General features: G+C 65.0%; 99 protein-coding genes and 2 pseudogenes (2 of these 101 cut by a window edge). 39 read left to right on the top strand and 62 right to left on the bottom strand.

Features of this window, described 5'->3' with window-relative positions:
- From E3T43_RS17025 to E3T43_RS17055, 6 genes are all read right to left on the bottom strand, one after another.
- Positions 1–3,500, bottom strand: partial view of a DEAD/DEAH box helicase gene (locus E3T43_RS17025; protein WP_166791365.1) — the 5' portion only. It extends 1,543 nt beyond the left edge of the window; 3,500 of the gene's 5,043 nt are visible here — the first part of the coding sequence; its start codon is at positions 3,498–3,500; its stop codon lies off the left edge, out of view.
- Positions 3,487–6,861, bottom strand: a complete 3,375-nt coding sequence (locus tag E3T43_RS17030) for a hypothetical protein (RefSeq protein ID WP_134473277.1) — start codon at positions 6,859–6,861, stop codon at positions 3,487–3,489. The genes E3T43_RS17025 and E3T43_RS17030 overlap by 14 nt, the downstream gene beginning before the upstream one ends.
- A gap of 154 nt (positions 6,862–7,015) precedes the next feature.
- On the bottom strand, positions 7,016–7,486 hold the full coding sequence (locus tag E3T43_RS17035) for a hypothetical protein (protein WP_134473278.1): 471 nt from the start codon (positions 7,484–7,486) through the stop codon (positions 7,016–7,018).
- 374 nt (positions 7,487–7,860) lie between these two features.
- Entirely contained in the window at positions 7,861–8,835 is a 975-nt protein-coding gene (locus E3T43_RS19070) for a hypothetical protein (protein WP_198414391.1), read from the bottom strand.
- Positions 8,836–8,861: 26 nt separating this feature from the next.
- Positions 8,862–9,641 carry a hypothetical protein gene (locus E3T43_RS17050; protein ID WP_134473279.1) on the bottom strand — a complete coding sequence of 260 codons (780 nt, stop codon included), beginning with the start codon at positions 9,639–9,641 and terminating at the stop codon, positions 8,862–8,864.
- Positions 9,638–11,077, bottom strand: a complete 1,440-nt coding sequence (locus tag E3T43_RS17055) for an ADP-ribosylglycohydrolase family protein (protein WP_134473280.1) — start codon at positions 11,075–11,077, stop codon at positions 9,638–9,640. The genes E3T43_RS17050 and E3T43_RS17055 overlap by 4 nt, the downstream gene beginning before the upstream one ends.
- Before the next feature lie 90 nt (positions 11,078–11,167).
- Between E3T43_RS17055 and E3T43_RS17060 the strand changes: the two genes are divergently transcribed.
- From E3T43_RS17060 to E3T43_RS17075, 4 genes are all read left to right on the top strand, one after another.
- A complete protein-coding gene (locus E3T43_RS17060; protein WP_241979062.1) occupies positions 11,168–11,782 on the top strand; it encodes an NUDIX hydrolase in 615 nt (204 codons plus the stop codon).
- A gap of 909 nt (positions 11,783–12,691) precedes the next feature.
- On the top strand, positions 12,692–13,726 hold the full coding sequence (locus tag E3T43_RS17065) for a sigma factor-like helix-turn-helix DNA-binding protein (protein ID WP_134473281.1): 1,035 nt from the start codon (positions 12,692–12,694) through the stop codon (positions 13,724–13,726).
- A gap of 341 nt (positions 13,727–14,067) precedes the next feature.
- Entirely contained in the window at positions 14,068–14,586 is a 519-nt protein-coding gene (locus E3T43_RS17070) for a hypothetical protein (protein ID WP_134473282.1), read from the top strand.
- Between the two features lie 144 nt (positions 14,587–14,730).
- On the top strand, positions 14,731–21,138 hold the full coding sequence (locus E3T43_RS17075) for a DUF3320 domain-containing protein (protein ID WP_134473283.1): 6,408 nt from the start codon (positions 14,731–14,733) through the stop codon (positions 21,136–21,138).
- Between the two features lie 33 nt (positions 21,139–21,171).
- Here E3T43_RS17075 and E3T43_RS17080 read toward each other — a convergent pair whose 3' ends face one another.
- The 5 genes from E3T43_RS17080 to E3T43_RS17095 all read right to left on the bottom strand — a co-directional run bounded on the left by E3T43_RS17080 (position 21,172) and on the right by E3T43_RS17095 (position 24,105).
- A complete protein-coding gene (locus E3T43_RS17080; protein ID WP_134473284.1) occupies positions 21,172–21,567 on the bottom strand; it encodes a PIN domain-containing protein in 396 nt (131 codons plus the stop codon).
- Complete coding sequence (locus E3T43_RS18875) at positions 21,564–21,716, bottom strand: hypothetical protein (RefSeq protein WP_166791366.1); 153 nt, start codon at positions 21,714–21,716, stop codon at positions 21,564–21,566. Before E3T43_RS18875 ends, E3T43_RS17080 begins: the two co-directional genes overlap by 4 nt.
- 69 nt (positions 21,717–21,785) lie before the next feature.
- Positions 21,786–23,075: a type II toxin-antitoxin system HipA family toxin gene (locus tag E3T43_RS17085; protein WP_166791367.1), complete on the bottom strand. Its 1,290-nt coding sequence runs from the start codon at positions 23,073–23,075 to the stop codon at positions 21,786–21,788.
- A complete protein-coding gene (locus E3T43_RS17090; RefSeq protein WP_092448833.1) occupies positions 23,065–23,298 on the bottom strand; it encodes a helix-turn-helix transcriptional regulator in 234 nt (77 codons plus the stop codon). Before E3T43_RS17090 ends, E3T43_RS17085 begins: the two co-directional genes overlap by 11 nt.
- A gap of 519 nt (positions 23,299–23,817) precedes the next feature.
- A complete protein-coding gene (locus tag E3T43_RS17095; RefSeq protein ID WP_134473286.1) occupies positions 23,818–24,105 on the bottom strand; it encodes a hypothetical protein in 288 nt (95 codons plus the stop codon).
- On the opposite strand from E3T43_RS17095, the gene E3T43_RS17100 reads away from it, so the two are divergent.
- Together E3T43_RS17100 and E3T43_RS17105 are read left to right on the top strand one after the other, a co-directional pair.
- Positions 24,105–24,908 (top strand): hypothetical protein, encoded by an 804-nt coding sequence (locus E3T43_RS17100; protein WP_134473287.1) that lies wholly within the window; start codon positions 24,105–24,107, stop codon positions 24,906–24,908. The two genes, E3T43_RS17095 and E3T43_RS17100, sit on opposite strands and share 1 nt — an antisense overlap.
- 87 nt (positions 24,909–24,995) lie before the next feature.
- Positions 24,996–25,619, top strand: coding sequence for a LysE family translocator (locus E3T43_RS17105; RefSeq protein WP_134473288.1), 624 nt, complete (start codon positions 24,996–24,998; stop codon positions 25,617–25,619).
- 6 nt (positions 25,620–25,625) lie between these two features.
- Here the strand turns inward: E3T43_RS17105 and E3T43_RS17110 are convergent, their stop codons facing one another.
- Both E3T43_RS17110 and E3T43_RS17115 read right to left on the bottom strand, forming a co-directional pair.
- The gene (locus tag E3T43_RS17110) at positions 25,626–26,039 is read right to left on the bottom strand and encodes a type II toxin-antitoxin system VapC family toxin (RefSeq protein WP_134473289.1); all 414 of its coding nucleotides are present in this window, start codon (positions 26,037–26,039) and stop codon (positions 25,626–25,628) included.
- Positions 26,032–26,274 carry an AbrB/MazE/SpoVT family DNA-binding domain-containing protein gene (locus E3T43_RS17115; RefSeq protein ID WP_134473290.1) on the bottom strand — a complete coding sequence of 81 codons (243 nt, stop codon included), beginning with the start codon at positions 26,272–26,274 and terminating at the stop codon, positions 26,032–26,034. Before E3T43_RS17115 ends, E3T43_RS17110 begins: the two co-directional genes overlap by 8 nt.
- A 168-nt stretch (positions 26,275–26,442) precedes the next feature.
- Between E3T43_RS17115 and E3T43_RS17120 the strand changes: the two genes are divergently transcribed.
- A complete protein-coding gene (locus tag E3T43_RS17120; protein WP_134473291.1) occupies positions 26,443–26,934 on the top strand; it encodes a DNA alkylation repair protein in 492 nt (163 codons plus the stop codon).
- Positions 26,935–27,140: 206 nt separating this feature from the next.
- Here E3T43_RS17120 and E3T43_RS17125 read toward each other — a convergent pair whose 3' ends face one another.
- The 3 genes from E3T43_RS17125 to E3T43_RS17135 all read right to left on the bottom strand — a co-directional run bounded on the left by E3T43_RS17125 (position 27,141) and on the right by E3T43_RS17135 (position 29,065).
- On the bottom strand, positions 27,141–27,893 hold the full coding sequence (locus E3T43_RS17125) for an SDR family NAD(P)-dependent oxidoreductase (protein ID WP_134473292.1): 753 nt from the start codon (positions 27,891–27,893) through the stop codon (positions 27,141–27,143).
- A 196-nt stretch (positions 27,894–28,089) separates the two neighbouring features.
- Complete coding sequence (locus E3T43_RS17130) at positions 28,090–28,614, bottom strand: PIN domain-containing protein (RefSeq protein WP_134473293.1); 525 nt, start codon at positions 28,612–28,614, stop codon at positions 28,090–28,092.
- A gap of 1 nt (position 28,615) precedes the next feature.
- Positions 28,616–29,065 (bottom strand): helix-turn-helix domain-containing protein, encoded by a 450-nt coding sequence (locus E3T43_RS17135; protein ID WP_241979063.1) that lies wholly within the window; start codon positions 29,063–29,065, stop codon positions 28,616–28,618.
- Positions 29,066–29,298: 233 nt separating this feature from the next.
- Here E3T43_RS17135 and E3T43_RS17145 point away from each other — a divergent pair, with 233 nt between their 5' ends.
- The gene (locus E3T43_RS17145) at positions 29,299–29,811 is read left to right on the top strand and encodes a hypothetical protein (RefSeq protein ID WP_134473294.1); all 513 of its coding nucleotides are present in this window, start codon (positions 29,299–29,301) and stop codon (positions 29,809–29,811) included.
- 12 nt (positions 29,812–29,823) lie between these two features.
- On the opposite strand, the gene E3T43_RS17150 is transcribed toward E3T43_RS17145, so the two are convergent.
- Positions 29,824–30,123 (bottom strand): hypothetical protein, encoded by a 300-nt coding sequence (locus E3T43_RS17150; RefSeq protein WP_166791368.1) that lies wholly within the window; start codon positions 30,121–30,123, stop codon positions 29,824–29,826.
- A 71-nt stretch (positions 30,124–30,194) separates the two neighbouring features.
- Between E3T43_RS17150 and E3T43_RS17155 the strand changes: the two genes are divergently transcribed.
- On the top strand, positions 30,195–31,172 hold the full coding sequence (locus E3T43_RS17155; RefSeq protein ID WP_134473296.1) for an NAD(P)H-quinone oxidoreductase: 978 nt from the start codon (positions 30,195–30,197) through the stop codon (positions 31,170–31,172).
- Positions 31,173–31,285: 113 nt separating this feature from the next.
- Here E3T43_RS17155 and E3T43_RS17160 read toward each other — a convergent pair.
- Positions 31,286–32,049 (bottom strand): annotated as a pseudogene (locus E3T43_RS17160) (NAD(P)/FAD-dependent oxidoreductase); the annotation flags it as partial.
- On the opposite strand from E3T43_RS17160, the gene E3T43_RS17165 reads away from it, so the two are divergent.
- Positions 31,967–33,325 carry a transcriptional regulator gene (locus E3T43_RS17165; RefSeq protein ID WP_241979064.1) on the top strand — a complete coding sequence of 453 codons (1,359 nt, stop codon included), beginning with the start codon at positions 31,967–31,969 and terminating at the stop codon, positions 33,323–33,325. The pseudogene E3T43_RS17160 and the gene E3T43_RS17165 sit on opposite strands and share 83 nt — an antisense overlap.
- Before the next feature lie 67 nt (positions 33,326–33,392).
- Here E3T43_RS17165 and E3T43_RS17170 read toward each other — a convergent pair whose 3' ends face one another.
- Positions 33,393–34,154 carry an IclR family transcriptional regulator gene (locus E3T43_RS17170; protein ID WP_134473298.1) on the bottom strand — a complete coding sequence of 254 codons (762 nt, stop codon included), beginning with the start codon at positions 34,152–34,154 and terminating at the stop codon, positions 33,393–33,395.
- Between the two features lie 196 nt (positions 34,155–34,350).
- Here E3T43_RS17170 and E3T43_RS17175 point away from each other — a divergent pair, with 196 nt between their 5' ends.
- The 4 genes and pseudogenes from E3T43_RS17175 to E3T43_RS17190 all read left to right on the top strand — a co-directional run bounded on the left by E3T43_RS17175 (position 34,351) and on the right by E3T43_RS17190 (position 40,830).
- Positions 34,351–35,139 (top strand): hydroxypyruvate isomerase family protein, encoded by a 789-nt coding sequence (locus tag E3T43_RS17175; protein ID WP_134473299.1) that lies wholly within the window; start codon positions 34,351–34,353, stop codon positions 35,137–35,139.
- Between the two features lie 44 nt (positions 35,140–35,183).
- Entirely contained in the window at positions 35,184–36,068 is an 885-nt protein-coding gene (locus E3T43_RS17180; protein WP_134443548.1) for a 2-hydroxy-3-oxopropionate reductase, read from the top strand.
- A gap of 31 nt (positions 36,069–36,099) precedes the next feature.
- Positions 36,100–37,890: a glyoxylate carboligase gene (gene gcl / locus E3T43_RS17185; protein WP_134473300.1), complete on the top strand. Its 1,791-nt coding sequence runs from the start codon at positions 36,100–36,102 to the stop codon at positions 37,888–37,890.
- A 77-nt stretch (positions 37,891–37,967) separates the two neighbouring features.
- Positions 37,968–40,830: pseudogene (locus E3T43_RS17190) on the top strand (FAD-binding and (Fe-S)-binding domain-containing protein).
- A gap of 162 nt (positions 40,831–40,992) precedes the next feature.
- Here E3T43_RS17190 and E3T43_RS17195 read toward each other — a convergent pair.
- Positions 40,993–42,783: an L-lactate permease gene (locus E3T43_RS17195; protein WP_134443546.1), complete on the bottom strand. Its 1,791-nt coding sequence runs from the start codon at positions 42,781–42,783 to the stop codon at positions 40,993–40,995.
- Positions 42,784–43,518: 735 nt separating this feature from the next.
- On the opposite strand from E3T43_RS17195, the gene E3T43_RS17200 reads away from it, so the two are divergent.
- Positions 43,519–44,172: a hypothetical protein gene (locus tag E3T43_RS17200; protein WP_134473301.1), complete on the top strand. Its 654-nt coding sequence runs from the start codon at positions 43,519–43,521 to the stop codon at positions 44,170–44,172.
- A 13-nt stretch (positions 44,173–44,185) separates the two neighbouring features.
- Here E3T43_RS17200 and E3T43_RS17205 read toward each other — a convergent pair whose 3' ends face one another.
- Entirely contained in the window at positions 44,186–45,850 is a 1,665-nt protein-coding gene (locus E3T43_RS17205) for an alkaline phosphatase D family protein (protein WP_134473302.1), read from the bottom strand.
- 248 nt (positions 45,851–46,098) lie between these two features.
- On the opposite strand from E3T43_RS17205, the gene E3T43_RS17210 reads away from it, so the two are divergent.
- Positions 46,099–46,578: a 2'-5' RNA ligase family protein gene (locus E3T43_RS17210; RefSeq protein ID WP_134473303.1), complete on the top strand. Its 480-nt coding sequence runs from the start codon at positions 46,099–46,101 to the stop codon at positions 46,576–46,578.
- A gap of 48 nt (positions 46,579–46,626) precedes the next feature.
- Complete coding sequence (locus E3T43_RS17215) at positions 46,627–47,289, top strand: hypothetical protein (protein WP_134473304.1); 663 nt, start codon at positions 46,627–46,629, stop codon at positions 47,287–47,289.
- 273 nt (positions 47,290–47,562) lie between these two features.
- Here the strand turns inward: E3T43_RS17215 and E3T43_RS17220 are convergent, their stop codons facing one another.
- A complete protein-coding gene (locus tag E3T43_RS17220; protein ID WP_134473305.1) occupies positions 47,563–48,468 on the bottom strand; it encodes a nuclease-related domain-containing protein in 906 nt (301 codons plus the stop codon).
- Between the two features lie 257 nt (positions 48,469–48,725).
- On the opposite strand from E3T43_RS17220, the gene E3T43_RS17225 reads away from it, so the two are divergent.
- Positions 48,726–48,935, top strand: coding sequence for a hypothetical protein (locus tag E3T43_RS17225; protein ID WP_104133285.1), 210 nt, complete (start codon positions 48,726–48,728; stop codon positions 48,933–48,935).
- Here the strand turns inward: E3T43_RS17225 and E3T43_RS17230 are convergent.
- Positions 48,932–49,636 carry a hypothetical protein gene (locus tag E3T43_RS17230; protein ID WP_134473306.1) on the bottom strand — a complete coding sequence of 235 codons (705 nt, stop codon included), beginning with the start codon at positions 49,634–49,636 and terminating at the stop codon, positions 48,932–48,934. The genes E3T43_RS17225 and E3T43_RS17230 overlap by 4 nt on opposite strands.
- A gap of 162 nt (positions 49,637–49,798) precedes the next feature.
- Between E3T43_RS17230 and E3T43_RS17235 the strand changes: the two genes are divergently transcribed.
- Positions 49,799–50,710 (top strand): DUF1524 domain-containing protein, encoded by a 912-nt coding sequence (locus E3T43_RS17235; protein ID WP_134473307.1) that lies wholly within the window; start codon positions 49,799–49,801, stop codon positions 50,708–50,710.
- 7 nt (positions 50,711–50,717) lie between these two features.
- Here the strand turns inward: E3T43_RS17235 and E3T43_RS17240 are convergent, their stop codons facing one another.
- Positions 50,718–52,145, bottom strand: coding sequence for a cell wall metabolism sensor histidine kinase WalK (locus E3T43_RS17240; RefSeq protein WP_134473308.1), 1,428 nt, complete (start codon positions 52,143–52,145; stop codon positions 50,718–50,720).
- A 77-nt stretch (positions 52,146–52,222) separates the two neighbouring features.
- Entirely contained in the window at positions 52,223–52,897 is a 675-nt protein-coding gene (locus E3T43_RS17245; protein WP_134473309.1) for a response regulator transcription factor, read from the bottom strand.
- A gap of 145 nt (positions 52,898–53,042) precedes the next feature.
- On the opposite strand from E3T43_RS17245, the gene E3T43_RS17250 reads away from it, so the two are divergent.
- Entirely contained in the window at positions 53,043–53,999 is a 957-nt protein-coding gene (locus tag E3T43_RS17250; protein WP_134473310.1) for a hypothetical protein, read from the top strand.
- Between the two features lie 240 nt (positions 54,000–54,239).
- Complete coding sequence (locus E3T43_RS17255) at positions 54,240–54,827, top strand: PepSY domain-containing protein (RefSeq protein WP_166789478.1); 588 nt, start codon at positions 54,240–54,242, stop codon at positions 54,825–54,827.
- 58 nt (positions 54,828–54,885) lie between these two features.
- Here E3T43_RS17255 and rraA read toward each other — a convergent pair whose 3' ends face one another.
- The 6 genes from rraA to E3T43_RS17285 form a co-directional block, all read right to left on the bottom strand.
- Positions 54,886–55,353, bottom strand: a complete 468-nt coding sequence (gene rraA / locus E3T43_RS17260) for a ribonuclease E activity regulator RraA (RefSeq protein WP_092448877.1) — start codon at positions 55,351–55,353, stop codon at positions 54,886–54,888.
- A 62-nt stretch (positions 55,354–55,415) separates the two neighbouring features.
- On the bottom strand, positions 55,416–56,222 hold the full coding sequence (locus E3T43_RS17265; protein WP_206750279.1) for an amino acid ABC transporter ATP-binding protein: 807 nt from the start codon (positions 56,220–56,222) through the stop codon (positions 55,416–55,418).
- On the bottom strand, positions 56,219–57,220 hold the full coding sequence (locus E3T43_RS17270; RefSeq protein WP_134473312.1) for an amino acid ABC transporter permease: 1,002 nt from the start codon (positions 57,218–57,220) through the stop codon (positions 56,219–56,221). Before E3T43_RS17270 ends, E3T43_RS17265 begins: the two co-directional genes overlap by 4 nt.
- A gap of 4 nt (positions 57,221–57,224) precedes the next feature.
- Positions 57,225–58,163: an ABC transporter substrate-binding protein gene (locus E3T43_RS17275; protein ID WP_134473313.1), complete on the bottom strand. Its 939-nt coding sequence runs from the start codon at positions 58,161–58,163 to the stop codon at positions 57,225–57,227.
- A 25-nt stretch (positions 58,164–58,188) separates the two neighbouring features.
- Positions 58,189–59,298, bottom strand: a complete 1,110-nt coding sequence (gene menC, locus E3T43_RS17280; protein ID WP_134473314.1) for an o-succinylbenzoate synthase — start codon at positions 59,296–59,298, stop codon at positions 58,189–58,191.
- Entirely contained in the window at positions 59,295–60,161 is an 867-nt protein-coding gene (locus tag E3T43_RS17285; RefSeq protein WP_134473315.1) for a chorismate synthase, read from the bottom strand. Before E3T43_RS17285 ends, menC begins: the two co-directional genes overlap by 4 nt.
- Positions 60,162–60,265: 104 nt before the next feature.
- Between E3T43_RS17285 and E3T43_RS17290 the strand changes: the two genes are divergently transcribed.
- From E3T43_RS17290 to E3T43_RS17300, 3 genes are all read left to right on the top strand, one after another.
- Positions 60,266–61,495, top strand: a complete 1,230-nt coding sequence (locus E3T43_RS17290; protein ID WP_134473316.1) for a CdaR family transcriptional regulator — start codon at positions 60,266–60,268, stop codon at positions 61,493–61,495.
- A gap of 22 nt (positions 61,496–61,517) precedes the next feature.
- Positions 61,518–61,787 carry an acylphosphatase gene (locus E3T43_RS17295; protein ID WP_134473317.1) on the top strand — a complete coding sequence of 90 codons (270 nt, stop codon included), beginning with the start codon at positions 61,518–61,520 and terminating at the stop codon, positions 61,785–61,787.
- Positions 61,788–61,859: 72 nt separating this feature from the next.
- Positions 61,860–62,519: a Pr6Pr family membrane protein gene (locus tag E3T43_RS17300; RefSeq protein ID WP_134473318.1), complete on the top strand. Its 660-nt coding sequence runs from the start codon at positions 61,860–61,862 to the stop codon at positions 62,517–62,519.
- 9 nt (positions 62,520–62,528) lie between these two features.
- Here E3T43_RS17300 and E3T43_RS17305 read toward each other — a convergent pair whose 3' ends face one another.
- The 7 genes from E3T43_RS17305 to E3T43_RS17335 all read right to left on the bottom strand — a co-directional run bounded on the left by E3T43_RS17305 (position 62,529) and on the right by E3T43_RS17335 (position 70,540).
- Positions 62,529–63,959, bottom strand: a complete 1,431-nt coding sequence (locus tag E3T43_RS17305; RefSeq protein WP_134473319.1) for a flavin monoamine oxidase family protein — start codon at positions 63,957–63,959, stop codon at positions 62,529–62,531.
- Between the two features lie 310 nt (positions 63,960–64,269).
- Positions 64,270–65,823, bottom strand: a complete 1,554-nt coding sequence (locus E3T43_RS17310) for a methyltransferase (RefSeq protein WP_134473320.1) — start codon at positions 65,821–65,823, stop codon at positions 64,270–64,272.
- A gap of 112 nt (positions 65,824–65,935) precedes the next feature.
- Positions 65,936–67,060, bottom strand: a complete 1,125-nt coding sequence (locus E3T43_RS17315; protein ID WP_134473321.1) for an NAD(P)/FAD-dependent oxidoreductase — start codon at positions 67,058–67,060, stop codon at positions 65,936–65,938.
- The gene (locus tag E3T43_RS17320) at positions 67,053–67,757 is read right to left on the bottom strand and encodes a class I SAM-dependent methyltransferase (protein WP_134473322.1); all 705 of its coding nucleotides are present in this window, start codon (positions 67,755–67,757) and stop codon (positions 67,053–67,055) included. Before E3T43_RS17320 ends, E3T43_RS17315 begins: the two co-directional genes overlap by 8 nt.
- The gene (locus tag E3T43_RS17325; RefSeq protein WP_134473323.1) at positions 67,758–68,972 is read right to left on the bottom strand and encodes a type III polyketide synthase; all 1,215 of its coding nucleotides are present in this window, start codon (positions 68,970–68,972) and stop codon (positions 67,758–67,760) included. It abuts the gene before it with no gap.
- 206 nt (positions 68,973–69,178) lie between these two features.
- A complete protein-coding gene (locus E3T43_RS17330; protein WP_166791369.1) occupies positions 69,179–70,084 on the bottom strand; it encodes a phosphatase PAP2 family protein in 906 nt (301 codons plus the stop codon).
- Positions 70,085–70,240: 156 nt separating this feature from the next.
- Positions 70,241–70,540, bottom strand: a complete 300-nt coding sequence (locus E3T43_RS17335; RefSeq protein WP_166791370.1) for a zinc-binding dehydrogenase — start codon at positions 70,538–70,540, stop codon at positions 70,241–70,243.
- Between the two features lie 262 nt (positions 70,541–70,802).
- Here E3T43_RS17335 and E3T43_RS17340 point away from each other — a divergent pair, with 262 nt between their 5' ends.
- On the top strand, positions 70,803–71,741 hold the full coding sequence (locus E3T43_RS17340; RefSeq protein WP_134473326.1) for a phosphodiesterase: 939 nt from the start codon (positions 70,803–70,805) through the stop codon (positions 71,739–71,741).
- Here the strand turns inward: E3T43_RS17340 and E3T43_RS17345 are convergent.
- From E3T43_RS17345 to E3T43_RS17365, 5 genes are all read right to left on the bottom strand, one after another.
- Complete coding sequence (locus E3T43_RS17345; RefSeq protein ID WP_134473327.1) at positions 71,671–73,479, bottom strand: stealth family protein; 1,809 nt, start codon at positions 73,477–73,479, stop codon at positions 71,671–71,673. The two genes, E3T43_RS17340 and E3T43_RS17345, sit on opposite strands and share 71 nt — an antisense overlap.
- A 284-nt stretch (positions 73,480–73,763) precedes the next feature.
- Positions 73,764–74,201 carry a DUF1761 domain-containing protein gene (locus E3T43_RS17350; RefSeq protein WP_134473328.1) on the bottom strand — a complete coding sequence of 146 codons (438 nt, stop codon included), beginning with the start codon at positions 74,199–74,201 and terminating at the stop codon, positions 73,764–73,766.
- A gap of 52 nt (positions 74,202–74,253) precedes the next feature.
- Positions 74,254–76,347: a thioredoxin domain-containing protein gene (locus E3T43_RS17355; protein ID WP_134473329.1), complete on the bottom strand. Its 2,094-nt coding sequence runs from the start codon at positions 76,345–76,347 to the stop codon at positions 74,254–74,256.
- 42 nt (positions 76,348–76,389) lie between these two features.
- The gene (gene pnuC, locus E3T43_RS17360; RefSeq protein ID WP_134473330.1) at positions 76,390–77,055 is read right to left on the bottom strand and encodes a nicotinamide riboside transporter PnuC; all 666 of its coding nucleotides are present in this window, start codon (positions 77,053–77,055) and stop codon (positions 76,390–76,392) included.
- 225 nt (positions 77,056–77,280) lie between these two features.
- Positions 77,281–78,114: an aldo/keto reductase gene (locus E3T43_RS17365; protein ID WP_104133302.1), complete on the bottom strand. Its 834-nt coding sequence runs from the start codon at positions 78,112–78,114 to the stop codon at positions 77,281–77,283.
- Positions 78,115–78,247: 133 nt separating this feature from the next.
- Between E3T43_RS17365 and hrpA the strand changes: the two genes are divergently transcribed.
- A complete protein-coding gene (gene hrpA / locus E3T43_RS19405; protein ID WP_241979065.1) occupies positions 78,248–82,321 on the top strand; it encodes an ATP-dependent RNA helicase HrpA in 4,074 nt (1,357 codons plus the stop codon).
- A 267-nt stretch (positions 82,322–82,588) separates the two neighbouring features.
- On the opposite strand, the gene E3T43_RS17380 is transcribed toward hrpA, so the two are convergent.
- Genes E3T43_RS17380 through E3T43_RS17390 form a run of 3 tightly spaced genes read right to left on the bottom strand, consistent with a single transcriptional unit; the run spans position 82,589 to position 85,309 of the window.
- Positions 82,589–83,341 carry an amino acid ABC transporter ATP-binding protein gene (locus E3T43_RS17380; protein WP_166787452.1) on the bottom strand — a complete coding sequence of 251 codons (753 nt, stop codon included), beginning with the start codon at positions 83,339–83,341 and terminating at the stop codon, positions 82,589–82,591.
- Positions 83,342–83,364: 23 nt separating this feature from the next.
- Positions 83,365–84,396: an amino acid ABC transporter permease gene (locus tag E3T43_RS17385; protein WP_134473331.1), complete on the bottom strand. Its 1,032-nt coding sequence runs from the start codon at positions 84,394–84,396 to the stop codon at positions 83,365–83,367.
- Between the two features lie 19 nt (positions 84,397–84,415).
- A complete protein-coding gene (locus E3T43_RS17390; protein WP_134473332.1) occupies positions 84,416–85,309 on the bottom strand; it encodes an ABC transporter substrate-binding protein in 894 nt (297 codons plus the stop codon).
- Between the two features lie 160 nt (positions 85,310–85,469).
- Between E3T43_RS17390 and E3T43_RS17395 the strand changes: the two genes are divergently transcribed.
- Positions 85,470–85,982 (top strand): GNAT family N-acetyltransferase, encoded by a 513-nt coding sequence (locus tag E3T43_RS17395; protein ID WP_241979066.1) that lies wholly within the window; start codon positions 85,470–85,472, stop codon positions 85,980–85,982.
- Between the two features lie 168 nt (positions 85,983–86,150).
- A complete protein-coding gene (locus E3T43_RS19805) occupies positions 86,151–86,534 on the top strand; it encodes a hypothetical protein (RefSeq protein WP_166791371.1) in 384 nt (127 codons plus the stop codon).
- On the opposite strand, the gene E3T43_RS17405 is transcribed toward E3T43_RS19805, so the two are convergent.
- Genes E3T43_RS17405 through E3T43_RS17425 form a run of 5 tightly spaced genes read right to left on the bottom strand, consistent with a single transcriptional unit; the run spans position 86,528 to position 91,600 of the window.
- Positions 86,528–87,568: an iron-siderophore ABC transporter substrate-binding protein gene (locus E3T43_RS17405; protein ID WP_134473333.1), complete on the bottom strand. Its 1,041-nt coding sequence runs from the start codon at positions 87,566–87,568 to the stop codon at positions 86,528–86,530. The two genes, E3T43_RS19805 and E3T43_RS17405, sit on opposite strands and share 7 nt — an antisense overlap.
- 36 nt (positions 87,569–87,604) lie before the next feature.
- Entirely contained in the window at positions 87,605–88,504 is a 900-nt protein-coding gene (locus tag E3T43_RS17410) for an ABC transporter ATP-binding protein (protein WP_134473334.1), read from the bottom strand.
- Positions 88,504–89,583, bottom strand: a complete 1,080-nt coding sequence (locus tag E3T43_RS17415; RefSeq protein ID WP_134473366.1) for an iron chelate uptake ABC transporter family permease subunit — start codon at positions 89,581–89,583, stop codon at positions 88,504–88,506. Before E3T43_RS17415 ends, E3T43_RS17410 begins: the two co-directional genes overlap by 1 nt.
- Positions 89,583–90,635, bottom strand: coding sequence for an iron ABC transporter permease (locus E3T43_RS17420; RefSeq protein WP_134473335.1), 1,053 nt, complete (start codon positions 90,633–90,635; stop codon positions 89,583–89,585). Before E3T43_RS17420 ends, E3T43_RS17415 begins: the two co-directional genes overlap by 1 nt.
- Positions 90,632–91,600, bottom strand: coding sequence for a siderophore-interacting protein (locus E3T43_RS17425; protein ID WP_134473336.1), 969 nt, complete (start codon positions 91,598–91,600; stop codon positions 90,632–90,634). Before E3T43_RS17425 ends, E3T43_RS17420 begins: the two co-directional genes overlap by 4 nt.
- Before the next feature lie 103 nt (positions 91,601–91,703).
- Here E3T43_RS17425 and E3T43_RS17430 point away from each other — a divergent pair, with 103 nt between their 5' ends.
- On the top strand, positions 91,704–92,912 hold the full coding sequence (locus E3T43_RS17430) for an MFS transporter (protein ID WP_104133311.1): 1,209 nt from the start codon (positions 91,704–91,706) through the stop codon (positions 92,910–92,912).
- A 9-nt stretch (positions 92,913–92,921) separates the two neighbouring features.
- The gene (locus E3T43_RS17435; RefSeq protein WP_134473337.1) at positions 92,922–93,737 is read left to right on the top strand and encodes an aldo/keto reductase; all 816 of its coding nucleotides are present in this window, start codon (positions 92,922–92,924) and stop codon (positions 93,735–93,737) included.
- Positions 93,738–93,760: 23 nt separating this feature from the next.
- On the opposite strand, the gene E3T43_RS17440 is transcribed toward E3T43_RS17435, so the two are convergent.
- From E3T43_RS17440 to E3T43_RS17485, 10 genes are all read right to left on the bottom strand, one after another.
- Complete coding sequence (locus tag E3T43_RS17440) at positions 93,761–94,747, bottom strand: aldo/keto reductase (protein WP_134473338.1); 987 nt, start codon at positions 94,745–94,747, stop codon at positions 93,761–93,763.
- A gap of 58 nt (positions 94,748–94,805) precedes the next feature.
- Positions 94,806–95,708, bottom strand: a complete 903-nt coding sequence (locus E3T43_RS17445; RefSeq protein WP_134473339.1) for a hypothetical protein — start codon at positions 95,706–95,708, stop codon at positions 94,806–94,808.
- Positions 95,709–96,138: 430 nt separating this feature from the next.
- Entirely contained in the window at positions 96,139–97,443 is a 1,305-nt protein-coding gene (locus E3T43_RS17450; RefSeq protein ID WP_134473340.1) for a thymidine phosphorylase, read from the bottom strand.
- A gap of 67 nt (positions 97,444–97,510) precedes the next feature.
- Positions 97,511–97,933 (bottom strand): cytidine deaminase, encoded by a 423-nt coding sequence (locus E3T43_RS17455; protein ID WP_134473341.1) that lies wholly within the window; start codon positions 97,931–97,933, stop codon positions 97,511–97,513.
- Positions 97,930–99,213 (bottom strand): ABC transporter permease, encoded by a 1,284-nt coding sequence (locus E3T43_RS17460; RefSeq protein ID WP_134473342.1) that lies wholly within the window; start codon positions 99,211–99,213, stop codon positions 97,930–97,932. Before E3T43_RS17460 ends, E3T43_RS17455 begins: the two co-directional genes overlap by 4 nt.
- A complete protein-coding gene (locus E3T43_RS17465) occupies positions 99,210–100,475 on the bottom strand; it encodes an ABC transporter permease (RefSeq protein ID WP_134473343.1) in 1,266 nt (421 codons plus the stop codon). The genes E3T43_RS17460 and E3T43_RS17465 overlap by 4 nt, the downstream gene beginning before the upstream one ends.
- Positions 100,472–101,971 (bottom strand): ABC transporter ATP-binding protein, encoded by a 1,500-nt coding sequence (locus tag E3T43_RS17470; RefSeq protein WP_134473344.1) that lies wholly within the window; start codon positions 101,969–101,971, stop codon positions 100,472–100,474. Before E3T43_RS17470 ends, E3T43_RS17465 begins: the two co-directional genes overlap by 4 nt.
- 115 nt (positions 101,972–102,086) lie before the next feature.
- Positions 102,087–103,160, bottom strand: coding sequence for a BMP family protein (locus E3T43_RS17475; protein ID WP_166791372.1), 1,074 nt, complete (start codon positions 103,158–103,160; stop codon positions 102,087–102,089).
- Positions 103,161–103,314: 154 nt separating this feature from the next.
- Positions 103,315–104,283 (bottom strand): nucleoside hydrolase, encoded by a 969-nt coding sequence (locus tag E3T43_RS17480; protein WP_134473346.1) that lies wholly within the window; start codon positions 104,281–104,283, stop codon positions 103,315–103,317.
- A gap of 39 nt (positions 104,284–104,322) precedes the next feature.
- Complete coding sequence (locus E3T43_RS17485) at positions 104,323–105,444, bottom strand: mannose-1-phosphate guanylyltransferase (protein ID WP_134473347.1); 1,122 nt, start codon at positions 105,442–105,444, stop codon at positions 104,323–104,325.
- 82 nt (positions 105,445–105,526) lie between these two features.
- On the opposite strand from E3T43_RS17485, the gene E3T43_RS17490 reads away from it, so the two are divergent.
- The 9 genes from E3T43_RS17490 to E3T43_RS17530 all read left to right on the top strand — a co-directional run bounded on the left by E3T43_RS17490 (position 105,527) and on the right by E3T43_RS17530 (position 114,085).
- The gene (locus E3T43_RS17490; RefSeq protein ID WP_134473348.1) at positions 105,527–106,699 is read left to right on the top strand and encodes a glycosyltransferase family 1 protein; all 1,173 of its coding nucleotides are present in this window, start codon (positions 105,527–105,529) and stop codon (positions 106,697–106,699) included.
- Between the two features lie 110 nt (positions 106,700–106,809).
- A complete protein-coding gene (sdhC, locus tag E3T43_RS17495; RefSeq protein ID WP_092448920.1) occupies positions 106,810–107,223 on the top strand; it encodes a succinate dehydrogenase, cytochrome b556 subunit in 414 nt (137 codons plus the stop codon).
- Positions 107,224–107,235: 12 nt separating this feature from the next.
- Entirely contained in the window at positions 107,236–107,688 is a 453-nt protein-coding gene (locus tag E3T43_RS17500) for a succinate dehydrogenase hydrophobic membrane anchor subunit (protein ID WP_134443498.1), read from the top strand.
- A gap of 17 nt (positions 107,689–107,705) precedes the next feature.
- Positions 107,706–109,526, top strand: a complete 1,821-nt coding sequence (sdhA, locus tag E3T43_RS17505) for a succinate dehydrogenase flavoprotein subunit (RefSeq protein WP_092448922.1) — start codon at positions 107,706–107,708, stop codon at positions 109,524–109,526.
- Entirely contained in the window at positions 109,526–110,287 is a 762-nt protein-coding gene (locus tag E3T43_RS17510; protein WP_134443497.1) for a succinate dehydrogenase iron-sulfur subunit, read from the top strand. Before sdhA ends, E3T43_RS17510 begins: the two co-directional genes overlap by 1 nt.
- 65 nt (positions 110,288–110,352) lie before the next feature.
- Positions 110,353–111,426 (top strand): YihY/virulence factor BrkB family protein, encoded by a 1,074-nt coding sequence (locus E3T43_RS17515; RefSeq protein WP_134473349.1) that lies wholly within the window; start codon positions 110,353–110,355, stop codon positions 111,424–111,426.
- A 9-nt stretch (positions 111,427–111,435) separates the two neighbouring features.
- Positions 111,436–112,293 carry an exodeoxyribonuclease III gene (locus E3T43_RS17520; RefSeq protein ID WP_134473350.1) on the top strand — a complete coding sequence of 286 codons (858 nt, stop codon included), beginning with the start codon at positions 111,436–111,438 and terminating at the stop codon, positions 112,291–112,293.
- Positions 112,290–113,294 (top strand): tryptophan--tRNA ligase, encoded by a 1,005-nt coding sequence (trpS, locus tag E3T43_RS17525; protein ID WP_134473351.1) that lies wholly within the window; start codon positions 112,290–112,292, stop codon positions 113,292–113,294. Before E3T43_RS17520 ends, trpS begins: the two co-directional genes overlap by 4 nt.
- 95 nt (positions 113,295–113,389) lie before the next feature.
- Positions 113,390–114,085 carry an HAD family hydrolase gene (locus E3T43_RS17530; protein ID WP_241979067.1) on the top strand — a complete coding sequence of 232 codons (696 nt, stop codon included), beginning with the start codon at positions 113,390–113,392 and terminating at the stop codon, positions 114,083–114,085.
- 68 nt (positions 114,086–114,153) lie between these two features.
- On the opposite strand, the gene glpK is transcribed toward E3T43_RS17530, so the two are convergent.
- Positions 114,154–115,343: the 3' portion of a glycerol kinase GlpK gene (gene glpK / locus E3T43_RS17535; protein WP_134473352.1), read on the bottom strand. It continues 325 nt past the right edge of the window; the window shows 1,190 of its 1,515 coding nt (coding positions 326–1,515); the start codon falls outside the window, past its right edge — the gene reads right to left on this strand; the stop codon is at positions 114,154–114,156.

Raw genomic sequence — 115,343 nt, forward strand, 5'->3', positions numbered from 1 at the left:
GCTTCAACTGTGTACATTTTCTGAGCGGTCTCGAGAAGATCGACAAGGTTCGCCATCCACGTTGTCCAGTAGTCATCCACAGATTCCCTGATACGCGGCGGCAAGAAGCGTTTTGCCTTGGCCACAACCGAAGGCGACATGTTTTGTACGAAGTGAATGGCTTTTGCACAGGCTGAACTCGCCTGTGGATTCTCGGCCGAAAAGAATTCATGGGCGTTCTTGAAATTCAACCCGGCGTCTTGGAATTGTTGAACGAAGAAATCAGACATGATCACCGAGTAGACATGACGTGCGGCGATTCGCTCATTGTCCAACGGGACAAAGGGCGGCCGAATGCGACCAGCGATCATCTCGTCCGGCTTCCCAAATTTCGCCAGGTCGTGAGAACGCTTTTGTGCGTAGGTGAGAATCAGGGCAGCGGAGTCGATACGTCGCCCCGCACGGCCCGCGCGCTGAACATAGTTAGCGTTCGAAGGTGGCACGTTTCTCAAGAAAACAGTCTGTAATTCTCCGACGTCGACGCCCAACTCGAAAGTTGTAGAACAGGAGAGTACGTTGACTCTGCCACCGACGAAATCCCTTTGCACTTCTGCGGCGCGCTCGGGGGTAAATTGCGCCGTGTGTTCACTTGCACTCAGGGGAATTGACGAAAGTGACCGATAGAGCACCCGGTAGTGGTTTTGGTCCTCCGAGATTTCCACAGGTTCCCACGCTTGCAAGCGGCCGTCGCACCGAAACCGAGGACATACATCGACCACATTGAAGGGTGTGTGTCGCCGGCAGGTTTGACAACGCCAGCTCTGGCCTCGAGATACCACGCGGGACACCCGAACTTCCGAATGGTTGAGCTGTTGGAGCAGTCCCATTCCCGCGATGGTGACTGAGCTGAACCACGACGAGAACTCACCCTGATTCAGGGCAGTCCAAACTTTCTCGGTGATCGCAGACGCCTCCGCAGCACTGCCCAATTTCGTGAGCACACGCTGTAGATAGTCCACACGCGAGTTACGCCCCGACATTGGATTCCAGCTGACAACTTTTCTTTTCGGGTCGGACCCGAAACCGCGAACAAAGACCGGGCCCTTGCGTGGCTCAAAAACCTCTGACGCGACGTCTACGTTCGGTGGTGCACTGAGAGCGCCGTTGAGACGAAGACCCCGACATAGCTCCTGCGCTAGATCGAGGGCCTGCCTTGGCGTAAGACCCAGCTCGCGAAGGGGAAGAAGAGATGGGGTATCAGCAGGCTCTCGCATGAACCAACGCACCAGACCGACACCCTCAAGCGACATAGAAGCATCTGTTCCGACTAGTTCAGTCTGAATCCAAGTATTCACGGTGGCCGAAAGTTCGAATCCATCGGTGTTTCGATCGAAGAACGACTGTTGCCGGGCAAGGATGATGGCGGCCTTTGACAGGCTCGACAGCGAGGATGATTCATCGTATTCAGACGCCATTTCAAGCGCACCACTGACGAGCGTTCGTTGCATGATGCGGCCATACGAACGGTCGAGATAGGGAGCAAAGAAGGCCGCCTGCTGACGACTGTCGCTGAACACGAGAAGCTTACGTCCGCCTCCAGGCAAATCTGCTTGTTCGGGAGAAGGGGCTGGCGGAAGCGATTGGTAAAGCGCCGTGGACAACACAGCTGCCGCTGCATCGCTTCCGCTCTCTAGAGCTCGGATTACTCGGCGGCCACCATGGGAACGAGCCCCACAGAAGACGCACTGGGAAACAGAACCCAAGCCTCCCACGACACGAAGAGCCAACACTGTCGATTCTCCTGAGCACTCTGAGTTTCCGCACAGCTTGGCCGCTGCGGGCGACAGCCATCCGCACTTCGGGCAAACCGTTGTGGGTGTCGCGTCGGCGCCTGGATCGGTTTCTTCAAGAACCATTTCGTCTTCATCAAAGTCGATGTGCACGGCAGACTGTGTACTTACGAGTCCCAGAAGTACTGATTTGTCTGAGTCTTGTTTGCGTGGCCGGAACATGAATGAACCGTTTTCACGCACTTCAGCCCCCACAAGGTAACTTGACCCACATCGGGTGCAGCCGGCGACCTCCGAGCTCGCCCAACGACAGGTAAGACACGTATCGTGGCGGGATAGAAACACATGAGGGCCCGATGGCGAAAGGCAGCTGAAAGCGCCCTCCGTCGCGCGAGCGAAGAGATGGTATCTCGCCGACAAGACAGGATCGCCGGTTGCGTCTCTAAGGCTCGTCGCAATCGCGACCAGGGTAGTGAGGTGACTGAGGGCCTCGCCGGTTTCGTCAAAGACCTGGTCTGCTGCTTTGCGTGCGGTTGCCGGCCAATTATCCAGCAGGTTCTTTAGAGCCACCAGCTCACGCAGTTCAACACAAGCTTCTGCCGACGAATCGAACTCCCTGCCACAGCGTCTTGCAGCCTCGAGAAGGATTCGGTCGGCATCCGCTGAACCAGCGGTTGACAGGCGCTCATATTCTTCTGGTAGCAATGGTCCCCAGGGATCGGCAACTTTGATCTTGACTCGTTCCGAAAAGACGAGGTCTTGTCGGCTTGTGTCCTCTTCCACAAACTCGAATTTGGTTCCGAAAAGATCACGAGCGAACTGCGCGATTGGCGCAGGGTCATGCCCTACCGTTGCTGTCGTTGCGACGCAACGAAGCTCAGAAGTTGCGGCGACTCGATCCTTGAGTCGGCGAAGCAGCATGGCGACTTCGGCCCCGGATGCACCGTTGTAGACGTGCGCTTCGTCGACGATTAGATGACTCCAATGACCTCCAAAAGCGCCCTCAAAAAGGTCCATGTCCGTCGGGCGGAGCAGCATGTACTCGAGCATGGCGTAGTTCGTGAGCAAGATGTGCGGAGGATTTGCGCGCATTTCCTCGCGGCTGAGCAGCTCATTAGGAAGGCGTTTCGCCCCGGGAAACTGCTCCTTGAAAGCATTATCTGCGTCTTTTTTCAACTCAGGTGTTTCGCCGGTATATCGCCCGAATGTGACTGTCGGAGTTGTCTCCAGCAGCTTCCGCATGCGCTTCAGCTGATCGTTGGCAAGCGCGTTCATCGGATACAGAACCAATGCCCGTACGCCGGGGCTGAGGATACCCTCCTCCAGCTCGCGGAATAGTGAATTCAGCACTGGAAGCGTGAAACTCTCTGTCTTGCCTGAACCGGTACCCGTTGCAACGACGAGATTACGGCCCAAGGCCGCCTTACGAATGGCTACCTCTTGATGCTTGTACAGGGAACGATCGATAGGCATCTCGGCGGGGTTGAGTGACTCAAAATGGGAGCTCAGTACCCCCTCTGCGATGAGATCTCGGATGGAACTTCCGCGAACGTAGGCCGGGGATATTTCCAAGTAAGGGCCTTTGACGAGAGCTGTGGACTCAAGTCCGTAGATGGCCTTCGACAGCGCTCGCGCGAGAACCGGATCGTTCGGCTGCAGGAGAGAAGCCAGGTACCGCTGATAGCTTCTGCTAATCGTAGAGCTGACTGCGATGGGATCAACTGCCGTCATGAGCGTGCTCTCGTCCTCGGAGGTAAAGCTCTGCCAGGACGAGGTCCTGCTGGATAAGGCCCGGCTCACACCGAGCAAATTTTGTGTATAACGCCCCATAGTGGCGCGAGATTAAACTGGCTTTGCCGTGACCCCGGGCTGAGAGCCGTGCGGCTAGTGCGAGGCCCATTGAAAGCGCAGACAACGCCTGCCATCCAAACTCTCCGGCGAAGCGACAGTCCATGACATCAACAGTCGAGGCGTCCCCCACCTGGGACAGCACTGAACCCAGCGCTGAATGTAGTTCTTGCGCGGCCACGCAGACTGTCCGAAGTTCACGATCTTCCCGGGCGAGGAATAAGTCCCAGCCGCGGGCTGCCCGTGAATCTTTGTCCAGATACAGGGCCGGTACAATTTTGGATTCCCGACGCATCTCTGACAAGCGTTGCAGGGGCAACATCGCGAGATAGGAGACGTTCTTCTCGAAGCCTCCAACGGCGCGCAGTGGATCCACCAACCCGTCCATCAGGATCAATGCTGAAGCACCAAAGTGCTCCACCGCGTGAGTGCGAAAGCCCAATTTCGCCTCAGTCTGATCACCAGGCGCGGTGAGTATTGCTGCCAGTGGGGATCTTTCCCAAACCGAAGCATCCTGTTGGGCCTGAGTTGTTTCCCAATACGAGGTGGACATTCCCGTTGCAATCAGCAGCGGCGTGATTTCCCGGTATGAGTACTCAGTTTTTCTGAGAAGGGTGGGGAACCAGTCTGAGGTCGAGCGCAGCTGTTCGGCCATGGACTCACGGATGGAATGGTGTCTGCGCACGACAGACAGGTTTTCAACCTCAATGAAGAGCATCGCTGCAACCAATGGGTCTATGACGGTATCCAGAGGCGTTTCCGTATTCGCCAGCCACAGCGCTAGTTCCCGATGGTCCAAGTCCGCATGCGGGACAAGAGGCTGAATGGAGACCTGGAGGGTATTCAAGTCGGAGTGATCTGGCAGGTACGGCCACGCTTCTGTGAGCCCACCAGTATCTGCGCGAAGCATGACTTTGTACGCAGCCAAACCCTGTAGCCGGGGCGGCAGATGGATAACACCTTCAGGAGATACTGTCGTTGCATGTGGGCCTAGCCATGGCGCATAGTCGGAGTACACGGCAGCGTTGACGAGGCGCCGGGTCTTGAGCCCCACGACCGTTAGCGTTTCCCCAACGTGGTGATCCAGCTTCGCTGCCAAGCGACGGGGCCGACACTCCGCAATTGGAATGGGCACGCCATTCACCGCGAGTCTTAACACCCCCTCTCCCGCATCAGTAACCGAATCCGAGATTTCCGCCAAGCTGAACGATCTCCGCCCCCTCACACCTTTGACGGCAAGGGTCTGGACGATACCGGTCGAGGTCGTGAGGACGAGGTCGACGTAGGCATCGTTGGGCGTGACGATCTGAAGTTGTGTGCGGGAAAGAAACTCAATATCTAGTTGCTGGAATTGCGTTGATACCGCAGGGATACCACCGTCGAATACTCGACTCACCGTCATGTGATCGACTTCGACGCTGAGTGTCAGCTGCGTCTCGCCAGCCGGATCCTGAATGGCGATCTGAGCCTTGATCTGATCCGGAGCCATTGAAATTAATGACGGTTCTGCGCTAAACGTGGAGTTCTCCGAAAATACGTTGAGCTCGCATGGCTCCAACCCGAGGCCGTCTGCGCGCATCATTCGAAAAATCGAAGATGACTCAACAGCAAAGCCTTCTGCAAGGACGACTTCGGTAACCAAACCACGCCCCAAAGGACCTCTCACCCGAATGGCAAATCTCCCGATCAGAGGTTCGTGCGCGATCGGCCAGGGGTAGATCTCCTCCTCGAGAGAGCTGACCGCACGCTCTACGGACACGAGGGTCAGTCCCGTCGCAACTGAGGTAATTTCGACGAGCCACGAGACTTCCGCTCCGTCGCTTGATTTCGGCAAGATTATCGTGGGCGGTTGGGCAAGAACGACATCTCCGTCGCGTGAGAAAGCATGTTTGAGAGGCGTCTTCGCACCGAGTCGCGGCTTCTCAATACTGGAGACCGTTCTCCACACAGGCACTGTTGTTAGCCGCACGCTTTTCAGGTGGGTGGCACTAATCCGAACTACCGTCCATTCCTCCCAACCAAAGGGTGGGTCAAACTCAGGGGCCTCGATGCGGCCGATATCCGACTCAATGACGGCTAACTCAAGCCCTGTTATCCCCGGAACCATGCGCGGGTAAAGCAGCGTGAGGTCTGTTTGAGGCAAGAGGCTGCGGGGCGCCAAGAGCTTGCCCGAGTCATCAAAAATGAGTAGCGGGTCTTCTTGGCGAACCAGATCCAAGCTCCAAGCGCTGGAGCCCGGCGTAACGGAAACCTCGACCAGCGCGCTCGGTGCGCTCACGCCAATCTGAGCGCCAACGGATGGCTCGCCGGGCCAGGCAGCCTCAACCGTTTTATGGTTAACTCGCTCCGCAGTAGACACGGTCCATTGAAGGTCTACCCCCTCGGCTGCAAGCGGCGGAAGACTCACGAAAACGCCAAGAAGGATGGGATCGTACCGGAGCTCTGGCGCAACCTGAGTGGCTCCTGTTCTCTTGCCTCGACGAGAACCCGAGTGGCGCAGGGCGCCTTCCGCAAACAGCTGCGTTGCCTCGTCGGTTATGCGCTGGGGAAGACCGATTGCTGACAAGTCGGCTTCGGCGTCTTGCCCGAGTGCCGCCAACATATCGAGGGATCGATCGGTGAAATCTTCGGCGACCTCGCGCCCATGGGTAAGAAACCGTACGACCGGGACTGGGAGATGATGCCCCGCGGTTAGAGACTGCGGGTCGGTGCGCGCAATCCAGGCGTTGAACACCGCACCCGAGATCCTGTCTCCGGTGTCTTTCTTTCCTAGAAGTTCCAGATATGCCGCCAAGCCGGAAACCGAAATTGCCGCGTGCATGAGAATCTCACCCAAGTAACGGTGTGGCGTTTCGAACCTCGAAAGACCAAATATATCGAGCCCGGACAAGAACGCGTTGCCCAGATCCCCTTGATGTACGGCGTTCAGAGACTGACCACAACAGCGACTAACCGCCGGCCAGAATGTGCCTTCTGCATATTCGTTTGCCGCAATGCTGGTGAGGCCGACGAGTAGAGCGGCACGATATTGGCGAAGAACTCGAGTCCGATCGTCACCTCGGGCATTTTTGTAATGCATCACGACACGAGACAGGCCGGCGTACGCCTCGTCGTCACGAAACGGCAGCTCAGCAATCAGCGAGACGCCTCGGAGGCCTTGGGTCCACTCGACCGAGAGCTCGCGGAGCCTGATCTCCGTGAGCGCACCTGCGACTTGAACATTCCCCGTAATGACTTCATTCATGGCCCATCCCCCCATGACGGTAAAGCAACGCTGCCCTACTCGTCTTGGATTTGACTGTACCGAACACCACTGACATTGCGTGCCGCGCCGGTGCCGCTCGCCCAGAGGCTCTCAAGATCGCCACAAAGTTCCTTCAATTTGTTGTTCTGTCTTTTTAGTTGCCCGGCGTATGGTTTCGATGCCGCCCAGTGAACCACAGTCCGGTCACGCTGGGCCGCCGGAATGTCCCAAGGAATCCAACCGGCCTGACAATGACGTCGACTTTCAACGCCCGCTGCCCGATGTCATCCAACTTCTTCGCCTGCTTGTCAAGGTCGAAGTACCAGGCCTCCATGGTGCTCGTCAGGAATACAGCCCGCCACTCGCTGCGTGAGATCACGGAAATCGACGAAGTCGGGTCTGCTTTCCCTCCCTCTCCCGAATGACCGGTCGGATGCAGAGGCCCCCCTTCCACCTGGAAGTTCTTCGATCCCGAAAGCCCCGTGGCCGCTTGAACTTCATTCGCCCACCGCTCCCACGGTGCCGCCAGCGGCCGGAGATGTTCCGACCACTTGGGTACCAAGGTATAGTCCTGGCCAAGGAATTCTGGCTGACCGCGCAAGAGCCAGCAAAGATACACGTCCAAGTTTCCATCACGTTCCCACACCTCAGAGATGAGAGCCAGCGTCGGATCGTCGACCGGCTTCCCAGCGTCAGACCACCATCGCAGTCCTTTGTCAGGGTGCGCCCATCCCAGACGATGGAGCAACAAATAGTGCGGCGAAGCCCCGCAGCCCAGGGACTGCCCGTGAGCATCACGTGGGTCCGGCGCAGCGGGAACCTTCTGGCCGGAGAGCGGGGCCGCCAAGGCATGGAATACGCCGGGGACACCCCAAAACCACTCAAACTGACCGCCTTGCTGAGCTTCAAGGCCGAACCGAGCGTCGTCGGCGGAGTGGAGGTGTGCCGACGGGTACTCGTTTCAGCGCTGTCGATGAATGAAGAAGCGATCACTCACGTTCAGGCGCCGCGAACTTCTGCCACGAGCTCACTCGATCGGGGCGTCTCGTGCGCCTCAAGAATCTCCCCCAGCGTCGTGCCCAACAGCAACGCCGACTTCTCGTACTTCTCTGTGAGCCGCACGCGCGCCTCGTCCGACAGCCCTTCCTGACGCACCGGGTCGGCGTTGTGCGAGATGTCGGCCCGCTTCACGATCAGGGCCAGCGGGTCGGATGCTACCCGTGCCATCGACTCGGCGAGTGGCTCCCCTTTGCGCTTGGTGATGGCATCCACTGCCGCGACGACGTGATCTGCGAAGCCGAGCGTGCGCAGGTAATCGAGCGTGACGGCGGTGTCTTCCACCACGTCGTGCAGGGCCGCCACGATCTTCTCGTCGTCGGTGGTGACCCGGCGCATCACGGCGAGCGGGTGACAGATATACGAGACGCCGAGCTTGTCGCGCTGACCGGCGTGCGCCGAACGGGCAAGGTTGACCGCGACGTCGAGCATCGACGGCTCGGCCCGCGACAGCAGGTACTCCGTGACGGATGCCCAGGTCGGGTAGGCCGCGCCCGGCCCGAACTGCAGCCACTCCCCCTCGAATTCGCCAGCACCGTTGGCCGAGCGGTCGTCGACCAGAAAGTCGCCACGGTTGAGGTTCTTATGGTGCGAGAGGATGAGCCGCTTGTAGGCGACGGTCTCGCTCGTGAGCCCGAGGTGCGTCTGCACCCAGCGCACCTTGTCGTGCCAGGCGGAGGCGTTGTGCCACGGCGCCGTCGACAGAATGTAGGTGTCGAAGTGCTGGGCCAGCTCGCGGTACGCGGCGAGGGCATCCGGTAGCGGGTCCATGAGGGCGAAAATGCCGGGGGCGTCGTCGTAGCCATCGGCGTACTCCAGTTTCGCCTCATCGCTGAGCCGGCGGATTCCGCTCGGAAAGTCGACGAGCGTGTTGTCGAGGTCTATGTAGAGGATCTTCTTCGGTGCGGGATTGGTCATGGTGGTACTCCTTGGTGCTGGTGTCATCAGGGCAAGTATGGGCCGAGAACGCGGGCCGTGGTGATGGTGAGGTTGCGGTGGATCTGGTCGTAGGCGGGCATCAGCTCGGTGCCACCCATCACGGTGTGGATCACGCCGGCCGAATCGAAGATCGCGATCGGCTCGAGGTTGCGCAGCAGCGCCCAGAACGGCTGAAAGAAGTGGATGTCGCGGCCGGTGGCGATAATCTGGGCATCCACTGCTTCGGCGTAATCGTCGCGCGCTTTCTGGGCCGATTCAAACGGCAGAAAGTAGGGGCAGTCGGGGTCGTCGTAGGGATCCATGGGCGCCGGCACCGCGTACCACTCGTACCGGTCGTCGACCGCTGTGGCGAGCGCGCTGGCGATCACCCGGTAGGTGAGCGAGTGCGGCGTGGTGACCGGCGTGGCTTTGGGGATGCCGAGCCCGGTGCCCACTTCGATGCGCTTGATGGTCTCGTGCGGGCTGATCGCCGCCATCATCTCGATCCAGCTGATGCTTGTGACCACGCCATTGACCAGGTATTTGCAGCCGCCCACGAGATCCCACTGGATGTTCAGGCTGTCCTGCTCGTCGTGCACCATCACCAGGCGGCCGTCGCCGGGCACCTCGCGGCCCGAGATGCGCAGGTGCGGGTGCCGACGCACAAGTTCGCTGGCCAGCCACCAGATCTGCGCGGTGAGAAAGCGGTCGGCGGGCGGGTTGTACTCCTCGTAGCCGTCGCCACCTTCTTCGTCACCGTTGGTGGACGAGTTATTTCCGGAATCGTTGGATGCTGGGTTGTTCATTTGCTCGTCTCCTCGGTGGTGGTGGCGAGGCGCGTGATGGCGTCTCGCAGAAACCGCTTTGGCGTGGTGCGCGGGAGAACCGCCAAAACTTCGGCGAGTGCCTGGTCGATGGGCACTCCTTTATAGAGGGCCGAGTACAGCGCCGCGACCGATGGCGTGCGGCTCTGCGCCTGCGCGCAGTGCAGCAACACGGTGTGCCCTTCCGTCCGCAGATCGACAATCGCCGCGACGGTGTCGCGGAGCACGAAGTCGAGATTTGGGTTGTATTTGGCGTCGTCTTCGTCGATAAGGCGCACCTCCACCACGTGACGGATACGCCCGGGCACCTGTTTCGTGCCCACTCGGCAGAGCGAGACCACCGCGTCGACCTCGGGCGGCAATACGTCGAGTGCTCCTGCCGCGCCGATCCAGACCCCCTCGTCGTGAGGGTGCTGCACCAGGGTCGAGACGTCACCGAGGTAGGTGTAGTCGAACCGCTCTTTCTCCTCACCACCGTAGATTCGTTCACCGAGCCGCACCAGATCGGCGGCGGTGAGCCCCGGCCAGCCGTGCACGATCCGGCGCCACGCGGCCGGCACAGCGGATGCCCCCCAGCGCGCCCCCAACAACCCGCCGGCGATAGCCGCCACGGTGTCGGTGTCGCGACCACCGCGCACCGCGGCTTCGAGTGCCAGACGCAGGTGTGTTGCATCCGTTTGGTTGGTGGTGGTGATGGCCGACCAGGCGCCCTGCAGCGCTTCGACGACCCAGCCGTTGTGGGCGAAGTCCGACGGCCGGCTGGTTTCGGCCACGGCGATGCGGTCGGCCCAGAGTTGCTGCCGGTCGGCGGGCAGGTAGGACAAGCCCACGCGCACGTTAAATTCACCCTCAAGCACCGCGTGCCGAATGGCGAGGCACCAGAGCACGCAGGCGTCGCCGGCATCCGCTTCGTAGTGGGTAAGACTGCTGATGGTGCGGGCCGCTTCGGCGAGCGCGACAGGGTCGTGCAGGTAGGCGAGCGCCACCGGGGCAGTGCGCATGAGCGAACCGTTGCCGCCGCTGCGCCCGGTGCGTTCGTGGTGCGCCTTCGCCACCGCTCGCACAGCGGATGCCGTTGGCTCGGTTCGAGACAGAATCGCCCGCAGCTGGATCCCCACGTCTGGCGCCGTCTTGGCCCAGTCGACCCACGCGGCGACGATGTCGTCGAGCACTGTTTCATCGCGGAGGTCAAGGCCGGCGGCGGCGGCCCGGGCCAGCGGAACGGCCATGGAGGTGTCGTCGGTCCACTCCCCTGGCGCCCAGTTGAAGCCGCCGCCGCCCGTCATGCCGACCGCGGTGCCGCTGGACAAGGGCGGCCCGAATTCGTAGCCAGCGCCGAGTGCGTCGCCACAAGCCATGCCGATCAGCACGCCGGCGGCGCGATCCTTTTGAGCGGCGGTGAGGTGCGTATGCGTCATGTGCTCTCCCCTGTTATTCGATCATTCTTGATCTATCTCCACCATAGTGCAGCTTTGCGGAATAAGCGCAAATCTGCTTCAATTGGGCAGGTGACCGAGTCAAAAAAGTCCCTAACCGACTATCCACGCCCATCCGTGGCCGTGGATACAGCCGTGCTCACGGTGAAAAACGGTGAGCTGTGTGTGGCGCTCGTGCAGAACAAGGAAGGCTGGCGCCTGCCCGGAACGTTCCTGCACGAGCACGAAACCCTCGCCGGTGCCGTGCTCCGTTCCCTGCACGACAAGGCTCATATTATGGGCTTGCACCCGCGCCAGTTGCATGTTTTCGACTCCCCCAATCGGGATACGCGGGGCTGGGTGATCTCGGTGGCGCACTACGTGGCGGTGCCAGCGGCATCCATTTCGCAGGTTGAGGTGAAACCCGTGTCAGAGGTTCAAGACCTGGTCTACGACCACAAACTGATCCTCGAACTGGCGGTCGACACGCTGCGCGCGTCGTATCTCGCCGCGCCCGACCCCGAGCGCCTGCTCGGCCCGGAGTTCACCCTGCTCGAACTGCTGCGACTGCACACCGCGATTGCGGGCGAACCGCTCGGCAAGGACACCTTCCGTCGGCGAGTCCTGGGTCAGCTGATCGAAACGGATGCCTACCAGCCCGGCCTGGTCGGCAAGCCCGCCAAGCTGTTTCGGCACGTGGAACTCTGAGCTGCCCGGCTGCCGGTCACGGTATCTCTCGAAATTGTCCGCCTCCTATCCTTCGTCGCTAACCAAGCCAAGTTGTGACGCAAACTTTGGGCCGCGCATCAAAGCATCGTGGCTGACGTATCGCTGTGAGAGTGTCCAACCCCACGGCTTGCCGTTTGCAGTCTTCATATCGCTGCGCACCGCGCGGGGCATCACGGATGTCTCTTCGCTCTTGCGGGACGACAGAAAAACCACCTTGTATGCCTCCCCCGAATTTCGGGTTGCCCTAGCGACCTCTTCGTGAATTAATCCCCCGACCCGGCGCACCTCAGCGTGTATCGAGTTCAAGCGTGCGCAAGCCTCGGCCAAGTTGAACACGATGGACTCCTTTATGTAGAGGATCTCTGCAATCTCGGGTTTGATCTCCTGGTCGGCATAAAACCCTATATGCATCACACTGTCCCGGAAGCATCGGTCCGGCTGGCAGATATAAGCAGCACTCTCGAGATACTCGCCGGGTGAGCACAAGACCAACCTTTGTAGCTCCGCGTTCCACTGCGAGGTAGTCGGTGAGTTGCGGGACCCGTCGGAACGCCGAGGCATGACCGGAGCGGGCGATCGCCGCACTAGGTTGGGCGTCGGTGCTGCCTCCTGGAGGCTACGGGTGGATGTGGGTTTGACGCTGGCTCGGCTCGCAAGGCGTCATTGCCGCTTTGGGCAGCGGGGCATTTGTGGGGGAACTAAATAGGGCCGGGGGCCGAGCTGCGTCGCGAGATATGGTTCGCACGCCCCACAAAACCTTCGAATACCAAGGCGGGTGCGTGGCAATACACTCAGGCTGAGTGCCCGCGCGCGCTCATATTTAGGAGCAACGGACGCCAGTGTCGGAGGGCACCAGTAAGCTGCGAATCATTCCAACCTCCAAGTCAAGTGCCGAACACCGAAACGAGAAATGCCGAATTGATGCAAACCCGCGATCAGGACATGGCCGCCCGCTATTCAAACGGTGAAACCCTCGATTCCATCGGCGAGGAGTATGGAATCACCAGAGAACGGGTGCGGCAGATCGTCAAGAAGTTGGGCGGCGCAGGCGCTAGCGAAGCCCGCGCAAAGCGCCTGGAGTCGGGGCTTTTGGCGCAGGGCGCAACGCGTTTGGCCTTTCTCGAACGTTTCGGGAGTATTGCTGCCGATCTTGCCGCTCGCGGCTACTCGCGACCATCCGTCATCACTCGTCTCAAGGCTGTCTTCCCCGATATCAACATAGCCGTCGCCGACGATGCGCTGGCGGGATCGGGGATCATCTTCGATAAGAAGTCCATGGAGAACCGGTTTTCAGATGCGACTATCATCGCCGGCCTCTGGTATCTGCTCGGTTCCGAACTATCGTTGGCTCCGGACGGTGAATGGGCGGCCGCGAACTTAGGCGATGAGGCCTTCGATGACCTTCCGCACGCCCTCGGGGACGCAACGATAAGCGATGACGACCTGGCCACCATTCTGGGACTGATAGGCGCTGCTCAGCGTCACGCTATTGACCATCCGGAAATAACGATCACCGGAGCTCGCTATCAGGAATTGAGGGAAGAGCTAGTCGCCGCATTTGGACTGGTCTCCGACAAGGGAGTTTCGCCCTGGCCGCCCACGCGCCAGACCGTGATGAAACGATTCGGCGGCTGGAATGAAGCACTGGTCGAAATGGGCATCAGCACGGCCGCGAAAGGACGCCCGAAAGGACTTGTGCAGTTCACACAGGAAGACTATGACGATGCCGTAGTTGCCTTCAAGAGTCACGTCCATGCGAATGGCATCAGCCCCGCGGTTGCCAACTACGGGCCGTGGGCCCAAGCCCAGACCGCCGCGGGCTTTCGGCGGCCGTCGGTTTCTTCAATGCGCAATCTGTACGGATCTTGGGGAGAGATGATGAGGTCGGCTCCCAAGACGAACCCGGTAATTGCTCCAAACTGATGCACCGTGAGTAATAGGCTCGTGCAGAATCCACGCCGCGAATCGGCGAACAGACGTGCGGTGGGGTGGTCGCGGCAACAGTGGCACTCTCAATCCACCCGATGCAACTTATCCATACTTCGAACCGCTTGTCGGTCACCTTCGACGACATAAATCTCGTACGGGCCGCGGGGCTGATCCCCACGCTGGATTTGGCGGTGAAAACGGGTCTCGGTGAGCTGCTCGTGGGGGCTAATACACTCTGGTTGAAGGCTCGCGCGTATAACTGGTCAGACCGACCGGTTCAACGCGATTAGGGCACCGCACGCCAGCAATTGGCACCATTCGATGGGGATCCTGACTTGAACAACCGAAAACTGCAAATTCTTGACGAACTTGGGCGTCTTTCAGAGGACGCGGCTTTAGTTACCGCTGACATCACGGCGGCCGCGACACCGGATGAGCAAGTCGGTATTATCGAGACGCGCAGCCGCCCGATCCAAGCCCAGATGGAAGCCCTCTTTGCGGAGATTCGACGTCTCGATGTGCAAGGGATGCGAGAGACGATCGAGCAGACCCGGGCAGCCACCGGGCGTGGATCAAAAATTCTCAAAGCCGCGGCCCGAGAGGCTACTGATCTGCTGGAAACGGGTCTCACTGATGCCTCTGAGTTGCTCGAAACCGCAGAAGAAGAAGCCGCCGAATTGCTCGAAACGGCCGAGCAGGAAGCCACGGAACTGATCCAAACGGCTCGGCAAGAGGCTGTCGAGCTGCGTGACGATGCTCAACGGAACGCCGATGACCTGATCGACAGCGCGATCAGTGAGGCCACAGATGTCCTGGATGAGGCGCAGGAAGAATTTGACGACCACAACAGTTGACAGCTGGCCCCCGTGGGCACCATAGAGCAGTGATCCTGCGCGGGCAATAAGCTCGATGACAATGCGTACCGGGGGCCGTCGAGCGGTCGGCATGCGATGACACGATGGTCACTGCACGAGTGGCACTTAGAACAAGGGGATTCTGTGAGCGATATCGATTACCACGCGACGGTCGGCGATGCCCTCGGGCTGCTCATCGAGGGGTTGCAACCGTTCGTCGAGCGGGTCTTCGCGACCAAGTTACCGCCCGAAGTGTCGTGGACGAGTGTTCTCGAGCGCAAGGATCACCTCGCCGGCCGACGCGGGGGCATCTACTCACCGCGCGACCTGTCGCTGCTGCTGCGAGCGCTCACCGAGCGGATGGGAGAGCTCGGGTATCCGTTCGACCAGGAGTTGCCGCGCCAGGGACAGACTTACGCGAGCGAACTGCGCGAGGTGCGAAACCAGTGGGCGCACACCCAGGAGTTCACGGCCCAGACGGCGTACCGGGCGCTCGACTCGGCGGAATTGCTACTGAAGTCGATCGGGGCTGATGCTCAAGCGCAGCAGGTGTCCGAGCTCAAAGCGAGCGTCTTGCCGGTCGCTCCGGCACCCCGGGCGTTCGAGCGCGCCGACGATGAACGGCCCTCAAGTGACGACCACAGCGATTCCCTCGATTCCGAACCCCTGAAGGACCCAGTTCACTCCGATCGCCGAGAAGCACCACCTGCGGCGACTGCTCACCTCACCATCACGTCGGTCCCGTTCCTCAGTTATGCCATGGCCCACTGCCGAGTGCCGATCGTCGACGAGATCGTCATCGAGAACCTCGGCGGCGAGGCCCGCGGAGCATCGCTCGAGGTCGACGTCGTCACGGCCAATGGCTCGCTCGGCGGACCCAAGGTGCTTCTGGCCGACCTCGGCGAGAAGCAGTCCACCATCCTGCGCGCGATCGATCTGATTCTCGACCCTGCTCGAATGCTCGCCGTCGAGGAACAACGCCCAGCAGTCATCCGCGCCACCCTGCGCCACAGTACGGGAACGACGCTCGCCGAGGCATCCGTCGATGTGACCGTGCTCGCCTACAACCAGTGGGTCGCCACTCCCCTGCACCTGGGACTGGAACTCCTCGCCGCCCACGTGCAGCCCAACTCGGCCGCGATCGCGCCGCTACTGCGCGAGGCCTCCGACCTCCTGCAGGCGAGCACGGGCGACTCCTCGCTCACGGGTTATCAGACGGAGAGCACACAGCGCGTCGACGACACCGTCGCGGCCATCTGGGACGCCATGCGGGCCCGCGACATTCGCTACGCCGAACCGCCCGCGAGTTGGGGCAACAGCGGGCAAAAGGTGCGCACGCCCGAGGAGGTACTCGTGGGCCGGCTTGGAACCTGCCTCGACACCACGGTGACGCTGGCTGCCGCGCTTGAGCAGGCCGGACTCAACTCCACGATGTGGCTCCTTCAGGGTCACATCTTTCTCGGCTACTGGCGCATCGACTCGTCGCTCGGCGCCATCGCGCTCACCGACGTGGCCGATATCGTCAACCTTGTCGACCTCGGCAGCATTGGGCTCCTGGAAACGACCGCGGTCACTGGTGGCACCGAGTCGAAAAGCTTTGCCGAGGCCGGTCGCCTTCCACGCAGCGTGCACCTTGCGGCCGGTCTCGACCGGTTCCATGGCGTCACCGACATTCGCCAGGCTCGCGAAAGCCGCATCTTTCCGCTGCCCAGTCGCTCGACAAGCGCCGAGGGCGAGGTCACCGTAACCGTCTACCAACCGGCCCCCGGCCGCGCGATCGACCCGTACTACGGCAAGTCCACAACGGATGCCGCACCCGGCTCGACCACGGTCCCCGCCCGGGTCAGCCAGTGGAAGAACGCCCTGCTCGACCTCAGCCTGCGCAACAAGCTGATCAACTACACCGACCGCTCGGGCTATTCGCTCGCCGTGCCCGCACCGGCCGTGGCCCGACTCGAAGACGCGATCAGCGCCGGAACTCCAATCACCCTCCTGCCCTCCGACGCGGTGCCGAAGATCGACGAAGTGCGGGGCATCCGTTTTGGGCGCGACCTGCCCGAAGACGTGCGCGAAATCCTGCTCGCCGACAAGAAGAGCGCCTTCGTCGATATCACTCAGGCCGCCTATACGCCCAAGTTGCGTTACCTCGCCAACAAGGCCCGCACCGTGGTGGAGGAAACCGGCGCCAACAACCTGTACCTGGCGTTCGGCATGCTGCACTGGACCTTCAACGACCGCGAATTGCGGTCGCCGCTGGTGCTCATCCCGGTCAATATGACCAGCGCGAGCCGCGGCACTTCCTACAAACTCACGATCGACGACGCCGGCGCTTCGACACCCAACTACTGCCTTCTGGAGAAACTGCGCCTGAGTTTCGGACTGGAGATTCCCGGGCTGGCCAACCCGGCAGACGACGGGTCCGGCATCGACCTGCACGCCGCTTTCACGGCCGTGCGCGAGGCCATTGCCACAGCCGGACTGCCGTTTCGAGTGGAAGAAACCGTCGACCTGTCGATTCTGCAGTTCGCCAAGTTTCGGCTGTGGAAAGACCTCGACGAGAACTGGGAGACGCTGTCGCAGAACAGCCTGGTCTCGCACCTGATCAACTCGCCGACCGCCGCGTACGCTGATCCCGTCTCCGCTGCCAACGCGGTCGATCTCGACGAACTCGGCGGAACGGTGCCGGTACCCGCTGACTCGTCGCAGCTCGAAGCGGTGGCCGAAGCCGTGCATGGGCGCACGTTCGTGCTCGAAGGCCCGCCGGGAACCGGCAAGTCGCAGACCATCACCAACCTGCTCGCTCGGTCCCTCGCTGCCGGTAAACGTGTGTTGTTTGTCGCCGAAAAGCGCGCGGCCCTCGACGTTGTGAAGAAGCGTCTCGAAAGCGTGGGCCTGGGCGACTTCTCCCTCGACCTGCACGATAAGAGCGCCCGGCCGGCCGCCGTGCGTGCCCAGATTCGGGCTGCGCTCGACCTGCATATTCAGCCAGACACGGCGGCACTGCAGACCAACCTCGAAGCGGCGACGTCGAGCCGTGGAGCCCTTGCCCGCTATGCCGATCGCCTGCACGAGGTGAACGCTGCGGGTCTCTCGCTCTATGGCGCCCGCACCAATGAGCTGGCAGCGGATGCCGACGTGACCGCCCTGGAGATTCCCGCCACGCTCGTGGCCGGAAGCGCTCCCGAAGCCTTCGCCGAGCTGCGGCAGGTACTGCGGAGCCTGCCAGAGGTGAGCGATCTGGCCCGGCCCAGCCCGACACATCCGTGGGGCTTTGTCGACGAGCGAGCCACCCACCCGCTCGATGTCGCCGCCATTCACACCGCCGCCCGCGCGTTCGACGGCGCTCTCGTCGCCGCCGAGACCGCCGGGTTCAGCCTCGAAGCGCTCAACCGACGCAATTCTGCTGACCTGATCGGCGAGTGGAGTGATGTTTCCGCCGCCCCGAGGTACCCGCTGCCGATCATCGATTCCCTGCACGGTGACGACTGGAAGGCCTACCTCACAGCGCTCGAGCAGCAGCTCGCCACTGTGACGGCAACTCCCCCGGGATGGCTCGTATCGGTCAAGCCGATAGTGCTCGCGCGCGACCTGCCGGCTATCCACGCCGCGGCCGTCGCGGCCGACGAAGCGGGGTTCTTCCGACGCAAGAAGAAGCGCCGTGCCGTTCTTGCGTTGTTCGCCGACGACCTCGAGGTTGATTCCCAGTCCGTGCCGCTGAAGACGCTGTCGACACTCACTGGCGCTCTGGCCGCCTCGCACGCCGCAGCGGCAAGCCTTCGTGGCGCTGCCCTCAAGTTGCCGGTCCCGCTCGTGGACGTCGGCTGGAACCCGTACCTCACTGAATCGGCGGCGAAACTCGCCGCAGACATCAACTGGCTGCGCTGGATCGGCGATGCGCTCAACCCGCAGGGCGTCGCGCGTATCGCCGACCTGCGCCAGTACTACGCGGCGAGTGCGGTGGGCGCAGGTCAGGGTGAGCTCGAGCGGCTCGAACAGGCCTGGACCCAACTTGCGACAGCGGCCGATCTTGGCTCGCACCCAGTCTGGGCAGGGGATCTCGGCTTCACCGCCCGTTGGACCTCAACCCGGGCCGCGCGAAATGTTGCGGCAGCACAGCCGGTGCCTCTCGAGCGCTGGCTCGCGCTGGTGCGTCATCTCGAACCACTGATACGAAGCGGGCTTCTCGAGGCCCGCGCCTCCCTGCTCGACGGCCGAATACCAGCGGATGACGCCGCGCTCGCCTTCGACAAGGGTGTCGCCGTCGCGTCGATCTCCGAACGCGAAGATGCCACCGCGCTCGGCGACTTCAACATCATCGCGCACAACAAAACCATCGGCCGATTCACGACGAGCACCGGCCTCGTGCGCGCCGAGCTGCCGCGCGCCATTCCGGCCGAGGTGCTCGCCCTGCGCCGATTCGACACTACAGCGCTCTCGGGCCAGGTCGGCGGTCTGCGCCGCCAGCTCGATCGGCAGCGTGGCGGTATGAGCGTGCGTGCGCTCCTGCAGAATTACGGCGAACTCATTACCCAGGTCCTGCCGTGCACCTTGATGAGTCCCGAATCGGTGGCCCGATTCTTTCCCGCGCAGGCCAGGCTGTTCGACATCGTCGTGTTTGACGAGGCGTCGCAGATTCGGGTAGCGGATGCCATTGGTGCCATGGGGCGGGCGGCATCCGTTGTGGTGGTGGGCGACAGCAAGCAGATGCCGCCGACCAGTTTCGCAGAAGCCAGCGCGAGTATCGATGATGAGGTCGATACCGCGCCAGAGGTAGTTGTTGATGAGGAGTCGATTCTCACGGAGTGCGTGAACGCCCGGGTGTCGAGCAAGTGGCTGTCGTGGCACTATCGCAGTCAGGACGAGTCTCTGATCGCGTTCAGTAACCACTATTACTACGAGAGCCGACTGTCGTCGTTCCCCGCTCCGGTTGGGGCGGGCGCCACCGGTGCGGGCCACGGCGTCTCGCTCGTGCGCGTGAACGGGCAGTTCGAGCGCAGCGGCAAGGGCAAGACTTTGCGCACCAATCTGGTGGAAGCCACCGCTATCGTCGAGGACATCCAGCGGCGCTTTCGCCTATCGCCGGGGGAATCACCCTCAGTGGGCGTGATCACCTTCAACGCCCAGCAGCGCAACCTGATCGAGAATATGCTGCGCGACAGCCCGGATGAACGCCTGGAACGAGCGCTCGACGAACCCGACGGTCTGTTCGTGAAGAACCTCGAGAACGTGCAGGGTGACGAGCGAGACAGCATTCTGTTCTCCATCGCCTTCAGTGCGAACGACAAGGGCGTCGTACCGCTCAACTTCGGCCCACTCTCACGGGCTGGCGGTGAACGCCGCCTCAACGTTGCCATCACCCGGGCGAGGCGCGAAGTGGTGTTGTTCGCTAGCTTCGACCCAGGCGTGCTGCGCGCCCAGGACACCAGTTCGGTGGGCATCAAGCATCTGAAGGCCTACCTCGAAATGGCCCATCGGGGAGCCGCAGTCATGCACGACGACGTGCGGCGCCAGTCGGTGGTCGATCGTCATCGCGACGACATCGCCGCCGAGCTGCGCGGTCGCGGCTTCGCCGTGCAGACCGACGTGGGCCTGTCGGAATTTCGGGTCGATATCAGCATTGCGGATGCCTCCGCTCCCGATCACCCTCTGGTTGCCGTACTGCTCGACGGACCGAACTGGCGTGCACGCCTAACAGTCTCCGACCGTGACGGTCTGCCCGTCGACGTGTTGCAGGGCCTGATGCGCTGGCCCGGCGTGGAACGAGTGTGGATGCCAGAGTGGCTGCACCAGCGTGAGGAAACGCTGGATCGGCTTGCGGAGTCCGTCAGAGTGGCTGCCCAGAGACCATCGGCCCCCATCCCTGTCACGGTGCCTTCGGCGTCGGTTTCTGTGCCGCCCCCTTCAGCGCCGATTCGTACGGCTGGGAAGCACCCCTCGCAAGTAGAGCTCCCTTCACCGTTGCGAGGAATGCCCGTCACCGCCCCGAGCAATCCGCTGGTCGTGCCCTATTTCGAGTGGCAGCCCAGCTACCGCGGATCCGTGAGCGTTCTCGACGAACTGCCCCGCTCGTCCGCCCGGGTGCAAGCGGTCATTCGTGACGTGGTTGCCGCCGAGGGTCCGGTGCACAGTGTTCGCCTGGCTAAACTCGTGGCGAGTGAGTTCGGGCTCGATCGTGTGGCGCAAGCGCGCGCAGCGGCGATCCTGCGCTGTGTTCCCTCGGAGCTGCAGCGTTCGACCGACGAACCCTTCCACTGGCCTACGGACATCGATCCGGCAACCTGGCTCGTGGCGCGGCGAACGCCGCTCGGTGGCGTGCGCCTGATCGACCACGTCTCCCTCTTGGAGATTGCCAATGCGATGCGCCAGTGCGCGGCATCCGCTGCTGGAATGGACGAGACTGAACTCAAACGCGAAGCGCTGGCCCTGTTCGGTGGTCGACGGGTTACCGAGGCGATCGGACAACGGCTCGACGCTGGGCTCATCTATGGGCTGAAGTCCCGGAGGCTGGAGCGTGCGGGCTCCGGGGTGGTCGTCAGCGGCCCGCTGAGCTGATCCGTGCGGCGACGGCTGATGGCCGTGCGGCATCTAGGCGGTCGCCAGCAGGCGAGCATCCGTTTGGCCGGCCAATTTGCGGTCGAAGGTGTACAGCGGCTGATTCGACGTGAGCTCTGCCGACGTCACGAGGCAGCAGTGCTCAAAAGAGAGTTTGGGATGCCCGACGAACAGAGCCAGTGCTCTATCGAACAGGGCCGCGTTGGCGACGATTTGCGGCAGGTTCACGAGACCCTGAATGGCCTCTCGCTGCTGCTCACGGTTGAGCCCGTACGCGCGCCCCAATACGAACTCCGTCTCGACGAGTGCAATATCCGAGACGACAAAGGAGCCACCCGCCTGGAGCAGGGACACAGTGGCGACGTGCTGTTCGGGCACATCGTTGAGCAGCAATCGGAGAACGATATTGGCGTCCGAGGAAGCGCTCACTGCACGCGCTCGTCGTTTCGGTGCTTCTGGTAGTAGGTGTCGACGTCTGTGACGGGCTCGACGATCGTCGCGTCGCTGGAGATTCGCGTCAATGCGAATGCGAGCAACGGCGGCGAACCCGCAGTGAGCCGGGCGACAAGCCCGGTCACTTTAGCCAGTATCGTGACGCAACGGGGATCATCCGCTGGTGAATTGGGCGAGCCGATCACGGTTGCCGCTCAGTCGGGCGGGGGCGTGCCCAGTCTGGGCATCAGGATCGGAGGCATCGGCGTTGTGATGCGCGCCGGCTTTCCCGCCGCCAGATTCTGCGCCTGGCCACGAATGTAACCCGGCACGTGTTTCGAAATCGACTGGTGCGCGGGCAACTCCCGCGTCGCTGCAATCACGGCGTCCAGGGTCTGAGCGATGACCTCTCGGGCGCGCGAAGACTCGAGGCCCCAGGCACGGGCCTCGTCGATGAGGTGATCGAGAGTGACCCGCGTGATGACGCGTTCGCCGCTGATGGACATCGCCAGCTCCAGCGGTGCCTCAAACCCGAGAGCGAGCGGCGCGGCATCGTAGAAGGGAGCCAATTGTGAGCGGCCGTCATCAAAGCGGAGGAGCGAAAAATTCTTCGCGTGCGCGTCGGTGTTGCCGGCCGCGACGTTGAGCACTGTGTATCGAAGCAGCTTCTCGCGGTCTGGTTCTGTGCGGTCGAAGATGCTGCGGTCGCGGTCGAGCACCGAAGCGATCGCGGCCAGGCTGGCACCGCGGTTGCTGCGCTCGAACTTGTCGTCCCCGCCCCACGGGAGCGCCAACGCCTGCGCCAAGTCTTCCTGATGAATTCGCTCGATGCTGGAATTCGTGATTCGTCGGTCATAGCGCTCGACGACCAGCACCGGCCTCTGGCCGATCGTGTCCACCCACGAATCGAAGTGAAGGAGGCCGAGCGCCCGAGCGACACCCAACACGTAGTTCTCACCCTCGACGAGATGGCGATTTTCTTCGGAGACCGGTTTGAGGATGTGGGTGGAGGGCTTCGTACCGTTACCCGCGATCCAGCGGCCATCAGAACGGGTGAGGGCGAGTTTTCGTTGGAAGCCGGGCAGCGCGGAACCGCCGCCGCCAAGAATGTAGCCGGCCGCCTGGCTCAGCAACTGCACGAGTTCGGACTCCTCGAGCAATCGGGGTTGCCCTGTCACGCGGCCCGCGCCGATCGTGAGCGCGCCGATGAGGTCTGCCCCGACAGCACCGAAGATGCCGATCAGGTCGTTGCTGCGCACCTGGAGCGCATTGGCCAGTAGGTCGAGCCAGCGCCCCTCCGGCAGCAGTGCGCCGAAGAATGACTCCGTGGTGTCGACATTCGACGTGCCGACGGGGAGGGAGGCCGACAGCGGCGTCGAACGCAGGGGCCACCGCGCGAGGGCGTCGTTGCTCCAGTCGAACAGGGCGCGACCCCGGGGTGCGTGGGTGAGGTCGCCGATGTGAGTGCCATAGAGCTCCACGCGCAGGGCGGGGTCACTCATCATCGACCGGCGACGTCGACTGCGCCGAGAGGGCAATTCCGAGCTTGGCCAGGATCTCGAAGTACCGCTCATCAGCCCTCTTGGGCTTTCCGGCCTCGAGTTCGGAGACGTAGCGCTGGGTTGTGCCGAGGGCCACCGCCAATTGCCGCTGGGTCATACCGTGCTGAAGTCGGATGCGCCGCGTGAAGTCGCCGAGGTCAACCGCCGACCGAATTTGAGCGATCATCGCACCTCCGCTTCGTTATTACCGAACGGTAGTAGCCTATCATTCGATTACCGAAAGGTAATGAACGGAGTGCAATTACCTTTCGGTAATACAGCTCTTAGACCGCATGCTCCGCGAGAATCGACTCCAGCGTCCTGCCCAGATATCGCGGCTAGCGTCGAGCGCGCTGGCGTTGGCGTTGGCGCTGGCGCTGGCCGGTACACAGGACTCATGAATTACACAAGATACACAGAGATATACAAGGCGCACAGCGGATGCCATGGGGTCGGTCCCTGACAGCACCGAACGCAGCTGGACACCCCAGGAACCCGGCCGTAGCGCGATCGTCACGAATGTGTACACATTCGAGACCACACATCGTCGACTCTATACATGACCGCTGCCGCCGCCTTTTCTGTTCTTCCGAGTCGAGAGATCCGCACCGAACTTCCGAAAGCCCGAGAACGATTTCGTGCTGAGCCTCGGGTCAGGTAACCAGGACAAACCCTGAGCCGAAGTAAGGAGTCTTGCCAGACTCGATTAGGGGCAGGGGATCTTGGTGTAGCGGCGACCCTTGTTACCAACGGAGGTTCCGTTGTTGCCGTAGGCGCGGCATCCGGTGTAGTTGTCGACGCTGAGGATGGCGGGCGCAACGTAGGGCGCGACGTAGGGGGCAACATACGGTTGCTCGGCGGCCCGCTGGGCGGCGAGAACTTTCGCGTCGGCGGCCGCTTGCGCATCGGCGGCGGGCGGCGGGGGCGGCTGGGAGGCTTTGCTCAGGTTTGGCTGGGCACAATAGAAACCCCAGCCAAACCGAAGGGCCCCCAATGAGCAATTTCCAGCGCATTCTGAGCATGGCAGCCAAGGCCCTTGACCAGAAAGGGCAGCCGTCCTCCGGCGGGTCAGGCAAGACGGATTGGCGCGCGATGGTGCGCACCGCAGCCGACAAGGTCACCGGAGACAGCAGGCCCCCGGCGAACAACGAGCAGCGCAGTGCAGCTCCCCTTGCTGGTTCGAACGTGAGCGCGCAAGACCGCGCGGCTATCGCCCGTTACGACTACCTGCTGCAGACCGCGCAGCCGCAGCAGCTCGAGCAGGTGCACCGCGACGCGTTCGCGCGGCTCACTCCGACGCAACGCGACGAGGTCAATTCCCAGTTGCGCGCAGAGCTGCCCGCCAACGAATACCCGGCATCGTCCAGCCCGGACGACCTGGCCCGGTCGGCCACCCGCGGCGAAGCCCAGAATCCCGGGTTCCTGAAGAAACTGTTCGCGAAGCCGTCCGGCCGAGGAGTCGGCGGCGCTCTGGCCGGAGCCGCTGTCGGGCTCGGGGCCGGCGGGCTACTCGCCGCCGTCGCCGGTGGCGCGGTGCTCAGCACTGTGGCCGGGCCTCTTCTGGAACAGGCGGCCGGCTTCGGCGTCGATTTCGAGAACCTTGCCGGCGGTCTTGAGGGAGTCACCCAGGGCGTTGATTTGGAGAATCTCGCCGGCGGTGTCGAGGGAGTCACCCAGGGCGTCGCCGACGGCGCGGGCGAGTACGCGACCGGGCTGGGCGAGCAGGTGAAAGATCTGGGATCGAACTTTGAGATCCCCGGTCTCTCAGCACTCGGCAACCTGTTTGGCCGCGACTAGGCCGTACCGACAAAGCTGGCTGCCAGCCGACACGCTGCCTGAGCCTGAGGAGCCATCGGAACGATGACTCCCGCGCTACGCTGACGTGTGCAACTTTCCCTATGGCTGGCCCTCGTGGGCGCCGGCGTGCTGATCAGCTTCACCCCGGGCGCTGGCGCGATCAACACCATGAACAACTCGCTGACCAGTGGGTTTCGCCGGTCGATCTGGGGTATTTTCGGGCAGCAGGCGGCGCTCGTCGTGCACGTGATCGTGGTGGCGCTCGGCGTCGGGGTGCTCGTCACCAGCTCTCCCGTACTCTTCAACGTCATTCGGTATGCCGGGGCCGCCTACCTGGTGTTTCTGGGCATCCGTTTAATTCTGCAGAAACCCGACCCGTCTCGAGACCTGGCTGCACCGCGAGCCAGGGAACTCGCCTGGTCGATGTTTCGCCGCGGCCTGTGGGTGAACCTGCTCAATCCCAAGGCTCTCGTTTTCTTTCTCGCGTTCATGCCGCAGTTCATCCAGCCGGAGCAACCGCTGCTCCCCCAGTATTTGGTGCTGACCGTCACCGTGGTGTTTATCGACGTCCTGGTGATGTGGTTCTTTTTTGCGGTGGCGGCGCGGTCATTTCAGCGGTTCACGAACACGGCCCGCGGGCAGCTGATTCTCAACCGCGCGTTCGGCCTGCTGTTCGTGGCTGTCGCCCTGCTGCTGGCGCTGGTGCACTGAGGCGACTCAGGGCGCGACCAGCGGGAGGTCGGGAAACGCGGTACGGTACCGGCGCGCATCTCTCGTTACCAGGGTGAGCCGCTCAACGACGGCATGTGCACCGATGAAAAAATCCGGCAGGGTCGTGGTGCGGGTGCCGCCACGGCTGCGATACGCCTGATGCGCCCGAGCCGCAAGAAAACCGGCGGGCCAGGGCAACGGGGCGCGGCGAAAAGTTTTCGGGGGCAGCGCGGCGTCTTGCGCGGCAATCGATGCAAAGGCCAGCGACACTTCTGCGTAAACGATCGGATTGATCCAGACCTCTCCCGCGCGAGCGGCCTCGGCGAGCGCGGCTTCTGACCACGTCGACCAGAGAGGACCTTGAGTGATGATGTCGAGCAGAACGTTTGAATCGATCAGGAATCCGCGCGACTCAATCATCTTCATAGGCGCGGGTAAGTTGCATGATCTCGTCAGTGGTCAGGGACTTCTGGGCGGACCCTCTCAGCCCGGCCAGCATCAGATCGGCTCGATCTTGCTTCGAGGCAGAGGCCAGCGGCGTGAGCACGACCATTCCGTCGCGTTCGGTGAACTCGACGTCGGTCTGGGGCATGAGTCCGTAGCGCTCACGCACCCATTGTGGGATCGTCACCTGGCCTTTCGACGTGATTCGCATGCCTCGAGTGTAGTTCTTACTGGGCATGGTAATACTTACGATTCGAGCCCAGCGGCATCCGTTTTGGGAAGCGCGGCGCGACCGGCAGGCCACACGCGCGAGCCGCTTTCGGGCGCGCGGCAGCTCGAACGGGAGGCGTGCCCAGCGCGGGCGGGGCAGAATAGACGGATGAGCGACGCCGGCGACTTCGTGGATCGCACGCTGCAGTACGAGGCCACCTGGGAACGGGCGGCCGAGGCGCAGGCTCGGTTCGGAAACGAGCTCGAGTTCTACGGCGCCTCAGTCGGTGCCGTGCGCGGTACCATCCGCGATCTGGCCCGCCGGTACAAGAACATGACGCACGACGACGTAACGGCGCTGAGCTCTGAACTTTGGAAGGTTCCGGTCTTCGAGCGCCGCCTCGCCGCGATCGTGCTGCTGCAATCCAACGTGACCCGGCTCAATAACACCGACCTCACCCGCATCGAGGGGTTTCTACGCGGCGCGGTCCTGCGGGAGCTGGTCGATCCGCTCACCAACGACGTCGTGCTCCCGCTCGTGCAGGGGCTGAGCGGGACGAGTCGTTTGAGAGCGGATGCCGCCCTCGCGCGTTGGGCGCACGACGGCGACCCCTGGCTCCGCCGCGCCGCCGACGGCGTTGCCGCGAGAATCACACCATAGGTGCAAGCCGGGTGCACGGAGCCCCAAGGCATCAAGGGCGATAGAACAGCGCACTTCGGCATCCACCGGCATCGAGTTCATGATTTAGGGGCGAGAATCATAATCTGCCTCGGGCATTCTATGCTTCCCCGAAGTCTTCTCGTGAAGTGCAGCAGGCTCATAACGGATGCCGCCACTTACTGACGGCATCCGCTTGATGAATGCGGTTAGTGCGCGGAGTACCCACCGTCGACCAGGTGGTAGCTGCCGGTGATAAACGACGCGGCGTCGCTCAGCAGGAACAGAACAAGCGCGGCAACCTCGGCGCTGGTGCCGAGGCGGCCCGTCGCGTGCTGGGCTTCGAGAGCCGCGATCGCCTCGGCGTTGAGCGAGGAACGCACCAAAGGAGTGTCGATGAAGCCAGGGCCGACGGCGTTAGTGCGCACGTTTCGGGCCGAATATTCCAGAGCCGCAACCTTGGTCAGGCCGACGAGCGCGTGCTTGCTGGCCACGTAGGCCGCGTTCTGGGCGATGCCTACTGACCCCAGCACGCTGCTCATGTTGACGACCGCGCCGCCGCCGGCAGCTACCATCGCAGGCAGCTGGTAGCGCATGCCATAGAACACGCCGCTGAGGTCCACGCCGATGACACGGTCCCAGGCAGCGATGTCATAGTCGCCGATGTCGGCGGGGGCAGCGCCGATGCCCGCGTTGTTCACTGCCAGGTGCAGGGCACCGTAGGTTGCGACGGCGAAGTCCACGGCCGCTTCCGAGTCGGCAGCGATCGAGGTGTTCTGCTTGAAGGCGGAGGCTGCTCCCTTGGCGGCAATGATCTCGTCGGCGACGCGCTGCGCGGCCTCGAGATTGATGTCGGTGACGACAACGGATGCGCCCTCGGTCGCGAGAGCCTTGGCGATGGCCTCGCCGATACCACTTCCGCCGCCCGTGACGATGGCGACCTTGTCGGTGAATGTGCTCATGCCGTGACTCCTTGTCTCACGCCGAAGCGTGGTGCGACCGCGCGAACCACGCGGCGGCGGGAAACTATCTCGCTATCAAGATATTCTACGCGGGGTGCATGTGTTTGTATGCATTTGGGGACAGGTGACATGAACGCCGGCCCGTGCGACACGAGCTGATATTCATCTATCTCAGGGATTAGAGCGCTGCGGACGGCTAACCCTTGCGTTCAAAATAGTCCGTGAGACGCCCTCGAATCTCGACGTCTGTGCCGGTGACTCCCCATCTGTTCCGAGCCATGGCAAACAGAGCCCGCCGGGCAACCTTTGTGTCAGTGTCCATGGCGTAGGCCAAAAATTCGGGCGTCGACTGGGCATCGACGAGTCCACTCTTGAGTAATTCTTCGCGAAACGTGCCGTCGTCAGTCAAAATGAGGTCAGAATTACCCCAAAGGGCTGCGGCGACGATATGGCGATCCTTTTCGTTGATCTGCAGGCGCACGTCGAGGTCAACAGCGCCAGGCCATGCGACCAACGCCCCGGGAAATGCCCCATTCATGAGGCGAAAGAGGTGCCGTCTATCCTCGGGCGACATCGCCGTCGGGAGGTGCCTCGCGGTCTCCTCAAGCGCGATCAGGCTCCAGAGCGGTTCGTAGAGACCGACCTCCGCAAGAGTGAGTAGAACATCGCGCAATCGCGCCGGAACCAGGACATTTGCATCCAGGAACGCGCGGAACGCCACGCTAGAATCTGTCGCCGTCGTACTGCCCGGTTCGGTCCGACAGGTGTGCGAGTGCCGTCAGCTTCTCGGCCCGATCACGTCGTGACGTATCGAGGTAGGCAACCACGTCTTTCACCCGAATCCGGCGGTGAGTTCCACGGTATTCAACGGGAATCTTGCCCGCATCGATAAGCCGCACCACGTACGTGCGTGAAATTCCAAGCAGGTCTGCGGCTTGAGAGGTTGTCAGCATGGCGCCGATGGATCCGACCAAGACTCCGTCGCCGTCAGCAAACCTGCCGATCAGGTCCGTGATGGCATCCGAAACTTCAGGTGGAAGGTCCACGAGTTGCCCATCAATGGCGAGCTGGGTCGGCGACTGCGCTTCTTGAAGAGCGGTCAAGGCCTGTTGCAGCTTTGCCGCGCTGACAGCGACAACGGCATCAACCGCACGTGGCATCAAAAGAGTCATGGCCCGATCCTTTCGCTGCTCTCATGCTAGAGCTAAGTGACACAAACACAACCACAACCACAACCACAACCACAACCACAACCACGACCATAACCATAACCACAACCACAACCACAATATGAATATCGACAACGCCTCCCCACATTCTGACCGGGCCTAGATCACCTCTTCGGAACGAAACAGCGGACGGCATCCGCTTCGGGCCGCGCCCGAATGATCGGTACGCTGGCGGCATGGAGAACACCGAGAAACCGCAACCGCGCCGCGCCGTCGTGGCGGCTGCCGCGGGCTTCGCGGCCGTGGCCGCCTACGCGATTGTGGGCGCCCTGCAGATTCTGGTGTGGAATCCGTTAGCGGCAGTTCCGGGCGCCACGCTCGGGCAGATCCGCGCTGCGATGGCGCGCGCGGATGAGTCGCTCAACGCGAACTGGGTTCTCGCCTGGGGCATGAGCGGAATCGTGCTCGCCACCGTCGTTCTGCTGGTGACGATCGTACGGATGAACAGCCGGGTCGAGCCGGTGGTCGCGGCTTACCTCGTGCTGCTGATCTTCGCGGCTCCCGGACACTTTTTCGCGGGCTTCGGGCCTGGCATGTCGCTCGCTGACACCTTTTTAGTCTCGGGCGCGGACCACGCGCCCTGGGGCATGCTCCTCTACGTCGTCAGCGCCGCCAGCCTGCTCGCTTTGATCGTGCTGATCATTCGGGCCGGGCGCGCCGCCACCGCTCACGCAGTGAGGCACGGGTAGTTCGAGTCTTCGTCAGTCGACGACTTCGATCTGGGTGCGAATGTATTCCTTCTCACTATCGGAGAGGGCGGCCGGGCCTGGCTCGATAGTCGCGTCACACAAGCGGGCCACTTCGGCCAACGCCTCCGTGCTCAAGGGGGCATCCAGGTTCGCCAGGATCTCGTGCTTGAAGTCGATGTCAAGGTGCGGCCACCAGCGGTCAATGGGGGGCAGAACGGTCGCACTCATGAGGATCTCCTGTTCAGCGGTCAGAGTCGTGAGCCGCAATTCCATGATGCGCCGAGTTCTGCCGTCCCGATAGGGGCGAAGCATCGGTGAAGCGGATGCCCGCCCGACACCTCTGCGCCGTTGGTCGTGTCGTACCCCACGCGTAGGCTGCGAGCATGCGCGCAATTATCGTGAACTCTCCCGGTGGTCCTGAAGCTCTCACCCTGACGACGGTGCCCGATCTCGTTGTCGGGGCCCACGACATCCGTTTGGCGGTGGCTGCGGCAGGTGTGAACCGTGCGGATATCGCGCAACGGCAGGGCCACTACCCCTCGCCGGCCGACGCGCCGCAGTGGCCGGGGCTGGAGGTGTCTGGTCTGGTCATCGAGGTGGGCGAGGACGTGACCCGGTTCGGTGTCGGCGACCGGGTGTGTGCGCTGCTCGCCGGCGGCGGCTATGCCACCGAAGCCGTGGTGCACGAAGATCTGGCACTGCTGGTTCCACTGTCGATGGACCTCATCGACGCCGCGGCCCTGCCGGAAGCCCTCGCCACGGTCTGGTCGAACGTGTTCATGAGCGCTGAACTCGCGCCCGGCGAGACGATGCTCGTGCACGGCGGCGGGAGCGGAATCGGCACGACCGCCATCCAGCTCGCCCGACTCATGGACGCCCGTGTGGCCGTGACGGCCGGATCCGCCGAGAAACTCGCCGCGTGCGCGAGCCTCGGGGCACAGATTCTGATCAACTACCACGAGCAGGATTTCGTCGCCGAGATCAACACCGCCACCGACGGGCACGGCGCCGACGTGATCCTCGACATCATGGGCGGTGCCTATGCGGCGCGCAATATTGAGGCGGTCGCGGTGAACGGGCGCATCATGGTGCTCGCCAACCAGAGCGGCCAACCGGCCACGTTCGACCCGTTTCGCCTCATGCAGAAGCGCGCCCGCTATTGGGGCACCACCTTGCGGTCGCGGCCGCTGGCCGAAAAGGTCGCCATTCTGCGTTCCCTGGAGTCGGCGGTCTGGCCGTGGATCGCATCGGGCGAGTTCCGACCGGTGATCGACGGCCGGTTCTCGTTTGCGAGTGCAGCGGATGCGCACCGTCGGCTGGAAGCATCCACTCACGTCGGCAAGATCGTGCTGGTGCCCTAGCCTGCGCTTACCGGCCGGCTGGCGGCATCCGTTATTGGGATCAGTCGTGCGGTCGAACGCTGCTCGCGCAGCCGGCCTGCCGGGGGCGCGAGCAGCTTTCGGGCACAGCCCGTTCAGCGGATGTAGTGCGACTCCTGCAGCTCGTACACCGGAGTGTCGAGCCCCTCCATGCGGGCTTTGATCTGCAGCGCGAGGTAGTTCGAGTAGTGCCGGCTCTGGTGCAGGTTTCCGCCGTGAATCCACAGCTGAGGAACGTTTGTGGGCTTCCACATGTTGCGCAGCTCACCCTCCCAGGGCCTCGGATCCTTCGGGGTGTCGGACCCGTAACCCCAGCAGCGGCCCACCTGATCGGCAACCTCTGTCGAGACCAGATCGGCTAGCCATCCGTTCAGGGAGCCATACCCGGTGGCATACACGATCAGGTCAGCATCCAGCTCGGTGCCGTCCGCGAGCACCACGGACTTGGGCGTAATGTGGTCGAGTTGGCCCGATTTCACAGCGACGCGACCGTCAATGAGCAACTGCGATGCCCCACATCGATGTAGTAGCCCGACCCACGGCGCAGGTATTTCAGGAACAGGGCCGAGCCATCCGTTCCAAAATCCAAATCGAACCCGACTTCGCTGAGCTGGGCATAGAAGTCGGCATCGCGCTCGGCCATCTGCGCGAAGACCGGAATCTGCGCGGACGGCAATATTCGGTAGGGCAGTGACGCGAAAAGCAGGTCGGCCTTTTCCGTGGTCACCGCGTTCGCCAGCGCCTGCTCGGAGTGCAGGCCGCCGAGCGCAAGGTCCATGAGCGAGTCGCTGCGGGAGATGTGCGTCGACGAGCGCTGCACCATGGTGACGTCGGCCCCGTGCTTCCAGAGGTCGGCACACGAACGGATGCTGCGCGCCGCCCATGAGGTGACACTGGCCGGTTCGCCCCCGCTCGGGATCAGCACCGAGGTTTGGGAATCCTGGCAGCGTTCGCTGGCCGCGGGCATCGGCCCCGACCGGCACCTGCCCCGGCATCTGCACGAGGTGGCCGACGTCGTTGCGCTGCGCCGCGGCCATGCGCTAGGGGCCGTGATGCCAGCCCTCAGCGAGCTTCTCTCTGATGAGAGCGCTAATGGGCAGCATCTGCTCGTACTCGCCGACGCGAGTGGAGAGGTGCTATGGCGGGTCGGCAGCCGCGCGGCGTTGCGGCAGGCCGACGGGCTCGAGTTCGTCGAGGGCGCTGACTGGTCCGAGGCCGGGGTAGGACCGAACGCGATCAGCGAAGTCGTCCTGAGCGGGCGCGCCGCACAGATATTCTCGGCCGAACACCTCGTGCGCAGTCACCACGACTGGGCGTGCACAGCTTCACCGATTCGGGACGCGGACAGCGGCGCGGTCATCGGCGTCTTGAATGTATCCGGGCCACTCAACACGGTTACGGCCGACAGCATGCGCATGGTCAAGTGCGGGGTGCGGCTCGCCGAGGAGTTGTTGCGGGCGGCGCGACGAGAACTCGGGCGCGGATCGCAGTTGATGACTGCTGGGCGCTCAGCGGCGGTCTTGTCGGTGGCCTCGTCTGCGCTCACCTCCGTGGCATCGCTCGCTCTGCTCGGTGACAGCCCAGGGGTGGTCGGCGGCGATGGACGCCGAGTGCCGCTCTCGCTGCGCCGCGCGGAGATTCTGGCCTTGCTCGACTCACGGGATCGCGGCTGGAGCGCCGACGAACTCGCCTACGCCATTCACGGGGAAACAGGCTTAGCCGCCACCATCCGCATCGAGATGCACCGTATTCGCCACGTGCTCGGCGAGGCACTGAAGTCCACGCCGTATCGCCTCGGCCCCACGCTGCGAGGCTCGTCCGACGTGGGGCGGGTACTGCGGCTCGTGCGCGAGGGCCAGGTTGCCGCGGCCCTCGCGGCGCACTCTGCCCCACTGCTGGTGAGGTCGACCGCCGGGGCCATCGAACCGCTGCGCGCCGAACTCACAAGCGCGGTCGGAGCATCCGTTCGTGCAAGCGGAGACGCCGAGCCGCTGCGCCGCTGGTGCGCGACCGAGATGGGGAGCAATGATCGCGAGGCGGTGCAGGCCCTTGGCAGCTTGGCTGGCATCGACGATGCCGGCTGCCTGGCATCGCTCGCGCGCCTCAGCCGCATCGACCGCGAACTCGGCTGTTAGTTCTGTGGAGGTGACCAACGCTGTCTAAACTCAGGACCCATGTCCGAACCCTGACCCACAAATAAATCTAGGCAACCGGGTTCAGGTCCTGGGAAATGGACTCCACGGCGGCGCGCAGCGCGGGAATGGCGAGTTCTGCAAACGCATCATCGACCCGGGACACCGGCCCGGAGACGCTGACGGCGGTCGGCGTCGGCGCATCCGGAACCGCCATCGCGAAGCAGCGCACACCAATTTCCTGCTCACCATCGTCGATGGAGTAGCCGCGTTCCCGGATTCGGGCCAGGTCAGCCAGGAGATCGTTCACGCTGCCGATGCTCATCGTCGTGGGAGTGGGCATGCCAGCCCTGGCCACAATGGCGCGAACGGCGTCATCGCTCAGCTGCGCCAGAATCGCTTTGCCGACTCCGGTGGCATGAGTATGCGCGCGTCGGCCGACCTCCGTGAACATGCGCATGGAGTGTTTGGATGGAGCCTGGGCGATGTAAAGCGCCATGTCGGCATCGAGAACGGCCATGTTCGCCGTCTCCCCCAGTTGGTCGACAAGGGCCTGGAGTTGGGCCCCAGCCAGGGCGCCGAGCTGCTTACTGGCTGCCGTTCCGAGGCGAATGAGACCTGGGCCCAGCGCGTAACGCCGATTGGCGAGCTGACGAATGTATCCCTTCGCCACCAGCGTGCGCAGCAGCCGATGAATGGTCGGCAGGGGCAGCTCGGTGGAGGCCGCGAGCTCGCTCAGCATCACCTGCCCGCCAGCGGCCGTGATCAGCTCGAGGAGTTCAAAAACCCGCTCCACGGATTGCACACCGCTGCCAGCCGTGCGTTCTGCCATCTTTATGCCTCCAGGCCGTACGTGGCAACGGATATCCGCATTGTGGAAATATCGCCAGGTTACCCAGATTACACAGAAGTTGACGCCGGGCCGCACTGACCGTAGTCTTTCCATATAACAGAAACTAACTTCCACAATACGAAACTTGGTGGAATCAAGTCGCATAATCATCAACTCGAGGAGCAAGGACGCCCCCATGCTGTACACCGTAAACTGCTCCATCCTGCTGACCGAACTGCCGTTGCTCCAGCGCCCAGCCGCGGCCAAAGCCGCCGGATTCGACGCGGTCGAGTTCTGGTGGCCCTTTGCCGCCGCCGTTCCCACCGAAACGCAGATTGCCGACTTTGAGAACGCAATCACGGATGCCGACGTTCGACTGACCGGTTTGAACTTTGCGGCCGGCGACATGCCGGCCGGGGATCGAGGTCTGGTGTCCTGGCCAGCCCGATCCGACGAGTTTCGCGACAATCTGGCCGTCGCCGCTGGCATCGGCGGGCACCTCGGCTGCACGTCCTTCAACGCCCTCTACGGAAACCGTATCGACGGCGTTGCCCCGGAGGAACAAGATGAGCTCGCTATCGAAAATCTCTCCCTCGCCGCACGATTCGTCGCCCCGATCGGTGGCACCGTGTTGCTGGAGCCGGTGAGCGGGGCACCGAAGTATCCCCTGCGCACGGCGGCCGACGTGCTGGCCGTGATCGAACGGGTGAGCATCCAGAGCGGCGACACGAACATCAAACTACTCGCCGATTTTTACCACCTGGCCGTCAACGGCGACGATGTCGAGGCCGTGATCTCCGAGCACGCGCACCAATTCGGACACATCCAGATTGCCGACGCACCCGGGCGCGGCGAACCAGGAACGGGCACGCTACCCATTCACGAGTGGCTCGCGCACAGTCACGGTCTCGGCTATGACGGCCCCATCGGGCTGGAATACAAGACGGTCGCAACAAATCCGTTTGCCTGGCTTGAAACCGCCTAACCGACCGCTGCGCATCCAACACCCTTGAGAAAAGGACAAATAAAATGAATAATGTCGCCGTCATCGGCCTGGGAATAATGGGCTTGCCCATGGCAATCAATCTCGTGAAGGCCGGCCACAACGTCGTCGGTTTCAACCGCAGTTCGGCACGAATTGACGAGCTGGTCGCCGCGGGCGGTCGAGGCGCGGCGAGTATCCCCGACGCCGTGCGGGATGCCAACGTCGTGATCACGATGCTGCCAGACTCGCCCGATGTCGAAGACGTCGTCGGCGGCCCGGACGGTGTCTTCGCCCATACGCCGGCCGGCGCCTATTGGATTGACGCCAGCACCATCCGGCCCGACGTTGCCGTTCGCCTGGCCGGAGCCGCGAGGGACGCCGGGCTCAAGCCCGTCGACGCCCCGGTCTCCGGCGGCGAAGCCGGCGCAATCGAGGGCACCCTGTCGATCATGGTCGGCGGGGAGGTCGCCGACGTCGAGGCCATCCGTGGCGTACTCGACGCTATGGGCAGCACCGTGGTCCACGTCGGTCCGGCTGGATCCGGCCAAACGGTCAAGGCCGCCAACCAGCTCATCGTCGCCGGCACCATCCAGCTCGTCGCCGAGGCGCTCGTGTTTCTGGAGGCGCACTCGGTCGATACCGAAGCATCCGTCAAGGTTCTGGCTGGCGGGCTGGCCGGCAATCGCATCCTGGACCGCAAGGCCGCAGGTATGGTGGCGCGCACGTTCGAACCAGGTTTCCGGGTCGACCTGCACCACAAGGACCTCGGCATAGTCACCGCAGCGGCCCGCGCGGCCGGCGTCGCCATTCCGCTTGGTTCGATGGTGGCCCAGCTAATGGGCACCCTGCGCGCCGAAGGCCACGGCTCGCTCGACCACTCCGCATTGCTGCTGTTGGTCGAGCAGATGTCCGGCCGCTCGCACGCCTGAACACCAACTTTTCAGATTCAAGGAGAATCACATGTCTAAAATGCGCGCAGTAGACGTTGCCGTCGCCATCCTCGAAAAGGAGGGGGCCACCCAGACCTTCGGTGTACCGGGGGCTGCCATCAACCCGTTCTACTCGGCCATGCGCGCCCACGGCGGCATCGACCACATCCTCGCCCGCCACGTCGAGGGTGCCTCGCACATGGCCGAGGGATTCACGCGCACGAAGGCCGGAAACATCGGCGTGTGTATCGGTACCTCCGGACCGGCCGGCACCGATATGCTGACCGGCCTCTACTCCGCGTGGGCCGATTCCACGCCCATTCTCTGTATCACCGGCCAGGCTCCGGTGAGCAAGCTGCACAAGGAAGATTTTCAGGGCGTCGACATCGCCTCCATCGCGGCCCCCGTCACGAAGATGGCCGTTACCGTGCTCGAGGCCGGGCAGGTTCCCGGCGTCTTCCAGAAGGCGTTTTATCTGATGCGCTCCGGCCGCCCTGGCCCGGTGTTGATCGATCTGCCGATCGATGTGCAACTTACCGAGATCGAATTCGACATCGACACTTATGAGCCGCTTTCGGTAGCCAAGCCCGCAGCATCCGTTGCCCAGCTCGAAAAGGCGCTCGACATGCTGCTGCTCGCGAAGCGCCCGGTGATCATCGCCGGCGGCGGCGTAATAAACGCGGACGCCTCGGCGGAGCTGGTCGAGCTGGCCGAGGTGCTGAACATTCCGGTGATTCCCACGCTGATGGGCTGGGGCAGCATTCCCGACGACCACCGGCTCGCGGCCGGCATGGTGGGGCTGATGACGTCGCACCGCTACGGCAATGCAACCATGCTCGAATCGGATTTCGTACTCGGCATCGGTAACCGTTGGGCCAACCGGCACACCGGCGGCCTCGACACATACACGAAGGGCCGCACATTCGTCCACATCGACATTGAACCCACCCAGATTGGGCGGATTTTCTCGCCGGACTTTGGCATCGTCTCCGACGCCGGTGCAGCGCTGCGCGGTCTGGTTGAGCTCGCACGCGAACGCAAGGCCGCCAACACCCTCCCCGATTGGGAGAGCTGGGTCGAGGACTGCGCGCACCGCAAGGCCACGCTTCAGCGCAAGACGCACTTCGAGAACGTGCCGATGAAACCGCAGCGCGTGTATGAGGAGATGAATCGGGCATTCGGCACCGAAACCCGCTACGTGACCACGATCGGGCTGTCGCAGATTGCGGGAGCACAATTTCTGAACGTCTTCCACCCGCGGCACTGGATCAATTGCGGCCAGGCCGGGCCACTCGGCTGGACGCTTCCCGCCGCCCTCGGCGTGGCCGTGGCCGACCCGTCGAAAACGGTCGTGGGGCTCAGCGGCGACTACGACTTTCAGTTCATGATCGAAGAACTCGCGGTGGGTGCCCAGTTCCACATCCCGTACATACATGTCGTCGTGAACAATTCCTATCTCGGCCTGATCCGTCAGGCGCAGCGCCGCTTCGATATGGATTACCAGGTGTCGCTCGCGTTCGAGAACATCAATTCGCCCGAACTTGAGGGCTATGGCGTCGACCACCTCAAGGTGGCCGAGGGCCTTGGCTGCAAGGCCATCCGGGTGCGCGAAGCCGACGATTTGCAGGCAGCGTTCGCGCAGGCCCAGGCGTGGATGGTCGAGTTCAGGGTTCCCGTTGTCGTCGAAATTATCCTCGAGCGGGTCACAAATATCTCGATGGCCGCCGCCGAGATCGACGCCGTAACCGAGTTCGAAGACCTGGCCGTGACAGCGGCCGATGCGCCCACCTCGGTCTCGATCATTGTCAGCGCCACCGAATAGTCTGTTTGCACGTGCACGTCGAAAACAAGGGAGTTTTTGTGAGTACAACAACCGTTAGCTCCGAGGCTGGCACCGCGATGTTCGGCGCGCTGCGTGCCGCCGTTGGCGACCCGGCTCGGGTGAAAACTCGGGCACTCGACCTCCACGCGAGCGCCCACGATGCCTCACACTTTCTGCTTATTCCCCAGGCCGTGGTGGTGGCCACGGATGCCGCGGAGGTCGGCGCCTTGTTGCGCGCCGGCGCCGCGCAGGGCGTGCACCTCACGTTTCGCTCGGGCGGAACCAGCCTGAGCGGCCAGGCCATCACCGACGGTGTGCTGGTCGACGTGCGCCGGAACTTCAAGAACATCGACGTACTCGACGACGGCCTGCGCGTGCGCGTGCAGCCGGGCGTCACGGTGCGGGCGCTCAACACCCGCCTCGCCAAGTACGGGCGCAAGTTCGGACCCGACCCGGCGAGCGAATCCGCCGCCACCATCGGCGGCGTCGTGGCGAATAATTCCTCCGGCATGGCCTGCGGCACCGTGGACAACACCTACCAGACGCTCGAATCGGTCACCGTGGTGCTGCCAAGCGGCACGGTCATCGACACCGGGGCAGCGGATGCCGATGAGCAGTTGCTGAAGCACGAGCCGGTTTTATACAACGGCCTGCTCGAACTCGCGCGGCGCACCCGCGATAACGAGGCATCCGTCGCCACCATTCGTCAGCAATTCTCCATGAAGAACACCATGGGTTACGGCGTGAACTCGCTGCTCGACTTCGACCGTGCCGTGGACATGCTCGCCCACCTGATCGTGGGCAGCGAGGGCACGTTGGGATTCGTGGCCGAGGCGATATTTCGAACGGTTCCCAAACTGCCGCACGTCACCACCGCCCTGCTCGTGTTTCCCGGGCTCGAGGCAGCCACCGCCGCTCTGCCCGCCTTGGTAGCGACCGGTGCGGCCACCCTGGAACTCATGGACGCGCTCTCGCTCATTGTGGGGCAGAAGATGCCGGGGGCGCCCGCGATCGTGGTCGATCTCATGGTGGACCAGCACGCCGCCCTGCTCGTGGAGTACCACGCCGAGTCACCAGAGAAACTGGCGCAGATGCTCGCGACCGGCATGCAGACCGTCAACACGCTCGGTCTCACCCTGCCAGCCGATTTTACGACCGATGCCGGCATCCGCGGCCAGCTGTGGTACCTGCGCAAGGGGATTATTCCGGCTGTGGGCGGTACCCGGCCGCAGGGCACGAACGCCCTGCTCGAAGACATCGTGGTTCCGGTGCCAGCGCTCGCCCGCACCTGCATGGAGCTCATTCGGCTGTTCGCCAAGTACGAGTATGAGAACTCTATGATTTTCGGTCATGCCAAAGACGGCAACGTGCACTTCATGCTCACCGACGATTTCGGCAGTGCCGTGGGTCTCGAGCGGTTCAGCCGGTTCACCGAAGATCTCGTCGACCTCGTGCTCGCCGAAGGCGGTTCGCTCAAGGCCGAGCATGGCACCGGGCGCGTAATGGCGCCGTATGTGCAGCGCCAGTTCGGCGACGAGCTCTATGACGTGATGCGCCGCATCAAGGTGCTCTTCGACCCGGCTGGCATGCTCAACCCCGGCGTACTCATCAACGACGACCCGAACGCCCACTTGAAAGATCTCAAGGCCATCCCAGCCGTGGCGAAAGAGGTCGACCGCTGCACCGAGTGCGGCTGGTGCGAGCCGGTGTGCCCGAGCCGCAACGTGACGCTCACGCCGCGGCAGCGCATCGTATCGTTGCGTGCAATCGAACAGGCCAGGCTCGACGGTAATCTCGCTCTCGTGGCCGAGATGGAGAAAGACTACGAGTACGACGCCGTGCAGACCTGCGCCGCCGACGGCATGTGTCAAACGGCCTGCCCGGTCAACATCAACACCGGCGACCTCATGAAGAGGCTGCGCCACGACGAGGCGAACCCACTGGAAAGCGCGCTGTGGAATGTGGCCGCCAACAACTGGGGCACGGTCACTCGCGGCGCGGGGCTCGCTCTCAAGGCGATCGCCTCGGTTCCGGTGCCGCTCGTACTCGGCCCCAACCGCCTCGCGCGCACCGTGCTCGGCACCGACACCGTGCCCCTCTACTCGCCCGACCTGCCCGGCGGGGGCCGACCCCGCCACGCCCACTCCGGTCAATCCCAGAAGGAGAATCACCATGGTTGATGCAGTAGTTGCCACCGAGCGGATGCGCCCTGCCCCGCGCCAGGCGCCGGCTGCCGTCTACTTTCCCGCCTGCGTGCAAACGATGTTCGGTCCGGCCGTTGCCGGAACTCCCGGCACGCAATACAGTTTCGAGCAGCTCTGCGAGCGCGCCGGCGTGACCCTACTCGTGCCCGACGGTATCGACGCGCTCTGTTGCGGTACCCCGTGGGCCTCCAAGGGTATGACCCGCGGACTCGCCACGATCGCGGCGAAGACCCTGGCCGCCCTGCGCACCGCGACCCGCGACGGCGAGCTGCCGGTGATCTGTGATGCTTCCTCGTGCACCGAGGGGCTGCGGCACATCATCGAGAGTGACCGGAGCGAGCATCCGCTGACGGTCATGGACGCGGTCGAGTTCGCCGCCACGAGCATTCTGCCCGGCCTGCCCGAATATGTGAAGATCGAGTCACTCGCGCTGCACCCCACGTGCTCGTCAACACGGATGGGCGCCAACGCTGCCCTACAGACTGTGGCTTCCAGCGTGGCCGAGCACGTTGAGATACCCGAGAACTGGGGCTGCTGTGCCTTTGCCGGCGACCGCGGCATGCTGCACCCGGAGCTCACCAAATCGGCTACGAAGGCTCAGGCCGCTGACGTGCTCGCCATGGACGCCGTGGCGCACGCTTCGTGCAATCGCACCTGCGAGCTCGGCATGACCCGTGCCACCGGCAAGCCGTACCGGCACGTGCTCGAACTGCTCGAAGAGGTCACTCGACCGTAACTTCCAGGGCGCACAACCGGAGTAGCTGCACGCAGCTACTCCGGTTTTTCGTGTGCTGGGGTCTGCCGCGCGCGGGTCCACAAGCCGTCGTCTGTTTCACCGGGCACGACAAAGCGGGCGACAACGGATGTCTCCGCTGCCGCCCGCTCTCGCGTGACTGACTTAGACGCGCTCAGGTTCGGGCGCCAGCACGGCCGCTTTCTGGCGCAGCATCCACCGCACGATGAATCCGAGCGTGCTCATCAGCAGCACGAGCATGATCGTGCCGAGGTTGAAGCCGAGCCCGTAGATAAAGATGAATGAGATCGCTCCCCCGGCGATGCAGTAGTACAGCGTGACGAGAATTGTCTTGCGCAGCAGGTCGCCCTCGCGCCCGAGCAGCCCCACCGTGGCTGACGCGGCCACAATGTTGTGGATGGCGATCGGATTACCGCCAGCGCCGCCGACGGCCTGGGCAGCCACCACCTGCTCCGGGTTCACCCCGATGGCATTGCCCGTGGAGAACTGGAACTGCGAGAACGTAAGGTTGGACACCGTGTTGGAACCGGCGACGAAGGCTCCGAGCGCACCGATAAATGGGGCGATGAACGGCCACGAGCTGCCCGAGATGGCGGCAGCGCCCTCAGCGAGCGTCACCGGCATGCTCGAGAGACCGGATGCGTTGAGCTCCGGCCCCGACTGGATCAGCACGCGCACGAGCGGCACGGCAAAAAGCAGGGCCACGGCGGTTCCAGCGAGTTGCCTGCCCGATACCTTCCACGTCTCGCGAATCTGTTGGCCATTCATGCGATGAAGTCCATACGCGAACAGCGATGCCAGAATGAGCAGGAAGGCTGGCGAGTAGAACGGCTGCACGGCGGTGGAGATGTCGGTGCCGAGAATGTTGTTGAACGGGATGGCGATACCGGTGAGGAATTCCGTGACCGGTGTAATTACCCGGCTGCCGACCAGCAATACGGCCATCAGCACGTAGGGTGACCAGGCGCTCACGATGCCGATGCGGCGAACGGATGCGGCGGGTTCCGCCGGTTCTATTGTGCCCATCCAACGCGGGCTCCAACTGGCTCGTGGGCCGAAATCGAAGGTTTTCTTCGGCATCAGGAAGCCCCTGCTTGACGTGAACATCACGACGATCAGCCCGAAGAGGCCGCCGAACAACGAGGGGAATTCCGGGCCGAGAAAGCGGGCCACGAGCACGGAGGGAATCGTCATAGCGACCGAGGCGTAGAGCGCGAATGGCCAGATGGCCAGTCCGTCGCGGAAGCGCCGCTCTGGACCGAAGAACCCGGTGAGCATGCACACCAGAATCAACGGGATGAGCAGGCCAACGATCGCGTGGATCGAGGCCACCTGAAAGCCGATCGACGCTACGAACTCGGGCATCGTCACTCCCAGCAGGGAGATGCGCTCGGCGACGGCCGGATCACCGCCGAGCCCACCGCCGACACCCACGATGATCGGCGTGCCCACCGCTCCAAAGCTCACCGGTGTGCTCTGGATAATGAGGCCCACCATCACGGCGGCCATCGCTGGAAAGCCCATCGCCAGCAGCAGTGGGGCGACGACCGCGGCTGGCGTGCCGAAGCCAGATGCTCCCTCGATGAAGCTTCCGAATAGCCAGCCGATGATGACCGCCTGAATGCGCCGGTCGGGCGAGATATTGTTGAATCCGCCGCGGATGGTGGCCATTGCTCCACCGACGGTCAACGTTGACAGCAGCAGAAGCGCCCCGAACACGATGTACAGCAGGGTTGCGGCCGTGATGACACCTTCGAGGGAGGCCGCGATGACTCCCCGAAAGTCCATCTTCCACACCGCGAGGGCCACGATTACCGCGGCGATATAGCCCAGTGGCATGGCGTATTTGGCAGGCCACCGGAATCCGGCGAGCAGTACGCCCACCACAAGAATTGGTGCCAACGCCAGAAGGCTGAGCACAGCAAGATTATCCACGATTAGGTCCTCTCTGACCAATTTTCGCATGGTGAAATTTTATTATTGTGTGGTGGATATCATCGTAGGCGTAACCGCTCTCGGGGTCAACGAATGTGCTCGCTTCGCCACTCCTACCGATTCGCCCCAGCGCATCACGATGTTCCCAATGCGCCCGGACGCATGGAGTCCAACCGCCTGCTGCACCTGACCGTGGATGCGGCCAATTCGTCGATTTGTGCCCCAGGTCGTCATCGATGTGTAAGTTGCTTTCCGTGACCATAATTCGTCGCCCAGGGAGTTCTGGGCGCATTCGACCGCAGCCGGAGCCGCGTTTCAGAACGAGCGGTGCCGCCGTTCACGGGCACGGCACACGTTCCCTGGCGGGCTCCCGCCGAGTTCCTCGTCGGCGGCCTGCGGAATTGATGATTCCCAGCTGAGCCTTGCTGCCGGGGATCTCGCAGCGCCGGCGCCCACAGCCACCCTTGAGCTGGGCCCGCACTCTTGCTAGCCCTCGTCGTGGGCATGCTCGCGCTGGTTTGGGCCACCGTGGAGAACGTGGTGGCCGCGGCGCGGCGGGCGGTCGCGCGCAGCATCCGCTTATAGAAGCGGCGGGATCTGCGCGGCCGAAATCTGCCGGCGCACGCGGCTGGCCTGCCGTGCGCTCGAGCAGCTTTCGAGCGCACGCGCTCTCGGAGGCCACCCGAAAAGGGCTTAGCTGGTGCGAGCGACGCCACGACCCCTACGATCGAAGCTATGGCACTTCTCTACGACGCCGTCCTGCGGCCCTCCAAGTCTGAGCTCATCGCCGCGTGGGCTCCGACGCAAACGTGGTTTGTGGGCGATGTTGGGGCCGAGGTGGAGCGCGTCGCATCCTTCCGCTTCGACGATCCTGATGGAGGGGTCGGTATCGAAACCATCCTGGTGCGCTTTGGTACCGGGCCGCTGCTGCAGATTCCGCTGACCTATCGCGGCGCGCCACTCGAGGGCGGCGAGAATGAGCTCGTCGGCACTATGTCCCACTCCGTGCTCGGTGACCGCTGGGTCTACGACGCCACCGGCGACCCGGTCTATTTGGCGGTGGTCGCTGCCGCAGCCCTGACCGGCGGGCAGCAGGCCGACCAATTCACGCAAGGGAACGGTGAACTCATTCCGATCGCACCGACCGCTACCGTGCGCGGCAGCGGCACCCCCGGAACCCCCGTTCCGGAGCGTGCTGCGACCATCGACACCGTCTCGACGGCGGGCACCACGATCGCAACGGCAGGCGCCCTGCGCGTGACCGTCGTGCGGGTACTCGACGGCACATCTTCGGGGGCCCTCGCAACGGATGCCGCCACGGTATTGGGTACTTGGGTCGAGCAGTCCCAGCCCCAGTTGCTCCTGACAGTCGGGGTATCGCCGGACTAAGACGCGGGCCGTCTCACTGCATCCGGGGTTCCAGGACGATTGTTGCCACGTTCTCCACCAGCGGATGCCGATGGTCGCCGGCCCGGACGATTCCCTTCTCCCACCGAATGGTGAGGCCGGCGGAGGTGTCGTCGAGGCTCGCCAGACAGTTGTCGAACCAGGGCCCCTTGATGCCGGCCCAGCGGAACGGCGGCGACGCGACTCCAGCGGAACGAGCCAGCCGGGCACTCAGTCGCGTGGCGATGCCGTAGGCGAGTACGGCGGAGAACGATCGCATGGCCATGGGGAGCGGATTACGAATCGGCGAGCAGACGGCCTGCACGATGCGGCTCCCCGAGGTTCGCCCGACCTCGGAGACGGTGGAGTAGTGCACGTCGCCCGACAGGAACGTCACCGTATCGGGCGCCATCCCGCGTTGGCCGTCGGCCACCTCGGTGGCCATCCGTGCCACCTCGCGGAAGCTGCGCTGGAAGGCGCCCCAATGCTCCAGGTCGACCAGCTGACGCAGCCGTTCGCCGACCCGCGCGGCCGGCTTGCCCCAGGCTCCTTCGGAAATGGCTTCGTCCCAGGATTCCAGGTGGTGGAGGCCGGGCGGAAGCAGAAACGGCAGCGAGGTGCCGATCAAAAGGTGGCGGAAGCCGCCTCGCATCCGCTCATCGAGCCAGCCGATCTCGTCTTCGTCCAGAAGTGCCCGCCGGGCCGGGTCGAGTTCGCGGGCTGCGCGGGAGTCCACCACGATCAGCCGAACATCGCTGATGTCTCGACAATAACTCCATCGGTAGCTGGTGGGCTGCTGGTCACACCGTTCGGCAAATGCGTCGAGCGCGACGCTCAGGTCGAGTTCATCCGGGCCATCGTGGGCAGCGATCAGGCGCCAGATGTCATCGTCGGCTCGTTCGGCGGGTGACATATTGCCGAGATGCTGATAAACCCAGTAGGAGGCCAGCCCTGCGATGATCCTGCCCCGCCACCACGACGTCGCCTCCATCTGGCGCTTCCAGCTCTGCGAGGTATTCCAGTCGTCGCGAATGTCGTGGTCGTCGAAAATCATCGCGGTCGGCACTGTGGAGAGCAGCCAGCGGTTGGCCTCGTCCGACCAGGCCAGGCGATAGAGGTGCGCGTATTCCTCATAATCGGCCAGCTCTTTGCCGGGAGGCTTCGTGATATCACGCCGCGCCCTGATGAACTTTTGCATTTCCTCGGTAGTCAGGTCGGCATAAACCTGATCGCCCAGAAAGAGGATCAGATCCGGGCGCGGCACGTCGTTGTCGGGCGAGGCCAGGCGCAGAGCGCAGGCCCGCAGAGCGTCAACGCCGTGCGTTCGGTTGCCGTCCTCGTCATGGGGAACACTGGTGCGGCAGGATCCAAACGACATCCGAAGCGGATGCCCGCCGCCGAGCGTCGCGATGACCGCCGCCGGATACGAGGACTTCGAATCGGGCCAGACCGGACGTCCTTCGAACTCCACCGTGTACGGCAGGGTCGTGTTGGGGTGCAGACCGTCGACGTGCACGAGGGCGTAGTGGTGTGCATGCACGGCGAAGGTACGCGCCGCCCAGGAACGACCAGCCGCGGTGACCACGATCCGACCGGCATCCCGAGTCTCGAACCAGATGCTCGCCGAGACATTATCGACGTAGCGCATCATCGGTCCCAGAATCAGAGGTGAACTCGTCATGATTCAGTTGTACCGCTCCAGGAGCGGGTCGGCTACGCCCTGCGGCGGGTCGCGCGATATTGCCGACTCGTCGGGGCCGGTGATACGCGGATTCGTGGGGCGTCGCGGCGGTTATACATGGGGGCCTGCACGGCTGCGGAGAATATTGGCCTCAGTGCCGACAGCTGGCGTCTTGAGTCGATTCTGACGAAAATCTCCGCTGTTCTGCACGGCAGGTCGGGCAGTCCGGCGCCGTCTAGACTCGGCGCATGCCCCGCCTCGTTGTCGTTCTGCCGCTTACGCCGCTGCAGACCGGCGAGAGCTTCACCGTCGGGAGTTGGCCGCTGCACATTACCGTGCTCGCTCCCTTCAAAACGGATGCTGCGCCCAGCGAGATTGCGCAGGTCATCGCCGCGACGATGGCCGGGTTCCCGGCGCTGACGGTGTCCGTCGGGCCGGACGCCCTGTTTGGCCGCCGACACGATATTCCGGTGACACTCATTGACGACAACGCTTCGCTGACGAGACTGCACGACCGGCTGGTCGAAGCGCTGCTCCCGTTGGCCACAGCCCCGAACGAGCCGGCCTTCTCGGGACCGGAGTTTCGGGCGCACGTCACGGTCAAGCAGCATCGGCGGGTGCACGCGGGCGATGAGCTCGTACTGGCCCAGATCGCGCTCGTGGACATGGCGCCGCGCGCGGCAGCGAGCGGACGCACGGTGCTCGCGACATTGGACCTGGCTGGCTGAACTAGTCGGACGACCCAAGGCGGCACGGGCGGCGAGTACTCTCGAACTGTGCTGTCCCGCGATCTGATCCGTCTGTACCCCGAGCTCTACCACGTGGCCGCCGATGGCAGTTGGCCAGCCATCGAGCGCCACGGGCTGCTCAGTCCGGCCGCGCTCGTGACCCGCTGGGGAGTCAAACAGGGCGCGCCGCAGGTGGCAATTCTGGGCAAGCGGCGCGGTGAGTCACGCGTGCTCGAGCATGCGGAATTCGGGACCGCGGTCATCCGTCATCAAAAGGCGATTCACGAGCCGTCGCTGGAGGATGCCCTCGACGATATGACGCTCGCCGAGTGGTACGCCGCGCTGAACGACCGGGTGTTCTTTCACCTGCAGCCACGCTTTCTGCAGGAACTTCTGCAGGCCCGGTCGTATCGGGATGATGCCCACACCGTGATCACCCTGAGCACCAAGAGCCTGGTCGCGGCGCACGAAGACGAGATGGAGCTGAGCGCGATCAACTCCGGCTTCGCTCAGCGGCACAGCAAAGAGCCGCGCGGGCGCGACACCTTTCGGTCGATCGCGGACTATCAGCATCCGACTCGGTCGCACGCCGCGACCAAGGGGCAGGATGTCGCCGAACTCGCGATCCCGCGCGGCGTGCGCGACCTGCGTGACCACGTCGTGCGCGTCGAACGGATGCGCGAGGGCACCGTTCTCGAGCGCCTCGCCTAAATCTTGCGCCGTCATGGTGGCTAAATCAGGATCTCTGGGTCGATCAAGCAGGCGGTGGCCCGAAAACACCGGACACCAGGCTGCCGGTGGTCCCGATTTGCTGATCTAGCCACCAGCGCACCCTGCCTCAGGTCACAACTTCTGCAATTTGGAGGAGCGGCAGAAAAGTTGGGCGGAATTCGGCGCATCCACTTGCGGCCGACCACAATTTGCAGGAGTTATGCCGTCCGCGGCGCCAGCAGGGCCAGCCGCGGACGGCGCGCTGCATTCGGGTTAGGGGGCGGCGAGGTACTCGACGACGGAGACGATGACGGGCAGCGTCACGATCGCCAGCAGGCTGGCGCCCAAGGCGGCGGCGAGAACCGTGAACGTAGTGCGCCGGATGCCGGCCGCCGAAACCTCCTGTTCGAGCGCGGTGAAGCGTGCGTGCAGGTGGTCCGGCGCGCTCGTTCGCACCGGCGTGTGCCACGTGGTCGGGTCGTCAATGACCGCGGTCAGGGTCGCCTGCTGCTCCGCACTAAACTGCCGCGGGCGCCCCACCAGCCACCGGCGCAGCCTAGGCGAATCGATGACGGTCACGACGTCGGGCTTACGATTGAGCCGAATTTTGTGCGGGTTGACCAGCACGATCATCGGCTGAACCACGGCCGTTGCCGGCATTGCCCCGGCCAGCAGTGCCGTGATCTGAGTCGACTCGAACCGCGCATCGCGCAGGTAGGGCATGGTGTGATCACCGACCGGAATCGTGCGCACCGACCCGGTCAGGTCGTGATCCCAGCGGGTTTTGGAGCTCAGCGCGAAAATTCCGCCGGGCCCGACGACGAGGTGATCCACCCAGAACGCCGTATTGCGAATGGGCAGCGAGTGGAAGACGCTGTAGCCCTCGGGCAGCCGGGCGAGAATGTCGCCCACCACCATCTCGGCCTGCGCCGCGCGCAACCAGGCCAGGCCATTGGCATCGAGCGGGGAGAGACCGAGGGTGCGGGCTAGCCGGGAGCGCGGAGCGCGATCCTCTTGTTGCCGCAACAATTCTTCCACGAGGGATTGCCCGGCGAACCGCCCGGTGGCCGGTGACGGGTCAGAACCGGGCAGCATCGACACGGCTGGCGCCGCCAAAACCACTGGCGCCGGCTCGCTGTCGCCGGCGTGCACACCATTGCCCAGCGTTGCGTTGATCACGTTCTCGCCTCACCTCGGGCTTTCGCCCGATACCATTCTGTTGCCGCGGAGTCCCCGTTCAGGGGTAACAGTCGGCCGGCGCGCGACATTGGTTAGCAAATCGGAGTAATTCTCAGACCGGTTGAGGAAGTGGCGCGCGAGGCTGGCGCGGAGCATCCGCTTGTCAATATAGGGGTACGGCCCCGACCGGCGCCTCCCCCACTAAATAGGCCAAGGTCGGCTAGCCTGACAGTCACCCCACCGATTGGATTTGCCCCGTGAAACACCTGACTTTCAACGTTTGCGCCATCGCGGGCCTCGGTTTCAGCGGGCTGGCCGTGCTGCTGCTGGTGGGCAACCTGATCTCGGGCAATCAGTTCGTCGACTTCATTTTGCCGGCGGCCGTCGTTTCGCTCGTGATCGGCGGCGCGTTCTCGGTGCGGGCGCGCCTGCTCTCCGCGAAGGGGAACGGGCCCAAAAAGCGCTAATTCCGCACGGTACCGGGCCGCGGCAGGATAGACGGACGGATGCCCCAGGTCAGCGGGTTATCGATGGCGGCGGCCAGTTCCATGCGTTCGATCGGACGCAGCACCTGCGGCCGGGAAGCCAGCCAGTCGCCCAGAGCGCGCGCCCCGAGAACCGCTACCGGAGCAGGACGACCCGGCGCCGCCCAACTCTGCCCAGTTTGGCCCGGGGCCCAGAGCGCGCGGGCGCCGAGCACGACAACGACGGGCTGCACCGCTGTGCGCAGCGGTACCCGCCCGCGCAGCAGCGTGGTGAGTCGTTGCGCGCCAGCCTCGGCGGTGGCCAGGTCGGGGGCCCGACGCCCCGCGACGTGCACGGTCTGGCGATACACCCAGGCGATCCGCCCGTCGCAGAGCTGCGCGTGCAGCGCAAAAACGCCGCCGGGGCCGACGATGAGCCGCGCCGCGCTTGGGCCGTCGCCGGTCAGGGCAGGCGAGGTGAATGCCGCCCAATGTTCGGGCAGCGTCTCCAGAAAGGTGTCGACGGCCAGCTCGCTGCGGGCTCGTGCCAGCGCCAGGTCGGTGGGCGTGGGTTCGGGTCGGCGCGGGGCGCGATCGAGCAGCCAGGCCAGGCCGGGTGTTGATCGAAGCGCTCCGGTGCGATTCGATTCGGGCAATTCCGGGGGCGTCGCGAGACGCCGCCGCGTGGAGAGTATGTGAGTCATGAGTGCTCCTCGCCGGGTTCTATATCCTGCCAGTGCGGCCCCCGAAAGAAGACCCCCAGAATGGGTGCCTTTTTCATCAAACGGATGCCGCGGCCTGACCCGACGGCCGCGGCGCACGCCGTATATTCGAGGGGTCGTGCCTTTGCGGCCAGAAGGAGCACCATGGCCGTCCGTCGCCCGAAGAAGACTTTCGTGATCACGGCGGTGATCGTGGCCGCCCTCGCGGCGATTCTGGTGGGAACGTCGCTCGCGGGGACATCCGTTTCACCGGATCTGGCCGACACCGGAAGTTCCGCAAGTGCGACGCCATCAACGCATGCCACTGCCGAACCGGCCACCGCACAGCCAGCGCCCACGTCCGACTCCGCAGCCCTCTCCGTGCTCGCAACCCTGCCGGTAAAGGGTCGCGCGCCGAAAACCGGCTATGACCGCACGGAAAGCTTCGGATCAGCCTGGCAAGACGTCGACCAGAACGGATGCGACACCCGCAACGACGTCCTGGCCCGCGACCTGACCGTGCTCGTCATTGCGGGCGGCTGCGAGGTGCAGAGCGGAACCCTGGTCGGGCCGTTCACGGGCCTGACCATCGATTTTGTGCGGGGCCAGGCGACCTCCTCGCTCGTGCAGATCGACCACCTCGTTGCCCTGTCGAATGCCTGGCAGACCGGGGCTCAGCAACTGTCGCAGGAGCAGCGGGTGGCGTTGGCGAACGATCCGCTCAATCTGCTCGCCGTCGACGGCGTGACCAATTCGCGCAAGGGAGACGGCGACGCGGCCACCTGGCTGCCGCCGCTGAAAAGCTACCGGTGCACCTACGTGGCCCGGCAAATCTCGGTGAAGGCGACCTACGCGCTGTGGGTGACCGCGGCCGAGCGCGACGCGATGACGCGCATCCTCTCGGACTGCCCCGACGAGCTCGCGAGTACCGGTGAGCCTGCAGTCGTCACGCCGGACGAGGTTTATTTTCAGAACTGCACCGCAGCTCGGGAGGCCGGCGCGGCGCCGGTGCACTCCGGCGAACCCGGCTATGGCAGCCACCTCGACCGCGACGGTGACGGAACCGGCTGCGAATAGTCGCGGGCTAGGCGCGTGCCAGGGGTAGCGTCAGGGCGAAGCGCGCACCCGTCGCGACCGGTTCGAGGCACTCGAGCGTACCGCCGTGCGCGCGGGCGAGGGCCCGGGCGATCGACAGGCCGAGGCCGGAGCCGCCGCGATTGCTGGCCCGTGACGGGTCGAGGCGCACGAACCGTTCGAAGATGCGCTCGCGGTCTGGCGCGGGAACGCCGGCGCCGGAGTCGTTGACTTCCAGCCGGGCGGTGCCATCAACGATTGCCAGGCTGGTGCGGATGCTGCCACCCGGCTCGGTCGCAGTGCGCGCGTTCCCGAGCAGGTTGGTCACGATCTGCGCCAGGCGCTGGGCGTCACCGCTCACCCAAACCTCGGCCGCGACCGCGAGGTCGAATTCGCGGCTGGCCCCGAGCATCCGCTGCTCGGCAACGACGTCGCGGGTGAGCGCGGACAGGTCGAGCGGTTCGAAGGCCGCGCCCTCATCGCCCTGGTCCAGCCGGGTCATCAGCAGCAGGTCATCGACCAGTCGGGCAGCCCGCTGGGTCTGCTGAATCATGCCGACCGTGAGGCTCTCGCGCTCAGCGCGGGCCGGGTTGTCGCGCAGCAGCGTTTCAGCGCTGGCCTGCAGGCCGGCCACCGGGGTGCGCAGTTCGTGCGAGACATCGGCGAGAAGCCGGCGCATCCGTTCCTCGGCGGCAGCCGCGACCTGCGCGGCATCACGGGCCGTAATTTCTGCGGCCTGCGCATCGGCCGCGGCCTGGCGAGAGGTGTTTTCGGCGGTTTCGAGCGCCTGCAGCATGTCGTCGAAGGCGCCGGCGGTGCGCCCGATCTCGGTGCGCGGATTGCTCGGGCGCAGCCGGCCGCCGCGCCCGCCCTGGGTGATGGCGAGCGCGAGCTCGGTCATGCGGGTCAGTGGTCGCAGCGCCACCCCGACCACACCGGTCAGTAGCAGCCCGGTGACGACAATCGTGAGCGCACCGGCGACGACCTCGATCGTGCGCAGCTGGGCCAGGGCCGCGTCGATGCCGGCCTCACTCGAGCTGAGGGTGAGGGTTCCGCCGGCCACGGTCTGGGTGACCGAGAGGCGGTCACCACTCTGGGTGACGACGGCGCCGGGCACGGTCTCGGCGTGCGGCGGAGCGCCAGGGCCGCGGTCGCCGCGGGGAGTGGGATCGGTGCGGCCGTAGACGGTGTCGCCGCCGACCGAGTAGGTCACGGTGACGTCATCGCCGGTCAGCCGGTTGGCCAGGCTCTGCGCCGCCAGACCTTCCTCGGCCAGAATCTGCGCGTAGCCGGCCCGGTCGATCAAGCGCTGCTGCAGGTCGGCCCGCAGCTGACCGCCGAGCACGACGTTGATCAGAATACCGACCGTGACCAGCACAATCGTGAGCATCGCCAGAACAGCGGCGACGACTCGCAATCGTAGGGACGTGGTCCGCATGAGGGGTGCTTTCTAATGGGAGCGGGAGATAAACGGATGTCGCGAGCAAACGGCATCCGCTGGCCGAGACGAGCCGGTCAGCCCGTGAGGCGGTAGCCGATTCCGCGCACGGTGTGGATGAGGCGCGGACCGTTGGCGTCGAGTTTGCGGCGCAGGGTACTCACGTAGGCCTCGACCAGGTTGGGGTCGTAGTCGTCGTAGCCCCAGACCTGGGTGAGGATCTGGGTTTTGGAGAGGGTGCGGCCGCGGTTGTGCACGAGGTAGGTGAGCAGGCGTCGTTCGGTCGCGGTGAGGTCGATCAGCTGGCCGGCCCGGGTGGCTGTGGCGGCCTCCTCATCGACGACGAGGTCGGCGACCTGCATGGTCGGTGAGACCAGGCGGCCGGTGCGGCGGAGCACGGCGGTGACGCGGGCAACAAGCTCGGCCAGCACGAACGGTTTCATGATGTAGTCGTCGGCACCGGCCTCAAAGGCGGCGAGCCGGTCATCGACCGCGTCGCGGGCGGTCACGAACAACACCGGGGTGTTGCCGGCCGCCCGTAGCCGCTGGGCCAGGTGCAGGCCGTTTTCACCGGGCAGCATAATGTCGAGCACCGCGGCATCCGGTCGAAAGCGGGCGATGCGTTCAGCGAAATTCGTGCCGTCTGGCGCGGTATCGACCACGAACCCGGCCTGAGTGAGGGCCTGGCCGATCGCGGTGCGCAGCACGTCTTCATCTTCGACGACGAGGACGCGGGCAGGTTCGGTGGGCACGGTTTAACAGTGCGGGGCCAAGCTGAGCGTTTGCTATGCGCCGGCTGACCGTTTGGCGGCGTGGGGCGGGATTCAGTTCGTCTTCAGATTCGCGCCAGAAGCTGAAAACAGATCCCCCACTCACTTCAGTTCGTCAGGAGACAGTATGACCCGCACCAACGATTCCCAGCCCACCGATCCCGCCGACGGTGCCGACGGTGCCGACGACACCGTCGAGCCCCGCACCACGCCCGACGCCTTGGACACCAGCGCGGACACGACAGACACCAAGAAGACAGATACTGCCCAGTCCAGCACCGATACCGCCGCGACCGAGGCCTTCGACGCGCAGTCGGACCTGCCGTACGACGCGCAGCAGACCCTGCCCTTTGACTCCAACGCGACTGTGCCCCTAACTGGAACGCCGGTCGACGCGAACGCGACGGTTCCGTTCGCGGCAGCCTCAACCGGCTACGCCGCCCCGAGCGCGCCCTTCGATCCCGCCGCGCCGAAGCCCCACGCCTGGTACCGCAAGCCGGTCGCTGTCGGCGGAATCGCCGCCGCGGTCATCATCCTCGGTGGCGCCGGAATCGGCTTCGGCATTGCCGCGAATTCCGGTTCGAACGCCGAGCTTGCGTCGAACAATTCCAGCATTTCCGATGGCCCCGGCCACGGTGGCTCCGACTCTGACGGCGGCCCGGGGTCGTCCACCGGAAGGGCCGCCCTCGGCGCTTCCGGTCCGAGCATCTCGGGCACCGTGCTGACCGTGTCGGGCGACACCATCACGATCACCGACAACGACGGGTTCGTGCGCACGATCAACGTTACCGACGACACCGAGTACGGCGACGGGCTTGCGGCCGACCTCGAAGATGGCACCGAAATTCGCGCCACCGGAACGGTCAATGACGATGACACGAGCCTCGATGCGACGTCGATCACCACGGCCTCGGCGGGCCATGGCATCGACGGCGGTATGGGTGATCCCGGCATCGGTGGTCCCGGCATGGGCAGCGGTCACGGCGGCCCCCGTGGAGCGGATGCGGGCACCAGCGTCACCCCGCCGACCGACGGCACCGCACCCGTCGCCCCGACCGACACCCCGAGCACGCCCGCCGCGTAACCGCTCACCGATTTGCGCCGCTCGGCGGCCCTCTACCGGGCCGCTGAGCGGTTTCTATTGCCGCCGGGCGGGCAGCTTCAGCCTGGGAATTGAGCCTCCTGACCGGCGACCAGTGAATAGGCCATGGCTTGCCCCCTCACGTTAGGGGGTGTACATTCTTTCGCTTATGCTGAACCCAGCAACTTGGGCACGGCCGTTCGGTCTCCGGCTTCTGGGGGCACCGACGCAAGGCACTGCACCATGAACAAGAAGAATATTCTCATCGCCACCGCCGCTGGCGTGGTTCTGCTCCTCGGCGGCGCTGGCATTGCCCTCGCCGTGAGCGACAACGACAACGACGGCCCCCTCACCGGTGAGACCCTCGACCGCGCCAGCAACGCCGCCCTGGCCGAGGTCGGCCCCGGCACCGTGACGAACGCCGACCGCAACGACGACGGCGGAAGCGCCTACGACCTCGAGGTACGTCTGGACGACGGCACGACCGTCGACGTTGAGCTCAATGACGCCTTCGACGTGGTTTGGGTCGGCGATTACGACACCGACGACAGCAACTCATCCCCGTCGAGCGCCGCCCCGAGCGCTTCCGCAAGCGCCACTCCGAGTGCCACGGCCGACACCAGCTCCGCCGACCAGGCCGCCAGCGACCGTGCCAGCGCGGAGGCCGCAGCCCTCGCCGCGATCGGCAGCGGTCGCGTCACCGACTTCGACCGCGATGACGACTGGGACCACCTCTACGAGGTTGAGGTCACCCTCGACAACGGCGATGACCGCGACGTCGACCTCGACGCCAACTTCGTCGTCGTGAGCATCGACGACGTTCTGCAGTAAGTCCCCTCTTCTGTGCAGCGCTGAGCGAATTCGCTCAGCGCTTCACGCGTTTAAGGGGTCAGCGCTCGACCAGAATGCCGTCCTCGTCGCAGTACACCGTGCGCCCGGGGGTGAAGACGACGCCGGCAATCTCGACGACGGCATCCGCTACCCCCGAACCGGTCTTGGAACTCTTGCGGGGGTTGCTGCCGAGGGCCTTGACTCCGAGGTCGAGGGCTCCGATGGCGACCCGGTCGCGCACGGCGCCGTTAATGATCGCGCCAGACCAGCCGTTCGCCACGGCGAGGTCGGCGATCATGTCGCCCATGAGCGCCGAGCCCAGCGAACCACCCCCGTCGATGACGAGCACGGCGCCGTCGCCCGGCGTGGACAGAATCGACTTGAGCAGCGCATTGTCCTCGAAGCAGGTGACCGTGCGAATCGGGCCGCTGAACCGGGCCCGCCCGCCGATCGTCTGAAACTGCAGGGGTACGGATTGCAGCTCGTCGCCACGTTCGTCGTACAAATCGGCGGTCAACACGGTCATTGTTCCTCCAGGGTTTCGTTGCTTACAGAGTAGGCCCCGGTCAGGCGTGCGCGTCCGCCGAGCTACATGACGCTGTCGAGGAATGCCTTGGTGCGCGGATTCTGCGGATGGTCGAGCACGCTCGCTGGCGGCCCGCTCTCCACGACGACCCCGCCGTCCATGAACACGACCTCGTCGGCGGCACCGCGGGCGAAGCCGATCTCGTGGGTGACCACGACCATCGTCATGCCATCGGCGGCGAGCGCCCGCATCACATCGAGCACATCACCGACCAGCTCCGGGTCGAGCGCGCTCGTCGGCTCATCGAACAACAACAGCTTCGGATCCATGGCCAGGGCGCGGGCGATCGCGACGCGCTGCTGCTGCCCGCCTGAGAGTTGCGCGGGGTACGACTGCGCCAGGTCTGCGAGTCCGACCCGGTCGAGCAGCTCCCGGCCGCGAGCCAGGGCGGCCGGCTTGGCCAGCCCGCGCACCCCGATCGGCGCCGCCGTGATGTTCTCGAGGGCGGTCATATGCGGGAACAGATTGAATCGTTGGAACACCATGCCGATGCCGCCGCGCTGCTTGGCGACCTCGCGCCGGTTCATCTCGAAGATGCGGCCGTGTCTGGCCGCATAGCCGATGAGTTCGCCGTCGACGGAGATGCGGCCGCCGTCGATGCGCTCGAGATGGTTGATGCAGCGCAGAAACGTGCTCTTGCCGGAGCCCGATGGCCCGAGCAGGCACATCACCTGCCCGGCCGCGACCTCGAGCGAGATGCCCTTGAGTACCTCGACACCACCGAAACTCTTGCGAACCTTGCGCGCGCTCAACAAGGGTGCAGAAACGGATGCCGTCGGTGCGGCTGTTGGGACGCGCGTATCGGTCATGGGGCATCCGCTCTCGGTGTGGTCGGGCGGGGCGTTGGGCGCAGGACCCCCCAGACCCGTCCGAGTGGGGTCGGCGGCAGCGTGCGCGCGTTGCCGCGGCCGTAGTGGCGTTCCAGGTAGTACTGCGGAATCGACAGCACCGAGGTGAGAAACAGATACCAGCAGCTGACGACGACGAGCAGTTCGACCTGGCGCAGGTTCTGCGAGGAGATCTGGGTGGCGACCGTGTACACCTCGAGTACCGCGATCACCGAGAGCAGCGAGGTGTTCTTGAGCATCGAGATGGTCTCGTTGCCCATCGGCGGAATAATCACCCGCATCGCCTGTGGCAACACAACCTTGAACAAGGTGAAGGTGGGGCTCATACCGACCGAGTAGGCGGCCTCGTACTGGCCTTCGTCGACCGAGAGCATTCCGGCACGCACTATTTCGGCCGAGTACGCGGCCTGGTTGAGGGTGAGCGCGAGGAGCCCCGCGACAAAGGCCGGAATCAGCGTGTTCGTATCGACCGAGAACAGGCTGAAGTCGGTGAACGGAATTCCGAGCGTGATCTGCGCATAGAGCAGCCCGAGGTAGCCCCAGAATACGATTTGAATCAGCAGCGGCGTGCCGCGAAAAGCCCAGACGTACAGCCAGGACAGCGCGTTCATCACCGGGTTATTGGAGAGCCGCATGACGGCCAGCAGCACGGCGAGCACCGTCGACACGACCATCGACACGACGGTGAGCACGAGCGTGAGTACGACGCCGTCGAGAATGCGCCGGTCGAAGATGAACTCGTTGATGGTCGGATGGTTCACATTGTCGTTCTGCCACAGCGACACGGCGACTCCGGCGAACGCGAGCAGGAGCAGCACCGCGATGACCCAACGCCACGGATGCCGCAGTGGCACCGCGTCGATGTCGTCAGGGTCACGCGCCACTGGGGCTCGCGGGTTGCGCGGGTCCGGATCGCGAGAGTCTCTTTCGCGGGTGGCCACGGCGCGTTGGTTCGGCATCAGGTCACGACCCGAGGTTGAAGCCGGCCTCGTCGAGCCCGTAGTTGGTGAGGTCGTACTTGGCCAGAATCTCGGCGTAGGTGCCGTCGGCGATGGTCGCGACCAGGGCGAGACGGATGGCCTCGCTGAGTTCGCTGTTCTCCTTGAGAATGCCGATTCCGCTGTAGACCGGGCTGTACCCGTTCGGGTTGGCCTCGTCGGTGACGACCTCGAACATCTCACCGTCACCGGCGGTTTGCGCGGTGTAGGCGGCGACGGCGGAGTCGACGACCTCGGCAACGGCCCGGCCGGACCGCACTGCGGTTTGCACCTCAGTCTCGCCGGGCAATTCGGAGATGATCACCGGGCCGGGGCCGGCCGCGGTGCACTCGTCGTCGTAGCCGCGCAGAATATCCGCCTGCACGGTTGCCTTGGGAACGGCGACCTCCTTGCCGCACAGATCGAGCACCCCGGTGATGTTCTCGGGGTTGCCGGCGAGCACGAGAATCGAGAATCCGGCGTGGAAGTAGTCGACAAAGTCGAGGGTGCCCTGCCGTTCCTTGGTGTCGTTCATGCCCGACATGATCACGTCGTTCTTGCCGGCCTGCAGCGACGGAATCGCGGTCGCGAAGGCCTGCTTCTGCAGTTCGAACCGCACGCCGAGCTTCACTCCGAGGGCGGCCGCGAGGTCATGGTCGAAACCGGTGATGTTCTGCTCGGCGTCGTACATTTCCATCGGTGGGTAGGGAATGTCAGATGCCGCCCGAATGATTCCCGCTTCCTTGAACGACTCCGGCAGGGCCGCGGAGGCCGCTGGGTCGACGTCACCGGTGACCGCGGCGGGCTCGACGCTGCTGTCAACGGTGGCGGAGCATCCGCTGAGGGCGAGCGCAGCGACCAGGCCGAGCACCGGCCAGGCCAGTCGGCGCGAGATGCGGGTTTCGAGCTTCACGTGCAGGGTCATGACGGTCTCCTGTTGTTGGGTACGGCTAGAAACGGATGCTGGCGGTGCTGGCGGTGACGCTGGCCAGCACGTCGGGCAATACCTCAACGCCGATGCCGGGCCCGGTGGGCACCCGCAGGTTCCCGTTCTCGAGCTCGAACGGCGCGGTGAGATCCTGCGCGAAGTACCGGTTCGAGGCCGAGGTATCCCCCGGCAGCACGAAGTTCGGCAGCGCGGCGAGGGCCACGTTCGCGGCCCGACCGACGCCGGTTTCGAGCATGCCGCCACACCAGACCGGCACGCCGTGTGCCGCTGCGACATCGTGAATGCGCCGAGCTTCAAGGTAGCCGCCGACTCGGGCGGGCTTGACGTTGATAATGCTGCAGGCACCGAGGGTGATCGCCGTTGCGGCGTCTCTGGCCGATTCGATCGACTCGTCGAGGCAGATCGGCGTGGAGATGAGCTTGGCCAGATTGGCGTGGCCGAGCATGTCGTCCTCCTTCATCGGCTGTTCCATCAGCAGCAGGTCGAAGGGGTCGAGCAGGGCGAGGTGGCGGGCATCGGCGAGGGTGTACGCGGTGTTGGCGTCGACCTGCAGCAGAATGTCTGGCCCGAAGCGTTCGCGCACCGCGCGCACCGGGGCGAGGTCCCAACCCGGTTCGATTTTGAGTTTGATGCGCAGGTAGCCTTCGGCGAGGTAACCGGCGACCGCGTCAAGCAGCTCGGGGATTGAGTCCATGATGCCGACGGAGACGCCGGCCGGCACGGTGTCCCGTACGGCGCCGAGGTAGCCGCCGAAGGACACCCCGGTGGTCTTGAGCTGCGCGTCGAGAATGGCCGTTTCGAGGACGGCCTTGCTCATCATGTGGCCCTTGACCGGTTCGAGCGCCGGGGCAACCAATTCGGCTGTGAGCCGGTTGCCGAGCGCCTGCAGCCGGGGCACAAGATGGTCGCGAATGACCAGGTCGCTCGCGTCCAGAAATTCGGAGCTGTAGAGGGGGTGGGCGTCGGCGGCGCACTCGGCCCAGCCCTCGGCATCCGCTGTGATGACACGTACCAGCGTCACTTCACGCTCGGTCGACGTGCCGAACGAGGTACGGAACGGCCGCACCAGCGGCAGGTGTACGCGGCGTAGCTCGATGGTCTCGATTTTCATGCTGTTCCTCCTGGTGCGAGTCGGTACCAGCCGTCACGGCTGACCCCACGGGCTATATGCCCCGAAGCGAATACGTCGGTAAAAATAGAACGGATGCTGCGCCGCCACTCGGCCGCGAGCGGCGGGTTTTGCGCGCGCAGTGCCACAATGTCGGTCGGAACCCGGCACCACAGGGCGCCAGCTTCCATTACGAGCACGGGGTCGCCGTCGGGTCCTACTCTGAGCACATCGCTCGGGCTGTAGGAGGGGCCTTCGATCGGGGCCTGGCGGTTCTCGCTGCAGGCAGTCGATTCCGCGCTCGTGAGCGGCCAGACCGCGACCAGGCGGTCACTCTCGTCGTTCGCGTTCATCTCGCCCTGCATCGGGCCGTAAAAGTCGACGGCGTACTCGCTCGCCGAGGCGCCGAGTTTGGTGAGGTTGAAGCGCGCGTTGCGGCTGACCAGGGGGTCGAAGGTCCAGGTCATTTCGGTCAGGTCGCGCGCCAGACCCCAGGCCCGCTGGTGCTGCTTCAGGGCGAAGCCCACGCCGCGGTCGCTGATTCCGGGCAGAACCCCGGCAATAAGGGAGTACATCGACGCGGACTTCGGACTAACGATGGCCGCAGCGGCGCCCACGAGGCGGCCGGTCTGGTCGCGGGCCGCCGTAACGTTGCAGCCGGCGTGGCTAATGCTGCGTAAGAGTTCGGAGGGGATGGCGCTCTCGCCGGGCGGCAGCAGCCAGACCGTATTGAACAGCTGCTCGACCTCGAGAAAGCCAGCCAGGCTGGCCTCGTCACTCACCCGCACCCCGGCCGATTCGGCGGCGACCCGGGCCGCCTGCTGGGCCTGGTCCGTGAGTGCGGCGAGGGGCCGGTGCGGGGACATCTGCCCAGTGTGGTCGGGTCGCAGCCTCCGATCTTTAGCGAGCAGCACCAAGAAAGAGCATAGTTATGGTCGTCTAGCACAAAGCGGATGGGTATGGTGAACGAATGACTACCCTGGGATTGCCGGTCGGTGACCTGTTCGCGCTGGCAAATGCGATCGCCGCGATGGTCGGAGGCGCGACCGCGATCGAAGACCTGCAGACTCGGGTCCTCGCGTATTCCACGCTGCCAGACCAGCCGATCGATGACACCAGGCGCGACGGTATTCTGGGCCGTCAGGTGCCCGACCTCCCCGATAACGCAGAGGCCTACGCCGCACTGTTTCGGGCGTCCGGCGCGGTTCGGCTACCCGGGGCGATGACACCGAGCCTGCCCGGCGAACCCGCCGTGCCGGTGGGGCTGGCCCGACTGGCGGTCGCCGTGCGGGCCGGCGCCGAGCCCCTTGGGTCGATCTGGGTCGTCGACGTCACCGGTTCGCTCGACGATGCTGCCGCCACCGAGCTTGAACGCGCCGCAGCCATCGCGGCGCTGCATATTCTGCGCGCCCGCAGCGCGGCCGACCTGGCTCGGGCGCAACGCGCTGTGCTCCTGCGCCGGCTGCTCGACGGCGATGCGGATGCCCGACTCGTCGCCGCTCAGCTCGGCCTCGACTTGGCCGGCCCGTTCGTGGCTCTGGCCTTTCAACCGCAGTTCGGCCCCGCGGGCGACGAGCTGCGCCTGAACCGGCTGGTTGATCTGGTGGCGATGGCCTGCGAAGCGCACCAGAGCGGCACGGAGTGTGTGGCCATCGGTACCACGGTCTATGCCCTTTTTTTCGGCGGTCAGCTCGACGACACGCAACTGATCGGCATCGAGGCGATGGCAGCACGGTTGGTGACCCGGGCTACGGGAGCGATGCGGATCGTGCTGCGGGCATCCGTTGGGTCGCGGGTGACCGGTGTCGACACGATCAGCCGGTCGCGGCGGGACGCAGATTTGGTCCTCCTGTTGACGGACCATTCAGCCGGTACCGGCCAGGTCGTCAGCGCGCGGAACGTCGGCAGCCGATTGAGTCTGCTCGAACTCGGGCAGGTTCTTCGGGATACCCCGCGGCTCCTTTCGGCACAGGCGCAGGCGGTGCTCAACCTCGATGCCCGCTCCGGCACCGAGTATGCCGCAACCCTGCGCAGCTACCTCGACTGCGGGCGAGACTCGGCCAGAACGGCCACCTTGCTGTCGGTGCACCAGAACACGCTGCGCTACCGACTGCGGCGGGTGCAGGAACTGTTCGGCATCGACCTCGACAACGCCGACGACACACTCATGCTGTGGCTGAGCCTGCGGGTGGGCGACTAGCTGTGCGGAGCAGAATAGTCCCGTGATACGTAAACGAGTGCTGGCCCACGGCGAAGTTCAGGGCGTCGGATTTCGGTACCACGCTACTGCCCAGGCCCGGCATCTGGGACTCGTCGGATATTGCCGCAACCGCCCGGACGGAACGGTGGAACTCGAGATAGAGGGCCGGGAGGCATCCGTTTCGCGCATGCTGCGCTGGCTCGAAACCGGCCCGCGATATGCCGTCGTCACGGCGCTCGACGTGAGCGACATCGCCGCGACCGGCGCAAGGGACTTTCAGATCACCGACTAGGGTCAAAACGCCCCCAACGCTGGCGTAGCGTTGCATTATGACCGCGCGCGAAAGCCCCGCCGGGGGACGCCAATGACGACGCGCACAGCGTTCGCTCTGGCGCGCCTCGGCCTGGCCGCAACCGGAATATTCGCTCTGAGCGGCTATTTCTACTACACACTCGGTGTCGCAACCTTTGCCATCGCGAATTTCTTCAGCTATTTCACCGTGCAAAGCGCCATCGCAGCGGTCGCCGTGATCGTCACGGCAGCCATCGTGGCCCTGCGGCGACCGACCGACCCGGCCTGGGTCGACATGCTGCGCGCCATGGTAACGACCTACATTCTGGTCTCCGGAGTGGTCTATGGAATCATCGTCTGGCAGTCTTCCAGCGCCAATTATTCAATCGAGGTGCCGTGGTCGAGCCAGCTGCTGCACTTCGTCATTCCGGCCTGCGCCCTGATCGACTGGATGGTCGACCCGTTCAAGGCTCGCCTGCCGTGGAAATATCTCGGCTGGGCCATCGTGTTTCCGGTGTTCTGGCTGGTGTTCACGCTCATTCGCGGGCCGATCGTCGGCTGGTATCCCTACTTCTTCCTCGACGCCCGGCAGGTCAGCGGCCCCGGTGAGACCGTGTTCTACTGTCTGATCATCGTGGCAATCATCACCGGAATCGCAGCGTTGCTCACCTGGATTACCCGATTGAAGCGGATGCCGCGGCACCTGCTGCCGCCGTGGGGTTCGTCGCTCTGAGCCGCGCGCCTATTCGTCAGAAACTGCCGCGTCGGGAACGGCCAGGAACGGCTCGAGCGCGGTGAGCGCCGCGGAGAGAAACTCGTCGTCATCGAGCTCGGACAGCCGAGTGGCGTTCTCGGCGGCCACGACCCCCATGAGAATGGGCTCCCCGGTGAGCGGCATCATGTTCACCCAGACCGGAAAATCGGCGTCTTCGCCGACGATGGTCCAGAGCCGGGCCTCGGTGTCCCAGAACGGCTCGTCGAAGCGCAGCCAGACCTTGTCCAGTACCCCCATGCCCAGGGCAGCAATGGCACCGCGATGCGCGAAGGGCAGCGCCGGCGAAAATTCGATCGCGGCAGTCTGCAACACGCCAAGCGGCACCGTGAGAATGACCCGGTCGGCCGAGAGCGACTCGCCGGTGCCGAGGCGCAGACTCACGCCACCGTCGTCGTGGGCGACCCGGTTGACCACGCTCGATAGCAATAGCTCCAGACCGTCGGCGTCACTTTTCAGCAGAGTAAAATAGCCGCCGATCACGATCTGGTCGTCGTCGGCGCTACCGATGTCGGTGGTGTACCAGGCGGACTGCTGACTCGGTGTTGCCCCGGTTTCAACCTTGAGTTTCGTAGCGATCTCGTACTCGAGCCAGTCGGCATCCGACAGGCCGTCGGCGTTGCGCGTGCTCGAAAGTTTCGCTTCACCCGAATCGATCAGGGCACGTTCAACCGAGACATCCTGCTGCTGATCCGCTGCCCAGTCGAGGGCACCGGCGACAGCCTCAGCGCCCAGCGTCGACACCTCGACGACGGCCCCGGCCCGGGTGCGCACCTCCGGGGTGCGCACGAACGGCAGCAGGCTGACCCCGAGCGTGGTCAGTTCATCGTCGAGAAAATTGTCAGAAGTGCGGTGCACAAAGGAGGGCCCACGTTCGATCGGAAAGGGCCAGTCGCTGCTGACGGTGTCGATGCGCCCACCGATGCGGTCGCGCGCCTCGATCACGACGACGTCGTAGCCGGCATTGACGAGTTGGCGGGCCGCTGTGATGCCGGCAATCCCGGCGCCGACGATGGTGATGCGTTCGCCGGGAGCCGCGACATCCTGCACCCGTCCGGCCGCCAGCAGACCAGAAGCGCGGGCGCCCTGCACAGTGCCGGGCTCGTCCACTGCTGTGGCTTCACCGGCGAAAAACACCCGGGCATCGACGGCCTGACCGAGCGCAACGCGGTGTTCCGGGGTGGCCCCAACGGCGGCGTAGCTGAAGGATCCGCGCGAGAAGGGGTCGGTCGACCAGTTGGTGCGGGAGACGGCGAGCGGCTGAGGAACCAGTGAGGGCGTGAGCGTGCTGGGCACAACGGATGGCGTCGGCACCGGCGTCTGCTCCGGCTCCACGCACGCCGCAAGCGCCAGGACTGAAAACCCCGACGCCGTGCCGAGCAGAAAAGTGCGCCGCTTCACGATCGGTCCAGCCCAGAACGGTCAGTCAGTCCGGCGCCAGTCATGATTCCAAACTACCGCAGACCGTCACTATTGTGGCTGCTGCTCCCGCCGGCGCTGGCCGGCTTCGGCGGTTTCCTGGCCCTGCGCCGGGCCACCCGAAGAACTCGGGCCATCGGCCCCGCCTCACGTTCCGGCCCGGGGGCTAATTCAGGAAATCCGGCCGGGCCAGGTCCGGGCACCCCGTGGTTTCGCGGTCGCGCGGGCTCGTCCGACCGGGATCTCCTGATTCAGCCACCACAAACCGGTGTGACGGGGGCCGGGCGAGCAGCTAGACGGGTTCCGGTCCGGTCAGGAAGCCGTCGACGAGCAGGGCGCGCACCTTGGGCAGCAGTTCGGCGGCAAGCGCTGGCTCGTCGGCGTCGAGCAGCTGGGCGAGCGCGCCGATGATGGCACCGACCGCGAGGTCGCCGTCGCAGGCACCGACCAATCCGGCCAGGGCTGTGTCGAGCGGCACCGAGCGGCCGAATCCGCTGCCCTGGTGCAGGGTCATCAGCGTCGGATCCGACTGGCCGGGCCAGTAGTGGCGCTCTTCGGTGACGTCGGAGGCCACGGTGAGGTTCGTGCGCAACAGGCGCGCATCATCCGTTGCCGCCTGCCAGTCGTGCGCGGCGAGACACTCGGCGAGGTGCGCGCCGAGCCCGGCCGGGTTATGGCCCAGGGCATCGGGCAGCCGTTCGAGGCGACGCAGGCCGGGAGCGGTGCCCAGGGTGGATGCGGCATCCGGCAGGCGCAGCAGCAGGTAGCCGAAGCCGACCCGGCCCACTCCGCGCGCCTCGAAGTCGTTCAGCCAGGCGTTGTACAGCCGGTCGAAGTCGGGACCGGGGCGGGTGCCGCCGTCGCGGATCCAGGTCTCGGCGTACTCGCCCGGCGTCTGCACCTCGCGCTCAATGATCCACGCGTCGAGGGCACCCGGCGTGAGCCAGCGCTCGAGTCGTTCGAAGGCATCCGTTTCATCGTGGTATTCCCAGTTGCCGAGCAGCTGCACGACGCCGCCGGGGGTGAGATGGTCGGCGGCCCCGCGCACGACGGCCTCGACCAGGGCGTCGCCGACCATTCCGCCGTCCCGATACTCGTAGCTCGGCACACCCTCGGCGCGCGGCGTGATCACGAACGGCGGGTTCGAGATAATGTGATCGAACCGCTCCCCCGCCACCGGCTCGAACAGGCTGCCAAAGCGAAACTCGATATTGTCGATCTCGTTGAGCTCGGCGTTCAGCGCCGCAAGCTCGAGCGCCCGCACCGAAATGTCGGTCGCGACGACCTGCTCGGCGTGCCGCGAGGCGTGCATGGCCTGGATTCCGCAGCCGGTTCCGATGTCGAGCACCCGCTCCACCGCCGTCGGCATCATGAGTCCGCTGAGGGTGCGCGAGGCTCCGCCGATGCCGAGAACGTGCGTTTCGCCCAGCGGATGCCCGAGCGCCAGCTCCCCCAGATCGCTCACGATCCACCAGCTGCCGGCGCCGTGCGCGTCGATGAAGCTGTACGGGCGCAGGTCGACGAGCGGGCATACGTCGGCCGAACCGTCCGCCGCCACGAGCCCGAGCTCCGCGGCGCCGACCGCCCCGAGCGTCGGAAGCGCGGCGTCGAGGTCGGCTCGCGGCACTGCGTCACCGAGCAGGAACAACCGGGCGAGGGTCGCGGCGGGCTCGTTCCGGCCGAGCTTCGCGGCGAGCGCGGCGAGCGCCCGCTGGGCCGGAACCCGCTGATTGCGGCGGAGGGCAGCATCCGCTTCAATGCCCCACAATCCGGTCAGGCCGGGAACCGAGAAGTGGGCGGCGGCGAGGTCGGTGCGGAGGCGGGGAACGAGAGTTGCAGAAGTCACCCGTCTATTCAACTCGATCTGCGGCCCACGCCCGAACGTCAGGCCGGTGAATCTGCGCCCCGCTGAGCGGAGCCGGCATGTCGTGCATTAGACCGGCGACCTACCCGTCAGGTCACAGCCAGCGCATCGTGAACGCGCGGGCGACGAGTTCGTTGGCCGGCGGCAGGGTGAGCGAACGCACGAGGGCGTTGCGGGCGCCGAGCCGCAGGCCATGGGCTGGCCGGCCCATATTCATATTGAATCCGGCCTGCACGGCCGCGCGGTGAGCGGCACTCCGGCGGGACCGGTCGTAACCACCCAGAACGGATGCCGCCACCGCCGGCTCCAGCAGCGCCCGCTGCAGCGCCGGCGCGAGCGCAACGGCGTCGAGCCAGCCCAGGTTCATTCCCTGCCCGCCGATCGGACTAATCTGATGCGCGGCGTCGCCGACCAGCACGATGCGGCCCGCCTGCATGCGTCCTGCAAGCCGCTGCTGCACGCCGAAGGCGCTCGCTGCCCCAAGCGGTTCGGCCACCCTGACGTCGGTTCGATGACGGACGAGCGCGGCCAGGTCGGCGCTGTCGGCTTCCGTGGCGAGAAAATCGGTCATCGCCACCCAGCGGCGCCGGCCGCCGGGCAGTGGAAAGGACTCCACCACGCCGCCGCGCTCGAAATAGAGCACCGCACCGGTGTCGCCCGGATCGGGGTCGGCGAAGTCGCCCATGAGATAGGTTTCGCTGCGGCCGAGCTGCCGCCAGGCGATGCCGGCCGCCGCCCGCACCCGGCTGCGGGCGCCGTCCGCGCCAATCACATAGCGCGCCTCGATTGGGCCGGCGTCGGTCGAGAGCACGACGGCATCGCCGCGATCGTGCACTCCGGTCACCGTCACACCGCTGCGATACTGCCCCGGCCTGAGCTGGTCGAACCGGGCGCGCAACAGGGCCTCCGTCTCGTATTGCGGCACCGCGACCACGAATGGATATTCCGGCGCTGCCCGCTCGAACGACAGCTGCCCGAGCCTGCGGCCGTCGCAGCGCACCTCCCCCTGGTGAATGCGTACCGCCCGGTCGAGCAGGGCGTCGGCGACACCGATAGAGGCGAGGGCGCGCAGCGACGGCGGGTGGATGCCGATCGCCCGCGAGCGCAGCGACGGCAGCTCGCGCTGCTCGACCACCTCAACATCGAGCCCGCCGACGGCGAGCACACAGGCGAGCATCGTACCGACCGGCCCGCCACCGACGATGACAACGTCACGCATCCGCTGCTTCCCAGCCCAGCACGAGCCGCGACGGCCTGCCGCGCGACACGGTCCATCCGACCGGAACCGCGGCCCGCAGCTCGACGGCGGTGTAGCTGCGTTGAATCGAGGTGAGCCCGTCCGGCCGAATATAGGAGTGTCGAAAGAACGGCCAGGTAGCCGCCGCGAACCCGAGATAGGCGAAGTTCGAGCGTTCGAGATCGGCGTGCAGCACCCGACGCCGCGCGAGCGATTCGGAGTCCACGAGCAGCCCCTTGAGCTCGTCGACGCTCAGGTGGTGCAGCACATGGTTGGAGACCACGAAGTCATAGTGCTCGCCCTCCGCGACAAGATCCGAGCTCAGCGCCCGCCGAAAAGTCAGCCCGGCAATCTTCGGTTGCGACGTCGCGAACACGTGCGCGCGGGCATCCGGGTCGATGCCGGTCACTCTCAGCCGCAGGCCGTCACGCACCGCCCAGCCGGCCAGCGCCCGCGACACATCGCCGCCGCCCGATCCGACATCGAGCAGCGTCAGTTCGGTCGTGGTTGACAGGGCGGGGCGGATGCTGCGGCGATAGATCCCCCACCAGCCCGAGACGACCGCATTGACCACGCGAAAATCCTGATAGGTGCGGGTGAGCATGGTCGGGTCACAGAGCGGGGAATCCATGATCTCCACCGCGTCGTGCGCGCGCGCGCGCAGGGAGGGAAGGGCCATTCAGCCCTCGATCACGGTCATCAGGCCGGACTCCACGGTGAGTCCGGGTCCGAACGCCATGGCGCAGACCCGCTCGCCGTCGGCCGTGGCCGGACCGTCCAGAATGGCCTTCATCACGAACAAAATGGTCGCGCTGCTCATATTGCCGTTGGTGCGCAGCGTCTGGCGCGAAGGCAGCAGCTGGTCGGGGCGCAGCTCGAGCTTCGCCTCGGTCTTGTCGAGAATGCTGCGGCCGCCGGGGTGGATCGCCCAATGCTCGATCACCGAACTGAGCGAGGCGGGGGGCGCGAGGGTGAGCACTGCCGCGCCCAGAGTCGAGCCGACGGCATCCGCTTCGAGGGAAGCAGTGGCTGCGAGCTGCCCGGTGATCGACACATCGCGGGCGAACAGTGGGGCGAGCGCGCCCTCGATGTGCTCGTCGATGATGTGCGGAACGTAGGTGCTCAGAATCATCTCGAAGCCCTCGTCGCCGATTTTCCAGGCCATGTCGCCCTCGCCGACCGGCGTGATCACCGTTTCGAACAGGTCGAGGCCCAAGGCCTTCTCGCCCGCGAGCGGGGCCCGCGCGCTGACGATGCCGGCGGCCGCGCCGTCGGAGAAGAGCGAGGAGGCAACGATGGTATCTGGATCGCTCGAGGTACGCAGGTGCAGCGAGCAGAGTTCGGCGCTGACCACCAGCACGACCGCGTTCGGGTCGGCCTCAACGAACTGCTTCGCGGTGCGGAGGGCCGGCATCGCTGCGTAGCAGCCCATGAATCCCAGGTGGTAGCGCTGCGTGCTGGCGTTCAGGCCAAGCTCCCGCACGAGCATATAGTCGGGGCCGGGCGCGTAGAACCCGGTGCAGGAAACGGTGACAACGTGCGTTATGTCTTCGGGACGAATGTCGCCGCAGGCGGCGAGCGCCCGGCGGCCGGCCTCGACGAACAGTTTGGTGGCCTCTTCGATGTAGAGCTCGTTGCGCACCCGGGTGCTCGGCATGAGCAGCAGCTGTTTGTGCGCGTCGAAGAACTGCGGTTCGATCGAATCGTTGTCGAGGGTCAGCTCGGCGATCACGGTATGTCGCGTCTCGATACCTGACACGTTGAAACTGGTGCTGACCAGCCGTTGAGCTAGTCGGCTGAGTCCGGGCTGGGCGGCGAAGATATCGCGCACCTGCTCCTGGATCAGAATCGTCGGGGGTACTACGGTCTGGAGCGCTCTCAGCGTGACGGCCATGAGTCAGTGTTGCACGCGACTTCTGTTCCGTACAGCCCTAGTGCGCCGAAAAATCGGCCCGACACAGCTTTTCGGGGGCGCCAGGCCACAGAACTCCCAGCTGCCGTGCATAACTGCGGAGATTGTCGGAACAGGATGCCCCATTTCGCGAAAAGGAGCCAATTTCGAGCAGATCTCCGCGGTTGTGAACGGGCAGCGAGCGAAATCTACGGAAGGCGGGCGAACAGCCGCGTTCCGCTGAGCGCAAGCAGCAAGCCTGCGGTAACGATGGCCGCGACGCCACCGAAATAGGCGACGACGGTGCCCAGCGTTCCGACGCTCTCGAACAGGCTGCTGTTCACCACGAGGGTAGCGACAAAGGCCAGCACGGAGACAGCACCGAAGCCGACCGACAGCCAGCGAATAACGCGAATGGTGGATCGGCGCAGGCCGATGAAGGCGGGCCACCGCGAGCTGGAGCCGTCGCCGGCGGCGCGGGGCAGCGCCCCGGCCCGCGGCCAGGCCAGCACGGCACCGGCCAGGCAGCCCCAGAAGGCAACCCAGAGCAGCCCGGCAATCACGTCACTGGGCCGATGCCACTGGTTGGCGAGCGTTGCGACCCCGGCCAGCACGGCAAAGGCGGTGCCCCAGCCGGCGACCATTGGCCTTGTGCGCGGGCTCGCCACCAGAAACACCACGAGAGCGGATGCCGCCGCCACCGTCGTATGCCCCGACGGGAAAGAGTTTCCGGCGTAGCCCTCGACGGCCAGATCGGGGCGGGCCAGGATGCCGTACTTGAGCAGCTGCGCGGTCGCCGTCGCTGCCCCGGCCGCCACCAGGGCGACGAGCAGGGTGCGCCAGTTGCGGCGCACGAGCGCGATGATCGCGGTCAGCGCGACGCCGAACACCACGGCCACATCGGGCACAGAGTCGAGCACCCGACCGGTGAACGGGGTGATGCTGCGGCGGCCGAATTCGGCGCCGTTATAGGCGAGCTGGTCGGACTCCTGGCCGGCATGGCCCCGCACGAAAAATAGGTAGAGACCGACGAATACGAGCGCGATCAGCGCGGCTCCGGCGAGGTAGCCATACGCCCCCTGTAGCGGAGCGTTCGGTTTGGATCTGGTGCGCACGGTCAAGCATGCCACAACCGGCTGGGAGCCCGAGCGGGTCGGCCTAGAGCGGCCACGTCTCCGGAACAAATCGCAGACCAGCCAGCGCGCCGCGCCGGCGAGCCCCTTTCCCGGCCAGGAACGGCCGGACCGTGGCCCCGAGCACCCGGGACTCGCCTACCGGGTCGCGAGCACGACCTTGCCGCGCAGGTGCCCGGCCATCAGGTGGCGGTAGGCGCCCTGCACCTGCTCGAGCGGGAACACCCGGTCGATCGGCAGCACGATCTCCCCGCTCCCGATCAGCGCGGAGAGGGCACGGAGGTCATCAATATCCGCGGCCTGTCCGCCCACCTCGGCAATGCCGGCGCCAGCCCGGTGGCCACGCGCGGCGATCGTGTTGATCCGACCGCCGGGAACGCCCAGCTCGAGTGCCGCATCGATGGTCGCGGCGCCGTTGTAGTCGCGGGCGGCGGTCACAACCGGCGCGGCTGCTCGTCGTGCACGATGCTCAGAACGCCTGGGCCACCAAATTCCTCAATGCGTACGTATCGAGCCATGCGGCCAGCCTGGGGTACGAATCCTGAGAACGATTCAATAACGGCACTTGCCCATTTACCCCGCCCGATGCAGGATTAAGGTGTGGCGTACACCGGTTGTTCAAGTACGTCTGATCGAATAGTGTCAAACATCGCGAAAGCGCGCCAGCAAAGCGCGTCCGCGACAAACGAATGGACGCTCCGTGAGCTTTCGAACGGCTGAATACCCCCGGCCGGATCATTTCCTGTTACACCTGAGCGACACCCACCTGCTGGCGGGGGGCTCGAAACTCTATGGCAGCGTCAACGTTGAAGCCCACCTGGCCGAGCTGTTCGCCGAGGTCGAGGCCTCCGGAGCCCAGCCAGAGGCCATCGTCGTCACCGGTGATCTCGCCGACAAGGGTGAGCCCGGCGCCTACCAGCTGCTGCGTCAGATCGTGGAGCCGGTCGCTGAGCGTCTCGGCGCCCGAATCGTCTGGGTCATGGGCAACCACGACAATCGCTCGGCTTTTCGCACCGAACTGTTCGGTGAGGTGGCCAGCGACGCGCCGATCGACCGGTCCTGCGACCTCAATGGCCTGCGCCTGATCACCCTCGACACCTCGGTGCCCGGTCACCACTACGGAGCCGTGACCGACCAGCAGCTGCAGTGGCTCGCTGAAGAGCTGCGCGTACCGGCCCCCGACGGCACGATTCTGGCGATGCATCACCCGCCCATTCCGAGCGTGCTCGACCTGGCCACCGCCGTCGAGCTGCGCGACCAGGACCGTCTGGCCGACGTGCTGCGCGGCACCGATGTGCGCAGCATCATTGCCGGCCACCTGCACTATTCATCGATGGCTATGTTCGCCGGCATCCCCGTGTCGGTAGCGTCGGCCACCTGCTATACCCAGGACCTCAACGTTCCCATCGGCGGAACCCTCGGGCGTGATGGTGCCCGAGCGTTCAACCTGGTGCACGTCTACCCCGGCACGGTTTTGCATTCCGTGGTTCCGCTCGGCCACTACCCAACGCTCGACTACGTGGATGCCGCCGAAAGCGCGCGTCGTCTGCGCGCTTCCGGCGTCGAGATCACGCCGTCGGAAACTCTGCCTGCACTGCGTGAGCCGCCCATGACACGGCCGATTCCGGTTCTGCACTAGCAGCCAGGCTGGCCCGTTCCCACGGTGCCACGATGGGAAAGTACAGGTTCAGGAACTCGGTGACCGCGGCGCGCCGCGCATCGGGCGTGATTTCCGGGTGGCTGCCGTCATTGAGACAGAACATGTCCTGATCGCGGCGCTTGCGCAGATGGTTCATCTGCCGCAGGGCGATGCGCAGGGTCGTCTCGATGTAGAGCGATCGCACCTGCGTCTGCGCGACCGCACGCCCGGTCATTAGAGCGTAATAGTGGTACAGCGAGTTGGTGACCGAGATGTCGGTCGCCGAGCGGAACCGGCTGGCTGCCGTGCGGCTGAAGTCCGCGGGGAACTCCTGTTCCAGCTCGAGCAGTACGCTCTTGCGCATGGGCGCGGGCGTGTGCTCGAGGTGGCGGGTCGTGACCTTGCCGAACCGGCCACGCAGCAGCGCTCGGTTCACGCGCGCGGCGTTCTCAAACCCGCTGCGGGTCGGGTCGTTCTCGCCAAGTCCGATTCGAGTGGATGCCTCCACGAACTTGGTCACTCCGCCCGGTGAGAAGAACAGTTCAGGGCCGACCGGGCGGCCGAAGAACATGTCGTCGTTGGAGTAGAGAAAGTGCTCGGCCAGGCCCGGAATGTGGTGCAGCTGGCTTTCGACGGCGTGCGAATTGTGGATGGGCAGCACGCTCGTGTCGACGAAGAAATCTTCGCTGCGCATGATGGTGACGCGGGGATGCTCGGCAAGCCACGCCGGAGCCGGTGAATCGGTCGCGATGAAGATGCGTCGAATCCACGGGGCAAACATATAGACGCTGCGCAGCGCGTACTTAAGCTCGTCGATCTGGCGAAAACGGGCATCCGAATCGTCGCCCTCGCCGATGACATAGGCCTTCATCCGCTTGGCGCGTTCCCGCTGGAACTCGTCGCTCGAGCCGTCGACCCAGCTGAAGACGAGGTCGATGTCGAACGTGACATCACTGGCCAGATCGTCGAACATATTCTGCAGGGTCAGCCAGGTGCGCCCATACAGGTCGATCGTGGTTTCGCGGGCCTCGGAGCGCGGCAGCCGGGTGCGCATAAGCGCGTTTTCGACCGGAGCGACGATTTCGTCCTCGCCAAAACGCCACAACTCGAACTGGAACGCTGTCTGGGCTCCGTAGCGCAGGCGTCCGATCGGTTCGATGCGCGGGCGGTAGACCCGAAAAACGCTGGACTTGCGCAGCATGGTGAGGGCGCCGTCGGCGAGGAGAAACTGCTGGTTCACGTTGCCGCCCTGCGGCTTGGCGTAAAAGGGCTCGTTGGCGAACGCCTCGCTCAGAACCTGAGTGATTTCCTTGCGACGCTTGCGGTCGACGGCGATGACCGGACGATTGTGGTCGCCGCGTACCAGCAGAAAGTCGATTCCAGCGCGGGTGAGGGCGTCGTAGACGGCAAGGAGGTCCTTGACCATGGACTCGTGCGGCGTGTAGTGGCCGTTGATGAGCGCGATCTCGCCCTTGCGCACGACGACGTCATCACGGTTGAAGCGGCGGGTGCGGGCATCCGGTGTGATCAACACCAACTCGGGCACACTGCTGAGGGAGAGAGTCGGGATCAGGCCGGTGTTCGTGGGCGGCTCGGGTTCGCTCGAGTCGTAGCCGACGGAGTCGGAACGAAAAGCGTCGGTGTCAAAAATGTCACCGCCGAAGGAATCGGGGTAACCGTCTTCTGGGGGTTCCGTGCGCGCATCCGGTTGTGCGTCTGGAATATCGAGTGTCGCCATGGTCCTCCTTGAAAAAGTGGAGCACTCAAACGCGGGGCAATTCGTGCCTGCGCCGGGGAGTGCGGCCGAAAAAGCCGGCGTGAACGCTGCTCTGCCTGTGTCTCGAACAGCTGACTCTCAGTATGGTGCCGCCGAGATTCTCGATGAGCGACCAGCGGCCGGTGACACGCAGGGGCGTTCACCTCAGTGTACGTCCCTGATGCCGGTAGTTTGCTGCACCCGCGCGACCGCGGGTGGCCTGCGAAACGGATGCTGCGGCATCCGTTTCGCACAGTCGGTGCACGTTAGAGGGCGGAGATGCCGAACAGGCCGATAATCAAGGCCATGAGCAGAATGGTCACGAGTTCGTGGGCCAGGTTGAGCACGGTGAGGCCGGCCGGGCGGCGGTCGAAGGCGTCGTGGGTGACCATGCGGGCCGCGGTGAATCCGGCCCAGAGGATGAGCCCGGTGAGCAGGGTGTTGAACAGAAAGTTGCCGCCGTAGAAGTTCTGGGCGATCGCCGCGGCGCCGGCCAGCACGGAGGCGGTGACGAAGCTGACGAAGCTGACGATGACCGTGATGATGATGGCGCCGGTGCCGCTGCCCTTCATGCTTTCCTGGGTGTGTCCGACGGCTTTCATCCAGTACCGGCCGAAGACCGCGCGGGTGTACCAGATCGAGCCGACGACCATGCTCGATGCGGTGGCCAGGAGCACGGCCCAGATGTTAATTTCGGGAACCATGAGGGATCCTTTCGACTGGTCCTGAACGTGGGGCGTAGGCGGTATCCCGATGTTAGTGCTTGTGTGGCCCGCCCAATTGTTGCTGTTCAGCGGCAATTTTGGCCAGAAGCGCGGCGGTGGCGTCGATCGGCGGCAGTTGAGCCGGGTCGGTGACCGGCAGTTGGCAGACGAAGTCGCGGCAGAGGTACGCGGTGGGCTGGCCGGTCTGCGCTGTTCGAGCGGCAAAGAGGTCGAATCCGGCGTCGGCGAAGGCGCAGGCCTGCGATTCGGTCACGGCGACGACGACGTCAGCCGGATGGCGCCGGGCGAGGTCGAGCAGGGTGGGGTTGAAGCCGATGGCGCCGTGAGCGGTGGGTTCGGGCTTGGTGGGGTCGGCGCGGACTCCGTCTGGCTCGTCTGGCTCGTCTGGCGAGACGATGACGAGCTGCTGGATCGGGGCGTTGAGCGCGTCGAAGAGGCGCAGCGCGGCGCCGAAGGCGAGCGGACGCTGCGGAGCGAGGGTGGCGACCAGGCTGAGTCCGGCCGCCGCGGCTCGGCGGTAGCGGTCGTCGCCGGTGAGCTGGTGGAGTAGTACGGCCGCGTCGACCGTGGCGGATAGTCCGGAGGGGTAGGCGCCCTCCGACGGGTCAATGGCGCTGACCAGGCCCTGCGCGGTGAGTACGGTATCCGAACCGTGCGGCGGGCGAAAAGCGGGGCTCGATGCCGTCGTGCTGACACCGGGGTCGGTCACTGCACCGGCCCGATCAGCAGCGTCGGTGGTGTCCGATAGCGTTCTGTCGAGCAGGTGACGAGCCTGGGTGGCGTATGTGACGTCACCGGTGACGAGAGCAAGTTCAAGGAGTCCCCGTGAGTACATGCCGTAGTCCTCCAGCGTGGCCTTCGCATCCGAGGAACGTTCGCCGGAGGCAGATCCGCTGACGGAGGCCCGTACCAGCGTGCCATCAGCGCGCTCGTGGTGCACGCGCAGATAGTCGGCCGCGCGGCGGGCGGCGGCGATCAGGTCGGGCTGGTCGAAGGCGAAGCCGGCTCGGGCCAGTGCTTGGATGGCGAGGCCGTTCCAGCCGGTGAGTACCTTCTCGTCGCGGGCTGGCGGGGTCTGCCGGAGGCGGTCGCTGGCTTCGAGGGCGTAGTAGCCGCCCTCGACCCGCTGGCCGTCGACTGTGCTCTCCGAATCCTGGGCACTCGCGAAACCGCCGCTCGGCAGCTGCATCACGTCGCAGAGAAAGCGTGCGATTCCCTCGGCGACGTGGCGTGCCCACGGCGCTTCGGTGAGCATCCAGGCGCTGGTGTAGAGGCCGAGCAGTTGGGCGTTGTCGTAGAGCATGCGTTCGTAGTGCGGATCGCTCCAATCGCGATTGACGGCGTACCGAAAGAAGCCGCCCTCGATCGGGTCCCGCAGGGGTGACGCTCCCATGAGTTTGAGCGTGCGCACGGCGAGCTCGGGGCCTGGGTCGTCGATCCCACCGTGCCCGAGCAGAAAGGAGAGTGCCGGCGCCACCGGAAACTTCGGCGCGCCGCCGAAGCCGCCGAACGAGGCGTCCTCGTAGGCGACCAGTTCGGCCACCGCCTGGTCGAGCCGGTCGGCATCGGGTCCAGCACCGGGCCCACCGCCGGACGCGGAGCCGACTCCCGCGGCCAGGTCACGCGCCGACTCGGCGAGCATCTCTGCGACCCGAGCCGCGCCCGCCGTCAGGTCCGCGCGGCGCGTGACCCAAGCATCCGTCACCGCGGTCAGTACGTCGCGAAATGACGGATGCCCCGGCTGCCCGACCGGCGGAAAGTAGGTTCCGGCATGAAAGGCCCGGCCGTCGGGCGTGACGAACACGTTGAGCGGCCAGCCGAGCCCGTCGATAAACGCGCTTGCCGCGGCCAGGTAGCTCGCGTCGACGTCGGGGTGCTCCTCACGGTCGACCTTGATGCTCACGAAGTGGGCGTTGAGGTACTCCGCGATGGCCGGGTCGCTGAAGCTCTCCCTGGCCATGACATGACACCAATGGCAGGTGGAATAGCCGATCGAGACGAGCACCGGCACGTCCCGCTCGCGCGCTTCGGCGAAGGCCTGCTCGCCCCAGCCGAACCACTCCACCGGGTTGTCAGCGTGACTGCGGAGGTAGGGACTGATGGCGTCGGCGAGGTGATTAGGCATGTTCCATTCTGCTCCCGCTTGGCCAATTCGAGCGATACGGGCCTAAACGACGCCGAGCAGTGCACTCCGGCGGCGTTGTACCCGCACCCAGACGATGAACCCGATGATGGTGAACGCCCCGTAGAACAGATACAGCACGGCGGAGGCGTAGTAGCCGGCGCTGATCAGCAGCGGCACCCCGACTACGTCGACGGCCACCCAGATCAGCCAGAACTCGGTCCACCCCTTGGCCATACCGTAGGTCGCGAGCAGCGAACCGGTGAAGATCCAGGCATCTGCCCAGACCGGTTCGAACGAGCCGAGCGCACGAAAAATCGGGGTGAGAACGAGGGTGCCGCCGATCAGCCCAGCGGCAAGCAGAATGCGGGTGCGGTTGCCAGCCCAGTGCGGCGCGACGGCAACGTGCACGGCGGAATTGCGGCTGCGCTGCCACTGCACCCAGCCGAAGATCGACACGACGATGAACATGATCTGACGGCCGGCCTGCCCAAGCAGGTTGACCGGGTTCGGCGTCCCGAACACGGCGCCGAGGAACACTGTGAACAACAGCACGTTACCGACGATCCCGACCGGCCAGGCCCAGATCTTGCGGCGCATGCCCCCGACGGCGCTCGCAATTCCGAAGGCGTTGCCGATGACCTCGCGCCAGAGAATGGTCTGGGTGCCAAGCTGCAGCTGCGCGTCGAATAGCCATTCAATGGGATTCATGGGATCTTTTCTGCCAAACGGCACGCACTCGCGCACCGGCGCGGGGAAAACGCAGCACATCCCAATGTACGCCGCTGACCGGCGGAATCTGGCCGGTGACGCAGCAGTGCCCCCGCAGGCCAACGGTCACGCTGGGGCACTGCCTTCAAACGGATGCTGAGGGCTAGTTCACCTCGTGAAGGTGAGCCGAGTCGCGGGCCAACCCGCCGCGCTCCCGCGACCTGGCTAGTTCACCTCGTTGGGGTGAGCCGAGACTCGGCCGGCGCGCTCGAGCGCGGAGATCATGGTCACCTCGGTGTGGGTCAGTTCGAAGTCGAACACGTCGAAGTTCTCCGTCATGCGCGCGAGGCGGTTCGACTTGGGGAACAGAATGTTGCCGATCTGCAGGTGCCAGCGAATGACGACCTGCGCTGGCGACTTGCCGTGCGCGTCGGCAGCATCCGCTATCACCTGCTCGTCGAACAGGGGGTACTTGCCTTGGCCGAGCGGGCCCCAGGCTTCAATGTTGATGCCGTTTTCGCGAGCGAAAGCGATGACCTCCGGCTGCTGGTGTGCCGGGTGCAGCTCGATCTGGTTGACGGCGGGCACGATGCTGGTCTCGTGCAGCAGCCGGTCGAGGTGCGGCACCAGAAAGTTGGACACGCCGATGGAACGGGCACGGCCCGACTCCTGAATCTTTTCGAGGGCCTTCCAGCTCTCGACAAACTTGTCGTTGGCCGGAGCCGGCCAGTGAATGAGGTACAGGTCGACGTAGTCGAGGCCCAGCTTCTCGAGGCTCTCCTCGAAAGCGTCAAAGGCTGATTGGGTGCCCTGACGGTCGTTCCACAATTTGGTTGTGATGAACAGCTCGGAACGGTCGATGGCCGAAGCGGCGAGTGCCTTGCCCACACCCTCCTCGTTACCGTAGATGGCAGCGGTGTCGATGTGGCGGTACCCGACCGACAGCGCGTCGGCCACAATGCGGGTGGTTTCGTCGGGCTCGACCTTGAACACGCCGAAACCGAGCTGAGGAATCGTGTGGCCGTCGTTGAGGGTGATGGTGGGAACAGATTTCGTCATCGCCCCAGCCTATAAGCCGGGGTCCTCGACGCTCTCTCCCAACCCCCAATGTTCACTGACCGCGAAAGCGCCCGCGCTGGCCAGCACGGGCGCTTTCACGTCGCGGGTGGGGGCGAAGTAATATTGAGACTTCATGGAAACGCTCAATATCACCTTCCCGCCCGAACTGCCGGTCAGCCAGCGTCGGGAGGACATTGCCCGCGCCATTCGTGACCACCAGGTCGTGATCGTCGCCGGATCGACCGGGTCGGGCAAGACCACCCAGCTGCCCAAGATCTGCCTCGAGCTCGGCCGCAAGAACATCGGCCACACCCAACCGCGCCGGCTCGCCGCGCGCACCATTGCCGAACGCATTGCCGAGGAGCTCGGCCAGGAGGTCGGGCAGCTCGTCGGCTACCAGGTGCGGTTCACCGACAAGGTCGGTGCTGATACCCGCATTAAGTTGATGACCGACGGCATCCTCTTGAATGAAATTCACCGCGACCGGATGCTGCGCAAGTACGACACGATCATCATCGACGAGGCGCATGAGCGCAGCCTCAATATTGACTTTCTGCTCGGGTATTTGCGGCAGCTCCTGCCCAAGCGCCCCGATCTCAAGCTCATCATCACCTCGGCGACGATCGACCCGGCCAGTTTCGCGAAGCATTTCGCGGCCGCCGACGGTACCCCGGCGCCTGTCGTCGAGGTGTCAGGGCGCACCTTCCCGGTGGAGATTCGCTACCGCCCGCTCGTAGCGGAGCCCGGAATAGACGACGATGATGACACGACGGATGCCGCTCCCCCGGTTGACCGCGACTACATCGAGGGCATCACCACCGCTCTCGACGAGCTCGAGCGGGAGTCGAATGGTGATGTGCTGGTCTTCCTTTCCGGCGAGACCGAGATTCGCGACGCCGCCGACGCGCTGCAGGGCAAGTACGCCTCCTCGGCCAGCCGCAATCCTACCGAGGTGCTGCCGCTGTACGGCCGGTTGTCGTCGGCGGACCAGCACCGGGTGTTCCAGCCGTCGACCGTGGCCGGGGTCAAACGACGCATCGTGCTTGCGACCAACGTGGCCGAGACCAGTCTGACTGTGCCGGGCATCCGTTATGTCATCGACGCCGGAACGGCGCGGATCAGCCGCTACAGCGTGCGGTCCAAGGTGCAGCGGTTGCCGATCGAAGCGATCTCGCAGGCCTCTGGCAACCAGCGCAGCGGCCGCAGCGGCCGCACCAGCGACGGTATTGCGATTCGGTTATATTCCGAAGAAGACTATATGCGCCGCCCGGAATATACCGAGCCGGAGATTCTGCGCACTAACCTCGCCGCGGTCATTCTGCAGATGATCTCGCTCGGCCTCGGCGATATTGCGTCGTTCCCGTTTCTGACCCCGCCGGACAGCCGCAATATCAAGGACGGCCTCGACCTGCTCGCCGAACTCGGCGCCATCGAGGCGGAGGGTACCGGTCGCACCAAGAGCGGTCGCCGCCCGGTTGAAACGGATGCCGCCCCCGCCGCCGGCCCGGCCACCCCGCGCCTGACCCGCATCGGCCAGCAGCTCGCGCAGCTGCCGATCGATCCGCGCTTTGGCCGCATGGTGATCGAGTCGAAAACGCAGGGCACCAGTAGGGAAGTCATGGCGATCGTTGCCGGGCTGACCATTCAGGATCCGCGGGAGCGCCCGCTCGAACGGCGCGCGCAAGCCGACCAGTTTCACGCTCGGTTCGCCGACCCGACGAGCGATTTTCTCAGCCTGCTCAACCTTTGGAACTACCTGGAGAAGCAACAGTCCGAACTCGGCTCGAGCGCCTTCCGTCGACTGTGCAAGAACGAGTACCTGAACTACCTGCGGGTGCGCGAATGGCAAGACGTCTTGCGCCAGTTGCGCCAGCTCGCCAAGCCGCTCGGCCTGCACCTCGGTGAACCGAGCGCCAACCCCGACGGCGTGCACCGGTCGCTGCTGGCCGGGCTACTCTCGCACATCGGGCTGAAGGACGTCGCCAAGAAGGATTATGTCGGTGCCAGGCAGCAGCGCTTCGTGCTGTTTCCCGGCTCAACCCTGGCCAAGAAGCAGCCGAACGCGGTGATGAGCGCCGAACTGGTCGAAACCAGCCGGTTGTTCGCCCGCATGAACGCGGTCGTCGACCCGGCCTGGGCCGAACCGCTCGCCGGCAACCTGTGCAAGCGCAGCTACTCCGAACCGCACTGGGAGATGAAGCAGGGCGCCGCCGTCGTCTACGAACGGGTCACCCTGTACGGCGTACCGATCGTGGCCCGCCGCCGGGTGCAGTTCTCCCGGATCGACCCGGCGTATGCCCGCGAGTTGTTCATTCGGCACGCGCTGGTCGAGGGCGAGTGGGACCGCGCGTCTGGACCGCAGTCTGCCTCGGCCGAGAAGGAAGCGGATCGCGGCTCCCGCGGACCATCCCGCAACGAACGCGTCAGCATCTCAACCGACGGCGGCGACGCCAGCGGTGGGCGCGGCGCTGGCCGCGCCCCCGCCGTTGGCTCGAGCGCCAGCCGCGGCGGACGTCCCGGCCAGACGGGCGACCCCGGCATGTGGGCGTTCGAACGGGCCAATGCTCGGCTGCGGGAGGAACTGGCCGAGTTGGAGGAGCGCACCCGGCGCCGGGACATCCTCTTTGATGATGAAGCGGTGTTCGACTTCTATCAGCGTCGCATTCCGGCCGATGTGTCGTCGACCAAGAGCTTCGAGGGCTGGTGGCGCACTGCCCGGTTCGATACCCCCGACCTCCTGACCATGACCGCCGACGCGCTCGTCGCCGAGGACTCCCCCGAGATCGACGAGGGGGTCTTTCCGCCAAGCTGGCAGCAGGGCGACCAGCGTCTGACCCTCGGCTACCGTTTCGAACCCGGCGAAGAAGACGACGGCGTGACCGTGCGCATTCCGCTCGCGCTGCTCGCCCGCCTCTCGCCGAACGGTTTCGACTGGCAGGTGCCCGGCCTCCGCGCCGAGCTCGTGACCGCCATGATCAAGTCGCTGCCGAAAAGCATCCGGCGCAATGTCGTGCCCGCCGCCGACTGGGCAGCTCGGCTGCTCGGCGAGCTGCCGAGCGAGCCCGGAATCGTGGAGGCGCTGCCGACGCCGGTGCCGCAAGGCTCGTTCGCCGAGACGCTCGCCGCGCTGATTCAGAAGCTCACCTATGTGCCGGTTTCCGCGCGCGACTTCGAGCTGGGCCGGGTTCCGTCGCACCTGCGCATGACCTTCGTCGTCACCGACGAACGTGGGCGCACGGTCGCCGCCGACAAGGACCTCGCCGACCTGCAACGGCGGCTCGGTACCCGCGTTCGGGAGAGCGTCGCGAAGGCGACGAGCGCTGCGGCTCCCAGCAACGCGATCGAGCGCGGCGGCATCACCACCTGGGATCTCGGCGAGCTCCCGCGCTTTCTCGACACGAAGCAGGGTGACAACACGATTCGCGGGTATCCGACGCTGGTCGACGATGGGGCATCCGTTTCTATTCGCATGATGAGCACCGAGCTGGAGCAGGCGCGCGCGCTGCCCCGCGGGGTGCGCCGGCTGCTGCTGCTGGCGACGCCGTCGCCGGCCGCGTATGTGCAGCAGCACCTGACCGCTGCCGAGAAGCTTTCGCTCGCGACCAGCCCGTATAAGAGCACGCAGGCCCTGTTCGAGGATTGCCTCGCCGCCGCGGTTGACGACGTGCTGTTTCGTGTGCGACCCGACGGGCAGGTGTTCATGAAGGCCGAGTTCGACACCATTCGCGACCGGGTCTCGGGAGTCGTGATGGACTCCATGTTCGAAACGGTCGGCCTGGTCGCCCGCATTCTGACCGCTCATCGACAGGCCGACAAGGCGCTCAAGGCCGCGACCAGCATGGCCTTGCTGCCCGGAATCAGCGATGCCCGCCAACAGCTGACGGCCCTGGTCTACCCAGGATTCGCCAGCGAGACCGGCCTGGCCCAACTGCGCCACCTGCCGCGCTACCTCAGCGGAATCAGCGCCCGGGTGCCGAAACTGGTCGACAACCCCAGTCGCGACCGGGTCTGGATGAACGAGACCCAGGCCGCGACCATGCGCTTCGAGAATGCCGGCGGCACGATGCCGCTCAAAGCGGATGCCGCGGCGCCGGTCCTGCGCGCCCGCTGGATGATCGAGGAGCTGCGCATCAGCCTGTTCGCGCAGGAGCTCAAGGCCGCCGAATCCGTGTCGCTGCAGCGCATCCAGAAGGTGCTCGCCGGGTAGTTTGCCGCTACGGCCGTATTCTGCGGCCCGGGCCCACCTTACGCAACCGGGCCCATGATCTATCATGGGCCTACTTTCCGGGCCCGGGCCCGGAAGGCAATGGAAGCGAAGCCGACGGGTGGCGGCACTGTCCGGCCCCACGCGTTGGACTATCGAAGTGCACGCACCGGTAACTTTCTGCGGCCCGGGCCCACCTTACGGAACCGGGCCCATGATCTATCATGGGCCCGGTTTCCGGGCCCGGGCCCGGAAAGTAGAGAGCGGGGGCTAGAGGACCTTGGAGAGGAAGGCCTGGGTGCGGTGGTGCTGGGGGTTGGCGAGCACCTCGGTGGGGATACCGCTCTCGACGACGACTCCGCCGTCCATGAAGACGAGCGAGTCGGCGACCTCGCGGGCGAAGCCCATTTCGTGGGTGACCACGATCATGGTCATGCCATCGCGGGCCAGGCCCTGCATGACGTCGAGCACTTCGCCGACGAGCTCGGGGTCGAGCGCGCTGGTCGGCTCGTCGAACAGCATGAGCTTGGGCTCCATCGCGAGGGCACGGGCGATCGCGACCCGCTGCTGCTGGCCGCCGGAGAGGTGCGCGGGGTAATAGTCGGCCCGTTCGGCCAGCCCGACCCGGGCCAGCAGGGCGCGGGCGTTGGCCTCGACCCCGGCCCTGGACAGGCCCTTGACCCGGATCGGCGCTTCCATCACGTTTTGCAGCGCGGTCATGTGCGGAAACAGGTTGAAGCGCTGGAACACCATGCCGATATCCCGGCGCTGCCGAGCGGCCTCCTTGGGGCGCATCTCGTAGAGCTTGTGGTTGGCCTCGCGGTAGCCGATGAGCTCACCGTCGACGCTGAGGCGCCCTGCCGAGACCACTTCGAGGTGGTTGATGCAGCGCAGGAACGTGGACTTGCCGGATCCGCTCGGCCCGACCAGGCACATGACCTCGCCGCGCTTGACCTCAAGCGAGATGCTCTTAAGCACCTCATTGGAGCCGAAGCTCTTGGAGACACGGTCGGCGACCACCATGGGCGTCTCAATAACAGCGGACATCAGCGGTCCCCCTTCGGCGAATCGGTCGGCGAATCGGTCGGCGGCGTTTCGAGCGGCAGCTGCGGCGGCAGGACCACGGTCGGTTGGCCGCTGCCGACGACATGGGTGACGCCGGTCGTGACGCCCGTGATCGACGAGGTGGCGTCATCCGCTTTCTTGTTCGGACGACGGTCACCGATGCCGCGGGCGAACCGCTTCTCGAGAAAGTACTGACCAACCATGAGAATCGAGGTGAAGAACAGGTACCAAATCGATGCGACGATGAGCATCGGCACCGTCTCGAAGGTGATGGCGGCAATGTCGCGCGAGCGCGTGTAGAGCTCGAGCGTGAAGGGGATGGCGACCACGAGCGAGGTCGTTTTCAGCATCGAGATGACCTCGTTGCCGGCCGGTGGAATGATCACCCGCATCGACTGCGGAACGACCACGCGCACCATGGTCTGGAACCAGCTCATGCCGAGGGCCTTGGCCGCCTCTTCCTGCCCACTGTCCACCGAGAGCAGGCCGGCGCGCACGATTTCAGCCATGTAGGCGGCTTCGTTGAGGGCCAGTCCGATGACTGCGAGGATGAAGGCGCTCAGCGCGACCCGGGTCGGGAACGATACCAACGGTTCCGTGAACGGCAGCCCGATGTCGATCGACTGGTAGATCGTGCCGATCAGGCCCCAGAAGGCGAGCTGAACGTAGACCGGGGTGCCCCGGAAGATCCAGAGGTACACCCAGGCCATGCTATTGACCACCGGGTTGGGCGACAGCCGCATGATCGCCAGGGTCACGCCGAGAATGATCGCGATGACCATCGAGTAGACCGTGAGCTGCAGGGTGACGAACGCCGCCTGCGAGATGCGCTGGTCGAACAGATACTTGCCGACGGCTGGCCAGTCATAGGCTGGCCGCATCGCCGCATCGGCGATGAAGAGCGCAACGAGCAGCAGTAACACGACCGCGAAGGTGTTGCGCCACGGGTGGCGCAAGCGAATCGCCTTGATTCCGGGCTCCGTCTTGCCGCCGGGCGCGGCCGTGTTCGTCATGATGCGGGTCGCTTATTCTCTAGCCGTTGGATGCGGCGTTGATGGTGATGGTGTCGATGCCACCGTCGGTGACTCCCCACTCGGAGAGGATCTTGCCGTAGGAACCGTCGTCAACCATGGACTGCAGGGCAGCCTGCACGGCTTTGGTCAGTTCCGAACCCTTGTCGACGGTGATGCCGTACGGCGCCACATCGAAGCTTTCGCCGGCGGGCTCCAGCTTGCCCTCGGCCTTGGAGATGGCATACAGGGCGACCGGCGAGTCGGCGCTGAGGGCATCAGCCTTGCCGAGCACGACCGCGTTGGTCGCTTCGTCCTGCGATGGGTAGGGCAAAACCTCGATTGCCTCCAGCCCGGCGGCGGCACAGGCCGCGTTCTTGGCGGGAAGTTCGTCGGTGTGCTCAACCGTGTTGGCCTGTACAGCGACGGCCAGGCCGCAGGCGTTGTCGGGGTCGACGGTACTGCCGACGGGCGCGGCCCAGAGGATGCCGGCGTTGAAGTAGTTGACGAAGTCGACCTGCTTCTCGCGTTCGAGGTTGTCGGTGAACGAGGATTCGCCGATGTCGACGGTGCCGCCGGTGATTTTGGGAATGATGGTGTCAAAGGACGCGATCTCGTACTCGGTGTCCAGGCCGAGCTTGGCCGCGATGCCGTTGGCGAGTTCAATGCCCCAGCCGATCGGTGCGCCGGACTCGTCCTTGTACTCGTTCGGCGGGTACGCCGCGTCGGTTCCGATAATGAGCACGCCCGCGCTCGCAATGGATTCGGGGAGCAACGCGACGGCTGCGGCATCCGCTTCGATCGTGGTTCCGGAGTCTGAGGGCGTCGTGGCGGTCGTGGTGGTGTTGTCGACACAGCCGGTCAGTAGCAGAACGGCGGTGGCGGCGAAAGCCGGAACGATATAGCGTGCGCGCATGGCACTTCCTTCTTGATTTGGTCGAAAATGCGCGGATTCTACGGTGAATCCACACGCGAGTAAGACCTAACGATCCTAGTGCAACCGCAGCCGACTGTTTTCGAGCCCCTGGAATTCAAGCGGTTTTGACCAGCGGATGCTGCGGATCTATCGTCAAAAGGTGCCCAACCTGAGACCGAACATCCTGTACACCTCACCGACCGACCCGCTCGCGGCAGCGCTGGTGGCCGAACTCTCGCGGGAGTATGACGAGCGCTACGGCCTGAACAACGGGATTCCCTCGTCGGTCGAGCTCAGCCGGTATCCGGCCCGGCGCTTTCAGCCGATCGATGGCGGCACCTTTTTGCTGCTCGTCGAGAACGGAAAAGCGGTTGCCGGCGGCGCGTTCATGCGGGGCGAGAATGATTCCGTCGAGGTGAAGAGAGTCTGGACGCACTCCGCGCATCGCCGCCGTGGCCTGGCCCGCCAGGTGATGGCCGAGCTGGAGGCCGAGGCGGGGCGGCGGGGCATCCGTTCTATTGTGCTGACCACGGGAGCACGACAACCCGAGGCGGTGGCGCTGTACCTGTCGCTCGGGTATGAGCCGCAGTTCGACCTTGACGACGATTGGGAATCGATCGGGTATTTGGAGTTTCGCAAGCAGCTCGCCGTGGTCGACGAGCAGTTCAGCTAGAACATGCTGAATACGGAATATGTGTACGAGGCAGCCGATTCGGCGGCTTCGAGCAGCTGCACGGTCTGGTCGACGACCTCGGTGAAAGGCAGGTTGTGCGCCAAGAGTGTGCAGAGCGGGCACCAGCCCGGTGGTTGACCGGCCAGCCGGGCCCTGCAGCTGTGCGGCGTGCAGCGCCTCGATAGCGAGAATCTCAAGCAAGAGCGCGACGACCCGGTCGGCCGCATTCGAGAGCCGGTCCTTGCCCGAACCACCGGGGTTGCGTCCTTCGAGCTTGACCAGCACCCGGGCCGGCAGCCCGGCGGCGAGCACCCGCAGCTCAACCAACGGGGTATTACCCACAAGGTCAGCGACACTCGCGAGCACGTCTTCGCGCAGCGGTTCTTCCGCGGACGGTATCGGTGCCGCGAGGTGCCCGGTACTGCTCACCTCTCCATGGCAAATCTCCCGGCGCACACTGACCCCAGGGGTGCGACTATTGCCGGCACGCCGAAAACGGATGCCGCGGCGCCTGCTGGCTTACGCTGCATCCGTTCTGAGAAAAGTTACTGAATAGCGGCGGAGAGCAGGGCGACGTAGTCGTCGAGTCCCCAGCTCAGCGAGAGTCCGGTGGGCGGAGAAACGGACGAGATGAAGGCCGCGCCGACCGGGCTTGCGACCGTGCCTGCCTGCACCTGCGGCATGGCCTGGGCGTAGCTCGCGTTCAGGAACGCGTCGGACTCTTCCTGGGTGGAGCCGAAGTTGACCAGCAGGTCGCTGTCGAGCTGGTCGAGCTGCTCGTAGCTGAGCGTGTAGTAGAAGCTCGCCTCGTCGGTCGCGAGGTCGTCGACGGCGGGAGCGCTGACGAAGCCGAGGTCGAGGGTGAAGTCGACGCGCGGGTCTTCCTTCTTATAGATGTAGAAAGTTCCGGCGCTGTCGCTGGTGAGGGCGATGGTCTTGCCGGCGAATTCGGGGTGCGCGGCAGCCTGATCGGCGATTTCGGTGTCGATCGATGCGAGCAATTTGTCGGCCTCATTGGTCTTGCCGAGCGCGGTTCCGGTGATTTCGATCAGTTCGCGCCACGGGGTGGCCCAGGCGTCGCCCGGGTAGGCGACGACCGGGGCGATCTCGCTGAGCAGGTCGTATTCCTGCTCGGTGATGCCGGAGTACGCGGCGAGAATCACGTCCGGCGCGGCCGCGGCGATGTCTTCGTAGGGCGGCTCCTGGGTGTCGGGCAGAATGACGGGCATCTCTTCGCCTTCGAGCGCCTCGTTAATCCACGGCAGCACGCCGTTTTCATCGCCGGCGTAGCTTTGGAACGGCATCGCCACCGGAGTCACGCCGAGCGCGATCGCGTCGTCGGCGCTGCCCCAGCCCCAGGTCACGACGCGGGTCGGCTGCTCGTCGATCGTGGTTTCGCCGAACGCGTGCTCGATAGTGACGGGAAAGCTGCCGGATGCCGCGGTGTCCGCGGCAGGGTCGGTCGCGTCATCCGCGGCGGCCGTGCAACCGCTCAGGGTCAGAGCGAGAATGCCGGCGGCGGCAGCCAGTGTGACGGTGAGGCGTCGGGACACGAAAATCTCCAGTTCGTCGGGCGCGGGCGACATTCTCGCCCTGCTTGATAAGGGTAGCCTACCCTAAATTCAAACGCGTTCGATTTGTCGGGATTCGGGCGCGGCCTCTGGGACCGCTGTCGGAGGGGCAGCAGGCGCAGCGCTGGGGACAGCGCTGTCCGACCCTGAAGCCGGCGCCCGGCCGTGGAACCGACCGATCGGTACGACCATGGGCGAGCCGCAGACCGGGTCGGGTCTGATGAGCGCCTCGAGGTCGAAGGCCTCGCGCACGATCTCGGCCGTGAGCGTCTCGGCCGGCGCGCCATTGGCGACGATGCGTCCAGCCCGCATAACGACAAGGTGATCGGCATAACGGGCGGCCAGGTTGAGGTCGTGCAGCACCATCACAACGGTCGTGCCGCGCTCACGATTGCGTTCGAGCAGTAAGTCGAGCACCTCAATCTGGTGGGTGACATCGAGAAAGGTGGTCGGTTCGTCGAGCAGCAGAATCTCGGGATCCTGCGCAAGCGCCATGGCAATCCAGACGCGTTGGCGCTGGCCGCCAGAGAGGTCCTCGAGGCGGCGGGAGGCGAGCTGGTCGGTGTTGGTGGCGGCCATGGCCGCGGCAACGGTCTCTCCGTCGGTGCTTGACCACTGCCGAAACCAGCCCTGGTGCGGGTAGCGTCCACGCCCGACGAGGTCGGCCACGGTGATGCCGTCCGGGGCGACCGGCTGCTGGGGCAGCAGGCCCACGACGGTCGCGACTTTCTTGCCGGGGAGCGCGGCGATGTTGCGACCATTCAGGGTGACCTGGCCGGCATCCGGTTTCAGCAGCCTGGCGAGGCCCTTGAGTAGCGTGGATTTGCCGGAGGCGTTGGCCCCGACGATGACGGTGATCGCGCCGGGAATCACCTCGAGGTCGAGGTTGTCGATGATGCGGGTCTGGTCGTAGCCGAGGCTGACGCCCTCGGCGCGCAGGAGCTGGGTCATCAGGCGCCCTTTCCGGTTGTATTGCTGGTGGCGAGCAGCCAGAGCAGGTAGGGGGCGCCGATCGCGCCCGTGATGATTCCGGCCGGCAGTTCGAGCTGCCCCGGCAGCAGGTGTTGGGCGGCGAAGTCGGCGACCGTGGTGATCAGCGCTCCGATCAAGGCGGCCGAAATCAGGGCGAGCCCCCCGGAGCCAACGATGCGACGGGCGATCGGCGCCGCGACGAACGCCACAAAGGCCAGCGGGCCGACCGCCGCTGTCGCCGTCGCGGCGAGGGCGACCGCGATCACGAGCAGCACGAGTCGGGTGCGTTCGGCGCCAACGCCGAGGCTCGTCGCAAGATCGTCACCAAGCTGCAGGGCGCGCAGGCGGCCACTCAGCAGCCGAATGATGGGCAGCAGCACGAGCAGCACCACGGCGACGACCGAAATATCCTGCCAGCGGGCACCGCTCACACTGCCGACCAGCCAGAGCAGGGCGCCCTGCGCGTCATTCAGGTCGGCGCGGGAGAGCAGATAGCCGAGCAGCCCTTGCACCATGAACGCGACCCCGACACCGATCAGCACAAAGCGGTAGCCGACGACTCCGCCGCGCCAGGCCAGCAGATAGATAGCGCAGGCGACGATAATGGCCCCGGCAAACGCCGCGAGCGAGGTGGCGACGGCACCGAAGCCGAGAATGAGCATGCCGAACACTGCCGCGGCGCTCGCTCCCCCGGTCACTCCGATAATGTCCGGGCTCGCGAGCGGGTTGCGCAACACGGTCTGGAACAGTGCGCCCGAGATTGCGAACGCCACGCCGACGAGCACGGCGAGGGTCAGCCGCGGCAGACGCAACGACAGCACGATGAAGTTCTCGCTCTGCGTTCCCTGCCCGGTGAGCGTGCGCAGCAGGTCGGGCACGCTGAGCGAATACGCTCCGATCGCGAGGCTGAAGGCACCGACGATGACGAGGGTACCGAGCAGCCCGAGCACGATCCGGCGCTCGCGTCTGCGGAGCTGCGCGCGCGTGTGGGCCAGCAGCGGTGCGGCATCCACTGCTTTAACGGACGCTGCCAAAACGGATGCTGTCGTCAGGGCCATCACAGGCCGGCCAGTTTCACTCGGCGCACGAGCGCAATGAGTACCGGCGCGCCGAGGAAGGCGACGACGAGGCCGGCCTCGATTTCGCCGGGCTGGGCGATGATGCGGCCGAGCACATCCGCCGCGACGAGCAGGGTGGGGCCGAACAGCGCGGAGAACGCGATAATGAGGCGGTAGTCCGGGCCGGTGATCCAGCGTGCCACGTGCGGCACGGCGAGTCCGACGAACACAATCGGGCCGGCCATCGCGGTCGCCGAGCCGCACAGCAGCACGATCGCGACGGCGCAGACGATGCGAGCGGTGACCAGATTTTGGCCGAGACCACGGGCGAGATCGTCCCCGAGGGCGAGGGCATTGAGCATACGGGCGGCCACGATGGCGAGAATCGCGCCGACCAGAATGAAGGGGGCCAGCGGCAGGGCGGCGTCGAGGCCACGCGCGACGAGGGAGCCAGCCGCCCAGAACCGGTAGCGGTCGAAGGCCTCCGAGTCGGCCAGCAGCACGATGGTAATGAGCGAGGTGAACGCCGCCGTCAGCGCGGTTCCGGCGAGGGCCAGCTTGACCGGGGTGGCGCCTTCACGGCCGAGCGAGCCGATCAGATAGACGATCGTCGCGGCCACCGCGGCGCCGATAAAGGCGAACCAGACGTAGCCGAGCGCGGTGGTGACGCCGAACCAGCCGATGCCGGCGACGACGAACAGGGAGGCGCCGGCGTTGACGCCGAGCAGACCCGGGTCGGCGAGCGGGTTGCGGGTGACACCCTGCATGAGGGCCCCGGCCAGGCCGAGGGCCAGGCCGGCGAGCAGTCCGACGACCGTGCGCGGCACGCGCAGGTCCAGGATGACGGTGCGGTCAGTCAGCGCAGTGTCGGTCAGGGTTCGATCGGGGTCGATCAGGGCGTCGAGCACGGTGCCGAGGGCAATCTCCCGGGTGCCGATGACGAGCGACGCGGTGATGGTCAGAACGAGCAGCGCGAGCGCGAGGGCGAAGCCGATGACGACGCGGCGCGGCCGGGTTCGGGTTCGCTCCGGCCGTGCCAGAACCAGGGTCACTGAGCTTCGGACCGGCCGAGCCGCCAGTAGCCCATGAAGGCCACGCGCTTTCGGTCGATGCCGGTTTCACTCACCAGAAAACGGCGCAGCAGCTTGATCATGCAGGATTCACCCGCGAGCCAGGCGTAGAAACCAGTGCCAGCTTCATCGTTGGGCGATTCCCAGAGTAGATCGCAGTCCACGTCGATGTCCGCCCAGGGCTGCGGGGTGGCGGCGACCGCCGTCTTGACGAGCGAACGATTGTTCGCCACCCAGCCGCGCACCGCGGCGTCGAGTCGCTCACCGTGCGGGGCGGTGTCGCGAGCCAGCCAGGTGATTTCGCAACCGGCGGGAAGGTCGAGGGGTAGGGCATCCGCTTCGGTGGGCACTTCGATGAAGGCGCGCGCGCGGCGGCCGGCCGGGAGACTCTCGAGGATGCTGCAGATGGCTGGAGCTGCGGTTTCGTCGCCGGCCAGCAGCAATTCGGTCGCCTGCGCCGGGTGCCAGTCGAGGCCGATGGCGCGGCCCGGGCTGCGCTCGTCGGGCCCGATGATGAGCACGTCACTGCCGACCGACGCGGTGTACAGCCAGCGCGCGGCCGGGCCGAGCGGGCCGTGACCGTTGTGGGTGACGAAATCCACGTCGATTTCACGCAGTTCGGGGCGCACGGCGCGAACCGTGTAGGTGCGAAACGGGTTGCGATCGGCGTCCGGCAGCGCGCGCCAGCGGGCGTACCAGCTTCCGTCGGCGATGGTGGACTCGTCGTTTGCACCAATGTCGGACAGGCCACGGCCGGGCAGCGGCAACACGATCTTGACCCTCTGGTCGAGCCCGGCGGTACTGAAGGTGTCAAACTGCTCACCGAAGAAGGTCACCCGAGTGAAATGCTTACTCAGGGAACGGATGCCCACTACCGTGGCCCGATATGGTCGATAGGCCGGACGATCCAGGACCGCGGTCGCACTCTCGTTCGGTAAGGTAAGCATTGCCTTAGTATGGCATGCCTTAGCTGGGGTTTGTCCAGCCTCGCAATTTTCGCGGTCAGCTGCCCGCCCCGGTTTTCAATCGGCCCCGCCGTAGACTGAAATCGTGAAAAGCTACTGGACCCTTCTGCGCACGCCCGGCGTATCCCGCCTCATCGCTGCGCAGTTGACGGCCCGTTTTCCCTTCGGAATGCTCTCCCTCGCTTTTCTCATTCACATTGAGCGGATCTTTGATTCCTACGGCGCGGCCGGACTGGTTCTCGGTGCCATGAGCATCGGTCAGGCCATCGCCGGGCCGCTCACCAGCCGACTGATGGGCCGACTCGGCATGCGCCCGGTGATCATCGCCACCATGTTCATCTGCGCGGTGTCGATCATCGTGATGGCACTGATTTCGCTGTCGGTCCTGAACCTCATGCTGATCGGATTCGTCGCCGGCCTGTCCACCCCGCCGATTCAACCGGCCGTGCGCACGATTTACCCCAAAATCGTCAACTCCCGCCAGCTCACCCCGCTCTTCTCGCTGGATGCCTCGGCGCAGGAGATCATCTGGGTGCTCGGCCCGGTGATCGCTACCTTCGTGGCGCTGCAGGTATCGACGACCGCGGGCATCCTGCTCGCCGCATTCTTCCTGGTCGCCGGCGGAATCTGGTTCGTCGCCCTGCCCGAGGTAGGCCGGGTGCGCATCCCGCGCAGCCGCCGCAAGCTCGGCGTTGTACTCAAAAAACCCGAGGTGCTGCTCAGTACGGTCGTCGGTTTCACGCTCGTCGCCGCCTGCGCCGCGGTCGAAGCCGGTGTGGTTGCGGTGTTCGGCCACGGCAGCGCCGACGCCGGCTGGGTGCTCGGCATCTTCGCGATCGGTTCGCTCATCGGCGGCCTGGCACTCGGACACGCTCCGATCGGCCCCTGGGCCCTCGCCACCCGCATGCTCATCGTCACCATCGGGTTAATTCTGGCCAGCCTGTGGCTCACCTTTTGGTGGCTCTCCCTCGCGCTACTCCTGGCCGGGGTCGGCATCGCGCCCGCCTTCGCTGTTCTTTTCGGCATCGTCTCGGCGAGCGTGAAATTCAGCGACACCGCCGAAGCCTATGGCTGGGTCGGTACCGGCCAGCTGATCGGCGCCGCCATGGGCTCCGCCATCGCCGGGTTCTCGATCGACCATTCCGGCCCGGTGTCGGCGATCTACGTCGCCGCCGGTTTCGCGGGCCTCGGCTGCATCATCCCAGCGCTCGGCCGCCGCTGGCACCCGGACCTCCGCGGGCGCGACATCAGCCCCATTCCCGACACCGAGCCCATCCAGGTGCAGGTCTCGTAACATTGAGGGATGACTTCCCTCACGCTCAATGACGGCCACGTGATTCCCCAGCTCGGTCTCGGGGTATACAAGGTAGCGGATGCCATCGCCGCCGACACCGTGCAGGTCGCGCTCGAGGCCGGGTACCGTCACGTCGACACCGCAGCACTCTATGAGAACGAGGTCGGCGTCGGGCAGGGGCTCGCGCGTTCCGGGGTGCCCCGGGAGGACGTGTTCGTCACGACCAAGGTGTGGAATGACCGCCACGGCTACGACGAAACGATGAAGGCCTTCGACGAGAGCCTGGCCAAGCTGGGCCTGGACTACGTCGATTTGTACCTGATCCACTGGCCGGCACCGCAGCAGAATCGCTACGTCGAAACCTATCGCGCCCTCGAGGCCCTGCGCGCCGACGGCCGGACCCGCTCGATCGGGGTCTCGAATTTTCACCCGCACCACCTCGACCGACTCCTGGCCGAAACCGACGTCGTGCCGGTGCTCAACCAGGTGGAGTTGCACCCGTGGCTGCCGCAAACGGAGGTTCGCGCTTATGACGCGGCCCACGGCATCCGTACCGAAGCGTGGTCGCCTCTGGCCCGCGGGCGCGCAATCGGCAACCCGATCCTCGATGCGATCGGCGCCCGACACGGCAAATCAGCCGCGCAGATCGTGATCGCCTGGCACCTCGCGCTCGGCAACATCGTCATTCCCAAGTCGGTCACCCCGGCGCGCATTCGCGCCAATATCGACGTGTTCGACATTGTGCTCGACGACGACGACCTCGCGGCTATCGCCGCGCTCGAAACCGGCGAGCGCACCGGCACGGACCCCGACGACCTCGACTGAACTAGAGGCGATCGGCCGACGTATTACCAGCGCGGGTGGATCTGCTCCCGCAGGAGCCGGTCATAGATGTCCTGAACGCCCTCGTTGAAGGCGAGGTCAAGCGGTTCGGCTACGCCGGCAGTCGCGTTTCCCTGCGCCTGGGCGACCGAGCGGGCTCCCGGAATGACGGCGCTCACCCCGTCGATCTGGGCTACCCAGGCCAGGGCTGCCTGGGCCGGCGTGAGGCCGACCGGGGCGAGGGCGGCAAACTCGGTCGCGGCCTGCAGGCCGACCTCGAAGTCGACGCCGGAGAAGGTCTCCCCGACGTCGAAGTGGCTGCCGTCCCGGTTGAAGTTGCGGTGGTCACTCTCGGCGAAGACCGTGTCGGCGGTGTATTTGCCGGTCAGCAGCCCGCTGGCCAGCGGAACCCGGGCGATGATGCCCACCCCGGCGGCGCGTGCGGCCGGCAGCACCTCGTCGAGCGGCTTGAGGCGAAAAGCGTTCAGGATGATCTGCACCGTGGCGACGCCGGGGTGGCTGATCGCGGCGAGGGCCTGGTCGCAGGTCTCCACGCTCACCCCGTAATAGGCGATGACGCCCTCGTCGACGAGGGTGTCGAGCGCGTCGTAGACCTCGCCGGAGTCGAAGACAGCGCTCGGCGGGCAGTGCAACTGCACCAGGTCGAGAGTGTCCATGCCGAGGTTCGTGCGGGAGCGGTCGGTCCAGGCGCGAAAATTGGCGAGCACGAAATTCTCGGCCAGCTGTTCGACTCGGCGGCCCATCTTGGTGGCCACCGTAATTTCCGCGCCGAGGGCCTCATTGGCGAGAAATTGGCCAATCAGCCGCTCGCTGCGGCCGTCGCCGTAGACATCCGCTGTGTCAAAGAAGGTGACACCGGCATCAGCGGATGCGGCGAGCACGCCGGTCGCGTCGGCGTCGGATACCGCTCCCCAGTCCGCTCCGAGTTGCCAGGTACCCAGGCCGATCACGGAAACAGTGCGGCCGGTACGTCCGAGGGTGCGTTTTTGCATATCCCTAGCTTAGGCACCCGCCGCACATCGCTGCCGCACCATTTGGCCGCCGGCCCGGCTACGGGCGCCACCCCCGCGACCGGAGCGCAGCATCGACGGCGCCCTGCACCCACTCCTTCGTCGAGCCCTTGCGCACGGTGATGACCAGCCACCCGGCCTCGCGCAGGTCATGCAGGCGTTCGGCATCGCGGTTGAATTGCGCCGTATCAGTGCGGTGCTGCTCGCCGTCGTACTCCACGAGCACTTTGTAGCGAAAATAGACCAGGTCGCCGCGAACGCGTCGTTTGCCGCGCGGCAGGGGAATGTCCCGGTTCGTTTCGGGTTCAGGAAAGCCGCACATGACGAGGAACAGACGCAGGAACGTTTCCCTTCGGGATTCCACCCGCGGCCGAATCATCGCCTCGGCCGCCCGCAGACGCAGAGCGCCACGATTCCCCGCATACTGCACCACCCGCGCGGCAATCTCGGGGGCGGTCGCCAGTCCAAGCTCCGGTCGCAGCAGGTGATCTCCGGCCGCTACCAAATCATTCAATTCCAGAACGGATGCCAGTTGGCACCACGCCGAAATCGGCTCGAGCACCGGCAGCCCCGCCACGCTGCGCACTCCCGGGGACGTCGCCACACGATGTCCGTTGACCCCGGCTAGTCGCAGAGTCCGATCCGGGTCGATCACCGATACGTGAAGAAGCGGGTCGGCCTCCAGGTCGGCCGGCAGGGGCATGCCGTGCAGGCGGGCAGCTGTGGCGTGGCTGAAGAAGGCACCCGCAGGCATCCGTTTGTGAAGTGCCCGACAGCGGTCATTCAGGTTGTGAACGGTGCCAGCGGCAACACACACACCCCAAAACGGATGCTCTACATCGCGTGACCGCAGGCGCTTGGCCGAGACACCTGCCGCCCGGGCCGCTCCAAAGGTGAACGCGCCGGAATCGAAGCCGGGAGGAAGAGGAGTTTGGATGTGCATGGCCTGAGAGTGCCACGAACGGTGACCCACCCGACGGTTATCCACAGGGTGCAATGGGTCGGGCGCCACTCCACAGGGTCGCCCGGGGAAGCGCGCCACTCCACAGGTCAATCTCGGCCGAGCACACGCGAGGTGCCACCTTTTGCCCCCTGACCACGGCCCAGCACACCCGAGGTGCCACCTTTTGCCCCATCAACGCTCGCCATGGGGTAAAAGTTGGCGCCTCACGAGAACCATGGGGCAGAAGTTGGCACCTCGAATCCGCATTGACGGCGAGAGCGCGCACTCCAGAGTTGGCGCTCCTACTCAGGGTAACAACCACGGCCACTCAACCAGGAGAACTGCGAAATGGCCGCCCACGATGACCCAGACGAATGTGCGCCCGGGAATCGCGTCGCGAGCAGCCCGCACGTTATGGCGGGCCTCGCTGCTAGCGACTCCCGATCCGCTCCGCGATCAGCGAACCGCCATCCTGCACGGGCTCCCCCACGTCGCCGATGCGCCAGGCACCCTCAACGGCCTCGAGCGCACGGGCGAACCGGGCGGGCTCGTCGGCGCTCAGCGTGAACAGCGGCTGGCCCTTCAGCACGGTGTCGCCGGGCTTGGCGTGCAGGTCGATTCCGGCGGCATGCTGCACCGGATCCTGCTTACGGGCGCGCCCGGCACCGAGTCGCCAGGCACCGATACCAAAAGGCAGCGCCTGCTGTTCCACCAGCACGCCGCTGCGCTCGGCGAGCACAACGTGAGTCTCGCGCGCGACCGGCAACGCGGCATCCGGGTCGCCACCCTGCGCGCGAATCACGGCCCGCCATTTGTCCATGGCTCGGCCATCCTTCAGAGCCGCGCCCACATCGACACCGGTGATTCCGGCGAGCGAGAGCATCTCCTCGGCCAGGGCCACGGTGAGTTCAACCACGTCGGCGGGACCGCCGCCGGCGAGCACCTCCACCGACTCGCGCACCTCGTTGGCATTGCCGATGGCGAACCCAAGCGGAACGTTCATATTGGTCAGCAAAGCGGATGTCGCCACCCCGGCATCCTCGCCCAGCTCGACCATCGTGCGGGCCAACTCCCGCGACCGCTCGATGTCCTGGAGAAAGGCGCCCGAGCCGAACTTAACGTCGAGTACGAGGGCCTGAGTACCCTCGGCGATCTTCTTCGACATGATCGACGATGCGATCAGCGGGATCGCCTCAACCGTTCCGGTGATGTCACGCAGGGCGTAGAGCTTGCCGTCGGCCGGCGCCAGGCCACTGCCGGCCGCGCAGACCACGCCGCCGAGCTCCTGCAGCTGCTGGAACATTTCGGCGTTGCTCAGGTTGGCGCGCCAGCCCGGAATCGACTCGAGCTTGTCGAGCGTTCCGCCCGTGTGACCGAGGCCACGGCCGGACAGCTGCGGCACGGCCGCGCCGAAGACGGCGACGAGCGGCATCAGCGGCAGCGTGATCTTGTCACCGACGCCTCCGGTGGAGTGCTTGTCGGTGGTCGGCTTACCGAGGCCGTCGAAGCTCATCCGCTCACCGCTCGCGAGCATGGCCATGGTCAGAGCCCGAATCTCGCTGCGGCTCATGCCGTTCAGAAAGATCGCCATGGTCATGGCGGCCATCTGCTCGTCGCCGACGTAGCCACGGGTGTACGCGTCGACCAGCCAGTCAATTTGCGGTGTGGTCAGCTCGCCGCGGTCGCGTTTGGTGTGAATTAGGTCGACGGCGTCAAACGCTTCGATGGTGCTCATGGTGCACTCCTTCAGAGCCGATTACACAATGGAAAATCCTGACGACCGGGCTGAACGAGCCCAACGGCTACGACGAAGCTGCGCTGGCGCGATAGTCGGCGAGTTGGCGCGGCCCGAAGGCATCCGGCAGCACCTCGTCGATGGTTTTGACGCCGGAGACCGTTTCGAGCAGCATGCCCGGCGCGGAGTGTTCGTAGAGCAACTGGCGGCAGCGGCCGCACGGCATGAGGATGCCGCCATTTCCGTCGACACAGGTGAACGCGACGAGCTGGCCGCCACCGGTCATGATGAGCGAGGACACCAGGGCACACTCGGCGCAGAGCCCGACCCCGTACGAGGCGTTCTCCACGTTGCATCCGCTGACCACCCGCCCGTCGTCGACCAAAGCCGCCGCGCCCACCGGAAAGTCCGAGTACGGCGCATAGGCACGCCCCATGGCATCCAGTGCGGCGACGCGCAGCGCAGCCCAGTCAATTTCGGAGGCGATCATTGCTTGACGTAGGCCTTCCCGGCTCCAGCGGGACCGACTGATTTTCCCACGAAGCCGGCGACGGCGATGAGGGTGACGAGGTACGGAATCATGGCGATGAAGTCGGCCGGAATTCCCGACCCGGCCTGACCAGACCAGACTTGAAAAATGCGCGCGAAGCCGAACATGAGTGCTGCCGTGGCGGCATACCAGGGGTTCCAGCGGCCGAGAATGACGCAGGCGAGCGCGATATAGCCCTGCCCGGCGCTCATATCGCGAATGAACGGGCCGACCGAACCGATGCTGAGCGCGGCGCCACCGAGTCCGGCGATGAGGCCGGCCAGCGTCATGACACGAAACCGGGTGCCGTTCACGTTGATGCCGACGGTATCGGCGGCGAGCGGATGCTCCCCCACGGCCCGCAGGCGCAGTCCCCACCGGGTCTTGTACATGAGCAGACCGATGAGCGGCACGAGGATGAACACGGCGTAGGTGGTGATGCGGTGGTTGAACAGGATCGGACCGATCAGCGGGATCTCCGACAATCCGGGGATCGCGAGAAAGGACAGCGTGCCGGGAAAGTTAAACGTCTCCGAGTCATTCGTCATGACGGCGGAGTAGAAAAAGCTCGTAATACCGGCCACGAGCACGTTGAGCACGACACCGATGATGATTTGGTCAACCAGATACTTGATGGAGAACGACGCCAGAATCATGGCGACGAGTGCACCGCCAATCATGGCGCTGGCCATGCCCAGAAAGAGATTACCCGTCATGGTGCCCACAATGGCGGCCATGAACGCGCCCAGCAGAAGCTGGCCTTCGATCGCGATGTTGACCACGCCGACCCGCTCGCCCATGACACCGGCCAGCGCTCCCAGCACGACGGGCACCGCGAAGGAGATGGCACCGGTGGCCAGGTAGACCACGGGCACGCGGCCCCCGGTTCCGACCGAGGCGAGCAGGGCCGTCACGAACAGGAGCCCGAATACGAGCACCAGCCAGGCTGGCGTCTTGGTACGGTTCCAGGTGAACCAGCCCGACACTGCGGTGATCGCGAGCATCAGAATGCCGAAGACGATGCCGATGCGCTTCGAATCCTCGACCCAGTTCGGAATGATGACGTCGTCGCCGGTTCCGGTCCAGTTGAACGTGACCTCGGACGACTGCCCGAGCAGCCCGAAACCGATGAGCCCGAGCAGGGCGAAGATGAGCAAGGAGACGGGGGTCTTCCAATTGCGCCGGGCGAGCACGGTGCTGCGCAGGGCGGGGCTGGCGCCGGCGGTCAATGTCGAGGTCATTTGCTGTCCCTCCGGGTGAACAGGTTTTTCACGAAGGTTTTTATCGGGCCGGAGGGTGCCGAGGCTGGCAGGCGGAAAATCGCCCGAACAAGCGGCGGGGCCGCGATGAACAGCACGATAACGCCCTGCACAACGAGCAGAACCTCCGGGGAGACGTCGGCGATCTGCATCATCGGGCTGCCGGCCTTCATGGCGCCGAACAACAGCCCGGCAAAGAAGATACCGACCGCTCCACCGCCGCCGAGCAGGGCCACAGTGATGCCGTCGAATCCGATTCCGGCATCGATGCTCGGCGTCACGCCGCCGGCCCGGCCGAGGGTCTGGTTGACCCCGGCGATACCAACAAAGGCGGCACTCGCGGCCATGGCGATTACGTAAATTTTCGGCACGTTCATTCCGGCAGTGCGCGCGGCGTTCGGGTTCAGACCCACCGTGCGAAAGCGATACCCGATGGTCGAACGTTCCATGAGCCACCAGTAGAAAATCGTCGCAGCCAGAACGAGCAGAAAGCCAGCATGCAGGCCAAAGCCCGGTCCGAGGATTGGCGGCAGCTGCGCGGTGTCGAGCGGCGCGATGGTTTGCGGGTTGCCGCCAGCGGCTTCGTCGTGCAGGAAGCCCGAACGCATCAGCCAGGTGACCAGGTTGAACGCCACATAGTTGAGCATGATGGTCACGATGACCTCGTGGGCTCCGGTCGTGGCCTTGAGCAACCCGACGATGCTGCCCCACAGGGCGGCGCCCAGAATTCCGAACACGATCGCCACGATCAGGTGCAGCCCGTACGGCATGGGCCAGGCGAAGCCCGCATAGCTGGCGAAGACGACACCCATGAGCAGCTGACCCTGGCCACCGATATTGAACAGGCCGACGCGAAAGCTCAGTGCGATGCCCAGTCCGGAGGCGATGAGCGGGGCGCCCAGCCGCAGGGTTTCCGTGATCGGTCGCATCGAAGCCGCAAAGCTGCCGGCATCCGCGTTGTAGATCGAGCCTCGAAAGAGCGCACCGTAGCCGCTGGAGACGGCGTCCCAGGCTGCGTTGATGGTATCCATCGGCCGGGAGAAGAAATAGCCTGAAACCTTGGCGACGTCTTCACTCGCAGCGATGATCAGAATGGCGCCGACGATGAAGCCGCACAGTATCGCGAGCAGGGTGCGCACAGCACCGCCGCCCATGATCTCCCGCAGGATCTGGTTGCTCAGCCCCGCAGGCAGATCGTCGTGCGGCTTCTTAGCGGTGGCCGGAGACGTAGTTTCGATGGTCATGCTGCAATTCCCGCCATCATGATGCCCAGGTCTGCCCGGGGGGTGTCGGCCGAGACGATACCAACGATGCGTCCGCGGTACATGACCGCAATTCGGTCGGCGAGACCGATGACCTCGTCGAGTTCGGTGGAGACGATCAGCACCGGCAGGCCCGAATCGCGTGTGGCAATAATGCGTTTGTGCAGAAACTCGATCGAGCCAACGTCGAGGCCGCGGGTGGGCTGCGAAGCGACGAACAGGCGCAGGTCCCGCGAGAGTTCGCGGGCCAATACGACCTTCTGTTGGTTGCCGCCCGACAGTCGTCCGGCCTGAGTCTTGGTGCCCTGGGTGCGAATGTCGAACTCGACAATGGCCTGACGCGCGAATTCTTCGCGATAGGCAAAGCGGATGCTACCGCGCGACTCGAACGGCGTCCCCTGGCTGCGGTCGAGCATGAGGTTCTCGGCCACCGAGAACTCGCCGACCAGCCCGTCTTTGGTACGGTCCTCGGGCACAAAGCCGACGCCGGCTTCGAGAACCTGCCGCACCGAGCGGCCGAGCAGCTCGTGACCGTCGAGGGTGATCGACCCGGTAGCGCCGTGCCGCAGGCCAAGGATGGCCTCGGTCAGTTCGGTCTGTCCGTTGCCCTGCACCCCGGCGATAGCGAGCACCTCGCCGGCCCGAATCGAGAAGGTAATGTCGTCCAGGAGCAGCGAGCCCTGGCGGTCGACAATGGTGAGATTCTTCACCTTGAACGACTCGTCGCCCAGTTGCGGCGGATTCTTCTCCACCGAGAGGTCGACGGAACGGCCGACCATGAGCGAGGCAAGTTCAGTGACCGATGCGGTTGGGAGCGCCGTTCCCACTACTTTTCCCAAGCGGATGACCGTGATGCGGTCGGCGACTTCCCTCACCTCCCGCAGTTTGTGGGTGATGAAAACGATCGAGGTGCCGGCATCGGCGAGCTGCCGCATGATGGCCATGAGCTCGTCGGTCTCCTGCGGCGTGAGCACCGCGGTCGGCTCATCGAGCACGAGAACCTGCGCGTCGCGGGCGAGAGCCTTGATGATCTCGACGCGCTGCTGCGAGCCCACCGGCAGGTCTTCGACCCGATCATCCGGGTCGATGTCGAAACCAAACTTGGCGGAGATGGTGCGCACGAGTTCACGAGCGGTCGCCAGATCGAGGACTCCTCCAGCTTTGACCGGTTCATGGCCGAGCATCACGTTCTCGGCCACGGTGAAGACGGGGATGAGCATGAAGTGTTGGTGCACCATGCCGATTCCGGCCGTCATCGCGTCCCCCGGTCCATTGAACGCGACCACCTTGTCGTCGATCAAAATCTGGCCTTCTTCGGCCTTGTAGAGGCCATAGAGCACGTTCATGAGCGTCGACTTGCCAGCGCCGTTCTCGCCGAGCAGGCAGTGGATCTCCCCCGGTTCGATGACGAGGTCGATCTGATCATTCGCGATGAGCGCGCCGAAACGCTTGGTAATGCCGCGCAATTCAAGTTTCATAGTGTCCTGATTCTGACGCACATCGCCGTGCCGAAGAGAGTTCGTGCAGAGAAATGATGTACAGAGAAAAATCGCCGGGGCGGCTGGCGCCCCGGCGATCGTGGTGAAGCGGTGGTTAGGCTTGCGGGTCGATGCTGCCGTCGATAATGCCGGCCTTGATCTCTTCCAGGCGTTCGATGACCACCGGAGAAATCGAGCTCTCGAACTCGTAGAACGAGGACAGCACAGTGCCACCGTTTTCCAGGGTGCCCAGGTAGGCCTCGCCGTTGAACCCGTCTTCCATGGTGGATTTGATGACGTCATAGACGGCATCCGTCATCTTCTTCTCAACCGAGGTGAGAATCTGCGACGCGTACTCGGGGCTGGTCACGGCGATGTCCTTGTCGACGCCGATGAACAGGGCCGCCTTGCCGGACTCGTTGATGGCCTCTGAGGTCGCGCTGAACAGGCTGCCGGCGACGGGAAAGATAATGTCGGCGCCCTTTTCCAGCTGACCGGCGCTGAGGCTCTTGGCCTTGGCGCTGTCTTCGAAGTTTCCGACGAAGTCGCCGGTATCGGGGCTAGCGGGGTCATACCCGAGCACCGTCACCGGGGTGCCGGTCTCAGCTTCGTACGCCTTGGCTCCATTGTGGAAGCCAGCCATGAATACGGTGACGGCGGGAATGTTCAGTCCGCCGTAGGTGCCGACGACCTTGGTCGTGCTCTGGGCAGCAGCGAGGTAGCCGGCAAGGTAGCTGGACTCGTCCATGGCGTACTCGACGGCCTTGAGGTTGGCGTTACCTTCGGACCAGCCGTCGATCGTGACGAAGTTGACGTCGGGGTTCGCGGCGGCGGCGGCGTTGACCGGGGCGACGAGGTTGAATCCGACGGCGAAGGTGAGGTCGCAATTGGCGCCGACCATCGCGGCCAGGTTGGGTTCGAAGTCTTCAATCGAGTGGGACTCGGCGTCGCTGAGGGTCACGCCAAGGTCGGACTCCGCCTTGAGCAGGCCGTCAAAGGCCGCTTCGTTGAAGCTCTTGTCGTTCCAGCTACCCTCATCGGAGACGGCGCAGGCGAGAAAGTCAGTCTCGGTGGCGTCGTTCGTTGCGTCGGTGGCTTCGGGGGCGGTGGCGCAGCCGGCCAGTACCAGGCCAGCAGCACCAAGGGCTGCGATTCCGGCAAACTGACGCTTGCGAATGAGTACGTTCACGTGATTCCTCCAGGTGCGTGCCCCGACGAAAACAGGGCTGATGTGATCAGGTTACCGAGTGTTACGAGCGCATGTGAGCAATGTGAGCCCCCACGCCCAGACGTTACAGATCCGAAACGCGATGGCCAGACGGCGGCGGGCAAATCGGACTATTTTAGTCAAATGGCCTATTAAGGGTGCTGGGCCGGCTCAGCAGGTCCGTGATGTACTGCAGAAAAGCTGCGCCATCGACGGCTTCGACGACCCGGGCATTCGCTGTCAGCTCGTGCACGCCCCACGACATGGCGGAGTAGCCGCGGGTGAGTTCGGAGCCGGTCTCCACGTCGACGGCGTAGTCCGCCGCCGCAGTGACGAGTTCCGGATGCAGCAGAACGGCCGCGGTGAGCGAATCCGGGTGCGTTGACCCGGCGATCCCGACGCTCTCGTCGAAATCGAGCGTCGTACCGACGACCCGGGTGAAGAAGCGCGCGAGCGGTGTATCAATGGCCGCGATGCCCGCCAGCTGCTCGCGCGAGAACACGGCGTGGTCGAGCGTGAGCGGTGCCCACGGAATGACCGTCACGTTGAAGCCGGCTTCGAAGACGGTCCTGGCCGCTTCCGGGTCGACGTAGAAGTTGTATTCGGCGGCCGCCGTGATATTGCCGCGACCGTTGTTGGAACCGCCCATGATGAACAGCGACTTGACGTTGCCGACAAAGTTCGGGTCTTTCACAGCGGCCATGGCGATATTGGTCAGCGGACCGATCGCGACGATGGAAATCTCCCCCGGAGCGGCGGCGACCAGATCAATGAGCGCGTCGACCCCGTGCTGAGAATGGGCTGCGAGGCCATCGAAGTCCATTGCCAGCCCGCCGGCACCGTCCCCGTGCACGTTCTCGGCCGAGACCCAGTCTCGAACCAGGGGCCGGCGGCAGCCCAGATAAATAGGAATGTCACCGAGTCGGCCGGCAGCGTTGAGGGTGAGGTGGGCGTTCCGCACCTGGCGTTCAAACCCGACGTTTCCGGCCACCATCGTGATCGCACGCAGGTCGGCACGCGGGTCAAGAAGCCCGACCAACAGCGCGACGCAGTCGTCCTGGGCCGTGTCGGTATCGATGATGAGGGGAATGCGCGCAGAGGTCATCAGACCATCCAAGCAGGTTGACCGGTTAGCGGTCGACAACTAAAGCACGTCGCTCGAACCGGACACCTTGAGCGCGTCGACGACCGCCTTGACCTTCTGGGCATTGGCGCTCGTCGTCACCAGCAGGGCGTCGGGGGTGTCGACGACGACGATGTCCTCGACGCCGATCAGCGCGATCATGCGCCCGGTGTGGCTGACCACGATGCCGCTCGACGAGTCGGCGAGCACCCGGGCGCCCTCACCCAGGATGGCGAGGTTGGCTTTGCGTCCGCCGGAGTGCAGCTTGGCGATCGAGGCGAAGTCGCCCACGTCGTCCCAATCGAACTGACCGGGAATGACGACGAGTTTGCCGGCGGCGGCGGCGGGTTCGGCCACCGAGTAGTCGATGGCGATCTTCTTCAGGCGTGGCCAGACCTGGTCGACGACGGCGCCGCGGGCCGGTGTGTCCCAGGCCTCGGCGAGTTGCATGAGGCCGGCGTGCAATTCCGGCTCGGCCGCTTCAATTTCCTCGAGCAACCGGTCGGCGCGGGCAATGAAGATGCCGGCGTTCCAGAGGTAGTTGCCGTCGGCGAGGTAGCCTTCGGCGATATAGGGGCTGGGCTTCTCCACGAAGGAGTCGACGGCGAGAGCGGTCGACGCACCTGCAATATTCAGCGCCGCTGCGCTCTTGATATAGCCGAAGCCGATTGCAGCCTCGGTCGGCTGAATACCGATCGTGACTATGTAACCGGCGTCCGCCGCGGCGACAGCCTCGGTCACGGCCGACCGGAACTGGGCATCGCCCTTGATGACGTGGTCGGCCGGAAACGACCCAATGATGACGCCGGGTTCGCGCAGCTGCAAAATCGCGGCCGCGAGGCCGATCGCAGCGGTCGAGTCGCGCGGTTCGCTCTCCAGCACAACATTCGGGTCGGCCAGTTCAGGCAGCTGCAGCTCGACGGCGGCGCGGTGGGCGCGCCCGGTGACGACCATGATGCGCTGCTCGGTGGAGAGCGGAACGAGGCGATCCCAGGTATCGCGCAGCAGGGTCTGACCGGAGCCGGTGAGGTCGTGCAGAAATTTCGGGGCATCCGCTCGTGACAGCGGCCAGAGCCGGGAACCGATGCCGCCGGCAGGAATCACGCTGTACAGGCGGTCGAGGGGCTCACTGGAGGTAGTCATCGCCCCAGACTATCGCTGAGGTCGCTACGACTGTTCACCCACCGGCCACCCGACGGCAACGCCCGCGGCCTACTTTCGAACCATGCGGATCGCAGTCATCAGCGAAAGTTTCCTCCCCACCATCAGCGGGGTGACCACGAGCGTCTGCAAGGTGCTCGAGCACCTCGCGGCCACCGGGCACGAGGCTATGGTGATCGCACCCTACGGCGCCCCGGCGGAATACGCGGGCTTTCCCGTGCACACCGTTTCAGCGCTCAACTACCGCCAGTTTCCGGTCGGTATCCCCAGTCCCCAGGTGCAGAAACTGCTCGCCGATTTTCGGCCGGACGTGCTACACGCGGCCTCCCCCTTTCTGCTCGGAGCACAGGGCATCAGCGCCGCGAATCGGCTCGACATTCCCTCGGTCGCGATTTTTCAAACGGATGTCGCCGGTTACGCCCACCGCAATCACCTCGGCCCGGCCACCGCGCTCGCCTGGCGCTTCGTGAAGTGGGTGCACGAGGGCGCCACTCGAACCCTGGTGCCGTCGTCGTCGTCGATGGCCGCCCTGCTGCGGCTCGGCGTGCCACGCCTGGCGATGTGGACCCGTGGCGTTGACCTCAACGGGTTCCACCCGAACGTCAAGAACGACCCGGCCGTCGCGGCGCTGCGCGAACGCATTTCACCAATGCCCCCCAACGGCGCACCGCGCGACGTGATCGTCGGCTACGTCGGTCGGATGGCTCCGGAGAAACAGGTCGAGCGGTTGCGCGCCCTGCGCGGGCTGCCGGGCATCCGTTTGGCGCTGGTCGGTGACGGGCCGAGCGTACCGTCTATAAGTCGAGCGCTGGCCGGCATGTCCGTGACCTGGCTGGGCCGGCTCTCGGGAGCAGAGCTGGCCGTTGCCTACGCGAGCTTCGACCTGTTCGTGCATGCCGGTACCGAAGAGACCTTCGGGCAAACCATCCAGGAGGCCCACGCCGCCGGGCTGCCGGTGGTCGCGCCCTACGCCGGCGGGCCGATCGACCTCGTCGCCCACGGAGAAAACGGCTACCTGTTTCGGCCGGACGACGACCGGGACCTGCGGCACTGGGTATCTCAGCTGGTCGGCGACCCGGCGCTGCGGGCGCGCATGGGGGAAGCCGGGCGCCGCGCCGTGCTCGGACGCTCCTGGCCGACGGTCTGCGCGGACCTGGTCGACTACTACGAACAGGCCATTGACGAGCGTCGTGCGGTGCGGGCCGACACGCATGTACCCCCGTCTATGCAGCGTTAGGGTAACCTAACCGGCACGATGTGGCGGCGCACTTGTAGACTAACGGTATGTGCTCACAGCACATTCTCGGTCTCACTAAAGAGCCATAATTCAGCCAGGGAGGGTTGTTCATGCCACAGAAGGCAGGAACCCTAGATTCTCAGCAGAAGACGACATCACGTCGCCCCGCCGGCACCCTGTATCGGGGTAACACGGGCATGTGGTCTTGGGTCTTACACCGCATCACCGGTGTCGCGATCTTCTTCTTTCTGCTCGTCCATATTCTCGACACGGCACTCGTGCGGGTCAGCCCCGAAGCGTACAACGCGGTCATCGGGCAGTACCAGACGCCGATCATGGGTCTCGGTGAGGTCGCACTCGTCGGCGCCATCGTATTCCACGCCTTCAACGGGCTGCGCATCATTCTGATCGACTTCTGGAACGCCAAGTACCAGCGCGTACTGTTCTATGTCGTCATCGGCCTGTGGGTAGTCACCATGCTGGCCTTCGTGCCGCGCCACCTCATCAACGTGTTCAGCCACTAGGGGGCGATCGACATGACTTCAACAATCGAAGCTCCCCGCAGCTCGTACACCCGTTCTACCAGGAAGAGCGGCGTCAACTGGGAAAAGTGGGGCTGGATCTACATGCGCGTCTCCGGCGTCGTGCTGGTCGTGCTCATCTTCGGCCACCTGTTCGTCAACCTCATGATCGGTGAGGGCGTCAGCGCCCTGAACTTCGCGTTCGTCGCCGGTAAGCTGACCAACCCGTTCTGGATGGTCTGGGACATCATCATGCTGTGGCTCGCCCTAATTCACGGCGGCAACGGCATGCGCACCCTCGTCAATGACTACGCGACCTCACGGATCAGCCGCGGCATCCTGAAAGTCGCGATCCTGGTCAGTGTTGTTTCGCTGATCGTGCTGGGCACCCTCGTGGTGTTCACCTTCGATCCCTGCCCCGCCGGTGCGCCTGCCGACCTCGTGGCCTCGTTCTGTAAGTCCCTATAGGAGCTGCACACAAAAAAATGACATCCTCCACAGCACCCGCCGGCGCAAACCCGGAGTCCACCGTCGTAGACGGTGTGCACTACCACCAGCACGACATCGTCATTGTGGGAGCGGGTGGAGCTGGCATGCGCGCCGCCATCGAAGCCGGCCCCCATGCCAGCACGGCTGTCATCTCCAAGCTCTACCCGACGCGTTCGCACACCGGTGCGGCCCAGGGCGGCATGGCCGCGGCGCTGGCCAACGTCGAGGAAGACAACTGGGAATGGCACACCTTCGACACGATCAAGGGTGGCGACTACCTGGTTGACCAGGACGCCGCCGAGATCCTGGCCAAGGAAGCCATCGACGCGGTCATCGACCTCGAGAACATGGGCCTGCCGTTCAACCGCACCCCAGAGGGCAAGATCGACCAGCGGCGTTTCGGTGGCCACACCCGCGACCACGGCAAGAGCCCGGTTCGCCGGGCCTGCTACGCCGCGGACCGCACCGGCCACATGATTCTGCAGACGCTGTACCAGAACTGCGTCAAGCGCGGCATCAACTTCTTCAACGAGTACTACGTGCTGGACCTCGTCATGACCAACGTCGACGGCGTCGACCAGCCGTCGGCCGTGGTCGCCCTCGACCTGTCGAGCGGCGAGCTGCACGTGTTCCAGGGCAAGGCGTTCATCTTCGCCACCGGTGGTTTCGGAAAGATCTACAAAACCACCTCGAACGCCCACACCCTCACCGGTGACGGCGTCGGTATCGTCTGGCGCAAGGGCCTGCCGCTGGAGGACATGGAGTTCTTCCAGTTCCACCCGACCGGTCTGGCCGGGCTGGGCATCCTCCTTACCGAGGGCGCCCGCGGTGAGGGAGCAATCCTCCGCAACGCCTCCGGTGAACGCTTCATGGAACGCTACGCGCCGACCATCAAGGACCTCGCCCCGCGTGACATCGTCTCACGCTGCATGCTCAAGGAGGTTGCGGAGGGTCGCGGTGCCGGTCCGGAGAAGGACTACCTCTACCTGGATTGCACCCACCTCGGCAAGGAACTGCTCGAGACCAAGCTGCCCGACATCACCGAGTTCGCCCGCACGTACCTCGGCGTCGACCCGGTCACCGAGCCTGTCCCGGTCATGCCGACCGCGCACTACGCGATGGGCGGCATCCCGACCAATGTGAAGGCCGAAGTCTGGCGCAACAACGAGGTCGTCGTTCCCGGGCTGTACGCCGCCGGCGAATGCGCCTGCGTCTCGGTGCACGGCTCCAACCGCCTCGGCACCAACTCGCTGCTCGACATCAACGTGTTCGGCAAGCGCGCCGGTATCAATGCGGTCGAGTATGTGAAGACGGCGTCATTCGTTCCGCTGCCGACAGACCCGGCCGGGGAAGTGCGCGAACTGCTGGAAGGCATCCGTTCATCGACCGGAACCGAACGCATCGCCGTGCTGCGCAAGATTCTGCAGGAGGAGATGGACAAGAAGGCTCAGGTGTTCCGCACTGACGAGTCCCTGGCCGAGGTCACCGAGACCATCCACCTGCTGCGTCAGCGCTACAAGAACATCGGTGTGCAGGACAAGGGCCGCCGGTTCAACACCGACCTGCTCGAGGCCGTCGAACTCGGCTTTCTGCTCGACCTGGCCGAAGTTGTCGTCTATTCCGCCCGCAACCGCAAGGAAAGCCGCGGCGGCCACCAGCGCGAAGACTATCTCGTGCGAGATGACGAGAACTACCTGAAGCACACCATGGCGTACCTCAAGGGTGACGCGATGTCGGCGGACGCCGCCGACCACATCAAGCTCGACTGGAAGCCGGTTGTCATCACCCGCTACCAGCCGATGGAGAGGAAGTACTAGTGAGCACAGCCACGATCGACAACAAGCCCGTCGTACCCGAAGAGATCAAGTCGTTCACCGCCACGATCATCGTGCGCCGGTTCAACCCGGAGGTCGACGACGAGCCGCACTGGCAGGACTTCGATGTGCAGCTCTACCCGACCGACCGCGTGCTCGACGCCCTGCACAAGATCAAATGGGAGCAGGACGGCTCGCTGACCTTCCGCCGCTCCTGCGCGCACGGCATTTGCGGCTCAGACGCCATGCGCATCAACGGTCGCAACCGCCTGGCCTGCAAGACGCTCATGAAGGACCTGGACGTCACGAAGCCCATCTACGTGGAGGCCATCAAGGGTCTGCCGCTGGAGAAGGACCTCGTCGTGGACATGGAGCCGTTCTTCGCATCGTTCAAGGAGGTGCAGCCGTTCCTCATGAACAGCGTCGCCCCAGTCAAGGGCAAGGAACGCATTCAGACCGTCGCCCAGCGCGCGCGCTTCGACGACACGACGAAATGTATTCTCTGTGCGGCATGCACGTCGAGCTGCCCGGTGTTCTGGACCGACGGACAGTACTTCGGTCCGGCCGCGATCGTGAACGCGCACCGCTTCATCTTCGATTCGCGCGATGATAATGCGGCCGTGCGCCTCGATATTCTCAACGACAAAGAGGGCGTGTGGCGTTGCCGCACGACCTTCAACTGCACGGATGCCTGCCCTCGCGGCATCCAGGTGACCCAGGCCATCGCCGAAGTCAAGCAGGCCATCATGCGCGGCAAGGCGTAACTGCCTTCTTATAGGAAAGACACCCCTGTCACCTCGACGGGGGTGTCTTTGGTTAAGCTGACACTGTGAAAGAGCTTGTAGCCCGCATCCTCACCTGGCGACCCGTGCGGGTGGTGACCCACTTCAACAACGTGGGTGGCAGCATCCTCGCCGCTGGAATGTCCTATCAGGCGATCTTCGCCATTTTCGCGGCTGTCTGGGTGGGCTTTTCGATTGCGGGGCTCTTTCTGACCGCGAATCAGGGCCTGCTGAACGCGCTCTACGCGATCATCAACCAGTCGATTCCGGGACTGATCGGCACCGACGGCATCATCGACCCCGAGTTACTCGCCACCGCCGGCATTCTCACCTGGACCGGAGCAATCGCCCTGGTCGGACTGCTGCTGACCGCGCTCGGCTGGCTGTCGGCGACGGCGCAGGCGGTGCGCACCGTCTTTGACATGCCGCAGCAGACGACGTTCTTTTTGCTGGTCAAGCTGCGCGAGCTCGGCCTCGGGCTGGTCTTCGGCCTGGCCCTCGTGTTGTCGGCGATCGTCTCGCTGGCGAGCACCGCACTGCTCGGCCTGCTCTTTGGCATCTTTCAGATACCGCAGGACTCGTTCTTCTACGAAGCCTCGGCCCGCGCCATCGGCCTGGCCGTCGTGCTCGTCATCGACACCCTCACCCTGGCCGCCCTGTTCCGGGTGTTGTCGCGGGTACGCATTCCGGTACGGCGGTTGTTCGCCGGCGCGCTGCTGGGCGGGTTGGCGCTTGGCCTGCTCAAAATTCTCGGTGGTGCGCTGCTCGGCGGCGCCAGCCGCAACCCGCTGCTGGCGACCTTTGCGGTGATCATTGGGCTGCTGATCTGGTTCAACCTGGTGAGCACGGTCACGTTGATCGCGGCGTCGTGGATTGCGGTGGGGATGGACGATGCGGGGATTCCGCCCCACACGCTCAGCGCCGATGAGGCGGCGGAAGACCAGGCGCAGCGGATGCACGATGCCCTGAGGCTGACCGCGCAGGGCGAGCTCACCGCCGCCAGAGCGGATCTCGATGCCTCGCCCTGGTATGCCCGGTGGGGTGCCCGGCGGCGGCTCAGGGCTGCCGAAGCTGTCGTCGAAGGCTTTGCCCGGGCAGATGCGGCGGACGCCCCAAACTAGACTTGACTCATGTCTGCAGCCAAACCCCTCCGCATTGCCAGCATCAACACGAACGGGGTACGAGCCGCGTACCGCAAGGGAATGGGCGACTGGCTGAATGCCCGTGACATCGACATTCTGGCCATCCAAGAGGTGCGTGCCTCCACCGAAGACCTCGAGGGGCTGCTCGGTCCGGACTGGAATATTCTGCACGACGCCGCCACCGCCAAGGGCCGCGCCGGGGTCGCCCTGGCAAGCCGCGCGGGGGCATCCATTCATCGCGTTGCCCTCGGTGCTGAGGAATTCGACAGCGCCGGCCGCTGGCTCGAAGCCGACTACGAGGTCAACGGCCAGATCATCACCGTGGTGAGCACGTATGTGCACTCCGGCGAGACGGACACTCCCAAGCAGGTGGAGAAGTACAAGTTTCTGGACGCCATGATCGCTCGGCTGCCGGAGCTGAGCAGGCACAGCTCGCTCGCGCTCGTGCTCGGCGACCTCAACGTCGGGCACCGCACGCTCGACATTAAGAACTGGCGCGGCAACAAGAAGCATGCCGGTTTTCTGCCGGAAGAGCGTGAGTATTTCGACCGTATCCTCGGCGCTGAAGGCGACGCTTTGTACAACGCGGGCGCCGGACTGGGCTGGGTGGATGTTGGGCGCAAGTGGGCCGGCGAGGTTGAGGGTCCATACACCTGGTGGTCTCAGCGCGGCCAGGCATTCGACAACGACACCGGATGGCGGTTGGACTACCACCTGGCCAGCCCGGAGCTGGCGGCATCCGTGGTGTCGTATGCGGTCGACCGGGCCGCAGCGTACGACCAGCGTTGGAGCGACCACTCCCCCGTCGTTGTCGACTATGACCTTTCTGGAGCGTTGAACTCATGACCAAACCCCGCCTCTATTCGGGCATGCAGCCCTCCGCCGAGTCCCTGCAGATCGGCAACTACATTGGCGCGCTGCTGAACTGGAAGTCGCTGCAGCAGACCCACGACGCGTTCTTCAGCATCGTCGACCTGCACGCGATCACCGTCGCGCAAGAGCCTCTGAAGCTGCGGGAGAACACCCGCGGCACGGCGGCGCAATACATTGCAGCCGGGATCGACCCGTCGGCGTCGACGCTGTATGTGCAGTCGCATGTCGCGGCACACGCGCAGCTGGCCTGGGTGCTGAACACCATCACCGGGTTCGGTGAGGCCAGCCGCATGACCCAGTTCAAGGACAAGTCCGCGCGGCACGGCGCCGACGCGACGACGGTGGGCCTGTTCGCCTACCCGACACTGATGGCGGCGGATATTCTGCTCTACCAGACCACGGTGGTGCCGGTCGGAGAGGACCAGCGCCAGCACGTTGAACTCACCCGCGACCTCGCGCTGCGCTTCAACTCACGGTTCGGCGACACCTTCACGATTCCCGAGGTGGCGATCGTGAAGGAGACCGCGAAGATCTACGACCTGCAGAATCCCACGTCGAAAATGTCGAAGTCGGCCGAGTCGCACGCCGGAGTGATCTGGCTGCTCGACGAGCCCGGGGTCACCAAGAAGAAGATCATGCGGGCCGTGACGGATGCCGATGGCGGCGTGGTCTTCGACCGCGAGAACAAGCCGGGCGTGGCGAACCTGCTGACGATCTACTCCGTACTCGCCGGTCAGTCGATCGAGTCGCTGGAGAACGAGTACGCCGGGCGAGGCTACGGCGATCTGAAGAAGGGTCTCGTCGAAGTTGTACTCGGCACCTTCGACCCGATTCGCGAGCGCGTAGCCGAGCTGCTCGGCGACCCGGCCGAACTCGACCGGGTGCTGGCGTCGAACGCCGCCCGGGCTGACGCTGTAGCGAACGAAACCCTCGCCACCGTCTACGACCGCGTCGGCTTTCTCCCCCGCCGCTGATGCCCGTCCCTCCCCCTGCGCCTGGTGGCGAGAGCGCAAAAAGTGCCCGATTGGACCCGTCAAACGGGCACTTTTTGCGCTCTCGGCGACCTGGGGTGGTGCTGTTCGACCTCGACGACACCCTGTTCGAGCACCGCGGAGCTGTTGCAGCGGGAATCCTGCTGCACCTCGACCGGATCGGCGGTGCATTCGCGACCGGCGACCGCAATGCAGCAATCGTGCTCTGGGACGCGCTCGAGGAGGAGCATTACCACTCCTACCTCGCCGGCGCTCTGGACTTCGCCGGCCAGCGGCGCGCCCGGGCCCAGGACTTCGCCGCATCGTTCGACATCTCGCTGACCGACGCCGAGGCCGACGCCTGGTTTGACGAGTACTTTCTGAGCTACCGGGCCAGTTGGCGGCTGCACGACGACGCGCTCCCCTGCCTCGACGCGCTGGCTGAGGTTCTGCCCGGGGTGCGCTTTGGCCTCATCACGAACGGCGACCCGGTGTTTCAGGGCGAGAAGATTCGGCGGGTCGGGCTGACCCACCGGTTCGAGCACGTCGTCACCTCCGGTGCTCTCGGCTTCGCCAAGCCGGACGCGCGCATCTTCCAGCACGCCTGCGCGTTGTTCGACGTTCCGGTGGAGGGGGCGGTGTACGTGGGCGATCGGCTTCGCACGGATGCCGTGGGCGCGGCCGCTGCGGGGCTGACGGGTGTCTGGCTGGACCGCGCCGGCGCATCCGCTGCCCCCGTTGGAATCCTCCGTATCGAATCCCTCCACGACCTTCCGCCCCTATTGGCACAGTAACGCGAGAGCGCAAAAAGTGCCCGATTGGATAGTCCAATCGGGCACTTTTTGCGCTCTCGCGAGAAGAGCTAGCGCACGTCTTCGTCTACCCAGTCGAGGGTCTTCGTTACGGCCTTCTTCCAGTTGCGCAGGAGGCGATCGGCCTCGTCTTTGTCCATGGACGGCTCCCAGCGGGAGTCCTCCTGCCAGTTGGCGCGGAGGTCGTCGAGGCCACTCCAGAAGCCGACGGCCAGGCCGGCCGCATACGCGGCGCCCAGGGCGGTGGTCTCGGCGACGACCGGGCGCACGACGGGCACGCCGATAATGTCGGCCTGGAACTGCATGAGCAGGTCGTTGGCCGTGGCACCACCGTCAACCTTGAGTTCGGTCAGCGGAACCCCGGAGTCGGCGTTGACCGCATCGAGCACCTCCCGCGTCTGGTACGCGATGGCCTCAAGCGCGGCGCGGGCGATGTGGCCCTTGTTCACGTAGCGGGTGAGACCGACCAGGGCGCCACGGGCATCCGACCGCCAGTACGGCGCGAACAGACCCGAGAAGGCCGGCACGAAGTACGCCCCGCCGTTGTCCTTGACCGTCTTGGCGAGGTCTTCGATCTCGGAGGCGTTCTTGATGATGCCGAGCTGGTCGCGCATCCACTGCACGAGCGAACCGGTCACGGCGATCGATCCCTCGAGCGCGTAGTGCACGGGGGCATCGCCGAGCTTGTAGCCCACGGTCGTGAGCAGGCCGTTCTTGGAGTGGATGATCTCGGTGCCGGTGTTGAAGATCAGAAAGTTTCCGGTGCCGTAGGTGTTCTTGGCCTCGCCCTGGTCGAACGCCGCCTGGCCGAAGGTCGCGGCCTGCTGGTCGCCCAGGATGCCCGCAATCGGCACCTCGCGCAACAGGCTGTGCCCGCTCGCGATGCCGTAGACCTCGGACGAGCTCTTGATCTCGGGCAGCATCGACTTGGGTACATCGAAGATTGCCAGAATCTCGTCGTCCCACTGCAGGGTTTCGAGGTCCATGAACATCGTGCGGCTGGCGTTGGTGACGTCGGTCGCGTGCACGCCACCCTCGATGCCGCCGGTCAGGTTCCAGAGGACCCAGGAGTCGGTGGTGCCGAACAGGAGGTCGCCGGCATCCGCTTTCTCGCGTGCCCCCTCGACGTTCTCGAGGATCCAGACGATCTTGGTGCCGGAAAAATAGGTGGCAAGCGGCAAGCCGACCTTGCCTTTGAACCGCTCGACACCGCCGTCGGCCGCGAGGCGGTCGACGATTG

It is taken from the genome of Cryobacterium sp. Hh7 (genome assembly GCF_004403155.1).
Lineage (GTDB): Bacteria > Actinomycetota > Actinomycetes > Actinomycetales > Microbacteriaceae > Cryobacterium > Cryobacterium levicorallinum.

What these genes read in the sequence shown, in the direction of transcription:
- E3T43_RS17030 (WP_134473277.1), bottom strand. Translation starts at nt 6,861, where the DNA reads ATGAATGAAGTCATTACGGGGAATGTTCAAGTCGCAGGTGCGCTCACG.
- E3T43_RS19070 (WP_198414391.1), bottom strand. Translation starts at nt 8,835, where the DNA reads ATGACCAATCCCGCACCGAAGAAGATCCTCTACATAGACCTCGACAAC.
- E3T43_RS17050 (WP_134473279.1), bottom strand. Translation starts at nt 9,641, where the DNA reads ATGAACAACCCAGCATCCAACGATTCCGGAAATAACTCGTCCACCAAC.
- E3T43_RS17055 (WP_134473280.1), bottom strand. Translation starts at nt 11,077, where the DNA reads ATGACGCATACGCACCTCACCGCCGCTCAAAAGGATCGCGCCGCCGGC.
- E3T43_RS17085 (WP_166791367.1), bottom strand. Translation starts at nt 23,075, where the DNA reads ATGATGAGTGACCCCGCCCTGCGCGTGGAGCTCTATGGCACTCACATC.
- E3T43_RS17090 (WP_092448833.1), bottom strand. Translation starts at nt 23,298, where the DNA reads ATGATCGCTCAAATTCGGTCGGCGGTTGACCTCGGCGACTTCACGCGG.
- E3T43_RS17100 (WP_134473287.1), top strand. Translation starts at nt 24,105, where the DNA reads ATGAGCAATTTCCAGCGCATTCTGAGCATGGCAGCCAAGGCCCTTGAC.
- E3T43_RS17110 (WP_134473289.1), bottom strand. Translation starts at nt 26,039, where the DNA reads ATGATTGAGTCGCGCGGATTCCTGATCGATTCAAACGTTCTGCTCGAC.
- E3T43_RS17115 (WP_134473290.1), bottom strand. Translation starts at nt 26,274, where the DNA reads ATGCGAATCACGTCGAAAGGCCAGGTGACGATCCCACAATGGGTGCGT.
- E3T43_RS17120 (WP_134473291.1), top strand. Translation starts at nt 26,443, where the DNA reads ATGAGCGACGCCGGCGACTTCGTGGATCGCACGCTGCAGTACGAGGCC.
- E3T43_RS17125 (WP_134473292.1), bottom strand. Translation starts at nt 27,893, where the DNA reads ATGAGCACATTCACCGACAAGGTCGCCATCGTCACGGGCGGCGGAAGT.
- E3T43_RS17135 (WP_241979063.1), bottom strand. Translation starts at nt 29,065, where the DNA reads ATGACTCTTTTGATGCCACGTGCGGTTGATGCCGTTGTCGCTGTCAGC.
- E3T43_RS17145 (WP_134473294.1), top strand. Translation starts at nt 29,299, where the DNA reads ATGGAGAACACCGAGAAACCGCAACCGCGCCGCGCCGTCGTGGCGGCT.
- E3T43_RS17150 (WP_166791368.1), bottom strand. Translation starts at nt 30,123, where the DNA reads ATGCTTCGCCCCTATCGGGACGGCAGAACTCGGCGCATCATGGAATTG.
- E3T43_RS17155 (WP_134473296.1), top strand. Translation starts at nt 30,195, where the DNA reads ATGCGCGCAATTATCGTGAACTCTCCCGGTGGTCCTGAAGCTCTCACC.
- E3T43_RS17165 (WP_241979064.1), top strand. Translation starts at nt 31,967, where the DNA reads ATGAGCGAGTCGCTGCGGGAGATGTGCGTCGACGAGCGCTGCACCATG.
- E3T43_RS17170 (WP_134473298.1), bottom strand. Translation starts at nt 34,154, where the DNA reads ATGGCAGAACGCACGGCTGGCAGCGGTGTGCAATCCGTGGAGCGGGTT.
- E3T43_RS17175 (WP_134473299.1), top strand. Translation starts at nt 34,351, where the DNA reads ATGCTGTACACCGTAAACTGCTCCATCCTGCTGACCGAACTGCCGTTG.
- E3T43_RS17180 (WP_134443548.1), top strand. Translation starts at nt 35,184, where the DNA reads ATGAATAATGTCGCCGTCATCGGCCTGGGAATAATGGGCTTGCCCATG.
- gcl (WP_134473300.1), top strand. Translation starts at nt 36,100, where the DNA reads ATGTCTAAAATGCGCGCAGTAGACGTTGCCGTCGCCATCCTCGAAAAG.
- E3T43_RS17200 (WP_134473301.1), top strand. Translation starts at nt 43,519, where the DNA reads ATGGCACTTCTCTACGACGCCGTCCTGCGGCCCTCCAAGTCTGAGCTC.
- E3T43_RS17205 (WP_134473302.1), bottom strand. Translation starts at nt 45,850, where the DNA reads ATGACGAGTTCACCTCTGATTCTGGGACCGATGATGCGCTACGTCGAT.
- E3T43_RS17210 (WP_134473303.1), top strand. Translation starts at nt 46,099, where the DNA reads ATGCCCCGCCTCGTTGTCGTTCTGCCGCTTACGCCGCTGCAGACCGGC.
- E3T43_RS17230 (WP_134473306.1), bottom strand. Translation starts at nt 49,636, where the DNA reads ATGACTCACATACTCTCCACGCGGCGGCGTCTCGCGACGCCCCCGGAA.
- E3T43_RS17235 (WP_134473307.1), top strand. Translation starts at nt 49,799, where the DNA reads ATGGCCGTCCGTCGCCCGAAGAAGACTTTCGTGATCACGGCGGTGATC.
- E3T43_RS17240 (WP_134473308.1), bottom strand. Translation starts at nt 52,145, where the DNA reads ATGCGGACCACGTCCCTACGATTGCGAGTCGTCGCCGCTGTTCTGGCG.
- E3T43_RS17250 (WP_134473310.1), top strand. Translation starts at nt 53,043, where the DNA reads ATGACCCGCACCAACGATTCCCAGCCCACCGATCCCGCCGACGGTGCC.
- E3T43_RS17255 (WP_166789478.1), top strand. Translation starts at nt 54,240, where the DNA reads ATGAACAAGAAGAATATTCTCATCGCCACCGCCGCTGGCGTGGTTCTG.
- rraA (WP_092448877.1), bottom strand. Translation starts at nt 55,353, where the DNA reads ATGACCGTGTTGACCGCCGATTTGTACGACGAACGTGGCGACGAGCTG.
- E3T43_RS17265 (WP_206750279.1), bottom strand. Translation starts at nt 56,222, where the DNA reads ATGACCGATACGCGCGTCCCAACAGCCGCACCGACGGCATCCGTTTCT.
- E3T43_RS17270 (WP_134473312.1), bottom strand. Translation starts at nt 57,220, where the DNA reads ATGCCGAACCAACGCGCCGTGGCCACCCGCGAAAGAGACTCTCGCGAT.
- E3T43_RS17275 (WP_134473313.1), bottom strand. Translation starts at nt 58,163, where the DNA reads ATGACCCTGCACGTGAAGCTCGAAACCCGCATCTCGCGCCGACTGGCC.
- menC (WP_134473314.1), bottom strand. Translation starts at nt 59,298, where the DNA reads ATGAAAATCGAGACCATCGAGCTACGCCGCGTACACCTGCCGCTGGTG.
- E3T43_RS17285 (WP_134473315.1), bottom strand. Translation starts at nt 60,161, where the DNA reads ATGTCCCCGCACCGGCCCCTCGCCGCACTCACGGACCAGGCCCAGCAG.
- E3T43_RS17290 (WP_134473316.1), top strand. Translation starts at nt 60,266, where the DNA reads ATGACTACCCTGGGATTGCCGGTCGGTGACCTGTTCGCGCTGGCAAAT.
- E3T43_RS17300 (WP_134473318.1), top strand. Translation starts at nt 61,860, where the DNA reads ATGACGACGCGCACAGCGTTCGCTCTGGCGCGCCTCGGCCTGGCCGCA.
- E3T43_RS17315 (WP_134473321.1), bottom strand. Translation starts at nt 67,060, where the DNA reads ATGCGTGACGTTGTCATCGTCGGTGGCGGGCCGGTCGGTACGATGCTC.
- E3T43_RS17320 (WP_134473322.1), bottom strand. Translation starts at nt 67,757, where the DNA reads ATGGCCCTTCCCTCCCTGCGCGCGCGCGCGCACGACGCGGTGGAGATC.
- E3T43_RS17325 (WP_134473323.1), bottom strand. Translation starts at nt 68,972, where the DNA reads ATGGCCGTCACGCTGAGAGCGCTCCAGACCGTAGTACCCCCGACGATT.
- E3T43_RS17345 (WP_134473327.1), bottom strand. Translation starts at nt 73,479, where the DNA reads ATGGCGACACTCGATATTCCAGACGCACAACCGGATGCGCGCACGGAA.
- E3T43_RS17350 (WP_134473328.1), bottom strand. Translation starts at nt 74,201, where the DNA reads ATGGTTCCCGAAATTAACATCTGGGCCGTGCTCCTGGCCACCGCATCG.
- E3T43_RS17355 (WP_134473329.1), bottom strand. Translation starts at nt 76,347, where the DNA reads ATGCCTAATCACCTCGCCGACGCCATCAGTCCCTACCTCCGCAGTCAC.
- pnuC (WP_134473330.1), bottom strand. Translation starts at nt 77,055, where the DNA reads ATGAATCCCATTGAATGGCTATTCGACGCGCAGCTGCAGCTTGGCACC.
- E3T43_RS17365 (WP_104133302.1), bottom strand. Translation starts at nt 78,114, where the DNA reads ATGACGAAATCTGTTCCCACCATCACCCTCAACGACGGCCACACGATT.
- hrpA (WP_241979065.1), top strand. Translation starts at nt 78,248, where the DNA reads ATGGAAACGCTCAATATCACCTTCCCGCCCGAACTGCCGGTCAGCCAG.
- E3T43_RS17380 (WP_166787452.1), bottom strand. Translation starts at nt 83,341, where the DNA reads ATGGTGGTCGCCGACCGTGTCTCCAAGAGCTTCGGCTCCAATGAGGTG.
- E3T43_RS17385 (WP_134473331.1), bottom strand. Translation starts at nt 84,396, where the DNA reads ATGACGAACACGGCCGCGCCCGGCGGCAAGACGGAGCCCGGAATCAAG.
- E3T43_RS17390 (WP_134473332.1), bottom strand. Translation starts at nt 85,309, where the DNA reads ATGCGCGCACGCTATATCGTTCCGGCTTTCGCCGCCACCGCCGTTCTG.
- E3T43_RS17405 (WP_134473333.1), bottom strand. Translation starts at nt 87,568, where the DNA reads ATGTCGCCCGCGCCCGACGAACTGGAGATTTTCGTGTCCCGACGCCTC.
- E3T43_RS17410 (WP_134473334.1), bottom strand. Translation starts at nt 88,504, where the DNA reads ATGACCCAGCTCCTGCGCGCCGAGGGCGTCAGCCTCGGCTACGACCAG.
- E3T43_RS17415 (WP_134473366.1), bottom strand. Translation starts at nt 89,583, where the DNA reads ATGGCCCTGACGACAGCATCCGTTTTGGCAGCGTCCGTTAAAGCAGTG.
- E3T43_RS17425 (WP_134473336.1), bottom strand. Translation starts at nt 91,600, where the DNA reads ATGCTTACCTTACCGAACGAGAGTGCGACCGCGGTCCTGGATCGTCCG.
- E3T43_RS17435 (WP_134473337.1), top strand. Translation starts at nt 92,922, where the DNA reads ATGACTTCCCTCACGCTCAATGACGGCCACGTGATTCCCCAGCTCGGT.
- E3T43_RS17440 (WP_134473338.1), bottom strand. Translation starts at nt 94,747, where the DNA reads ATGCAAAAACGCACCCTCGGACGTACCGGCCGCACTGTTTCCGTGATC.
- E3T43_RS17445 (WP_134473339.1), bottom strand. Translation starts at nt 95,708, where the DNA reads ATGCACATCCAAACTCCTCTTCCTCCCGGCTTCGATTCCGGCGCGTTC.
- E3T43_RS17450 (WP_134473340.1), bottom strand. Translation starts at nt 97,443, where the DNA reads ATGAGCACCATCGAAGCGTTTGACGCCGTCGACCTAATTCACACCAAA.
- E3T43_RS17455 (WP_134473341.1), bottom strand. Translation starts at nt 97,933, where the DNA reads ATGATCGCCTCCGAAATTGACTGGGCTGCGCTGCGCGTCGCCGCACTG.
- E3T43_RS17460 (WP_134473342.1), bottom strand. Translation starts at nt 99,213, where the DNA reads ATGACCTCGACATTGACCGCCGGCGCCAGCCCCGCCCTGCGCAGCACC.
- E3T43_RS17465 (WP_134473343.1), bottom strand. Translation starts at nt 100,475, where the DNA reads ATGACCATCGAAACTACGTCTCCGGCCACCGCTAAGAAGCCGCACGAC.
- E3T43_RS17470 (WP_134473344.1), bottom strand. Translation starts at nt 101,971, where the DNA reads ATGAAACTTGAATTGCGCGGCATTACCAAGCGTTTCGGCGCGCTCATC.
- E3T43_RS17480 (WP_134473346.1), bottom strand. Translation starts at nt 104,283, where the DNA reads ATGACCTCTGCGCGCATTCCCCTCATCATCGATACCGACACGGCCCAG.
- E3T43_RS17485 (WP_134473347.1), bottom strand. Translation starts at nt 105,444, where the DNA reads ATGACTACCTCCAGTGAGCCCCTCGACCGCCTGTACAGCGTGATTCCT.
- E3T43_RS17490 (WP_134473348.1), top strand. Translation starts at nt 105,527, where the DNA reads ATGCGGATCGCAGTCATCAGCGAAAGTTTCCTCCCCACCATCAGCGGG.
- sdhC (WP_092448920.1), top strand. Translation starts at nt 106,810, where the DNA reads ATGCCACAGAAGGCAGGAACCCTAGATTCTCAGCAGAAGACGACATCA.
- E3T43_RS17500 (WP_134443498.1), top strand. Translation starts at nt 107,236, where the DNA reads ATGACTTCAACAATCGAAGCTCCCCGCAGCTCGTACACCCGTTCTACC.
- sdhA (WP_092448922.1), top strand. Translation starts at nt 107,706, where the DNA reads ATGACATCCTCCACAGCACCCGCCGGCGCAAACCCGGAGTCCACCGTC.
- E3T43_RS17520 (WP_134473350.1), top strand. Translation starts at nt 111,436, where the DNA reads ATGTCTGCAGCCAAACCCCTCCGCATTGCCAGCATCAACACGAACGGG.
- trpS (WP_134473351.1), top strand. Translation starts at nt 112,290, where the DNA reads ATGACCAAACCCCGCCTCTATTCGGGCATGCAGCCCTCCGCCGAGTCC.